Genomic DNA, 115343 nt, shown 5'->3' with positions numbered 1-115343 from the left:
CATAGACGGCTGTTCCTGTCCGGAAGATTGATTGGAGCTGTCTGAGCTGCTTTGATTTCCATTAGATGGCGGCTGAGGCATGGTGGATGAATCATTATCGTTTTGCTGATCATCCTGCTGTGAAGGTGGTTGACCTTCACCCTCACTTGAGCCGCCGCCCATTCCACCACCTCCGCCAGACTGTTGACCAGTCAGCCGCTGGAGACCGTTGTAGCCAAAGGCTAGTTCTAGTGCAGAATTTGATTGACTTGATCCCATATAAGGGCGATTGTCTTTTGAGATGAGATCAACGGCTATTGACCAAGAAGCAGATACACCTAAAAGAACAATCATTGAAATCATCAGTGAAAGTAATTTTCTCTTCCATGTCGTGCGATAAGCTATGATGTAAAAAAGGATGAGTGCTGGTACGATCATATAGGCTTGCAGCATCTTTGCATTAAAGCCGACGCCGATCATTGCAAATGAAGCGATCGCCCAAAGCACCTTTTGCTGTTTCACAGCCTTGAACATCATACCTGTTGCTAGTAAAAGGATAAAAACAAGTAAGCTGTCAATGTTATTTGTACGAGATACAGCGACTGCGATTGGTGTACAAGCCATGATGAGTGCAGCCAGTCTTGCAGCGGCCTGGCCGAATGTTGGTTTGACAAGTCGGTAGATTAAGTAAACAGATCCAATACCAGCCAAAGCTTGAGGCAAGATCACACTCCATCCATGTAAACCAAAAATTTTGGCACTGATCGTTTGCAGCCAGAAGGCAAGCGGGGGTTTATCCACCGTGACATACCCTGCTGGATCAAATGAAGCAAAGAAGAAATTATGCCAACTTTGCATCATACTTGTGACAGCGGCAGTATAATACGCATTCACCGTATCATCATTCCAAATGTGATAAATGTTTAAGATGGCAGATAAGATCAATATGAAAAATAAATAAATATCAAATTTCTGTAAACGTCTGATCAAAAGCATGTCACTCCTTTTTCTTAACTTGAAAAAAGTGTAACAAGCAAATATGAATAAATTGTTAATAAAAAAAGACCAATTCTTTATGTTTTAGGGGAATAAAAACAGCTCTTGTTGAAAAGAGCTGTTCAAGTTGTATACATATGCTATTGATACTGGTCTATAAGAGAAAGGAAAGGTTCCAAATGAAAGTGTGACAAGATCTGTGATTTGTTATTGAGTAGGCAAGTTTTCATTGAATGAAGCATTTGGCAGCTGAATGATGGCTGTCGTACCGAGTCCAGGCTTAGATTGAATATTAAATGTGCCATGATGTTTTTTAATAATTTGATAGACAATGGCTAGTCCAAGCCCAGAGCCGCCATCCTTTCTCGTGCGTGCCTTATTTACTCGATAAAATCGCTCAGAAACATGCGGAAGATCTTCTTTTGGAATGCCATTGCCTTCGTCCGTCACTCTCAATTCAGCAGTGTTTTGCTGAACATGTAATTCAATCGAAATTGACTTCCCAGATGGAGTGTAATGAATGGCATTGTCCAGTAAATTACGAACCACTTGTTGCAGTCGATCGCTATCACCATAAACAATACAATCCTCTTCAAGTGTCCGTTTGAGAGAAATGCCCTTTTGATTAGCGATGAATGCCATTTGATCAAGAACATCATGGATAAGCTGTGCAAACACGATTGGCTCTGTTGTTAGAGGATAAGAATCCCCCTCTAACTGCGCAAGGTCTAAAAGATCGTGAACAAGCCGGCTTAAACGTGTGGCTTCATCTTGGATGATTTGCATTCCTTTTTTTTGATCAATGACACCCTCTTCAATTCCTTCTGCATATCCTTTCATATAACTTAAAGGAGTCCTAAGTTCGTGAGAGACATTAGCAAGAAATTCTCTGCGGTGCTGTTCAACCTTTTCAAGGGTAGAAGAGAGTTTATTAAAGGAACGGCTAAGCTGGTTTAACTCATCCCCTTTTTTAGTCACAGCCATGCGTTTTGAAAAATCACCAGATTCCATTTCCATTGCAATTTCTTTCATTTTATTAATCGTCCGCACGACTTTATTGGAACTTTTATATCCGATAAAGAAAATCAGCAGAAGAATAAATAAAATGGATACGCCAAGTGTCAATCTGATTTGGACAAATGGTTCATAAACATCGGATAAGGGCATCGAGAGAAAAATTGTCCCCGATAGGTCATCTTTGTTTGAGAAAACAGGGATGGCGATACCGAGAATATCTTGGTGAAACTGTGGATGTTCTCTAATTAACACGACGGTTTCCCCTTGAAGAAGCTTTTGGCGTTCCTTGAACGTGATGAGGTTATCATTTGTGTTCGTATCAAAAGGGATACCACTTGAAAGCTCCATTGGGTCATCTGTGAAAATAATGTTCGCCTCACTTGAGTCATTTGCCCATTTGATTCTATCGGTAAAATACGTGTCTTTACCGTGTTTGTGATAGATTTCTGCCAGCTTCTTTCCTTGTAAACTTAAGGAATCAATTTGTTTATCAATATATAAGTGCTGGTATAAGTAATAGGTAAGTGCGAGAGCTGAGGCTGCAACAATTCCGGTAACTGCAAGGATTAAGAAGAGTACTTTCTTTTTAATGGATAACGGCTTCATTCCTCCTCCTCAAACTTATAGCCGACACCCCAAACGGTTTTAATAAGCCGTTCAGCTCCCTTTAATTTCAGTCGTAGCGTTTTAATATGTGTATCGACTGTTCTTAAAGAACCACTGGTCGAGTGTGTTTCCCACAATTTTTGATAGAGCTGTTCACGGGAAAAAACTTGGCCCTGATTAAGAAGAAGAAACATGAGTAAATCAAATTCTCTTCTAGTTAAATTAATGGGCTCTTGATGGAGGTAGACTTGTCTGCCATCTTGATCAATCTCCAAGTCGCCGATCTGCATTCGGCTGCGCTTTAGCGAAAGACCCCTAATTCGTCTTAAGGTCGTTTCAATTCTTGCTGCAAGCTCACGCAGACTGAAAGGCTTCATGATGTAGTCATCCGCTCCAATTTCAAGTCCTCTAATTCGATCCTCCTCATAACTTCTAGCTGTTAAAAATAAAATGGGAATTTGGGATGTTTGTCGAATACGCTGGCAGACTTCGAATCCATCCATATCAGGCATCATGATATCCAATACAACAAGGTCAACGGGTTCCCTTTTAAGCTGATGTAAGGCATCCATTCCACTGTTTGCAGTGATAATATGAAAGCCTTGTTTTTGCAAAAAGGAGCCGATTAACTCAAGCATATCTAACTCATCATCTACTATTAAAATATGCATCTGTTCTTTCATTTCTTTTCCTCCAACACGATAGCATAGGGCCCTGATGGGACATTCAGTCGTTTTTTCATCATGAATGTATGTTTATCGATGACTGATACTGAATTGTCATCTAAGTTACTCACATATATTGATTTGGTATCGGCGGTGATATAATTCGGATTTTGACCGGTTTCAATAGAAGCAAGCTGCTGATTCGTCTCTGTATCTACTTTGTATAGCGTATGGTCTCCATGACATAGTACATATAAAGTAGAGGAATCTTTCTCTGAGAAAAATGCAACTGGCATGACGCCTAGTTTGATTTCGCGCTGTTTTTTACCTGTTTTAGGGTCGTAAGCAAAAATGCTTTTATTTAAGGTGCCAGATTTACCGTGTCCGCCAATCCAAATGGAATGTCCATCAAAATGAATGCCAGAAGGTCGTTCTAGTACAGAAATCGTACGTGTATTTTTTTCTTTTTCAATATCTATGACTGAAACTGTATGACTTTCTGTGTTTAAAACAAACAAAGTTCCTGAAGAAGAAAGCGCCATAGACGAGGGTGACTTTCCGGTCTTCACAGTTGCTTTTATTTTTTTGCTCTGTGTATCAATAAAATAAACGACATTCTTCTTTGAATCCGCTACAAGTAAAGTGTGAGAAGCTGCATCATATGTAAGTGAAGTCAGCCCTTTATTCACGTCCATATAATCTGTTGCTGTCCCTTTTTTTAAATTGATTTCTATCAGGGATTGTCCTTCTTTGCTTGTCGCAATGATGACGTCTTTGTTGATTTGAATGAGATCAGTGAGTGGATGTTTTAAATCAACGGAAGAGACAATTTTATTCTTTTGTAAATCTACAATTGAAAAGGAGGCTTTTTTTAATTGAGAAATCACAGCAAACGATTGCGTGCTGCCAGGTGGCGTAAATTGCTGGTCTTTTCCGCATCCCGACAGGAAAAACAGTAGAGCTGACAAACAGATCAAATAATATTTCACACGTTCCATCCTTCCGCTCCTTTGCGTCCTCTATTTTCAAAAAGCATACCACAAAAATTGTGAAAAAAAATCGAAGTTATCATTGCTGGAAGATATGAAAAAAAGCTTTTAGATTGTGAAGTGGGACAACTTTCAGCTAAAATTCCTTTTTCGTCTTATCTTATGACCTTTTTCTATCTATAAAAGACGATTTTCACGGTTTGATTATCGTGATGTTTAAGCTTACAGTGATACAAATAATCAAAACTCCCCCGCCCTAAATAAACATAGAGCGAAGGGAGTCATTAAGCAGAATGCCCCGATGATGGAGAGGTGGATTTTGTTTTTATGCGTTGAGATAAAAGGAAACCAAGGATTCCCGCGCCCATTAATACAATAAATAGAGCTTGAAAACCACTCATAATACCAATCAATGTAGACGATATGATACTGCCAAAATATCGAAAGGTAGAGAAAATACCAGATGCCGAACCAGATAAGTTTTGATCAACGGATGTTAAAGAAGCCATCTGCATACTGGTCATACCAATTCCTGATGAAATTCCACCTGCGACTAATGTGATAATGAGAAGTGGTAAACTTGGATAACTGTTTAGTGTGATAAGCATGATGCCTGATAAAGTAAGGCAGAGAAATGAAAATCGAATCATTTTTTTGGCGCCTTTTCTCGGATGGAGCTTTGCCCCGAGCAAGCCACTTATAGACATACAAAGTGAAAAGACCGAAAGAATAATACCGCTTTGTGTATGAGAAAGTGCAAGTTGTTGTTCCATAAACAGCGGCATAATGAGAAGGATGGCGTACATGACAAAATTGCTTAGCATGATAGAAAGGTTGGCGTTTGTAAAAGCACTGTTTTTAAATAGTGACAAATCAATGATCGGATTCTTTACTTTCCGTATATGTTTGAAGAATAAAGGTATCGCGATCAATGCTAGAATCCCATAGACCAAGTATTCATTTAATACTTGGCTTTTTGTGCACAGAATGAGGGTGGCAATCCCGATGGTTAAGTACAATGAACCGACGATGTCTACACTTGCTTGTAAGCGTGTATGCTTCATTTTCGGAATGAGTAAAACGCCTGTGACAAGTGTGAGGAACAAAAATGGGATATTTACTAAGAAAATAGAATGCCAATCAAAGCTCTGAATGAGAATCGAGCCAATAAAAGGCCCAAGTGCAGCACCAATACCTGCTCCAAAACCAAAATACCCCATTGTTTTAGACAGTTTTTCAGGTGATACCGTTGCACGAATCAATGCAATGCTGTTCGGTGTTAAAATAGCTCCACCGGCTGCTTGGATTGATCGAAAGGTGATAAGAAAAGCAAGATTAGGTGCAAAAGCACATCCAATCGAGCCAATCAAAAAAAGCATCACCCCGACTAAATACATGTTGCGGTGGCCGTATATATCTCCTAGCTTTCCAGCGATAGGCTGAGTGACCGCCATGACGATAAGGTAAATCGTGACAACCCAAGTAATGTTTGAAATGGATTGTTCATAATAAGTTGATATGGATGATAGAGCGACTGCGATCATGGTTGAATTGACCGGAACTAATATAGCTCCAAGTAACAAAGAATAGATGATCAAGCTCTCTTTTTTTAACCTCAATGTGTATACCACCTTTTGTAAAAAAGAAGAATTTCACCCTTTAAGCGGGAGAAATTCCTCTCATGAAAATGTGTGTGCATGTCTCAATAAAGTCTTCTTTCTGTGTTAAAACGAATTTTAAGTCTTGTTCTAGCTGTTGAATGAAAAAACCGAAATACGTACTAATGAAAATGTCTGCATAGATTTCTTCATTTCCTTTTAATACATGATGCTGAGCACCCATCGTTTTGAAATATTGTATCAGCATTTCCCTCAGTTCTTGAGGATAAAGTTTTTCATGATCTGTTAAATCCTTAAACATAGTGGGTTCTCTCATGCTAATATAGATAAATTCTCTTTTTGAAGTCAAATCTTCAAGGAAATAGGTGCCCAGAAATTTTAAATCAGTGTATAAATCTCCTTTGAATTCTGCTTCTAGGGTTTTTGTTGGTGTTGATTTCATTTTCATAATGGCAGCAATGACGCCACGTTTGTTTTTAAAGTTACGGAAAATTGTCGCTTCACTCACATTCGCTTTTGTCGCAATTTCTTTTGTTGTTGTTTTTTGATAGCCCTTTTCAGACAATAAATCCATCGTTGCGCGAATGATTCGTTGATTGGTTGATTTTAACAAGCATACTCACCTCAGGTTATGAATGTGTTTGCAACAAAGTAAGTATACCGATAAAATACATGACCGCCAATATGATCCCAAATAATAGGTTTATGCCCTTGAATGTTGCTTTAATAACTGAATACGTCCATTCGCACCATCTACTGTCACAAGGTCACCCGTTTGGAGTTTTTCAGTGGCTATTCTTGTACCTAGAACAGCAGGCATCATATACTCTCTAGCGATAATAGCGGAATGTGACAAAATGCCTCCAGAATCGGTGATCACTGCTTTTGCGTCTCTAAATAAGCTCGTCCATAAAGGTGTGGTTGTTTTACAAACTAAAATGTCATCCTTTTGAAATTGTGAAAATTCATCGGCGCATGTAATGACTCTTACTCTTCCGGAAACAATGCCGCTTGACGCTCCAATTCCATGGATCACATCGTCTGTGTTGTTTTCATTTTCTCTTAATGAACCGAGCATTCTTTCTACTTGCTGTAATTCAGCCTCAGATGGAGTACCTGTATAAGCTGGTGGTTGAATGGCTTCATTTTCTTTCATTTCAATTTTTCTCTGCTGTATGACCGAATCGTATGTGATAGAAGTTGTGAGCGCTTTGTGTACTTCTTCATCGTAGAGATACCACAGATCTTCTTGATGAGGAATGGCTCCTTTTTGTGCAAGGAGTTCACCAATTTTTAATAGATATAGTCTAGCTTTTGCATCTAACATGGCATCAATGTAGAAGTGATGATCATCTCGGATATTGGCTGCCTGGAGCGCAAAATGATAAAGTTTCTCAAATTTTGCTTTAAACACTTCATCTTTCACTTCACTCATAAATTGCTTATAAGTCTCACGTCTTTTGATCACTGCTTGTGCAAATTCTTCATCAAAATCACATTGGTTCTGAATGTTATTTCTGAGGATATCTAAGATAAACTCAGGGTTTTCCACCCATGTCTCTTCCGTAAAGTCATGACTTTTAACAGATCGCCAGCCATAGATTTGGAGAAATTCCTCCATTTTCGAAATGAAATGTTTTCCTTTATCCGTGTGATTAAGTGCATATAATAGTTCTGGATTCGCTTCATGGTTTGTAAATGTATGAAGAAGTTCTTCATCCTGAAGGACATCCTTTGCTAGATCAGATAGCTTCTGGTCTGTTTCAAGAGATTTGTTCATCACGCCTATCATCATCTCATGTAACAAGACGACTTGTTTTTGATCACCGGTATATGTTACAAGCATGTCTTCAATCATAGCAGATAGAATGACTTGTGGTATGACGATATCAAAATGATCCTCGTACGCTTGTATATAAAAAGCCTTTAATTCTTCGAAGCCGATGATTGCTTCTTCAATGGTCATAGGTTCGTTTATTTGACGATCAAGTTTTTCATAAAATGGATAGAAGTTTTGCTCTAGAATTTCATACATACGTTCACTTAAATTGGGAAATAACTCAAATATGCTCTCATCAAAAACTTGTGCAGTTTCTGTTCCTGCTTCAGGCATAGACGGTGCAGAATACAGGTGACCTCTATAAAGCTTGATATCTTTGATGTTGAGATCAGGTACTTGATACTTTTCTCCATTTTTCTTCATCCCGCTTTTTAAAGCAGGTATGATTAAGCTTGAGAAAAGAGGACTCGTTGGGCCTGGCATATGATCGTCCATTGAAATCCAGAAATCCTGCAGCTCTTCTGGCTGAATTTGTAAAGAAGCACCTGCTGCTTCATTTGCTGTTTTTGGCAGTGAAGCGGTAATCGGTCTTGCTTGAAGCAAATAAAAAGTACCATTTGATATTCCGAATTCGATATCTACTCCATGTCCGTAAAGTGTTTCTACTTGTTTGGTGATTTGCATGATTTCTACCAATTGATCATCATGCAGGCAAAATTGGCCAGCCATTTCCTCGGATACAGGCTGTTCAATGACGCCCTCTTGGTAAGGAACAATTTGCAGTTCTTTTGTTCCCAGTGATTTTTCAATAGAAAACGTCTCTTTGTCTACAATAAACGTGTCAGGTGTCACGAGACCAGAGACGATCGCTTCTCCTAATCCGTAGCTTGCTGTCATCATGACTTCGTTTGTTTTTCCTGATACCGGATTTTCACTAAAGATGACACCGGAGACGTCAGAATGGATCAATCCTTGAACGACGACAGCCATGAGCGGTATCTCTTCCTCGTTTTCATCCATCTCTTCCTTATATTCTGTGACTCTTGCTGCAAAATAAGAAGACCAGCATTCTTTGACAGCCTGCAAAAATTCTTCATTTGTCTTGATATTTAAATAGGTCTCGTACTGTCCTGCAAATGAGGCACCTTCGAGATCTTCAGCAACAGAAGAGGATCGAACAGCAACTGAGGGATATGCCTTCAGCAATGATTGAAAGGATGAAAGTAACTCTGCTTCCATTTGTGAAGGAAACGAAGCTTTTTTGATTTTTTGTGCAAGGTTTTGTTCAGTTGAATGCAGATTGTGATATGAAAGAAAGCTTGCAAAGCTGTTGGTTTTAATAATAAATCCATCTGGGACTGGCAAGCCGTGATTGTTTAATTTGATCAAATTCACGCCTTTTGCCCCTGCGAGTGATGCGGATTCTTCAGCCGCATGAAATAACACTGAATACATGGGAATGCCCCCTTATCCAAAAAGCCAATGGTTTGTTTGTCTCTCTATTTTCAAAATGATAGTGCGCACTATCATTTTAATCATAGGATTTATTGGATGTTACTGTCAAAGACGTAAAGACCTATCTTTATAAAGGGGACGTTCTCACTAATTTTCTTCTATAGCTATAACAAAAGTCACCAAACGTGAAGAAAAAAGGTGAAATCGAAAACTGTGAATTGTTCAATATGCCAATCTTTACTATAATCAAGGGAGTAGACCATGAAGAGGGAGGGTTTTTGTGATTACAAAAGCCATATTCGCACTTGTTTTTCCTTTCCTGCTCGTTATTTTATTTTCAAAGGTGACTTATAATCATTACGTGGGCATTGCATTAACAGCAGCGCTTTTATTTGCCTCGTACATGAAAGGCTATACAGAAACCTACTTTATCGTAGGATTAGATATTATTTCTTTAGTAGCTGGAGCATTGTTTATGGCTAAGAAAGAAATCGAAAAAAGAGAGAAGGCTGAAAAACATCATTGATGTGATCGTGATAGGCCGAAAGGTGACGTTTTTAAAACAGGAGCTGTGCTTACGATTTCTAGTGAGCGCAGCTTTCTTTTTTGTGATGTTTTTCTGCTCATCGAATATCTCGCTCCAAAATGTTCCATACTGAAAGGAAGGTTTCTTAGAAGGGTTATTTGCCATGGGAGAGAGGGTATGACTGTATTGGAAATAAAAATCAAGTGAGACACGAACTTTAGTTCGTATTTTTGTGTTCTTTTATGATAATATATTCATTAGATAGATTTCGTAACGAAACGGAGGCTTTGATGTGAGTGACCGCTTTGAATTAGTTTCTAACTATCAGCCCCAAGGAGATCAGCCGAAGGCGATTGAAAAGCTTGTTGAGGGGATCCATCAGGGGAAACAGCATCAAACGCTGTTAGGTGCTACAGGTACGGGAAAGACCTTCACTGTATCAAACCTGATCAACGAAGTGAACAAGCCGACACTTGTCATTGCGCATAACAAGACACTTGCCGGTCAGTTATACAGTGAGTTTAAGGAATTCTTTCCGAATAATGCTGTCGAATATTTTGTGAGTTACTATGATTATTACCAGCCTGAGGCATATGTTCCTCAGACCGATACATTTATTGAAAAGGACGCCAGCATCAATGATGAGATAGATAAGTTGAGACACTCCGCCACATCCTCGTTATTTGAGCGGAGAGATGTCATCATCATTGCTAGTGTATCCTGTATTTATGGCTTAGGTTCGCCAGAGGAATACCGAGAGCTTGTGCTGTCTTTGCGCACTGAAATGGAAATTGAACGCAATCAGCTTCTTCGTAAGCTGGTGGATATTCAGTATTCTCGTAATGATATAGATTTTCAGCGCGGAACCTTCCGAGTACGGGGCGACGTCGTTGAAATTTTTCCTGCTTCACGAGATGAGCATTGTATCAGAGTGGAGTTTTTCGGTGATGAAATTGAACGTATTCGTGAAGTGGATGCACTGACTGGAGAAATACTTGGTGATCGTGATCATGTTGCTATTTTCCCAGCATCTCACTTCGTCACAAGAGAAGAAAAAATGGAAAAAGCAATTATCAATATTGAGCAAGAGCTTGAAGAGCAGCTCGAAAAGCTTCGTGAAAACGGAAAGTTGCTTGAAGCACAGCGCCTTGAGCAGCGGACAAGATATGATCTTGAGATGATGAGGGAGATGGGCTTTTGTTCAGGAATCGAGAACTATTCAAGACATCTGACCTTGCGCCCTCCTGGTTCAACACCCTACACACTGCTTGATTATTTCCCGGATGATTTTATGATTGTTGTCGATGAGTCACACGTGACGATTCCGCAAATCCGAGCAATGTACAACGGAGACCAAGCAAGAAAACAAGTGTTGGTTGATCACGGATTCCGTCTGCCATCAGCACTTGATAATAGACCGCTCACCTTTGATGAGTTTGAAAAGCATATCAATCATATTGTGCATGTATCTGCAACGCCAGGGCCGTACGAGCTTGAGAAAACGCCAGAGGTCGTGGAACAAATCATCCGCCCAACTGGTCTACTGGATCCGATCATTGAAGTCCGTCCGATTGAAGGACAAATCGATGATTTAATCGGAGAAATTCATGCAAGAGTTGAGAAAAATGAGCGTGTGCTTGTGACTACTTTGACGAAGAAAATGTCTGAGGATCTCACAGATTATCTAAAAGAAATTGGGATCAAGGTCAATTATCTGCATTCAGAAATTAAGACCCTTGAGCGGATTGAGATTATCCGTGATTTACGCCTCGGTAAATATGATGTACTCGTTGGAATCAACCTTCTTCGTGAAGGGCTGGATATTCCAGAGGTGTCGCTCGTGACTATTTTAGATGCGGATAAAGAAGGCTTTTTACGCTCTGAAAGATCCCTCATCCAGACGATTGGCCGGGCAGCGAGAAATGCAGAAGGCCGGGTCATTATGTATGCAGACAAAATGACGAAATCAATGGACATTGCGATTGAAGAAACGAAGCGAAGACGAGAACAGCAAGAAGCATATAACGAGAAATTTGAAATTACCCCACAAACGATTCATAAGAAAATCAGAGATGTCATTAAGGCAACGAAGATACATGAGGAATCGGAAGAATATGAAACAAAAGCAGCTCCAAAGCTGTCGAAAATGAGCAAAAAAGAACGAGAAAAAGTGATCGAAAAAGTCGAGATGGAAATGAAAGATGCAGCAAAAGCGCTTGATTTTGAAAAAGCAGCAGAATTAAGAGATCTATTGCTAGAGCTAAAAGCGGAAGGATGATTGCCTGATGGCTATGGAACGAATAGAGGTGAAAGGTGCTAGAGCCCACAACCTTAAAAATATCGATGTGAATATCCCGCGTGACCAGCTAGTGGTCATTACGGGGCTATCTGGTTCAGGAAAATCGTCGCTTGCCTTTGATACCATTTATGCAGAAGGTCAGCGCCGGTACGTTGAATCTCTTTCAGCATATGCGCGCCAGTTTCTCGGACAAATGGATAAACCAGATGTAGATGCCATTGAAGGTCTTTCTCCGGCGATTAGTATTGACCAAAAAACAACAAGCCGGAACCCTAGATCAACGGTTGGAACTGTCACTGAAATCTATGATTACTTACGTCTATTATATGCTAGAGTCGGAAAACCTATTTGTCCTATACACGGGATTGAAATTACATCACAAACGATTGAGCAAATGACAGATCGCATTTTAGAATATCCAGAAAGAACGAAATTGCAAGTGCTTGCGCCGGTCGTATCTGGCCGCAAAGGAACACATGTCAAAGTACTTGATCAAATTCGGAAGCAGGGCTATGTTCGAGTGAGAGTCGATGGAGAGATGGAAGACCTTTCAGAAGATATCGAGCTCGAAAAGAATAAAAAACATTCCATTGAAGTCGTAATTGACCGGATTGTGGTGAAGGAAGGCGTAGCAGCTAGGCTGTCTGATTCCCTTGAATCGGCACTTCGTCTAGGTGAAGGCCGGGTCATGATTGATGTGATTGGACAAGAAGAGCTGTTATTCAGTGAACATCATGCTTGTCCGCACTGCGGATTCTCTATTGGTGAGCTTGAGCCGAGAATGTTTTCATTTAATAGTCCTTTTGGTGCCTGTCCGAGCTGTGATGGGCTTGGCTCTAAACTTGAAGTTGACCCTGAGCTTGTCATTCCTAACAAGGATTTGACGTTACGACAGCATGCCATTGCCCCATGGGAGCCGCAGAGCTCACAATACTATCCGCAGCTTCTTGAGGCTGTATGTACGCACTATGGAATCGACATGGACATTCCAGTCAAAGATATACCGTCGCATTTATTCGATAAAATTTTATATGGCAGCGGCTCTGAGTTGATTTATTTTAAATATGAAAATGATTTTGGTCAGGTACGTGAAAATGAAATTGAGTTTGAAGGTGTCCTTCGTAACATTGAACGACGTTATAAAGAAACAAGCTCTGATTATATCCGTGAACAAATGGAAAAATATATGGCCAATCAGCCTTGTCCGACATGTAAAGGGTATCGTTTGAAAAAAGAAACGCTTGCGGTTCTCATCAATGGCCAGCACATCGGAGAAATTACCGATTTGTCTGTCTCTGATGCACTTGATCTCTATGAAAAAATCGAGTTATCTGAAAAAGATTTGCAGATTGCTCAGCTCATTTTACGTGAAATCAAAGAGCGCTTGTCCTTCTTAAATAATGTGGGATTAGATTACCTCACATTGAGCCGCTCGGCTGGCACACTATCCGGCGGAGAGGCGCAGCGGATTCGTCTGGCGACTCAAATCGGTTCAAGGCTGACAGGTGTTCTTTATATATTAGATGAACCATCTATTGGTCTGCATCAGCGTGATAATGACCGGTTGATCGGGACATTGAAAAACATGCGAGACATCGGGAACACGCTGATTGTCGTGGAGCATGATGAAGATACAATGCTTGCCGCTGATTATTTGATTGATATTGGACCGGGAGCAGGCGTTCATGGAGGAGAAGTGATTTCGGCTGGAACGCCAGAAGAAGTCATGAAGGACCCGAAATCTTTGACAGGCCAATATTTATCTGGTGATAAATTTATCCCGCTTCCAATTGAAAGAAGAAAGCCTGACGGCCGCTACATCGAAATTAAAGGTGCAAAAGAAAACAACCTGAAAAACGTCAATGCGAAGTTCCCTTTAGGCGTCTTTACAGCTGTGACGGGTGTGTCTGGCTCAGGGAAAAGTACGCTTGTGAATGAAATTCTATTGAAATCACTTGCGCAAAAACTGCATCGAGCGAAGGCGAAGCCAGGACAGCACAAAGAAATCAAAGGAATGGATCATTTAGATAAGGTCATTGATATTGATCAATCTCCAATTGGCCGTACACCAAGATCCAACCCTGCCACGTATACCGGTGTATTTGATGACGTGCGGGATGTCTTTGCACAAACCAATGAAGCAAAGGTCCGTGGCTATAAAAAAGGCAGGTTCAGCTTTAACGTCAAAGGCGGCCGCTGTGAGGCGTGTCGTGGAGATGGAATCATAAAAATTGAAATGCACTTTTTACCTGATGTGTATGTACCTTGTGAAGTGTGTCACGGGAAACGTTATAACCGCGAGACACTAGAGGTCACGTACAAAGGGAAAAATATTGCCGATGTTCTTGAAATGACTGTGGAGGACGCACTTCAATTTTTCGAGAATATCCCGAAAATTAAGCGTAAACTTCAAACGATCTTTGATGTTGGGCTAGGGTATATTACCCTTGGACAGCCTGCGACGACATTGTCTGGGGGAGAGGCGCAGCGTGTGAAATTGGCATCTGAGCTTCACCGCCGTTCAAACGGAAGGTCTCTTTATATTTTAGACGAGCCTACAACTGGTCTTCATGTGGATGATATTGCCCGTTTATTAAAAGTGCTTCAGCGTTTGGTCGAAAATGGGGATACGGTTTTGGTCATTGAGCACAACCTTGATATTATCAAGGCCGCTGATTACCTCGTTGATCTAGGGCCAGAAGGCGGTGCAGGCGGCGGAACGATTATTGCCTCTGGAACACCTGAGCACATTGCAAAAGAAAAAGCTTCTTACACAGGTCTATACTTGAAGCCTATTTTAGAACGTGACCGCGAACGAATGAAACAGTTGGTCAAAGAAACGGAACGTGTAACATCGTCATAAGGAAAACCCCTCTTTATCGAGGGGTTTTCCTTTTATTGCGCATCTTCCTTCGGCATTAAATTACTGAGGTGCGTTAAATCCTTCAAGATATGGGTGCTGCTGCTGTCGAGCAGTACTTTTAAATAACGGATATCACCATATTTCGGATGAGACGGATGAATTGTCTCCAGCTCCTTGATCATATCGCTGTTCATGCTTTTCTGTTTCTGTATAAGGTCTAAAAGCGTTTGGGCCGTGTGGTTAGAATTATGATGATCTGTCAAAATAATTACCCCCTATAATGATAATCACCATCTTTTCAACATATTTTAAAGGGTAATCCGTGAAGAATCTACACTTAGGGGGAAAAAGAAATAATTTGTGTCTAAGGTCATATGTAAATCGAATGATTTTGAAACTTTTTATACGCAATTAACGTATGAGTTAGAAAGGAATTTTCGTCATGAAGGAGCGAATATATATGAATAGAGATCAGTCGATCATTGCATCTATTTGTTATTTTAGTGTATTTTTTATGCCGTTTATCTTACCGATTGTGGCATATTTTGTAGTAGACCAAAAGGAAACGAAACGGCATGCGATGAGGGCATTTTGGTCACATCTGCTGCCAATTGCAACGGGCATTATTTTGGTTTTTGGGTCTATCCCATTTTTACTTGCGACGCAGGCGAGTGACTCTCTCATTCCAGTCATGACGATGTTTATTTTGTCCTTTTTAGTAGCTATTGGCTTTTTGATCTCTGTTATTTGGAATATCATTCAAGGTATTAAAGTACTTCAATCTATCAAATCGTAGGAGGGCTTTGTATGAATGAAAAAGAACGAATTTTAAAATTAGTAGAAGACGGGACATTATCAGCAAAAGAAGCGATTACGCTTTTAGAAAAGCTAGAAGAAAGTCAGCCTGTATCATTAGAGAAGTCTACAGCTGATCATACCTTTCATGAAGAAAAAGCTGGAGCAGAAAGTAAAGAAAACGCCAACGAGAATCTTGGTGCAAAGCTGTTTGGCTGGTTAGATTCTGCGGTGAAAAAGGTAAAAGACGTGGATCTTGATTTGAACTTTGGACAGTCAGTCGATGTTGATCACATTTTTCAGTTCAAAGATGCTTCACTCTCTCATTTAGATATTCAATTGGCTAACGGCAGTCTCAATGTGATGCCTTGGGACGATAGAGATATTCGAGCGGAGTGCCATGCGAAAATCTACCGCGCAGAAGATGGAGAGCAGGCAAGACAGCAATTTCTCAATCAATTGGACTGCGGGCTTGAAGGCGATAAATTTTTTATTCGGACCGAAAAAAAGACGATGAAAGTCAATGTCACTTTATACGTACCGCGTATCCAATACGATAAGATCAAGGTCAAGCTGTTTAATGGACCGATTCGCGGGGAAAAGCTAATGACAAAAGAACTTGCTGCGAAAACCACAAATGGCGTTGTCTCATTTGCCTCGTTACAGGCAGAAAAAGTCGGAATTGAAACAGCAAACGGACAAATTAAACTGGCTGATCACGAGTGTGGTATGATTGAAGTAGAAACCATCAATGGGCTCATTGACCTGCGTGGGAAAAGTGAATCAATTGATGCCCAGAGCTTTAACGGGAACATTGCTGTCCAGCTGTCGGATGAAAAATGCCGTTCGATCTATGCCAAGACCACGACAGGTAGTGTGGACGTTCAGATCCCGCGTGCATGTGCAGTGACCGCTGAGCTGAAAAGCAATCTCGGGTCTATCACTCACGATTTGCTTGATGCAGATATGGTTAAAGAGAAAAATGAAACGTTACAAAAAGAAAAAATGATCAAAGCCAATCAACAGGCAGTGCACAGTATATCCATTTTTGCAGAAACAAAAACAGGTTCAATACAAGTAAAGCACCAATCAGACAAGGAGTGATTCTACATGAAGAAGCTTTATCGTTCAGCAACAGATAAAAAAATAGCGGGTGTTGTTGGTGGACTTGCCGAATACTTAAAAGTTGATGCATCCCTGCTTCGCATTTTAACGGTGATTATCGGATTTATGACAGCATTTATGCCAATCTTCCTGGTTTACTTCATTTGGTATTTTGTTGTTCCGGAAGAAGGCACTAACTAAATGCTTAGATATATTGTCAGTATTTTAGTAAATGCATTACTTTTAATCGTTATTGCTGGATATTTTGATTCGGGCATTCTGCCAGGGCTCGGAAGCGTGTATATTGAAGGATTTGGCGCAGCCATTGTGGCAAGTATCATTCTGTCCTTGCTCAATATTTTAGTGAAGCCCTTTTTGATCATTTTAACGTTGCCAGTGACTATACTCTCACTAGGATTGTTCTTATTTGTCATTAATGCCATCACACTGATGATGACATCGAGCTTTATGGGCGATAGTTTTAACATCGATGGGTTTGGAACGGCCATTTGGATGGCTGTCATTTTATCCATTTTCCATCTGCTGATACAAAAAGGAATCGTGGAGCCGTTAGCGAAAAAAAGCTAACGGTTTTTTTGTGCAAAATTGTAACGTTTCCCGGTTCCATCTGTCATAAAAACCACCTTCAGGAGACACAATATCCGAAGGGAGGTGGTGCACGATGGTGAACGTGAGCAGACAAATAGCGCTTTTATGTTTTTTTATCATTCTTTTTTGTTTTAATCAGCCTGCTTCAGCAGGGCCACTTATTCAAACGCAAGTGAATATACCGGACAAGCCTTTTTCACCGTTTATTTTTGACCAATTTCATGTGGCCGTTCGTCCAGTTCAAGGAAAAAGCCGTGATCTTCAGTTTCGGGCATCTATTAGTCAGTCAGAACAAATTTTGTCTGCAAACTTGTACTATAAACAAAGTGATGAACTGGGGTACCGATTGATTCCAATGGAACGGTTACCTGGAATGAAGCCAGAATTCACAGCAAAAATTCCCCCAGATCAATTATGGAATTCAACGGTTCATTACTATACAGAGTTCCTTACGCAGAAATCTGTGATCAAAACGGCGGAACAATCTGTTCACTTAAACGGATTTGAAGAGGATCTCTCACATATTCCGGATTTACTCATCACGGAGATTGTCGTCAATTCAAAAAACCGAAAAGGCAAAGATGCATTTGAATTTATAGAAGTTTATAACACAACACATGCTCCTATCTCTTTTCAACATTATCAGCTGCGCTACCGCAATCCTGCACAAGGCACCGAGATGGATGATGTTTATTCATTTCACACAAACCCAGTCACCATTTCACCTGGAAAGCCTTATGTTTTCTGGTTAAGAAAAAAAGGGCAGGAGCATTTAACAGTAGCGGACTTTAATGGTATGTACAAAAGCCAATTAAAAGAGGGAGAGCATCTATCAGTGATCGAGAGCAAAGGGCTGTCCAATTCCAAATCTCGTCTTGTCTCGATCACAACAAATATAGGTGAGGAGATTTCTTCAGCAGCATTTCGTTTAAAGCCATCATGGTTTAGCGAGCATAAATCCTTACTGTTCAAGTATCCGATGGATGGTACGCCGCAAATGAAGCTGATCTCAAAAATTGAGGAAGAGCCAACACCAGGACAAGTGATAAAAGCACAAATTCCATCTGAAAAAAAAGAAATTTCTCAAGATATTCATAAACCTGTCATTGAAGATATGACGGACAAGAAGCCGGTGAAACCAACTGAAAGTATAGAGATTAAAGCAGATGTACAGGATGATCAGTTCGTCAAAACCGTCAAGCTGCGTTATCGAACGAATCGGAAGGATGATTTTAAAGAGATTCTGCTTCAAAAAGATCATAATGACCGGCTATTTCATCATATTATTTATTCGCCTGAGCTGATTGGTAAAGAACAGTTGGAATATCAGCTTGAAGCGTCAGACGGCGAAAATCAAGCAATGACGATGAAGAAAACGATTGATGTAGAGCAGGTCAGCAAAGCCCACGGTCTGCGATTCAATGTAGAAGAGGGAGATACGGTTTCAGGTATATTCTCATTAAAGGCAACATCTGATCAGAAAAAAAACATCCAATTGATGATAGATGGAAAGCGAAGTCGACAAGCATTTTCTGCCCTTGAAGCAGATCCATATATTGCATTTGATGTCAAAGGGACAAATTTATATTTTAAAAATGGTGTGTCCATAGGTAAGCACTTACTTTCTATTTTTGATGATTCGACAAAAGTGTATCGTACCTATACAATGCCAATACCAGAAGCAGAGATGAATCAGACAGGTCCACAAACGATTTCTATTCATGCTGGAACGAAATCTTCTCCGGTTGACCGGTTGCCTGGGGAGAATCACGATGATTTTGAATTGAAAAATGTCAGGATGATTTTATCGAATGGAACTCAAATTGCTCCAGTGAATTCCAAGCCGCAAAAAGAATGGAAGATGGGAGATGGTGGTAACGCCAAAAAGGTAAGAACCTTTCAATTTGAAATTCCAAAAGAGGCTTATGTGTCAACCTATATTCAGTGGGATACAAGAAGGCTGAAAGAAGGAACGCATTTTATTGAGGCCAAAACCGCAGACGAGCATGCATCTGTACGTGTGAAAGTCGATAACACAGGTCCGAAAATCAAGACCAACATACAAGCAAATGAACAATATAAAGGAGCCTTTACGTTAAAGGCAAAGGTAACGGATCGTTGGAGTGACATAGAGGACATGAAGGCATTTTTAGATAGTAAACCGATTTCTTTGCCTTATCAGACGTCCTCTAGTGAATTAGACCCTGGGGAGCACACGTTTACGATCAAAGCAAAAGATGCCGCAGGAAACATGTCTACTTTGAAAAAAGAATTCAAGACGGTACATGAACACCCTGAGATACCAGAACGAGTGTCAGATAAGACAAAAGTGGAATCGTCTAAGCAAACCGTGTTAACCAAGGACCCAACAAATGATAAGTTAGATTATTCATTTTATCGTGCCTACCAATATACATCGCTGCATCCATCAATGAAGATTTTTAAATATGCAGCTGAGACTGAACCGCCAAAGAGTTTTAACCAAACGGGGGAAATGAGCTTTTCTGATCAAGAAAGGAATCGCATTGCATTTGCTGATGGTAAGGCAGTCGAAACGAAGGATTTACAGCGCTTTCCCTATCATCGTTTTCAAATCAAGGTGCATCATCATGTACGTGAAAAGGATGTCGTAGAAGCTGTGTGGAAAGGAAGTTCATTGTCAGGAAGAAAGGTGACAATGTACGCATGGAATCATCAGCAGGAAAAGTGGGATAAAATCACTCATCACTTTGCAAAAGATCAAAAAGAATTTTACCTTAAAGGACTGCTGTCGGTCAGACAGTACATGAAGAATCAAACGTTTGATTTACTTGTGCAGGATGAAATCAGCAAAGCGCAAAAGCCATATAAGATGGTGTGGATGTCTGACACACAATATTATGCAAAGAGCTATCCTCATATCTTTAAACAAATGGTCGAATGGATCAGAGATCAAAGAGATAAGTTAAACATTCAATATGTGTTCCATACTGGCGATATTGTGGATGATTCAAAGGGTAAGCAATGGAATCGTGCCGATACATTTATGCGTGTGTTAGACGATCATCATATCCCATATGGTGTCTTAGCAGGAAATCATGATGTCAGACACAAGGACGGTTTTTATGCGGAATATGGTAGATATTTCGGAGCGAAACGCTTTGCAGAAAAACCTTACTATGGTGAATCCTATCAAAACAATCGAGGTCATTATGATCTCATCTCTGCCGGTGGTAATGATTATATGATGGTGTACATGGGATGGGGGATTAAGCAAAATGAAATCGATTGGTTAAACCGTGTGATTTCTGAGCATCCAGATCGTATCGTCATTTTAAACTTTCACGAGTATTTGTTAGTGAGTGGCAACAGAAGTCCGATAGGCGACCTCATCTTCCACCAAGTGGTGAAACGTCATCCGAATATTGTGGCAGTATTTAGCGGCCACTACCACGGAGCGAGCAGGAAAGTAGATGAGCTTGATGATGATCATGATGGCAAAGTGGACCGGAAAGTATATCAAATACTTGCTGATTATCAGTCAGGTCCTGAGGGCGGTCAAGGATTTATGAGGTTGATTACAGCGGATCAAGAAAAAAATCAACTTCATTTTACAACATACTCACCTTACATGAATCAAGAGCATTTCTATGATCCTAAAACGTATGGAGATCAGGATGAGTTTTCAATTGATGTGGATTTGACGCCGAAAATGAAATCCGTCAAAACCAATTATTTTGAACTTAATGTATATACAAACGTCCTTCTAGGAGAAGCACGAGGCGTAAAAAGTGGCAAAAAAGCAAGCTTTGAGTGGAAAGGCTTAAAGCCAAATCAAGACTACTATTGGTATACTGTTGCAAAAGATCGTTTTCAAGGGAAAGCTGTCTCACCTATATGGAAAATTCATACAAAAAATGATGACGAAACAATATTTCTTCGGAAATAAAAAAACTGTGCTTCGATGTAGGAGCACAGTTTATCTTTCCATTGTATGAATGAGCTTGTAACGATCCCCTCTATAAACGGAAAGAACATACTCGAATGGAAGGTCGTTTTGAAAATAAGTTGTTCTTGCAATTGATAGCACAGGCGAGCCGGTTGAAATAGACAGCACGTGAGCTTCTTCCTCTGAAGCAACATTGGCTTCAAGTTCCTGTTTTGCATGGGCAATTGCAAGACCAGTGTGATTTTCCATATATTCATATAAAGAGCCAGTTAAATGTTCCTTTGTTAAATCTCCTGCAAATGTTTCGGGCATATAGCTCGTTTCAATCGCCATTGGCTCATCATTTGCAAGACGTATTCGTTTTAGTTCATATACAGCATCGTTATTTGAAAGTTGTAAGACTGGTAGCAAGTGCGCAGGACATGCAGTTTTTTTGAAATCAATCAGATGGCTTGAAGCTTTGAGCCCCCGTTGGCGCATATCTTCTGTAAAGCCTGTTAAGCCTTGAAGCGGTTGTTCAAACTTTTTTCGGCTAACAAAGGTGCCTTTTCCTTTTTGGCGATACAAATATCCTTCGTTCACAAGGTTCGATAAAGCTTGTCTGACAGTCATTCGACTAATACCAAAGCGTTCGGCATATTCTCTTTCAGAAGGAATGAGTGTATCAGGTGCTAATGTTCCATCCTCAATCTGCTTTTTTAAATTCTCCATAATCTGATGGTACATCGGAATAGGTGACTGCTTATCAATAAACATGTGAAAATCCTCTCGTGTTTAGCGTAGTGAACCAGCTTCTCGATCAATGAAAATCGTCACATCTTGATGAAGTTTCAGGGCAGATGCAGGGAAGTCTGGGTGAATCTCCGTCTGTTCTAAATATTGTATCACTTTCGCTTTTGATTTTCCTGATGCAAGAAGGAGAATTTTTTTGCTTGAAAGAATGCTCGCAATTCCCATTGTGATGGCATGTGTAGGTACCTCATCAATAGAAGAAAAGTATCTTGCATTTGCTTGACGGGTGTTTTCATCTAATTTGACAACATGAGTCTTTGAGTCGAAAGAGGTACCTGGTTCGTTAAAACCAATATGTCCATTTTGTCCGATTCCAAGAAGCTGAAGGTCGATGCCTCCTACATTTTGAATGAGCTGATCATATCTTAAGCATTCTTCTTCCAAATTAGATGCAGCGCCATTTGGCAGGAAATACTGATCCTGAGGGAGATCAATATGATCAAATAAATGACGTTTCATGTAGGTCATATAACTGTTTTTATGATCGGGATGAAGTCCTGCGTACTCATCCAAATTGACTGTTCTTGTTTGTTTGAAAGACAATTCCTTCGCTTGATGCAGTTGAATTAATTCTTTGTAGGTATCGATAGGCGTACCACCAGTTGCTAGGCCGAGCACTGCATCTGGTTTAGATGCAATTGTGCGCGCAATGAGGGCAGCTGCTTCTTTTCCTAATTGATCTTTATTTTCAAATTCGATGATGTTCATCAGTGGTTGGCCTCCTTTTTTTCAAAGACGATTTGCCCGCGGCAGATCGTCATCATCAGTTCGCCAAATTGGTCCCAAATGACCAAGTCTGCCAGTTTTCCAACTTCAATAGAACCGAGCTGATGATCAAGCCCTAGCTGAGTAGCTGCATTGGTTGAGGTCATCTTAGCAATCTCGGTCCACTCACAATGTGTGATCTGTCGCATCCGTTTGACTCCATCTTTCATTCGTAAAATTGATCCTGCAAGTGTACCGTCGGCCAGCAATGCCTTTTCACCACTGACGGTAACAGTCTGACCGCCAAACTCGTATGTTCCATCCCCTAGACCTTTTGCACGCATTGAGTCTGTGATCATCATCAAACGATCACTTCCTTTTGCCTGATACGCAAGCTTTATAGAAAGAGGATGTGAATGAATGCCATCTGTGATCAGCTCAGTATGAAGGTTCTCGTTTGTAAGAGCAGCACCTACAGCGTTTGGCTCACGATGCTGAAACGAACTCATTGCATTATAAAGGTGCGTCACATGGCGTGCACCATGCTTTGCTGCTAATTCAATCATGTCATGATGAGCATTCGTATGTCCAATAGAAGGAATGATATTTTTTTTTTGCAACAGGGAAAGAAAAGCAAATTCATGGTCTTCCTCAGGTGCAAACGTGACAACTTGAATGAGCTGTTCAGATGCATGTAACCATTTCTCAAAAAGCGGGAGATCAGGCTGTTTAATCCATTGAGCAGGTTGTGCACCTGCTTTATTTTTAGAAATAAATGGACCTTCGAGGTGGATACCTAAACATTGTGCCTGACTTCCTGCTTGTTCCTCATTATACTGTTTCCAATGAGCGACATTTTTAAGTGCTTGCTCAATCTCTTCATGGTTTTGTGTAATGGTTGTTGCTAAAAAGCTTGTCGTTCCTTCTGACGGTAAGTTGTCAGCAAGTGTATTCATGGCTTCTGGTGTCGCATCCATCATGTCTGCACCATAGCCGCCATGGATGTGAATATCGATCATTCCGGGAAGTAAATAAAAGTTTTCCCGGGAAATATATACTTTTTCATAATTTTCTGTCGGTTGTGATGTTGAAATATAGTCAATCTTGCCATCGCGTAAACCGACAAACCCATGTTTAATGATCTGTGACTTTGTCACAATATGAATATTGGAGAGCAATAAAGAGCTGCTCATGGTTGTGCCCCCTTATTCGTTATCTTTATCTTTAGTTTACCCTTTTTAAGTATAGTAGTCTATACCAGTTAAGGAGGGAAGACAGGGTCGGGATAAAATACTGTTTTGGGTTCATCATTGAAAGTGATAAAATAGAGCTGTATTTCTGAAACGCCTGTGATAAAAGGAGGAAGAAGCGTGCCGAAAGTTCGTACGAAGGACATAATGGAACAATTTCATCTTGAACTGGTAAGTGGGGAAGAAGGGATTAATCGTCCCATTACAATCAGTGATCTTTCCAGACCAGGTATTGAAATGGCTGGATATTTTACATATTACCCAAAAGAAAGAGTTCAACTTTTAGGGAAAACAGAGCTTTCCTTTTTTGAACAACTCCCAGAACGTGAACGAAAGCAGAGAATGATGTCTCTTTGTACAGATATTACCCCTGCTATTATTTTGTCCCGAGATCGTGAAGTGCCTAAGGAATTAATTGAAGCATCGAATGAAAATGGGGTTCCGGTATTACGATCAAGTTTAAAAACGACAAGACTTTCGAGTCGATTAACCAACTTTTTAGAAAGTAAGCTTGCACCAACGACCGCTATTCATGGCGTGCTCGTAGATGTATATGGTGTAGGTGTTTTGTTAATTGGGAAAAGCGGAGTAGGAAAAAGTGAAACAGCCTTAGAACTAGTGAAGAGGGGACACAGACTGGTCGCAGACGATTGCGTAGAAATCCGCCAAGAGGATCAGGATACGTTAGTTGGAAGCGCACCAGAGCTGATTGAACACCTTCTAGAAATTCGGGGCTTAGGCATTATTAACGTGATGACCTTATTTGGCGCAGGCGCCGTCAGAAGCTATAAGAGAATTACGATTGTGATGAACCTTGAGCTTTGGGAACAAGGCAAACAGTATGATCGTTTAGGGCTTGAAGAAGAGAAAATGCGGATCATTGATACAGATGTACCGAAGCTGACCATCCCTGTACGTCCAGGACGAAATTTAGCGGTCATTATTGAGGTAGCTGCGATGAACTTCAGATTGAAACGAATGGGGCATAATGCAGCGGAACAATTTACAAGTAAACTTGCCGATGTCATTGAAGACAATGGCCAGGATGAATAGGAGTTGTCTATATGAACGAAGCAATTCAACCAATTGATCCGATTGCTTTTCAGCTCGGGCCTATATCGGTTCATTGGTATGGTGTCATTATAGGGGTCGGAGCCTTGCTTGGACTCTGGCTCGCACTGAGAGAGTGTGAAAAAAGAGGAATCAATAAAGATATGTTTATTGACTTAATCTTATTTGCGATTCCAATAGCCATTATTTGTGCACGAATTTATTATGTGTCCTTTGAATGGGACTACTATCAGCAGCACCCAAATGAAATCATTAAGATTTGGAATGGCGGAATTGCAATACATGGCGGACTGATAGGTGCTGTGCTGACAGCCATTGTATTTACAAAAGTGAGAAAGGTATCCTTTTGGAAAATCGCCGATGTGGCAGCACCTAGTATTTTACTAGGGCAGGCTATCGGGCGTTGGGGCAACTTTATTAATCAGGAAGCTCATGGTGAGGCTGTCTCAAGAGCCTTTTTAGAAAATTTGCATCTGCCTGAGTTTATGATTAATCAAATGTATATTGATGGGACCTATTATCACCCAACGTTTTTATACGAATCATTATGGAATCTTGCTGGCGTTGTGATTTTGATTTTATTACGCAGAGCATCGCTCCGTAGAGGCGAAATTTTCTTGTCTTATTTAATTTGGTATTCAATTGGTCGTTTCTTCATTGAAGGAATGAGAACGGACAGCTTAATGCTGACAGAGCATCTTCGAATTGCACAGATGATTTCGATTGCGATATTTGTAGTGGCTGTTCTGCTGATTGCCTTTAGAAGAATCAAAGGCTACGCATCTATTCCGTACAAAGAGAACAACTCATCGAATTAAGCAGGGGGGATCAGTGAAGATGGGGGAGACATGGAAAAACGGCTTAAAAGCAGGGCTATCGACAACTTGGACACTTGGAAAAGTCATCTTTCCAGTTACCATTCTCGTCAGTATCTTGCAGCATACGCCTGTTATGGATTGGATCATTCAATTCATACGGCCATTTATGGGGTTGTTTGGTCTTTCAGGAGAAGCGGCGATTCCGCTTGTATTAGGTAATATGCTGAACTTGTATGCGGGTATTGCTGCTATCTTGACATTAGAGCTTCCTGTGAAGGAAGTGTTCATTTTAGCGGTGATGCTATCCTTTTGTCATAACCTGATGATTGAATCGACAGTGGCGGCAAAGGTTGGATTGAGGGTGTCTGTGATTTTGTTAGTCAGAATCAGTCTTGCTGTTGTTTCAGCTATTGTCATTCATCTCGTTTGGCAGGGCGGCCAAGAAACTGCGCAATATGGCTTGCTTACGGCGGCTCAAACGGCTGATGTGCCTTCAAGCTGGTACATGATCGTTCTCCTTGCCTTACAGAAAGCCGTTCTCGGTGTGCTCCAGCTGGCTTGTATTGTCATCCCTCTCATGATCATCATTCAATTCATGAGAGATTTGGGGTGGCTGCATACTTTGTCTAAGTGGCTGTCTCCTTTTACTAGAATGCTTGGAATGAAAGAAAATACGTCTATGACGATGGTAGCTGGATTAACCATTGGCCTAGCTTATGGAGCAGGAGTGATGATGAAGGCAGTGGAAGAAGACGGCGTGAGTAAAAAAGATTTAACCCTTGCCTTCATTTTCCTTGTTGCTTGTCATGCGGTGGTTGAAGATACCCTGATTTTTATTCCACTTGGCATTCCAGTATGGCCGCTTCTAGTCATCCGCCTGATTTCTGCAATTTTATTGACAGCTGCCATTAGCTATATTTGGCGAAAACGGGAACATGCAGCTGTTAGAAAGGAAGCCATATGAACGAATTAACGATCAACACAGTGCTCTTTGATTTAGATGGCACATTAATCAATACAAATGAATTAATTATTGCTTCATTTCAGCATACGCTGGATCATTATTACCCTGGCCAGTACAGCCGTGAGGATATCCTTCATTTCATTGGTCCCTCATTGTTTGATACATTTTCTGCGATGGACCCAGACCTGACGGATGACATGATTCAGATGTATCGAACGTTTAATCATGAACAGCATGATTTGCTTGTGACTGAGTATGAGACGGTTATAGATACATTGAAAGTACTGCAGGATCAAGGATTTAAGCTCGGCATTGTCACAACGAAGATACGTGATACCGTTTTAATGGGATTGAAGCTGACAGGTTTAGAGCCGTTCTTTGAGGTTATTGTCACACTGGATGATGTACAAAACGAGAAGCCGCATCCGGAACCTGTCCAGCTGGCATTATCCAAGCTTGGTAGTGATCCACATGAAGCGGTCATGGTCGGCGATAATTATCACGACATTTTGTCTGGTCAAGCAGCAGGGACAAAAACGGCAGGTGTCGCTTGGTCTATTAAGGGAGAAGAGGCCCTTTTAAAGCATCGCCCTGATTTCATGCTGAAGAAAATGAGTGATCTTTTGGCGATTGTTGGAGCTGATTAAGTTGAGAAAAACAGATCGTTATCCTGTAAAAGGGGTCAATTCGCTTAGACAAGTCTATCGGACGGTCCCCTTTCTCAAAGTTGTGAAAAACTTTATCTTTATTCAATTGGCAAGGTACACGCCCTTTATGGGAATGAAAAACTGGATTTATCGGACTTTCCTTCGTATGAAAGTCGGTGAGGATACGGCGTTTGCCTTAATGGTCATGGTTGATTTGATGTTTCCTGAGAAAATCACTGTCGGTCGAAATAGTGTGATCGGCTATAACACGACGATCTTGTCCCATGAGTATTTGATTAAAGAGTACAGACTTGGGGAAGTCTATATTGGTGATGAAGTCTTAATTGGAGCAAATTCAACCATTCTGCCTGGAGTGACGATTGGCGATGGTGCAATCGTATCGGCGGGTACACTTGTTCATAAGGATGTTCCGGCAGGCTCCTTTGTTGGAGGAAATCCAATGCGCATGATTTATACGAAAGAACAAATGGAAGCACGTCAATCTACGTCTGCTGAGTAGCCCGGCAGACTTTTTTGTTGACATTCTGACTTGGTGTAACTATAATGATTACAACAGAGGTGAGAAAACATGAAAATCAGCAGCAGATTTACTGTCGCTGTCCATATTCTGGCCTTGCTATCACTTGAAAAAGGATCATTACAGACATCGGAGGATATCGCAGGAAGTGTGAATACAAACCCAGTGGTCATCCGCCGCATTATGAGTAAATTAAAAAAAGCAGGCCTAATTTCAACAAGTCTTGGCAAAGGTGGTTCTCAGTTGAACCGCAGTGAAGACGACATCACACTGCTCGATGTGTATAAAGCGGTGGAAGTCGTGGATGAGGGGGAATTGTTTCAAATCCATGAAAGCCCAAATCCTGACTGTCCGATCGGTGCAAATATTCAAGCGGTACTCGAATTGATTTTGTGCCGCGCCCAAAGTGCGATGGAGCAAGTGCTTGCTGAGATCAAATTAAGTGAACTAACGCAGGTGTTAATCAAAAAAATTGGATGATCTATTCAATTTTTTTTACCTCTGTTGTAACTGAATCAGTTACATCTTTCTTTATTATCAACATAAAACCATATTGTAGGAGGAGTTAACATGAAAATTGGAATCATTGGCGCAACAGGTAAAGCAGGACAAGAAATTTTAAAAGAGGTTCAATCAAGAGGACATGAAGTGACGGCAATCGTCCGAGATGCACAAAAGGTGACAGATTCATCACTAGCTGTTCTTGAAAAGGACGTGTTTCACTTGCAAGCAGAAGACATCAAAGGCTTTGATGTCATTGTGAATGCATTTGGCGCACCTGCTGGAAAAGAGCACCTTCATGTAGAAGCAGGAAAAAAACTGATTGATATTCTAAAAGAGGCGCCTGAGACTCGTTTAATCGTTGTGGGCGGAGCAGGCAGTCTATTTGTAGATGAGGCCAAAACAACAAGACTTGTTGACACTCCAGAGTTTCCAAAAGAATACATCGCCACTGCTTCACAGCAAGGAGAAAACCTAAAAGATCTTCAACAGACAGAGGGATTAAAATGGACCTTCCTCAGCCCAGCAGCATTCTTTGATCCAGCTGGCAAACGTACAGGCTCTTACGTGAAAGGGAAAGATCATCTGATTGTCAATTCTAAAGGGGACAGCTATGTGAGCTATGCTGACTACGCCGTTGCACTGGTTGATGAAGTGGAGCAGGCAGCCCATGTTGGAGAACGTTTTACCGTTGTATCCGAAGCCGAATAAGCAGTTTCATGGCGTTAAAAATGATAAATGGGGGTCTAATGTATGAATGAGCAAGAATTGTCTCTCATTTATGTATGGGATGCGTATTGCGGCTGGTGCTATGGATTTTCAAACAGTATCCGCACTTTGCATGAAAATCATCCGGAGATACCACTAACACTTGCGTCGGGCGGTTTATTTGTAGGAGACAGAAGCCTTCCCATAAAGGATTATCCACACATTCCAGAAGCAAATCAGCGCATTAGTCAGCTGACTGGAGTCGAATTTGGAGAACGTTATGAGGAGCTGCTAGCAAACGGAACGTTTGTTTTAGACTCTGAGGCTGCGGCCATTGGGTTTTCAGCATTAAAATTCATCGCGCCAGAGCGCGCATTGTACTTGGCTTCATCGATGCAAAAGGTTTTTTATCAAGACGGAAAAAGCCTGAGTGATGAAGAAACTTATCGGGACATCGCTAGGGCACATCATCTTGATCCTGACGCAGTGATTGAGCGCATGAAAACAAAAGAAGCGATTGATGATGCGTATGCCGACTTTGCGAAGGTTCATCAACTTCCTGTGAATGGCTACCCTACACTTTTGTTGAAAAAAGGGAATGAATACTTCAGCCTAGGCGGAGGTGCGATGACGGCTGAAAAGCTTGAGGCACGCCTGAAGGAATTGCTAGAAAAATAAATCAAGAAAAAGAACCTCTATCCGCATAGAGGTTCTTTTTACGCTTTAATGATAATCGCTTGATTGCCCATCTGTTCCCAAGAATCTTCAAACCGATCACGATCGACTTTCTGATTTTTTTGTCCGTAAGGGTTATTCAAGTAGACGTGCTCCTCGTCGTAGCCTGTGACGACAACGCTATGCACATTAAAGCTCACATCTATTTTGCCATTCGGCGTATTCCATGTTTCGATGTTATCCGTTTTATCAAAGGTGGATGTCGTAATCACCCAGACAGGATAACCCTTTTCAAGTGATTGATAGATGGCTTTTTTGACAGGCTTTCCAGTTAAGTCGACAACTTGATCGCCCGCGTATTTTTTCGCAAGCTGATAAATCGGTTCATGGTAAACACCAAGACCTGGCCCATTCTCCATATCGCCTACAAACCCATCATGTGGGTCTCCTTTTAAGCCATTCTCATAATTTAGTGGAACGCGCTTGATTTCATTTGCCAATGTGTTTTTTGTCACTCGCTCATAGCCGCTGTAATGAAGCAGCATCGCTAAGCTTGTGACTTCACAGCCGTTATAAAGCTTTGGTGCATCCATTTGATTATAGAGGATGACATCCATGGCTTTTTTGCTTCCTTTTAAAGACTTGTGTGTGGCATCCGTTTTTTTCGTTGAACGTGTCTCTTCTGCCGCAAGTGCGGTATCGTTTTCTTTTTCTTTTGCTGCTTCGTGTGGCGAAGCTGTTTTCTTGACTTGGTCGAATTGTGAAACATAAATAAAGCCGAAATAAACAAGACATGCGCACAACAAAGTTAAGGTTATTGTCTGGATGAGCTTCACTGTAATCTCCTGTGTTATTCAATATTTTTAAGTATTATAGCATGTTCCTTCATTGAATATGTAGAAAAGGTTCAGGTGTCACTTGAATGTAATAATTCCACAAATTTTTAATGAAAATCGAGAGAAAATAAAAATGATTGATTTAATCACTTTATTCTGTTAGCATATTATCATATTAGCGAACTAAAGGATTCGGAATTTTTCGTTTTAATGTGTTGGAGGTGCGGAAGAACATGTTTATGTTTGAGAAACCATATGGTATGCGGGATTCATTGCCAGGATTGTATGAGACGAAGAAAAGAGTGAGACATTCATTAACAGAGGTCATAAATGGTTGGGGTTACCGTTTGATGGAGACACCAACGCTTGAATTTTACGATACAGTCGGTGTTCAATCGGCGATTACAGATACACAGCTATTTAAGCTCCTTGATCAAAACGGTCAAACCCTTGTGCTGAGACCTGATATGACGGGACCGATTGCGAGAGTGGCGGCTTCAAAGCTTCATGAGCAGGCGTATCCACTTCGGGTTGGTTATGCAGCCAATGTGTTCCGGGCTCAGGAAAGAGAAGGCGGAAGACCATCTGAATTTGAGCAGGTCGGAATTGAATTGATTGGTGATGGTTCAATTAGTGCAGATGCTGAAGTCATCGCGCTTGTCGTGTTTGCGTTAAAAAATGCCGGGCTCCAATCATTCAAGATAGCGATCGGGCATGTCGCTTTAGCAGAGACGTTATTTGTAGATGTACTGGGAAATACAGAGCGTGCAAACGTCCTTCGGCGATTTTTATATGAAAAGAATTATGTTGGATACCGGCAGCATGTGAAGCAATTACCGCTTTCCTCCATCGATAAAATGAGGTTGTTACAGCTTTTAGATTTACGCGGCGGCAAGGAAGTCACAGAGCGGGCAGATGAAATCGTGGTTTCACAAGAGGGAAAAGAGGTGCTCGCTGAGTTAAAGGCACTTTGGGAGACACTTGAAGATTACGGCTGTACAGAATATATCCGTTTAGACTTAAGCATGGTGAGTCATATGAGCTATTACACGGGCATTTTGTTTGAAGTATTTGCAGATCATGTTGGGTCTGTCATTGGAAGTGGCGGTAGATATGATCAATTACTTGCTCATTTTGATGCACCTGCACCAGCTACAGGGTTCGGTCTTCGATTAGACCGCCTTCTTGAAGCACTCGATGTAAAAGAAATGAATGAGCCGCAGGAGGCTGTGATTTTCAGTAAAGAACAAAGACTAGAAGCATTTGCTTTTGCAGAAAAAGAGCGTTCAAAAGGCAAAAAAATGGTCCTTCAAGACTTAGCGGGTATTGAGAATATTGACGCGATGACCAAGGCATTTGAGCAAGTGACTTATTTTATCGGCGCTAGAAAGGAAGAGCAGAATGGGTAAAGTGTTGACGATGGCGATGCCAAAGGGTCGGATATTTGAAGAAGCGGCAGGGTTGCTAAGGCAGGCGGGGTATCAGCTGCCGGAGGAATTCGAGGATTCAAGAAAATTAATCATTGATGTACCGGAAGAAAACCTCCGCTTTATCTTAGCCAAGCCAATGGATGTGACGACCTACGTAGAGCACGGTGTGGCGGATGTTGGTATTGCAGGGAAGGATGTCATGCTCGAAGAAGCTCGTGATGTATACGAAGTGCTCGATTTAAACATCAGCAAATGTTATTTAGCCGTTGCCGGATTACCGGGAGCCAGCTGGGGCGGTGTCGCACCGCGTGTGGCAACAAAGTACCCAAATGTAGCATCGTCCTATTTTAGAGAACAAGGTGAGCAGGTGGAGATCATTAAACTGAATGGTTCCATTGAGTTAGCACCGCTCATCGGACTCGCCGATCGAATTGTTGACATTGTCTCCACAGGTCAAACACTAAAGGAAAATGGACTTGTCGAAACTGAGCATATTTGTGATATTACGTCACGCTTTATTGTCAATCCTGTGAGTTACCGAATGAAGGATGCTGTCATTGATGAAATGGCGCAACGTCTTGCCAGAATCATTGAAAGAGAAGGGGAGGAATCATCATGAACATCACCTACATACAAGAAGGTGAGACAAACACTCTCTCACTCAAGCGGTCTTTAGATACAGGAACGGAAGAGCAGCGTCAGATTGTTCAGCGTATTATTCAGGAAGTGAGAAAAAATGGCGATGAAGCCGTACGATCTTTTACGAAGCAATTTGATGGTGTGTTCGTTGAAGATCCGCTTGTCACGGAAGATGAAATCGCAAAAGCCTACGAACGATTGGAGCCGGAGATGATTCAGATTATCCAAAAGGCTATCCGTCATATTCGAACATACCACGAGCGTCAGCTGACATCCTCTTGGTTTTATCACCAACAGGACGGCTCAATGCTCGGACAAAAGATGACGCCGCTCGATGCGGTCGGTGTGTATGTCCCCGGCGGAACAGCCGCCTACCCTTCATCGGTTTTAATGAATGTGATTCCGGCACTTGTCGCTGGCGTTGAACGAATTGTTCTTGTAACACCACCAGGGAAAGATGGCTGTCTGTCTGACGCTGTACTGGTTGCCGCGAAGGAATTGGGTATTTCAGAAATGTATAAAATGGGCGGTGCGCAGGCGATTGCGGCTCTTGCATATGGAACTGACAACATCCAGCCTGTTGATAAAATCACAGGTCCAGGAAACATTTATGTAGCACTTGCAAAGCGAGAAGTATTTGGTCAGGTTGATATCGATATGATTGCGGGTCCAAGTGAAATTGCTGTCCTAGCAGACGAAACGGCACTTGCACATGAGGTGGCGGCCGATTTGCTTTCGCAGGCAGAGCATGATGCGTTAGCATCCAGTATTTTGGTGACACCGTCTAAGACACTTGCTGAAAAAGTGCAGGCTGAGGTGCAAGCACAGCTGGATACTTTGCCAAGAAAATCAATCGCAGCACAATCCATACAAGATCATGGCCGTATTTACGTGACAGAATCAATTGACCGTGCAGTAGACGTCGTGAACCAATTAGCGCCAGAGCACTTAGAAGTGCTGACAGCGTATCCAGAATCACTTCTTGGTCAAATCAAGCATGCAGGGGCGATTTTCTTAGGACGTTATAGTCCAGAGCCGGTGGGAGATTATTTCGCAGGACCGAATCACGTGCTGCCAACAAACGGAACAGCGCGATTCTCCAGCCCGCTTGGTGTGACCGATTTTCAAAAGAAAACGAGCATTATTTCATATAGTCAAGAAGCCTTTGAGGCACACAGGGAAAGCATTGCGGCTTTTGCAAGGTTAGAAGGGCTTGAAGCGCATGCAAGGTCCATTGAAGCGAGAAAGCGGGAGGAATCAAAATGAGACAGGCGGAAACTGCGAGACAAACAAATGAAACGAACATTTCGTTAGCATTAGAGATTGATGGAGAAGGAAAAGCGGATATTCAGACAGACGTCCCTTTTATGACGCACATGCTTGATTTATTTACGAAGCATGGACACTTTAATTTGACCGTAGATGCGAAAGGAGATACGGATGTTGATGATCACCACACAACAGAAGATATCGGCATCGTGCTTGGACAAATGTTTAAGGAAGCGTTAGGTGATAAAAAAGGAATCAAGCGGTATGGTTCTAGCTTTGTTCCGATGGATGAAACGCTTGCCCAGGTAGTAGTCGACTTAAGCAACCGTCCTCATTTGGAAATGAGAGCCGCCTTCCCAAGTCAAAAGGTCGGAACCTTTGATACAGAGCTGGTGCATGAGTTTCTTTGGAAATTTGCCCTTGAAGCCCGTATGAACCTTCATGTGATCGTTCACTACGGAACCAATACTCACCATATGATTGAAGCAATTTTTAAAGCGATGGCACGTGCCCTAGATGAAGCAACAACCATTGATCCACGCGTGAAAGGGATTCCTTCGACAAAGGGGATGCTCTAATGATCGGAGTCATTGATTATGGAATGGGAAATTTGTTTAGTGTATCAAAAGCGCTGGAACGAGCTGGCGCCCCTTATATCGTTTCCTCTGAAGTGGAGGAGCTCAAAAAGGCAGATGCTTATATTTTGCCGGGGGTGGGGTCGTTTCGTGATGCGATGGGGCTGCTAAGACAGACAGGGCTAGAGGCGTTTATCCACCAAGTCGTGCAGGAAGGAAAGCTGTTATTTGGCATTTGCCTTGGCATGCAGCTGTTGTTTGAAGAAAGTGAAGAGGCAGGGAAAACAAAAGGGTTGGGCTTGTTAAAAGGACGTGTCGTTCTTTTAAAGGACCGTGATCAGGACGGACAAAGGCTGAAGGTGCCTCATATGGGCTGGAATGAGCTCACATTTCATCAGCCGTCCCCATTATTTGACGGTGTGCCGGAAGGATTTGCGTACTTTGTTCACTCTTATTATGTGAGTGACATGAATCCAGAAGAGCAATTGGCAAGTGCGGCCTATGGCGTGCAAGTACCAGCAGTTGTTGGAAAGGGGAATGTGCTTGGGGCACAGTTTCACCCTGAAAAAAGCAGCACAACGGGAATGGCACTGCTGAAGCAGTTTATTCAATTAGCAAACGAACAGAGGGTGAGCAAATGAGTGAATTTACACTTTATCCAGCGATTGATATGAGAAATGGCAAATGTGTACGACTTGTGCAAGGAGACTATGATCAAGAAACCATTTATGGAGATTCACCGCTAGATATGGCCGCGCGGTTTGCAAATGAAGGAGCGAAGTGGATTCATCTCGTTGATCTAGATGGTGCAAAAGCTGGAAAGCGCGTCAATCATGAGCATGTGCTGGCGATTGCTTCCTCCTTAGATGTGAATGTACAAATAGGCGGCGGCATTCGGACAGAAGAAGACGTTGCATTTTATTTGAGCAATGGCGTATCTAGAGTCATCCTTGGCAGCTCTGCTGTTTCTAACCCGGCTTTTGTAAAAAAAATGCTTGCACAATATGGTGAGAAAATAGCGATTGGCATTGATGCACGAAATGGCTTTGTATCGACTGAGGGCTGGCTTGAAACGTCGAAAGTGAAGGCAGAGGAACTCGGTAAGGAACTGGCAAAGGAAGGCGCAGAGGTCTTTATTTTCACCGATATTCAAATGGATGGTATGCTCTCTGGTCCCAATGTGGAAAGTACGGTCCGATTAGCAGAAGCGACTGGTAAACAAGTCATCGCTTCAGGTGGAGTCAGTGCTGTCGCTGATATTCAAAAGCTGTCAGTGCAAAAGCATGCCGGTGTTTCTGGTGCGATCATTGGCAAGGCGCTTTACACGAAGCAGTTTACTCTAGCAGAAGCGTTTGAAGGGCTGGACAGCGTATGATGACAAAACGTATCATCCCATGTCTCGACGTGAAGGAAGGACGTGTTGTCAAAGGTATACAATTTCTAGGCTTAAAGGATGCTGGTGATCCTGTAGAATTAGCGCAGATCTATGATGAGGAAGGCGCGGATGAACTTGTCTTTCTCGATATTTCAGCCTCTCATGAAGGACGAAAAACGATGGTGGATGTGGTCAAGCAAGTAGCGTCTACTCTTGCTATACCGTTTACGGTGGGCGGCGGGATTAACCACCTTGATGACATGAAGCGTATATTAAGAGCGGGTGCAGACAAAGTATCGGTGAACACAGCGGCTGTTTTAAGACCAGAGCTGATTTCAGAAGGAGCCGATTTTTTTGGTTCTCAATGCATCGTCGTCGCGATCGATGCGAAATACGATGAAGAGAAAAAAGCATACATGGTCTATACCCACGGAGGACGCCGTAAAACGGAAATAGAAGTAAGCGACTGGGCGAAAGAAGCCGTGCTGAGAGGAGCAGGAGAGATCTTGCTGACAAGCATGGATGCTGATGGTGAGAAAACAGGCTTTGATCATCGTCTGACGAAGCTTGTGTCAGAAGCAGTCACAGTGCCAGTCATTGCCTCTGGAGGTGCGGGCAATGCCCAGCATATGCTGGAGGCTTTTACAAAAGGAGAAGCTGATGCAGCATTAGCAGCCTCCATATTCCATTATAAAGAGACCTCGATTCAAGAGGTGAAGACATACTTGAGAGAACACGGGGTGAAGGTCAGATGAAACAGGCAAACCAATTAACCTTTAATGAGGCAGGCCTGATTCCTGCGATTGTACAGGATGCTCAGAGTAAGGAAGTACTGACGCTGGCGTATATGAATCAAGAATCCTATGAAAAAACGTTGGAAACAGGCGAAACATGGTTTTTTAGCCGTTCGCGAAACGAGCTTTGGCACAAAGGCGCCACATCTGGACATACCCAGCAAGTCAATTCCATTCGCTACGACTGTGATAAGGACGCTCTGCTTGTACTCGTGACACCAAGTGGCCCAGCATGCCATACTGGCAGCTACAGCTGTTTTTCGGAAGAAGGTGTGAAGCCCCAAAGCGAAGAACGGGACCGCTTTGCCATTTTAAATGAACTTGAACAGGTCATTGCAAAGCGTCAGGCAGAAATGCCAGAAGGAGCTTATACAACCTATCTATTTGAAAAAGGGGTCGATAAAATCCTGAAAAAAGTGGGGGAAGAAGCTTCTGAGGTCATCATCGCAGCGAAAAACCGTGATCAGGAAGAGTTGAAATGGGAAACAGCCGACCTCCTGTATCACCTTCTTGTATTATTACGTGAGCAGCAACTGCCGCTTGATGATGTATTAAAGGTATTGAAAAAGCGTCATCAAGGTGAATGAAAAGCTGGGGACACCCCTGGCTTTTTGCTTTTGTATGAAAAACAAATCCTTCCTTTCCTTTTGTTCTATGTGACGACTCGTGAAGTATGTTATACTACACACGGTACACTGTTCGAAATGGAGGGTATCGGTGAGCAAATACACTTCTCAAAATAAGCACACACAAGTCGTCCAGCTATTCCAAGATGGGCATTACTTTTTTCATAAAGGTCTGAAAGCATATAGAGAAAGAAATCTATCAAGGGCAGTTAAGCTGATACAGAGGGCCATCGTACTTGAGCCTGAAAATGTAGACATGCTGTCACAGCTTGCTATTATTTATACTGAAATGGGTCATTACCAACAATCAAATGAACTGCTTGATTTCATCCTCGAACACGTCGATGAAAACATGTCAGAGTGTCACTATTTTAAAGCAAATAATTATGCCAATCTCGGACTGTTTCAAGAGGCTTATAAGTCAGCTACTGCTTATGCCGCTTTGGAAGAGGATGGGGAATTTGCGGATGAAAATGATGATCTTCTCGACCTGCTCGATATGAGTGATGAAGAGGACGAAGATTTTCCTTATGATCAGGATGACCTGATTGTGAAGCAGGATCAAGCAAATTATTTGTTAGAGAGCGGCAGGCTTGACGAAGCCATTGAGATGCTAGAACAGATGATTGTTGAGTATCCAGAATTTTGGTCAGCGTATAATAATCTCGCTTTGGCCTATTTTTATTTTGGTCAAATCCATCAGGCGAAAGAGATGTTGAACCGGGTCCTTCATGAAAATCCCGGTAATCTGCATGCCCTTTGCAACCAGCTTGTCTTCTATCATTATGAAAAAGAAGAAGAGAAGGTCAACGTGTTAGCGAAGCAATTAACGCACGTGTATCCAATATTAAGTGAACAGCGTTATAAGCTTGGTGCGACATTTGCCCTCGTTGGAGAATTTGAATGGGCCTTTAAATGGCTTTATTCTTTATATAAAACAGGCTTTCAGGGAGATAGTACATTTTTATACTGGCTTGCCAGTGCAGCCTATCAAACGGGCCACAAAACGCTGGCGCAAACCGTTTGGGATAAGATGGTAGAACAAGATATAGATGCAGATGAAATCAAGCCGTGGCAGGATAAACCAGAGGAGACTGAACCAATGGTCTCAATTGAGGAACGGCTAACTGCGTACTATGTCAGTAAACAAAAAGGTGAACGTGATGTTCTGCAATCTGTCCTTGATGCCCGCGCAGCGAAAACAGCCTTTGAACAGCAATTCATTGAGCTGCTTTTATATGAAGATCAAATGGAAGAACGTTCATTTTCAGAAGATGCACTCTTCGCAAAACAGGCGGCATCCGCTTTGGAAGAAGCCGCGCAGCCTGATAACCATATGCCATATTTTTGGTTATTCCATATTATTCAGCAGGCACGTGCTTCTGGTGTAGATAAGAAAAATGCGCCTGCATGGGCAGCAGCTTCTTATTATCTATGGATGAATGAACAAGAAGAATCAACCGTCAGTAAAAAAGAGGTAGCGTCCTCTTTTCAGATCAGCGTTCAGACATTGTCTAAATACGAGGATGTCATTTGTACGTTCATGGACTAATAGGTAAATAGATTCAGAGAATAGCAGCATGACCCAAACGGTCATGCTTTTTTCTTGGATAAAAAGGTGGGATTTGCAAGGATTTGGCGAAGTATGACAATCACGACATGTTTTTGAAACATAAATGTAATAAAAATATTAGCTCATTTTGTCGATGTCTCATGTATAATGAAAATCGTGGATTAAAACAAAGACATATATTTAGATATTTTACTATACATAATGAAACACCTAGTGATAGAAACAATCTGGTCAACATCTGACTGATAAATCAGGAAGAAAGACATAGAGAGCACAGATTGGTCGCAGAGAATTTGCTGCTTTCTCATGTCGCTTGGAAATTGTCAAAGGAGGAACTATTCGTGAAAAAGTTTATTACTTTCGGTTTAGCTTCGGTCATTGGAGCGAGCGGTTTATTTATCCCATTTACTCATGAAGCAAACGCACAGAACTTTGAACAAAAGAAACAAGAACTAGATAGCAAGCAATCTGAGGTAAACAAGAACCTTCAAAAGAAAAAAGAAGAGCTTTCAAAGCTTGAAGCAAAACAAGAGGCACTTGCACTAAAGCTAAAAGAAATTGACGAGAAAGCTTTAAAAACAAGTGATCAAATCGAAGAAAAACAAGCAGAAAATGAAAAAACAAAAAAAGAAATCAAAGCACTGAAAAAAGAAATTGCTGATACAGAAAAACGTATTGAAGAAAGAAACGAATTCTTGAAAAAGCGTGTACGTGCGCTTCAAGAAAGCGGCGGTTCTACGAAATACATAGATGTATTACTAGGAGCAAAAAGCTTTAGCGATTTCATTAGCCGTGCAGGTGCAGTATCTACACTGATCAACGCAGACAGCGAAATCATTAAAGAGCAAGAAAAAGACAAAGCTGAACTTCAAAAGTCTGAAAACGAATTAAACACAAAGCTTGAAGATGTTCAAAAGACACTTGCAAAGCTTGAAACACTTCAAACGGACTTGAATAAACAGCTTGATGAAAAAGACAAGCTATTCAAGCAAGTGAAAAAACAAAAAGGAAGTGCTTTTTCTGAAATCAGCGAGTTAAACAGTGAGGCTAACAGCATTGCATCTGAAAAAGACGCAACAATTGCTGCTCAAAAACAAGCTGAAAAAGACGCAAGAGAAGCAGCTCAAAAAGCAAAAGAAGAAAAAGCACAAAGACAAGAGCAGCGTCAAGCTAGTGTTCAAACGGAAGACAACAGCTCAAATAACGACAACAGTCCATCTTCAAATAACAGTGGGTCATCTAATAACAACAACAGCAGTTCACCAAGCAAGAAGCCATCTTCTGGCGGTGGATCACCTGTTAGCAATAACGTAGGCGGAATTGAAGGTGCTATCAGCACCGGCTCTACCATTGTTGGTCAATCTCCATATAAATGGGGTGGCGGCAGATCACAAGCCGATATTAACGCACGTCGTTTTGACTGTTCTTCATTCGTTCGCTGGGCATTCGCATCAGCAGGCATCAACCTTGGACCAGTTGGCGGTACAACAACAGATACGCTTGTAGGTAAAGGAAGAGCTGTAAGTGCATCTGACATGAAACGCGGAGACCTTGTGTTCTTTGATACGTATAAAGTAAATGGACACGTTGGTATTTACTTAGGAAACGGTACATTCTTGAACGATAACAGCTCTCGCGGTGTTTCAGTTGACTCAATGAGCAACGTATACTGGAAAAAAGCGTTCAATGGCGTTGTAAGAAGAGTCGTTGAATAAATCACTACTTTGTATATAACCGTAAACAGGCTTCCTTAAACAGCAGTTTAAGGAAGCTTTTTCTTTTTTTGAAGATATGAGCAAATGATTCGCTTATTCCCCGCAGATTTAATAGGATATGGGTAAGGAATAAAAGCTAACAATGGAAAGGATGCTTTCTGTCATGAATGGAAGCATCACCCAAGGGCATTCTAATAGGAAATGCTAGCAGCAATTGAAGAGGGAGTGACAGTTGTGTCAGAAGAAAAAATCTACGATACGATCATCATTGGAGCGGGACCTGCCGGAATGACAGCCGCTGTTTATACATCACGGGGAAATCTTTCAACACTGATGATTGAAAGAGGAATTCCAGGCGGACAAATGGCAAATACGGAAGATGTTGAGAACTATCCTGGCTTTGAAAGCATTTTAGGGCCGGAACTTTCAAATAAAATGTTTGAGCATGCGAAGAAATTCGGTGCTGAGTATGCATATGGCGATATTAAAGAAATTGTGGACGGTGAAGAGTACAAAATCGTCAAAGCCGGTTCAAAAGAATACAAAGGACGATCTGTCATCATTGCGGCAGGTGCTGAATACAAAAAAATCGGTGCACCAGGTGAAAAAGAACTTGGCGGCCGTGGTGTATCATACTGTGCAGTATGTGATGGTGCCTTCTTTAAAAACAAAGAGCTTGTGGTGATTGGCGGCGGAGACTCTGCTGTAGAAGAGGGTGTTTATCTTACACGCTTTGCATCAAAAGTAACGATTGTCCATAGACGCGACAAACTTCGTGCCCAAAGCATCTTACAAGCACGTGCCTTTGATAATGAAAAAATCGACTTCATGTGGAATAAAACCGTAAAACAGATCAATGAAGAAAACGGAAAAGTTGGCAGTGTGACATTCATTGATACCGTGACAGGTGAAGAAGAAGACTTCAAAACAGACGGCGTCTTTATCTATATCGGTATGCTGCCACTCTCTAAACCATTTGAAAACCTAGGAATTACAAATAAAGAAGGCTATATTGAGACAAACGAAAGAATGGAAACAAGAGTTGAAGGCATTTTCGCAGCGGGTGACATTCGTGAAAAAACACTTCGTCAAATTGTCACAGCAACAGGTGACGGAAGTATTGCAGCACAGAGCGCACAGCATTATGTAGAAGAGCTTGCCGAAAAGCTAAAAGCAACGAAATAAACGGCTGTCGTAAATCCTTAATATAGCGTCACGGGCTTTTAACTGGAATGTAACACGGGTGAAACAATTATCCGTTATGATAAAACTAGTAATTGACCCCCTTTTATAAGGAATACATGTTTGGCACGGATGTGAATCCGTGTCCTTTTTTTTGCATAAAATCAGAAATTCACGAGATGTTCACAAATGACGCATGGAGAACCGTTAAATGTTGTAAAATAAGGAGTAGAGAAATTGGACGTCACATCCTTCATACGAAAACCTGTCTGTTTTCGGTGAAGAACGGGCATGTTCATTGTGGGAGTCAGGATGAACCTGTATAATAAGAAAAAGACATATAAGAGTAGGTGACAGCTGATGCAACGAGTAACCAATTGTGTGCTGCATCACGAAGATCAAGTTCTCTTGCTGCAAAAGCCAAGACGCGGCTGGTGGGTAGCGCCTGGCGGCAAAATGGAAAGCGGAGAATCGGTCAAGGATTCAGTCATTCGAGAATATAGAGAAGAAACAGGCATTTATATTTTAAATCCGCAGCTAAAAGGTGTTTTTACCTTTATCATAAAAGAAGGCGATCAAATCGTTCAAGAGTGGATGATGTTCACCTTTATGGCAGATTCATTTACCGGGAAAAACGTGACAGAGTCAGAGGAAGGCATTTTAAAATGGCATGACGTACAGGATGTGCCTAGTTTGCCGATGGCTCCTGGAGACTCACATATTCTTGACTTCATGCTAAAGGGAAAAGGACTTCTCCATGGTACTTTTACGTATACACCAGATTTTGAGCTGATTGCTTATCGGTTAGATCCTCAAGGAGACTAATACATGAACCGTTTTCATAAAGAAGGAGAGGGAGCAGGCATGAATACGCACAAACAAGATGATATTCAGCTTGTGATTATTACAGGAATGTCAGGTGCAGGGAAAACCGTTGTCATTCAAAGCTTTGAAGACTTAGGTTACTTCTGTGTGGATAACTTACCGCCATCACTTTTACCGAAGTTTCTAGAGCTCATGAAGGAATCGAATTCAAAAATGAGCAAGGTTGCCCTTGTGATGGATTTGCGCGGACGCGAATTCTTTGATAGCTTAGTTGCTGCCTTAGATGAAATGAATGATATCAGCTGGATCACACCAAGGATTCTGTTTTTAGATGCAAATGATAAGGTGCTTGTTTCGAGATACAAAGAAACGAGACGTTCGCATCCCCTTGCGACAACAGGACTGCCGCTCGAAGGTATTGCAATGGAGCGCGAGCTGTTAGAGGAGTTAAAAGGCCGATCTCAAATGATTTTAGATACATCGGATCTGAAACCAAAACAGCTTAGAGAAAAAATTGTCACACACTTTGCCACCAATCAAGGGCAAGTGTTTACAGTGAATGTGATGTCATTTGGATTTAAATATGGTCTACCGATTGATGCTGATCTTGTATTTGACGTGAGATTTCTACCAAACCCTTACTATATTGAGAGCATGCGTCCACAGACTGGAAACGATGAAGAAGTGCGCTCCTATGTGATGAAATGGAGTGAAACGCAAAGATTCACAGAGAAATTAATCGATCTTCTCAGCTTTATGCTTCCGTCCTATAAACGAGAAGGGAAAAGCCAGCTTGTGATCGCCATTGGCTGTACAGGCGGCCAGCATCGATCTGTGACGCTAGCGAACTATTTATCCGAGTATTTTAAAAACGATTACTATACACATGTCACTCACCGGGACATTGAAAAGAGAAGCAGAAAATAGATGACGACACTACCAAAGGTTGTCATTCTTGGTGGCGGTACTGGCTTATCTGTTTTGCTCAGAGGGCTAAAAACAAAGCCAGTGGATATTACCGCCATTGTAACGGTTGCTGATGATGGGGGCAGCTCAGGCAGATTGCGTCATGATTTGAATATTCCGCCTCCAGGCGATATTCGAAATGTACTGGCGGCACTTTCTGATGTTGAACCGCTTGTAGAAGATTTATTTCAGCACCGTTTTAACAAAGGAAATGACTTAACAGGCCACTCACTTGGAAACCTCATTCTTGCGGCTATGACAAATATAACCGGTGATTTTTTTCATGCCGTCACAGAAATGAGTAAGGTCTTAAATGTGAGAGGAAAAGTATTGCCAGCAGCGAATTCAAGTGTTGTTCTTCATGCTGAATTAGAAAATGGGCAAGTGGTGACAGGAGAATCAAAAATCCCTACCTATGGAGAAAAGATTAAACGAGTGTTCCTCACACCAAATACGATTGAGCCGCTCCAAGAATCCATTCAAGTCATCCGTGAAGCTGATTTGATCGTCATTGGGCCTGGCAGCTTGTATACGAGTATTTTGCCGAACTTGCTTGTACCGCACATTGGAGAAGAAGTGATTCGTTCTAAGGCGAAAAAAGTGTATATTTGCAATGTCATGACGCAGCCGGGGGAAACGCTTTCCTATAGTGCGGCTGATCATGTGCAGGCATTAAACGATCATATGGATCGACCGTTCATTGATATCATTTTTGTGAACAATAAAGAAATTCCAGAAGAAATCAAAGCAAAATATGCAGAAGAACAGGCGCAGCCTGTACAGTTCGACACCGATGTACTCAAAGCAATGGGACTGGAAGTCATCCCTGGAGAAATCATTACATATGACCAACATGTGATTCGTCACGACACGCTCAAAGTGGCCTCACTGCTCGTCGACCTGCTGAATCAGAAAAAATAGGAATGGGGGTGGCAAGGATGTCATTTGCATCCGAAACAAAAAAAGAGCTGACTAATCTGGACGTGAAGGACTGCTGCTCAAAAGCAGAGCTTTCTGCCCTCATCCGTATGAACGGTTCATTATCTTTCTCAAATCGAAAATTGATTTTAGATATACAGACAGAGAACGCAGCCATTGCAAGACGTATTTATACGCTGCTCAAAAAGAAATATGATGTGACAGTCGAGCTGCTCGTACGTAAGAAAATGAGATTAAAAAAGAATAATGTGTATATTGTCAGACTGGTAGAACGAGCGAAAACCATTTTAGAGGATTTGAAAATATTAGGTGAACAATTTGTATTTGAGCGCAATATTTCAGAAGAACTTGTGAAGAAAAGATGCTGCAAGCGTTCCTATATGAGAGGTGCTTTTTTAGCAGGTGGCTCTGTGAATAACCCAGAAACGTCTTCCTATCACCTTGAGATTTTTTCACTATATAAAGAACATAACGATGCCCTTTGTGAGCTGATGAATCAATTCCATCTCAACAGTAAAACTCTTGAACGCAAAAAAGGGTATATCACATACATGAAGGAAGCGGAGAAAATTACGGAATTCTTAAGTGTTGTGGGTGCTCATAACTCATTGCTTCGTTTTGAAGATGTGCGAATTGTCCGAGATATGAGGAATTCCGTGAACCGGCTCGTCAATTGTGAAACAGCAAACTTGAATAAAACGATCGGTGCATCACTGCGTCAAGTCGAAAACATTCAATTCATTGATGAAAAAATTGGACTTGATGCCCTGCCGGATAAACTGCGTGAAATTGCGAAACTTCGAATCGACTATCAAGAAGTCACGCTAAAGGAACTTGGCGAAATGGTGGAAAGCGGCAAAATCAGCAAATCAGGCATTAACCACCGCTTAAGAAAGCTAGATCAAATTGCAGAACAATTACGAAACGGACAAGCTGTTACACTTAAATAGGGAAATAAAAAAGGGAGGCAGATCATATGGTGGAAAAAACGGTCACAATCCAGCTGAAAACAGGTTTACAGGCACGTCCAGCTGCTTTGTTCGTACAAGAAGCCAATCGCTTTGGTGCTGATATTTTTCTAGAGAAAGATGGAAAGAAGGTCAATGCGAAGAGCATTATGGGTCTCATGAGTCTTGCGATCAGCTCTGGGGTCACTGTCAAACTGATTGCAGATGGTGCAGATGAACAGGAAGCCATTGATGCGTTAACGGATTTTATCAATCAAGAAAACTGAGTCTCTTCATAGGCTCAGTTTTTTTTAGGAGGGAATGTGGATGATTCAATCAGCCTTTTTACAGAAGATCGGATACGAAGGCCAGTCCATCACCTTTGATCACTTGCCTGCTTTATTAAAAAAGATGGCGTATACGTTTCCATTCGAAAACAGATCTGTGCTGAACAAACAATCCTACGACTTGGATCAAGAAGGGTTGAAGCAGCATCTTCTTGAAGGAAAGAGAGGAGGTCTTTGTTATGATCTCAATCCTCTCTTATCTTATGTGTTAAAAGAGGCAGGACTCGCTGTACAGCTCGTTCAAGGGACAGTGTATAACAATGAAGCGGACACGTGGGCAATTGATGGCACGCATGTAGCCATAGTCCTGAAACATCAAAACGAACGCTTCCTCATTGATGCAGGTTTCGGAGCCAATTTACCTCTTCAGCCTGTACCCTTTACAGGAGAATGGGTGGAAGCATCGTCTATTCATTTTCGCGTCAAAGCAGAGGAAACCGAAAAAGGGACACACTTGCTCCAATTAGATAGGGGAGAAGGTGCTGAAACAGGCTATGCTTTTACATTAAAAGAAGTCGATGAGCACACTTTGGTCCAAATGAGGCAGGAGATTTATGAAAATGAAGCATCCCCTTTTAACAAAAGACCGCTTGCTTCAAAGCTGACGCCAACAGGACGTGTGGTCGTCACGGAGGATCATGTCACCACACATGAACAAGAAGAAGTGTCGAAAAAGCCGCTCCCGCAGCCTTTTGAGGATTACGTGAAAACCCTTATACCGTGAACAACATCAAAAGACAGCCCGTTTGACCTAGGGCTGTCTTTTTCATTGATTAACGAATACGTGTAAATGTCGCATAGTGGTCTGTTGTTTTGTAGATGAGCCAGTCACTTGAATACACGAGGCGGTCAGCATTACGGAAGCCGGAGACGTAGTTGATATCTGCCTCACGCCATGTTCGGCCGCTGGCTGAAGGAAGACGTCCCTCCCGGTTAGAGAAAACATCTCCACCGATGCTTTTGCCTGGCGCAACCTCCGCTAGATTTCCCTTCGATGCAACCCATCCAAGAGCACTTGCTTGTGATTTTGTGATGTAATTATCAGGTAGTCGCTTGTAGCGAATTAAATAGTCTGCCACTCCATCAAACGTATTAATGACGGCAAGGGTTCGCAAATCTGGTGCAAGTTGAATGGAAGCCGCTTCATTCGTGGTTGTTGGTGTAAGAGGTGTTTCTGCTTGAGCTTGCTGCGGGATAAATCCAGAAAACAGAATAGCAGCGATCAGAGCGAACATAGTAAAAATCGAACTTATTTTTTTCATCTTCATCCTCCTATAAAGGAAATCGGATGCTGTCCTCTTGTTGCTTGTCTACCCCATATTATAGCACCCGAACATGAAGGAAATGTAAAGAATCAGGATCTTTGCTAAAATGAGGCTTTTTTCCCGAATCCATTCTGATGAAATAAATAAAAAGACGCAGTTCCCTGCGCCTTTTCCCATTAAGTTGTGGCAAGCTCCTTCACAACATCAACAGGGGCCTTTCCATCAATTCCATGAATCACATTATGAATGGCTCGTTTGAGCATGAGATCTCTTGTTGTTTCAGTAGCTGAACCGATGTGAGGGGCAAGAGTAACCTGGTTCATCTCCTTGAATGGATGATCTTCTTGAAGCGGTTCTTGCTCATACACATCAAGACCTGCCCCTTTGATCCATCCCTCCTGAAGCGCCTGAATCAGACTTTGCTCATCCACTGTTTTTCCGCGGGAGATGTTCACGAATAAAGCTGTCTGCTTCATTAACTTAAATTCTCGTTCTCCCATCATATGATACGTTTCTTCGGTTAGCGGTGTGATCAAGACAATGATATCGGCTTGCTTCAGCAGGTCATCAAGTGCGCAATACACAGCGCCATACGTCGATTCAGCCTTTTCATTCCGACTCCGGTTATGATAGAGGACGTTCATATCAAAACCAAGTGCTGCCCGTTTGGCTACTTGCTCCCCGATACGGCCCATGCCAATAATGCCGAGCGTTTGATGATGAACATCGATGCCAAATATATCTTCTTCCTGTACAAATTTCGTCCATTTCCCCTCGCGTATAAAACGATCAAGCTCGGCAATTCTTCTCGCAGAGGAGAGAATGAGCGAAAAGGCAAGATCAGCGACGGTATGATCAAGTGTATAAGGAGTGTGCGTGCCGAGCACCCCTCTATGTTTCATGGCTTCTATATCAAAGTTGTCATAGCCGACAGAGTTATTGCTCACCACCTTGAGTTTTGGTGCGTGATCTAATAGCTCCTGATCGATTTTCGTTCCAGACGTCAAAAGGCCATCAGCATGTTGTAGCTTCTCAAATAAAATATCTCTTGGAATGGGGGCCTTGGATTGCCACACCTCGTATGTACAATGTTCCTTTAGCATCTCCTCAAAAGAGGCAGGTAAGGGTTTGGCGACAAAAATATGTGGCTTTATCATCAACTCGCTCCTTTCAAATGGTTGGTCATCTTTCTCCTTTTATTATAAAGCAACCATTTTGGCAGTACACGTTTGAATATGAGCTACTCAATATTTAATATACTGAAATAATGGGAAAGAAGACGTTTTTTTAGTGAAAGATTAAATTCATCAGCCATCTGACGTCTTTTTATTATGTAGAAAAATGAGTAATTAGTAGATGTGGCATAGAAAAACGCCGGATGTTTTGAGAGATAATCTGACAAACTGGAAAATAGATCGAGGCTTTTTGATAGAAAATTTATTATATTTGAAGTGTATTAAACGGGACGGCCATTTTCTACTAAACCTTTTCATCGTCTTTTGTTGAAATGAGAGCCATTATTTGAAAGCAAAAGCCGCATATCCCCTGTGCTGAAGCGGAATAAAGGGCAAAATAGAGAAAATGCTTACATTTTTTCTCATTGTTTTCTCATTTTTTTCTTTTTTTTCTATCATTTTTCTTCTCTATGCTTGAGAGCACACAAGGGAAAAGGAGGACAGGCAAGGCGTTACAGCTTAAAAAAAGATGGGAGATGGCAACATGGGATCAAAATTAGAACAGATTCTTCAGCACAATGCAGAGTTTGTGAATGAGAGACATTATGAGCCTTACAAAGCGGGGAAATTTCCTGAAAAGAAACTGGTCATTTTAACTTGTATGGATACACGTCTTTTGGAACTATTACCGCAATCCATGGGGCTGCGTAACGGTGATGCCAAAATTATTAAAAATGCTGGAGCCATCGTCACACATCCATTTGGCAGTGTCATGCGGAGTATTTTACTAGCCATTTATGAGCTGAAAGCAGAGGAAGTATGCATTGTCGGCCATCATGAATGCGGAATGGCAGGCCTTGCGGCAGACCCTTTACTTGAAAAGGCAAAAGCACGGGGAATTGAGGAAAAGTGTTTGAGCATTGTGAAAAGTGCAGGTGTCGATTTAAAGGGCTGGCTGACAGGCTTTGATTCAGTGGAAGAGAGCGTATCTCAAAGTGTGAAATTGGTCAAAGAGCACCCGCTCATGCCAAGTGATGTGGCTGTTCATGGACTGGTGATTCATCCAGCAACAGGAAAGCTAGATGTCGTTGTAAAAGACAAACAGATCGATCCACAGTATACCTAAATCATCTACACATACTTGAAGGAGGCCAACACATACCATGCGTTTTTATGGAAGATTTGAAGGTTATGATACATCAAAGTTTAGACGTGATTTAATCGCTGGGCTTGTCGTGGGCGTTGTGGCAATTCCTTTAGGCATGGCATTTGCCATTGCATCTGGTGTCGGACCAGAATATGGATTATACACAGTCATCGTTGCCGGCATTTTGATTTCATTGTTCGGTGGTTCAAAGTATCAGATCGGCGGGCCGACCGGGGCGTTTGTTCCGATTTTATTCGGAATTGTCAGCCAGTACGGTATTGAAAACTTGCTCATTGCCGGTTTTATGGCAGGCTGTATGCTTGTATTGTTCGGAATATTCAAACTAGGGAAGCTCATGAAATTTATTCCTCGTCCGGTTATCATCGGCTTTACTGCTGGCATTGCTGTCATTATTTTTTCAGGGCAGATTGCCAACTTCCTCGGATTAAAGGGTGTTGAAAAGCATGAAAGCTTTTTCCTCAATATGAGAGAAATCGTGGTCCATCTCGGTACCACAAATAGTCTCGCTATCATCACAGCCGTCATCGGGCTCATCGTGATTTTGATGGCGCAAAAATACATTCCCAAAATACCTGGTGCTCTATTAGGTCTACTCGTTTCAACATTTGTAGCCGTTCTCTTTTTTCAAGGACAAGTTGAAACCATCGGCTCTGCATATGGCGAAATCCCTCGCCAACTGCCAAGCTTCGCTTTTCCTGAATTAACGATTGAAAAAATAATATACCTACTGCCTCCAGCAATTGTCATTGCGCTTTTAGGCGGCGTGGAGTCGATCTTGTCAGCAATGGTCGCTGATCATATGAAAGGCTCTAAGCATGACAGCAACAAGGAGCTTGTCGGGCAAGGAATCGCCAATATGGCGGCACCGCTCTTCGGAGGGATTCCAGCGACTGGAGCGATTGCACGTACGGCAACGAACATCAAAAATGGCGGAGCAAGTCCGATTTCAGGTGTTGTGCATGGCGTCGTTGTATTGCTCATCTTAATGCTATTTGCGCCATATGCATCCATGATTCCACTTGCTGCCATGGCACCAATTTTAATGTTTGTTGCTTGGAATATGAGTGAGAAAAAAGAGTTTATGAATATTGTGAAAGTGAGAAATGCGGATTCACTTGTACTTGTCGTGACCTTCCTCTTAACGGTCATAGGTGATTTGATTATTGGGGTCACCGCGGGCCTCATTTTAGCATTTATCGCCTTTATCAAAAAAATGAGCCAGACGACCAACATTCATGCAAATGTTGCGGTTCCCCAAATAGAAACGGAAGCCACTTTAGAAAAACACGCCGATCAGAAAGGAATTAGTATGTATTCCATTGAAGGACCACTGTTCTTCGGTACAACAGATTCATTGGAAAATTCGATTTTGGATCATGTCCAGACAAAGCCGAAAACGCTCATCCTGCTCATGAATAAAGTCAATTATATGGATACATCAGCAGAAGCGGTCCTGATGAATATCTCCAATCGTTTAAAGCATCATAATGGAAAACTGATGATTGTCGGACTTCAATCACAGCCAAAGGAACTTTTGCATCGTACTGGCCTTTTCCATCATATTGGAAAGCAGCATTTCTTTGAACGAACGGATGATATTTCACCACAGCATCTATAAGGGAATAAAAAAAGCACGTGACAGTTTGGTCACGTGCTTTTTGCCTGTTCTATCTCAGTAGAAAAACGTTTTGTGAGTTTCTGTTGATGAGAGGCGAAAACCTCTTCTAATGTCACATCATAAAGATCAGCTAAAACGAGTAGATTCGCTAACACATCACCCATTTCTTCGATAAGGTCTTTCTTTAACTCTAGTGTTTCTTGTATTTTTTCATCAGGCCGATCACGCCCAATTTCTACGGCTCTAACCGCACGAGCGAGTTCTCCCGTTTCTTCCATAAGGAAGCCTAACCGAATAAACGGCCCGTATTTTCTCCAATTTCTCATTTCGTAAAACTCCTTGATCCACTTCTCTATCTCAGTTGTTTGCATTTTCTTTATACAGCTCCTTATATGGTGTTCATTTTTTCATTTTACACTATATATAGACGAATCGGCTGTTTCTTTACAATTAATTATAGTAGAATGAGTGAGTGAAGAAATCATAGAGAGAGATGGAGCTGTTTTGATGAAAACGATTTGTGTGTTTGCTGGTTCGAATCCAGGTGTGAATGACATCTACAAACAAAAGGCTGTCGAGCTAGGTGCTTATATGGCAGAGCAAGGAATCCGTCTAATATACGGCGGCTCACGAATTGGACTAATGGGAGCCATTGCAGATGAGGTATTGAAAAATGGCGGGCAAGTCATTGGGGTCATGCCAAAAGGGCTTTTTAGAGGAGAGGTTGTGCATCAAGAGCTAACAGAATTAATAGAAGTAAAAGGGATGCATGAACGAAAAGCGAAAATGAGTGAGCTGGCCGATGGATTTATTGCCATGCCAGGCGGCTTTGGTACATATGAAGAATTATTTGAGGTGTTATGCTGGGCGCAAATTGGGATTCACCAAAAGCCAATCGGATTGTATCAAGTGAATGACTATTTCAAGCCGCTCATTGACATGGTGAAGTTCAGTGTACAGGAAGGTTTTTCGAATGAATCGCATCTTCAATTATTGCATTCTTCCGCAGAGCCGGAAGAATTGATTTCACAGATGGCATCTTATCAAACACCAACTCTTCAGCAGAAATGGACGGAGCTGTCTTAATAACAAAAAACCGTCTGTTCAAAGGAGCAGACGGTTTGTTTTGTCATTATTTTTGTTCTTCTGCATTACGTGTCAAGACTTTGTCAATGAGTCCGTATTGAAGAGCTTCTTCTGCTGTTTTGAAGTTGTCACGATCTGTATCGCGCTCAATCACTTCAATTGGCTGACCAGTACGTTCAGCAAGTACTTGGTTCAGTTTATCGCGTAAAGAAAGGATTCGTTTTGCCGCAATTTCAATTTCTGTCGCTTGACCTTGGGCACCGCCTAGTGGTTGATGAATCATCACTTCACTGTTTGGAAGGGCATAACGCTTACCTTTTTCACCAGCAGCAAGTAGGAACGCACCCATTGATGCAGCCATACCAATACAAATAGTTGATACCTTTGGTTTAATAAATTGCATCGTATCGTAAATGGCCATACCAGCTGTGATAGAACCGCCAGGGCTGTTAATGTAGATAGAGATATCTTTCTCTGGATCTTCAGCTTCTAAGAAAAGCAGCTGTGACACGATGGAGTTGGCAACATTGTCATCGATCGCAGAACCAAGCATGATAATACGGTCTTTTAAAAGACGAGAATAGATGTCGTAAGCTCTTTCCCCACGATTTGTTTGTTCAATGACTGTAGGTATTAAATTCATAATGTTCCTCCTTCACCTTTTAGGTAAGTATGTAACTCAATGATACATTTTTGGTCAATAAAGGTCAAACAAAACGCTGACCTAAAATCAAATCCCTCTATCCATTTTCCCCAAAGTTCTTGCACTTCAAACCATCATATGAGTATATGTATTTGAAAGAAGAAAATACATTGGCAGGTCTGATGATTCATTATTGCATTCTTGCAGCATTTCCCTTATAATTTGATATGCTGACGTTCAAAAAACATATCGTGCGCTCGTAGCTCAGTTGGATAGAGCGGTGGTTTCCGGTACCACGTCTGCCGGGGGTTCGAATCCCTCCGAGCGCGTCTTGACCTTGTTCACCATAGATAAAGGTCTCATGAAACCCTCTCCATTTGGAGAGGGTTTTTTGTGTTGAATCATATCAATCATCATTTCTAAAACTTTTCATCTAAGATTGCCTATTTATGCTATAATTAATAATCATTCTCAATTAAAGGTGGTTTCGCAAGTGAAAAAAATGATATGGTTGATCAGTCTGCTGGCATTATTTTTAGTGGCATGCGGGCAGAAAGAGAATAAAGAGCAAGCAGCAAATACACGTACATATACAACCGAAACGGGTGAAAAGATCACCATTCCTGCCAAGCCGAAGCGTATTGTTGTGTTAACGGCGCAGCTTGGAAATTTCAAAAAGCTTGGTGTGACACCAGTTGGGATGACGGATGTGTATCCTAAATCATCCTTTTTAGATGAAACAGGTGTGAAGCGGGTGCCTATCGAAAATGTGGAGGCGATTGCAAAGATGAAGCCTGATTTGATTATTGCTTATTCACAAAACGCACAGGTTGAAAAATATAAAAAGATTGCAAAAACGATCACATTTACGACAAGTGAACACAGCTTCAAAGAGATGCATATTGAAATCGGAAAGATTCTTGGAAAAGAAGCGTTAGCCAAAAAACAAATACAAGAAATGGATCAGCAGTTAAAGAAAGATGGGGAAGAGGTGAAAGCGAAAATTGGAGCTGACAAGACGTTCTCCATTATGGATGTCCAGCCAAAGCAAGTATACTTATTTGGTACAGACTTTGGCCGCGGAGGGGAAGTCATCTATCAAGGCTACGGATTCAGCTTGCCTGAGAAGGCAGAAAAAGCACTTCCGAAAGAAGGCTATCTCGGCATTTCATTAGAAGAAATGAACCAGTATACAGGTGACTATTTACTTGTCCCAACAAAGGATGGAAAAGCGCCAAACCTTGATATCACGAACAGCGGTGTATGGAAGAAGAATCAAGCGGTGAAACAAGGGCATGTCCTGCATTACTCGATCAATGAATTTATCTATGCAGATCCGATCTCGGTTGAAAAACAGTCTGCTGCATTCAAAAAAATGCTGCTCAAATCATAATGTCAAAAAGACAAAGCGCTCATTAGGAGGCTTTGTCTTTTTTTCTTCTATTCTCACAAAATACTAGTCATAAGACTCATTTCTTCCCTTTTCAGGCGTATTGATTGAGCCTGATGGCTGTCTATGATTAACATGGAAGAGAATTGACAATGAGGAGGGATTTCTTGTGGCGAAGATTTTATTGATTACGTTCCCAGCTGAAGGACATGTGAACCCCATGTTAGGGATCATAAAGGCATTGACGGATCGAGGTGATGAAGTTCATGCGGTCACAACTGAACATTATCAGGAACGAATCAAACGCTTAGGCGCTCACGTACATATACATCCAGACTATATTCGCACATTAAGTGTGGAAGAAAGCGATTTAGATTCCATGCAGCCATTCTTTCATGCCATGCTGCAAACGTCATATGATATTTTAGAGGTGGTGGAGACACTTTCTCAGCAGCATTCATTTGATTTGGTCTACTTCGATATGTTTGGAGCAGGGGAGCTTGTTCGAGATTACTTGCACATTCCGAGCATCGGGTCCAACCCATCTTTTGTGCTGCAAGAGGCGCATTTTGATACACCGCTATATCGAAAGGATGAAAAGGCCGCTCATTTGTTAGAAAAAATAAATGAACGTTTTGGGGTACAGCCAACACGTTTAATGCAATTCATGAAAAACCGCGGAGAACTGAATATGGTGTATACAAGCGAATATTTTCAGCCGTCTGTCGATGCATTAAATGATTCGTATGTCTTCATCGGGCCGAGCTTTCTAAAACGAGCAGATCAGCACCAATTCCCAATTGAAGCACTTGAGCAAGAAAAAGTCGTCTTTATTTCGATGGGTACAGTTCTTGGGGATACAGAAGCATTTTTTAATCTGTGTATTGATGCCTTTGCAGACTTTGATGGAAAAGTGGTCCTCGCAACAGGTGAAAAAATTGATAGGTCTCTCTTAAAAGAGGCGCCTTCTCATTTTCTGATTGAGCCTTATGTACCGCAGCTTGAAGTGCTCGAACTGACAGATGTGTTTGTGACCCACGGCGGCATGAACAGTGTCAATGAAGGCATTCATTATCACGTTCCGTTGGTCGTCATTCCGGTCGACAAAGATCAGCCGATGGTGGCACAAAGGCTGACGGAATTATCTGCTGCCCGCGCACTTGATAAAGATCAGCTGACGGCAAAGCAGCTAAGAGAAACCGTGGAGACTGTTCTGGAAAGTAACACGTATCGTGATGGGATCGAAAAAATTGAAGAAAGCTTCCAAACAGCAGGAGGAACAGAAAAAGCATTACGTGTGATTGATCAATTTATGCAAGCGAAACAGACTCAATAGATGAAAGTTTTTCAAAGGCGTCTGATCTATTCAAATAGGACTCCCACTTGACAAAAAATAACCAATCTTTTATCGTATACGTAACAAACAACGGAAGGGTGACCCAATGCAATGAAGTACTAATCCTATGACCTGTAAGCAAAATGAAAAAACGAAGGCAGTGAGCAAACGACTGATTTGCCATGTTTGCTACGTTTTCATTTTTTAGCTTCGGAATAGGATGGTACAGCTTGGGAATCAAAGAATGAGGTGATTGATACGTAGGATGTGTGTGTTCAGGTAACGAACGGCACGTCATTCTGTATCAATACGCTTATTTTTGTACACCATTTTGCCTCCTATTCTGAGAATGGGAGGCTTTTTCATGTCTCCTGATACGAAAGGAGAGGATTGGATGTTACTGAAAGCCAATCAGTTAAAGGTATTTCGAAAGGATCGGTTATTATTTGATATTGAGGAGCTTGCTATCCATCAAGGTGATCGCATTGGTCTAGTGGGGGCAAATGGCAGTGGGAAAACGACTTTATTGCATGTGCTGGTAGGTCAAGAAAAACCAGACAGTGGAACGTTTGCTGCCACAACGACCTGTACGCTGCTTCCGCAGCTGAAAACAGCTGATGGCAGACAGAGTGGTGGAGAGATGACCCAGACCTATATTGAAAGGGTCTTAAGCCGTCCGTCTGCCCTTTTATTAGCAGATGAACCGACGACTCATTTAGATACAGAGCACATTGAGTGGCTAGAAGAGAAGCTGCGTGATTATCAAGGTGCCCTCATTGTCGTTTCACATGATCGTGCTTTTTTAGATGCGTTATGTACGGAGATTTGGGAGCTGGATAATGGGGTGCTCAAGCAATACAAAGGCAACTACACGCATTTTTCACAGCAAAAAGAGCTGGCGCATCGTCAGCAGGTGGAAGCGTACGAGGCTTATACACAAAAGAAAAAACAGTTAGAGCATGCGCTGGAAAAGAAAAAGAAAAAAGCGGACAAAGCCACAAAACCATCCCAAAAGCTGAAATCCTCAGGGCCTAAAATTGCAAAGCCTTACTATGCAAATAAGCAAAAAAAGCTGCAAAAAACAGCCAAATCCATTGAAACAAGAATGGAGAAATTAGAAAAGGTGGAAAGAGTAAAGGACGTCCAGCCCATTCAAATGACTCAGCATACGATGAAGGAAGTAGCAAGCCGTACCATTCTGCGAGTGAAAAATGTAGATGGCAAGGCGGGCGATAAAATGCTTTGGAAGCAGGCGAATGTGGAAGTGAGAGGCGGAGACAAAGTCGCCATCATCGGAAAGAACGGGAGCGGCAAAACGACATTTCTCAGAATGCTTGTGAATGGACATCCCGGTGTTTCTCGTTCAGAAGCAGTCAAATTAGATTATTTTAGTCAGGATCTTTCAGAACTGAAGGTAGATGAATCGATTTTACAAAATGTGCTTAAAGAGGCCGTTCAAGATGAGACAGTGGTTCGGACGGTTTTAGCGAGACTTGGGTTTCGGGGAGATGATGTGTATAAGCTTGCTAGCGTGTTAAGCGGGGGAGAACGGGTGAAGACCATGCTTGCGTCATTGCTCGTCAGTGATGCCAATGTCCTCATGCTGGATGAACCGACGAACTTTTTAGATCTGGCGGCAGTTGAAGCGCTAGAAGGACTATTAAAGGATTACCCAGGTACAGTTGTATTTGTTTCCCACGACCGCAGGCTCATTGAAAAAGTCGCCACTCGTATTCTGCATGTTCACGAAGAACGCATTGAAGGGTTTGATGGCACATATGAAGAGTATAGGCAAAAGGAAGAAAAACCATATGTTACAAAGAGAGAAGAGGAGCTTCTGTTAATTGATATGCAGTTGTCTGAAGTGCTCAGCCGTTTAAGTATTGAGCCTTCTCAGGAGCTGGAAGAGACATTTCAAGCATTATTGAAAAGAAAGAAGTCTTTGGAGTCTTAAAAAGAAATCCCTGTGTTTACTGCACAGGGGTTTGCAGCATGTAGACAAACCTTCGCATTCGTTGTCAGTCCTGCGTGCCGGTGCTCACGAATATTTCATTCGCTCCGCTCCGGTACTCGTCCTTCCTAGACTTCAAGGGCTTTCTATCACGCTGAAAAGAAACAAAGTGCTAAAATAAAGATCATTTTAGCACTTTGTCAACAATCTGAAACCCCTGTGTTTACTGCACAGGGGTTTGTTCAATTCGTTCCTTTTTTAATTGTTCTAGTTCACTGACTGTGACCAGCTGGTAGCCTTGTTTGGTGAGCTCATGTATGATCTTCACTGCTGCCCGAGCTGAGCTGTCATAAATATCGTGCATTAATACGGTTCTGCCATCTGCTGCATGTGAGAGAACGTGGCTTGTGATCTGCTGGCTATTGCGAATTTTCCAATCCTCAGGATCCACATCCCACAAAGATACTTTCATATCAACCGCTTGATTGATGTCTTGATTTGTTCCTCCATATGGCGGTCTAAAGTGCGTAGGTGTATAACCGCTAGCTTTCTCAATCAGTTGCTGCGTGTCCTCTACCTGTTTCACCGCTTGCTTGAGAGGCAGTCTTGTTAATAAAGGATGGTTGTAAGAATGGTTTCCGATCTCATTTCCGCCTTTTAGAATGTCGGCAAGCATTCCAGGATAGTACTGGACCCTGCTGCCTAATACGAAAAAGGTGGCGTGTCCTTTATTTGCCTTCAGCGCATCTAAGATTTTTGTCGTTGTCGCTGGATTTGGACCATCATCAAATGTGAGTGCGATGGCTTTTTTGTTCGGATCAAGCTTTGATTTTTGCGGCAGCTTCACCGCTTTTCTTTTTGGGGGCGGTTCTTTGATTTCATTTTTATTTTTGGTTTTATTCATATATTCTGGCTTCAATATATCTTTCAGCAAAGTCTTTTTGATCGCGAGCGTTTGCGAACCAAGATCCTCTGCGGCTACTTGAGAAGCTGGGAAATAAAACTCTACATATTTCTCTTTCAAGGCAAATTGACTAAAGTTTTGAGCAGTAGGGGCTGTTCCTTTCTGAAGGAGAGGTTGATCCTTAGACAAGGTTTTGTCCTTTCGAAGCTCCGTGTATGTAATATAGGATAATTTCTTTAAATAATTGGTTTTAGGCAGAAATAAATCTTTTGTGTCAAGAAAGGTTTTTTTCTGAAAATCAAAGTTGATCGTGAGATGATTAGTGGTCCCACTTTGCTGACCTGTATAGGTATAGGTTGTAAAGTGAATGGCAACGGATTGCTTCGCATAATGCACCATATCATAATCAATATTCAGTTCAAAGCGTTTATTTTCATCAATATCCTTTGCTTCACTGAATGTCTTTTTGAAATGCTCTAATGCTGAATTGGCATAGCTTTGAATCTTGTCATCTAGCTCTTTTTGGTGGAAAAGAGGATAGTTGACTGCATATCTCATAAATTTCCCGTCATTTACGAGAGTGACAATTTCGACATTTTTATAGTTCGTATCCTGCTTCACATTCTTCTTCTCTGTACCGCTTGCTTGTTGATTTTGAAAGAAAGCAACTGCTCCAATGATGATCGCAAGCGCAAATAGGATGATACTCCATGTTCCCTTTACTGACACAACTTTCAAATCTCCTCTCATGACGGGTCATTCTTTATCAGTTTGACATCTGTTTGTAATATTTTTATAACATTTGACTTACTTTTGTAATTTTAGGTGATTTTCATGCGGAATGTCAACTATTTTCCTATTAAACTATCGGAAAAAATGATAGGTCTTTCAGAGCGAAAATAAGTGTAGGAAAAGAATCATCCCATCTCGTTGTGTCTCATTCATACCTTTAATAATTAAAAAAAGGGGCGTACATTGATTTTTCAGAGGCTGGCGGCTATAATTTTGATGATTATGATTCTCATTTTCAAACCGACTTTTAATGAAGAAAAGGATGACACCGATTTTGCAGGATAAGCGAACACCTCAACAAAAACGATCATCACATATTCTGTTCTTTTTGATATTTTTTCTCGCAGTCATTGGTTTGCTTACTGCTATGTTTTTTGCTGTTTCTTACGGTGCAAAAACATTGTCTCTGCAAACGGTTTGGACAGCTGTATTTGACTATCAGTCAGATGTCACAGAGCAGCAGATCATCCATGAATTAAGACTTCCGCGTGTTCTAGGGGCAGCACTTGTTGGAGCGGCCTTTGCTGTAGCGGGCGCTCTCATGCAGGGCATCACAAGAAACCCGCTGGCAGATGCGGGGATTTTGGGCATTAATGGCGGTGCGATGTTTGTTGTCGCTCTCTGTTTTGCTTTTTTCCCAGGCATGCCTTATTCAGCACTCATGTTCCTTTCTTTTATCGGTGCTGTACTGAGTACGCTGCTAATCTTTGCGATTGGGGCGGCTGGTGGTGTATTGACACCGCTGCGCCTGACCGTTGCAGGAGCAGTTGTCGCCGCATTGCTTCATGCGCTCAGCTCTGGAATCGCCATTTATTTTGATCTGAGTCAGGATCTGGCTTTTTGGTATGCAGGCGGTGTGGCTGGTGTGAAATGGCCGCAACTGACGATTCTCGCCCCGGTCATTCTGATTGTGATCGTATGGGCGATGTTATTAGGTCGTTCACTGTCGTTACTATCGCTCGGTGAAGATGTAGCGGCGAATTTAGGTGTGAAAACACGACAAGTGCGAATACTAGGAATGGCAGCTGCTGTCTTATTAGCAGGGGTTTCTGTATCAGCAGTTGGGTCCATTGGGTTTGTTGGGCTCGTTATCCCGCATATTGCACGAAAGCTGGTTGGTGTAAACTATCGTTTCGTCATTCCGATGTCAGCGATTTTAGGGGCTATGCTGCTTGTCTTTGCGGATCTTGCCAGCCGCACAGTGAATCCGCCAAGAGAGCTTGCCATTGGCGTGATGGTGGCACTTGTCGGTGTTCCTTTCTTCTTATACATTGCCAGAAAAGAAGGGAGGAACCTGTCATGAAGGAGAAACAGCGTGCTCTTGTCGTGACAGTCGCCTTACTTTGTCTGAGTGCTGCTGTGGTGCTGTATAGTTTAAATACCGGCACGCTGAAACTCAGTCCCATCGTTGTTGTCAAAACCTTATTTGGTTTTGGAGATTTCCAAAGTGTAACGGTGCTGTTTGATTATCGTCTCCCGCGAATTGTGGTGACGATTCTAGCGGGAATTGGTCTTGGCATCGCAGGCGGCATTTTGCAGAGTTTATCTCGCAATCCACTGGCCGATCCTGGGATTATTGGACTGAATGCAGGGGCAGCATTTGGCTTAATTATTTTTGTGACGTATTTCCACGCACTTGAAGGCAATCCGTCTCTTCTTATTCCGCTCTTTACATTTGGTGGTGGACTGCTCGCGGCAGCAGTCATCGTGCTCCTTGCATATGACCGGCATGAAGGGCTTGTTCCCATCCGGCTGATTCTAGTAGGAATCGCGGTTGCTGCGGGGTTTAGTGCATTGACTTTATATTTGTCATTGAAGCTGGATGAAGATACATACACGTTTGCTTCAAGATGGCTTGTGGGCAATGTATGGGGAAGAGACTGGATTCATGTGTTAGCGCTTCTGCCTTGGATTGTATGCCTTGTGCCGCTTACGCTGATGCAGGCAAGCACACTTAATGCATTGACGTTAGGAGATGCTGTCGCCTCAAGTGTAGGTGTACGTGTCCAGCGTAAACGCCTCTTTTTGCTTACCTTAGCTGTTGGCCTCGCTAGTGCAAGTGTCTCGATGACAGGCGGAATTGGCTTTATTGGCCTCGTCGCCCCGCATTTGGCTAGGCGGCTTGTCGGGTCACTGCATCAGTATTTTTTACCGGTTAGTGCGCTGCTTGGCATGTTGATTTTGGTCAGTGCCGATACAATCGGACGTTCCATATTTGCCCCAAATGCCATACCGGCGGGTGTGGTTGTGGCCTTTATCGGAGCCCCTTATTTTCTCTATTTATTGACAAAAACGAAATAAAAAATGAAAGAGGAACCCATCATGAAAAAATTACTTGTGTTTGGTTTAACGATCTGTTTCTTGATTCTTGCCGCTTGCGGACAACAGGAAACAAAAAATACGACAAATCAAAATGATCATGGAACACCTAAGATTGCTTCCTTGTCTATTCATTTAACAAATGACTTATTGGCACTTGGTATCAAGCCCGCTGGCTCTGTCGTAGGGGGAGACTTAAAAGATTTCCTTCCACATGCGAAAAAGCAGCTGAGTCATACGAAGAAGCTAGGCATTGCAGCAGATCCAGATATGGAGTCACTGCTTGCTTTAAAACCAGATGTCATTTATGTCGATGAAGAACTAGCTGGACAAGACTTATCGAAATACAAGAAAATCGCCAAAACCGAAGTGTTTAATTTAAATGACGGCACGTGGCGGGATCATTTGAAAAAAATCGGTAAGCTCGTCAATAAAGAAAAAGAAGCCGATCAATATATCAAGGAGTACAAACAAGAAGCAAAAGAAGTGAAATCACTCATCCAACATAAGATTGGAAACGGAAAAGTGATGGCGATCCGTGTGACTGCAAAGGAGCTTCGAGTATTTAGCATGAAGCGTCCAATGGGTCCTATTTTATACGATGATCTAGGGCTGACACCTGTTGATGGTGTGAAAAAGCTGGATAGCAAACGGCCATTCGAAGTGATTTCTCAAGAGGTTCTTCCTGACTATGATGCAGATGCTATTTTTGTCGTCGTTAACCGTGATGATAAAGCGCAACAGGCATTCAAACAGTTAGAACAGACACCGATCTGGAAAGGCCTAAAAGCCGTGAAGAAAAACCAAGTCTATCCGATTGCTGATCAGCCATGGCTCGATTACTCAGCACTAGGCAATAAAATGGCATTGGATGAAGCAAAAGAGATGTTTTCTAAATAAAAAGCACATGAATCAAGGCATCATTCCGCACATAGGAATGATGTCTCTTTTTTTGATTCGTTCTTCTATTCATTCGCTTGTTGCATACATATGAGAGGGAACGAGCAGTATCGCCCACGTGAAGGGGAAAGGGAGGGTATACAGTTGGAGGTTCAAAAAATTAGTGCAGGTACGATTGCAAGGCTTGTGTTGCTTTTATTGGCGCTTGTTAACAGTGCTCTAACCGCTGCGGGAAAAAGCCCAATTCCTATTGATGAAGAAGGCGTTCAGCAATTCATCACGTTAGCTTTTCTCGGGATTACATCACTATGGGCCTATTGGAAAAACAATGATATTACGAAAAAAGCACGAACAAAAAAAGAAGAATAAGAGAAAACAGAGCCTTTTCATGATAAAAGGCTCTGTTTCATCGAAGCGTCAAACGCCTCTCCCCGCAATTTGATTCTTCCTGAAAGGCTTACGACCGGCGTTCTCTCATGTTGGTGAGGAATGCTTTCACTTCCTCAATGCTTAAGCCAATAGCTTTCGCTTCACTCATAAGATGCTTCCACTCTGACATATTCGAATCGGTCAGCTTTCTATGGGTGACATGTAACGTCTTTTCTTCCTGCTCCTTTCGATAGGTTTGGAGCAGCTGATATAACCCTTCTTTAGGCATGCCGGATTGGACGGCATTGACTATATGCTCCCGCCATTCCTGTTCAGCCCCCTCAGAGTAATGAAACATCATCGTCTCTGCATCAAACAGCTCTTGTAAATCAATCTCTAGTGAAGAGGATATCTTTTTTAAAAACTGGACAGATGGATTCCGGTGGACACCACGCTCAATTTTACTCAAATACGACTTAGAAACATGGGCATCTTCAGCCAACTGCTGAATCGAGTATCCTTTCCTCTTTCGGTAAATGCGTATCACCTTGCCTATCATTCGATAAATGATCTCCCTTCTCCCTGGCGAATAGTTCTGCGAGCTTTTCGTTCATTATAAGAAATAAATTGTTCTTTATAAAATTCAAAAACGTAAGAAACAGGAAGCAAACAAAAGAAAACGAACGATTTCGTTCTTTAAAAAGAACTATAAGACCTATTATGACATTTTTCTTTGCGGGTATTATCTTTTATAATCCAATCATTAACAAAAAGAAACCATATATAACCTTTTTGTGATGAACTCGGGAGGTATCTATGAATGAGAATATAGGTTTTAAGCAGCTGTTTTCTGTCATTAAAGAGAAAATGGCCCTTCTGATCCTGATTGTCCTGATCGTAACGGGCATTTCAGCCTACTATCAGTTCTATGTCTCGACTCCTGTATATCAGGCAACCACTCAAATTCTTGTTCATAAACGCAGCAATGACGCACAAGCGAATTTAAACGATATTCAGATGAACCTTCAATATACACGTACCTTTCAAGTCCTATTAAAAAGTCCGATCGTCACTGAAAAAGTAAAAGAAACTCTCAATCTCACAGAATCAGCTGAAGGATTAAAACACAAAATTGCCACAAGTACAGAAAATGAGTCTGAGGTCATAAATATTTCTGTACAAGATGAGGATCGCGCGAAGGCAGTAGCGATTGCGAATACCGCAACAGAGGTGCTGCAAGAAGAAATCAAAAAAACCATGAATATGGATCGCATTAATGTTTTGTCTGAAGCTAAGCTGTCCAACACGATTCTCATGAATTCAAGGAAATTCGTTCATATCGTTCTGGCACTAGGCGCCTCTTTATTAGGGGGAATGACACTCATTTTCTTAATGAATTTACTCGATGATACTGTAAAACGAACACATCAAATAAGAGAAGAGATCGGATTGCCGTCGCTCGGCAGTGTCTATCAGATGCAAGCAGACAGGAGGGCAAAAAAAGACAAGCAGTCCGTCATAACGGGAGGACAGAACATTGATCTTTAAGAGGAAGAAAAGAGAAAAGAGAGATTTATCCTGTATTTCTGTATTAAATCCTCATTCTGTCATTGCGGAACAATTCCGTACGATCCGAACGAACATCGAATTCACATCGATCCAAACAAGGTTGAAGTCCATATTGGTGACATCCTCCTTGCCAAAGGAAGGGAAATCATTTACGGCTGCAAACTTAGCAGCTGTTTTTGCACAACAGAAAAAGCGGGTCCTGCTTATGGATGCTGATTTGCGAAAGCCAGCCGTTCATGAATATTTTGACCTGAGTCATCACACAGGTTTAACCAACGTGCTATTAAATAACTGCAGCTTGGAGGAAGCCATTTTACCTACACCGATTGAGCATTTAGAGCTGCTTCCGAGCGGAACCATTCCGCCGAATCCAGCTGAGCTGCTCTCCTCTTCTGTGATGAAGCAGCTATTTTATGAGATTGAACAGCAATATGACATGGTGATCGTTGATTCTGCACCGCTTCTGCCTGTTGCCGATGCTAAAATCCTGGCGAACCGTACGGATGGAAGCATTCTCGTTGTATTAAGCGGCAAAACAAAGATTGCCGCCGTAAAGAAGTCAAAAGAAGTATTAGAAGGAACAACAGGCAAACTGCTTGGCGCTATGCTCAATGGAAAGAAAGAAAAAAAGGGCAGGCTGTATATGTATTAAAAAGATTGATAGGTGATGTCTCCTAATCTTTAACAACGGAGGCACTCGATCCTGCTGTGGGCATAACCGGTGCCTTAGATGCTCGTCATCAATAGTGGGGTGTGAGGACGGGTTTGATGCCCATTTTACGTAAGAATAGTGATGTTAAAAGGGGGAGGAGCGTTGACTTACGCCCAAAGATTATCAATCATCGTGGCACTAGATTCATATCTCATCTTAATTGCCGTCTTCTTTGGCTTTCAATTTGTCCAAGAGGCAGCGTTAACCGTATATACATTTGAAATGCTCGTCATTTCTTCACTCAGTCTGCTCATTGGGCACCATGTATTTGCCTACATTTTTCATGTGTACAAGCAAGTATGGGCATATACAGGGGTGAGAGAGCTATTTTCTTTAATGAAGACCTTTGTGTGTTCTTTTTTATTTTCGATGACGATGCTGTACTTTTTCGTGCAGACATGGCCATTTCGATTTTTATTCATCGTTTGGCTTTTCCATGTCTTGTTCATCGGGGCATCTCGTATGGCATCTAGACTATTTCATGATGGCGCAAAGCGGTTGCAGGTAGAGAAGGAGCGGGCATTAATCATTGGTGCTGGATCAGCCGGGACCATTATTGTTCGTCAGCTTCAGCAGTCGAGTGATGTACATATTGAGCCAGTCGCCTTCATCGATGATGACAAGACGAAGCATAAGCTTGAAATCATGGGTCTGCCCGTTCTTGGGGGAAAAGAACATATTCAAACAGCTGTCGTGATGATGGATATTCAAAAGATCATCATCGCCATTCCGTCCAAAAGCAGCCACACCTTAAAAGGACTGTATAAGGAATGTGTAGCGACTGGCGTCAAAACACAGATTATGCCGGAAATGGAGCAGATTTTAAAAGGAACCCATGCGCTGAATCAATTACGGGATGTACAGCCAGAGGATTTACTAGGAAGAGAGCCGATTCAATTAGATACAAGTCGTCTATCTGTTCACTTAAAGGGAAAAACGATCATGGTGACAGGGGCAGGCGGGTCCATTGGGTCAGAAATCTGTCGTCAAATTTGTGTGTTTGCCCCTCAAGCGATTGTGCTTGTGGGACATGGAGAATTTAGCATTCATTCTATTTTACTAGAGCTGAAAGGATTATATGAGGGCAGCATCAGCCTCTATCCACAAATTGCGGATATTCAAGATAAACAGAAAATGAGTGAAATCGTTGGTCATTTTCAGCCGGATATGATTTATCATGCTGCCGCACATAAGCATGTCCCGCTCATGGAGATTAGTCCAAAAGAAGCGGTGAAAAACAATATTATCGGGACAAAAAATGTCGCAGAAGCCGCACATGAGCACGGAATCGAAACCTTCGTCCTCATTTCATCTGACAAAGCGGTCAACCCTGCCAATGTGATGGGAGCCACAAAGCGGTTTGCTGAAATGCTGATCATGCAAATGGGGGCAAGCAGTGAGACGAAGTTTGTGGCCGTTCGATTTGGGAATGTACTCGGAAGCAGGGGGAGCGTCATACCAATCTTTAAAAAACAAATCGAAAAAGGTGGACCGGTGACGGTCACGCATCCAGCCATGACAAGATATTTTATGACCATCCCAGAAGCATCAAGGCTTGTCATTCAGGCAGGCGCACTTGCAGAAGGAAGACAGATCTTTGTTTTAGATATGGGGGAGCCAGTGAAAATTGTCGACCTCGCAGAAAACCTCATTCACCTCTCAGGCTACACCACAGACCAGATTCCGATTACCTTCACGGGCATTCGACCCGGAGAGAAAATGTACGAGGAGTTACTCAACCAGCATGAAAAAGCACAGGAGCAAATTTTTCCGAAAATTCATATCGGTCATGCGTTGGATGGTGATCCATATGTGCTGAACCGCTTTATCCATGAATTTGACATGATGAGTGACGAGCAAATGAGACAAGCGTTATTTGCTGCCATTGAGTCGCATGATTTGTTGTCTGAACAGATGAAAAGAGAGGAGGAGACGCTTGCCAATGAAGAAAAAAGTCTTGTTTTGCGCAACGGTTGATTATCATTTTAAGGCATTCCACCTTCCGTATTTTCGGTGGTTTCAGGAACAAGGATGGGAAGTGCACACAGCGGCAAATGGTCAGCTGGAGCTGCCGCATGTGGATCAAGCTCATTTCATTCCGATTCAGCGCTCCCCTTTTCATTTACGCAACCGGCTTGCGTATGTGGAGCTGAAGAAGCTGCTAGAGAAAGAGCATTACGACTTGATCCATTGTCACACACCGATGGGAAGTGTCATTGGCAGGCTTGCAGCCAAAAGCACGCGCAAAAAAGGGACAAAGGTTCTTTACACCGCACATGGGTTTCACTTTTGGAAAGGGGCGCCGCTTCAAAACTGGCTGCTTTATTATCCAATTGAGAGATGGTTCATTCGATATACAGATGCTCTTATCACCATTAATGGAGAAGATTATGAAAGAGCGGATCGTCTATCAAAAGAGCGGGCATCTGTGCATTATGTTCCAGGTATGGGTGTGGATATGAAGCGGTTTGCACCTGTCGATGACAAAGAAAAGAAGCGCCTTCGCACAACCTATGGCTTTACCCCACAAGATTTTATCGTGCTGTGTGCTGGCGAATTGAACGCCAATAAAAATCAAAGGATGCTCATCAAAGCATGTGCACAGTTGAAGAGGAAAATACCGAATGTGAAGATCGTGTTTGCCGGAGAAGGGGCAAGTAGGCCGTTCTATGAAAAGCTGGTACGCCAGTTGAATCTTGAGCAGCATGTCCACTTTGCTGGTTTTTGCAAACAAATCGAGGAATGGATGCATGTGAGTGATGTATGTGTGTCAACCAGTCTGAGAGAAGGGCTCGGCATGAACCTTCTTGAAGCGATGTCTGCTGAGAAACCGGTCATTGCAACTGAAAATAGAGGACACTGTGAGCTTGTCAAACATGGAGTGAACGGCTTTTTAATCAAACCACAAGATGTGAATGGTTTAGCAGATTATTTGCAGCAGCTTTATCACAAAAAGGAACAGCTGCACCTCATGGGAAAAGCGGGGCGTTCCATGGCTCATGCATTTGCACAGGAGCAGACGGCGAGTGCCATGGAAGAGATTTATACGGCCTATATGGGTCATGCAGAGAAGGTGATGCAGCATGCGTAAGCCGAAGGTGTCTATCATCATGGGCGTCTACAATTGCCAAGAGACAGTAGAAGAAAGCATTGAATCCATTCTTCATCAAACCTATAAAAACTGGGAGCTCATCATATGTGATGACGCATCAACAGATGGCACTTATGAGAAAGTGCTCCCTTATACAAAGCATGAACCTGAAAGAATTCGTCTCATCCGAAATACACACAATGAAAGACTTGCCGCCAGTCTGAATCACTGTCTAGCTGAAGCGAGTGGAGAATTGATCGCCAGACAGGATGGTGATGATCTGTCGGTGTCGACACGTTTAGAAAAACAGGTTTATTTCCTCGAAACACATCCTGAATATGATGTGGTCGGTACGGCGATGACGGTTTTTGATGAGTCTGGAACGAAGGGCGTGCGTGCACTTGTCTCAGAGCCTAATCGAAAGGTGCTGGCAAGAGGCACTCCTTTTTGTCACGGAACTATTATGATGAGAGCTTCTGCATATAAGGATTTAAATGGATATCGCTCTGTGAAAACAACAAGGCGTATGGAAGATATCGATCTGTGGATTCGCTTTTTTGCTGCTGGAAGGAAAGGCTTTAACTTGCAAGAACCGTTATACCTTGTGAGAGAGGATGAAGCGGCCTTTCAGCGCCGGAAGTTCAGATATTCCATGGATAATGCGTGGCTCGTTTTAAAAGCATGCTGGCTATTAAAGTTGTCGCCGTTTGATTATCTATTTGCTCTCAAGCCGGTGGCCCGCGCCTGTTTGTCACCGAAGATCATGAGGCTTTATCACCAGCGGAAGCTGGAGGCGTCTATGCTGAAAAGGAGGACGATCCGAGATGAGTGAGCCAAAGCGTGTACTCCATATTGTGGGCGGGATGAACCGCGGCGGAGCAGAAACGATGATCATGAACATCTATCGTGCACTCGACAGAAATGTCCTTCAATTTGATTTCATTACCCACCGACAGGACGTCTGTGATTATGATGAGGAAATTCGTCGGCTTGGGGGACGCATCTTTTACGTCCCAAGTATTGGTGCGTCCTCTCCTTTGGTTTTTGTGAAAACACTGACAAAGACAATGAAGCGAAATGGACCTTATCAGGCAGTGCATGCACATACGGATTTTCAAACAGGTTTTTCCGCACTTGCTGCTAAACTGGCGGGCGTTAAGGTGCGCATTTGTCATTCACATAATACGGCTTGGAAACAGTCGCCAACCTGGCTTGACCACTTGATGCTCAAAGGGTTTCGTCAGCTGATCTTTGCCTTTTCTACACAGCTCGTCGCATGCGGCGAAGATGCCGGTGTTTTTTTATTCGGGCAGAAAAAAATGAAAAATGGACGAGTTGAGGTTTTGCCAAATGGGATTGATTTGAACCTTTTCTTTCAGCCTGGGCCAGAAGAAAAGGTGGAGATGAAAAAGCAGCTTCATCTTCACGAAAAGAAGCTGGTCATTGGTCATATTGGGCGATTTCATGAGCAAAAAAACCATGTTTTTTTCATTGAACTGGCACAGACTTTAAAGAAGCAGGGGGTCTCATTTCAGCTTGTCCTCGTAGGAGATGGACCACTGAGACAAGTGGTAGAATCGTATGCGAAAAAAGCAGGATTAATGGAGGACATTGTCTTTACGGGTGTCGTGTCTGAGGTTCCGCAGTATATGAAAGCATTTGATGTGTTTGTGATGCCCTCCTTGTTTGAAGGCCTTCCGCTTGTATTAGTGGAAGCACAGGCATCTGGCTTGCCTTGTGTGATTTCAGATCATATTACAGAGGAGGTTGATCTAGGCTGCGGGCTCGTTAAACGGAAGTCACTGCGGGATTCAGCGCATGAATGGATGAAGGCTGTTCTTGAAGCATATCATGCAGAACCTCCTCTTCAAGAGACCATTACCTCTCAGCTTGAGCAAAGAGGATTTGATGTGAAACAGAATATCACACGTGTGATGAATGTATATGGATTGTAAGGAAGGATTGGCAGATGGCGGTATATTTGGTGAACATGATCATGGTCTATTTATGGTCGAGCTTTGCTGCATTTTACGGCAGGCGTGATGATACCATTCAAAGCGGATGGCGGCCTAACAAGCTTCTGGTGTTTTTTCCGTTTTTATTTCTTTGTATTGTAGCTGGTATTCGGTACAAAGTGGGAACCGATTTTGTGACCTATGGACAGATGTATGAGTTCTCCATCAACTATGAAAAGCCTTGGCATATATTTGGATTCGGTGTGGACAAAGCCGCAACCGATCCGGGGTTTACGTTCATCTTATGGATGCTCAATCAACTATCACATGAGCCGCAAATGATGTATATCTCGGTCGGGGTCATCACCTATTTTTTTATTATCAAGACGCTGGTGCGATATGGGCGGCCCTTTGAGCTCAGTATGCTGCTTTTTCTCGGCACCTTTCATTATTACGCTTCATTTAATGGGATGCGTCAGTATATGGTGGCTGCGGTTCTTTTTTATGCCATCCGGCTCGTTATCAATGGTGAATGGAAATTGTATTTTCCGCTCGTTCTTGTGAGTTCGTTGTTTCATTCATCGGCTCTCATCATGATTCCAGTATATTTTATCGTGAGAACAAAGGCTTGGTCATGGATGATGCTTGTCTTATGCATGATTTTCTTAGGCTTAACTGCTCTTTATGACCGTTTTATCTCCGTGTTTGTGGTGATGCTTCAGGGGAGTTCTTATGGTCATTATGAGGAATGGCTTACAACGAATACGAATGGAATGAATGTGACAAAAATCGGTGTATTGATTCTGCCGCTTCTGCTTGCTTTCTTTTATCGAAAACGACTTCGTGAGCTGACACCTGAAAGTGATTACGTTGTGAATTTTTGCTTGCTTGGTTTCTTGTTTGGCATTCTTGCAACAAAGGATGTCATTTATGCAAGATTTCATATTTATTTTGGTTTATATCAGCTCATTTTACTGCCATATTTCACACGCATTTTTGATCAGCGGTCTAATGTTTTTATGTATGTAGGGATTGCTGTTTGCTATATTTTGTACAGCATCATGCTGATGCCGTTCGATTCTTCTGTTTTACCGTATAGAACGATTTTCACAAAGTAGATTTGAAGAAAGGTGGGGCATGCTGTAATGCCAGCTATCAGTCTATTGGTCGCAGTCTACAATACGAGTCAATATGTGGAGCAATGCCTTCAATCGATTGCAGATCAAAGCTTTTCAGATATAGAGGTCATTCTCGTCAATGATGGATCTACAGATCACAGCGGAGCATTGCTTGAAGCGTTTGCTGAGCGTGATGAGCGTTTTCGGGTGATTCATCAAACCAATCAAGGGTTAGGGGCTGTGAGAAACCGGGGCATAGAAGAAGCAAAAGGGACGTATCTCGCCTTTGTTGATTCAGATGATATTCTTGCTCCTCATTACTGTGAAGCCTTGTATAAAAAAGCCGAAATGACCGGGGCAGATCTTGTTGTAAGTGAGTATTGGATTCAATTTGAACAGTCAAAACGAACAATACCGACGACTCTTTTAGCCCATCGATCAGCTGATAAAACGAGTTTAATAGAAGCACTATTACATGGAGATATCACTGGATTTTCATGGAATAAGCTGTATCGGCGTGCTTTTATCGAAGAACATCACATCCATTTTCCGTTGCGGGGTGAGCTTGAGAACATTGAAGATCAGCATGTGACGCTGCGTTGTTTTTCTTTATCACGTGTCATTGCCTTTGTTCATGAGCCTCTATATTATTACCGGGTTCATCTGTCATCGATTGTGCAGCGATACCAAAAGCAGTATTTTCAGCATGGACTGACCTTTTATGAAGCGCAGCGCTTGTTTTTAAAAGAGCATGATGAACTGCCTCCGTATGAGAAGGCCTTAGATTTTTTTATGGTCAATCATACGCTTCACTGTATGCTCAATGAATGGAAGAGCCAGAATTCACTCTCTTTTCAAGAAAAGCTTGATCACATGAGGGAAATGGTGACACACGAGACCTTTCAGCGTGCAGTCAAACAAGTGGAACCATCCAAGCTCACCATGCGGAAGCGAATGATTCTATTTCTTGCAAGGTGTCAGTGGGTTTATCCGCTCTCTGCCGCCACTTCAAGTTATCAAAAATGGATCGAATATCAAACAAGGAAATAGGGGTGAAAAGATTGACATTGCAGCAATTGAAGGCACACGCCGCAGAGTGGCTGCTTTTAAAAGTCAAATATCCGCTTGAATATAGGCTGAGCCGCCACAAGCTGCCAGAGATGAGCCATCAGAAAAAAATCATTCTCACGCTGCTGCCAGCGCATGATAATTTGGGGGACCATGCCATTGCCTATGCGAGCTATTGTTTTTTAAAGAAGCACTTTCCGGCCTATGAAATCATAGAAGTGGACATGAAAGAGATGTATCGCCTCGCACGCCCGCTAAAGCGAATGCGGCACCCGGAAGACATCGTCTGTATCATCGGTGGGGGCAATATGGGGGATTTATACCGATACGAAGAATGGACAAGGCAATTTATCATGAACACCTTCAAGTCCTATCCCGTGATTCAGCTGCCCGCTACTGTTCATTTCACCAAAACAAAAAGAGGGAAAAGAGAAGAACGTCGTGCTATTCGAACGTATAAACATCACCCAAGACTGCTCCTTATGGCAAGAGATCAAACAACCTATGAATGGATGAAACATCATTTTCCTGATAAAGATGTGTGGAAACAGCCTGATATGGTGCTGACATTAGACGAGTCATCAAAGGATCAAAAGCGTGAAGGGGTACTGCTTTGTCTTCGTGAGGATAAGGAAGCGTATCTCGCCCAAAAGGAGCGGCAGCAACTTCAGCAGCATGTCAAAGAGACGTATGATCAAGTCGGTTTCATTACGACGACAATTGGCAAACGAGTCGATCGAACCACCCGCTTAGCGGAATTATCAGCCTTGTGGACCGAGTTAAGGCAAGCACAAGTCGTCGTGACAGACCGTTTACATGGCATGATCTTTTGTGCGATTACACATACACCATGTGTTGTCCTCAGATCGTTTGATCATAAGGTGATGGAAGGGTATGAATGGGTGTCGCATCTTCCATTTTTAACCCTTTTAAAAGAACCAAATGAGGCAGCTGTGAAAGAGGCGATGATTCAGCTTATGAAAACAAGCGGTCAAAAGGGAGAGGAAGCTGGATGAAGACCGTTAGACGCTGCGTGAAAACACAATGAATCGTGCGTTTCTTTATAATGTCAGTGCGAACTTAATGACGTTTGTCTTGATGATGCTCATGTCTGTTTGTTTAACGCCTTACATTGTTCATACGCTTGGTGTAGAAGCATTTGGCTTAATTCATCTTACGCAAAATATGATCAACTATTTATCAGTCATTACGGCTTCATTAAGTGCTGTTGTTGTGCGTTTTTTTTCTGTGGCGGCTCATAAGGGAGAAATGGAAAAGGCGCAGCGCTATCTCGCTTCCTATTTCGTGAGTTCGATTTTTTTATCAATCAGTCTCTTTTTGCTTTGCATTGTATTGTCTCAGCAGATGGTTGATTGGCTACATGTGCCTGTTCATCTCGTCAAAGACACACAGATCGCCTTTATTTTAGGGGGTCTTTTATTTATGCTCAATTTCGTCATGTCCGGCATTGGGGCTGCGCCGTTTTATGCGAACAAGTTATATGTATCTAGTGCTGGTCAGGCCATTCAGATGTTTTGCAGGGCGCTTGTCATTGTCCTGTTGTTTACATTGACAACACCAACCATTTGGCATATACCGCTTGCGGCCGTCATTGGGAGCTTAGCAGCTATGGGGGTCGGCATCTATTATTTTAAGAAACTCATTCCTTGGTTTTCGTTTAAGTGGCAGCATGTCTCTTTCTCTTCTAGTCTCACTCTTGTTCGATCAGGGGTATGGCATTCATTTGAGCAGATGGGGATTTTGTTGTTTTTACAAATTGATTTATTGATGACCAACTTGCTGATGGGTGCAGAAGCGACTGGCCAGTATGCCGCCATTTTACAATTCCCATTATTATTGCGCACGCTTGCAGGTACACTTGCGGTTGTGTTTGCGCCAACGATTACGAAATTCTATTCGAATCAGGACAAGCAGGGACTCGTTCAATATGCCGCCAGCGCTATTAAGTGGAGTGGTTTATTTGTTGCGTTTCCAGCCGCACTCCTAGGAGGTCTCGCCGGTCCACTTATGCTTCTATGGCTTGGACCAGCCTTTGAGGAGCTGAAATGGCTTCTTATGATTCATGCTGCTTATTTATGTTTGACGTTGATGTTTTTACCACTGACATATGTGCCGACTGCCTTTAATCGATTGAAAGTACCAGCAGTTGCCACGCTGATATTAGGCGCTTCTAATGTGCTTTTAGCCTATGGATTGACCCATATGCTTCAGCTTGGTTTATATGGCATTGCATCAGCAGGTGCCATTGTTTTATTGATCAAAAATATCGTGTTTCTCCCATTTTATACGTCCAAGATTACGAAACAGAAACGCACAATCTTTTACAAACATACATTGGTTCCGCTAGTGGGAGCTCTATTGATTTGGGGCGTCTGCGCAGGAATTCAGTTTGTATATGACGTGACCTCATGGTGGGAGCTATTTTGTATTGGTGGACTTTGTTTCATTGTCTACATGGGCTACTTGTATCAATTTGCAGGAACAAAACAAGAGCGGATGCAGCTGGTGCGTAAGGTAAAACAAGCTGCCGCTGAACGAGCGGTCTCCCGCTAGTGTGAAAAGGAGATGCAATGATGAAAAGAATGATAGATGTGATCGTGGCATTGATTCTGCTTATCGCAGGCAGCCTTCTTTTTCTTCTCGTCTATGGACTCATTAGATGGAAAATTGGTGCGCCTGTGGTGTTTCGACAGGAACGACCCGGTCTATATGGCCAGCCTTTTATGCTATATAAATTTCGGACAATGACCGATGAACGCGACGAACAGGGCGTGCTGCTACCAGATCATCTTCGATTAACAAAAACCGGCGCTTTGATTCGCAAGCTCAGTCTCGATGAATTGCCGCAGCTAGTCAATGTGCTAAAAGGAGAGCTCAGTCTCGTTGGGCCAAGACCTCTTTTGATGGAGTATTTACCAATGTATACAGAGCAGCAAGCAAGGCGTCATCTTGTGAAGCCTGGCATCACTGGGTGGGCACAGGTGAACGGAAGAAACACGCTTTCCTGGGAGGAGAAATTCACTTATGACCTCTGGTATGTCGAGCATCAATCGCTTTGGCTTGATATGAAAATTTTATGGATGACCTTGCTGAAGGTCATCAAAACAGAGGGGGTGCAGCAGCCGCATCATGCCACAGCTGAAAAATTCAAAGGAACCGATATGTAATCAACAAACCATTGGTGTTATTGGGGCTGGCGGGCATAGCAAAGTCATTCAGGACTTGGTTTTTGCGCATCCTGATTACTCATTGTGTGCCGTATTAGATGATCAATTTGAAGAGACAGTCTCTCAGAGCGGCATTCTGTATGGACCGATCTCCATGAGTCAGCAGCTGAGAGAGAAAATGCCTCATACGAAATGGCTAATTGCCATTGGACAAAATGAGATCAGACAGATGGTAAAGGAACGTTTGCCGTTTGAAAACATGGCGTTTGCCACACTCATTCATCCAGAGGCTGTTATTAGTCCAACAGCTGTGATCGGTAGGGGAACTGTGGTGATGGCAAGGGCTGTTGTGCAAGCAGATGCAGTCGTCGGTGAACATGCGATTATCAACACAGGGTCTATCGTAGAGCACGATTGCTTACTCGAATCGTTTGTACACCTCTCACCAGGAGCAGTCCTTACAGGCTGTGTTTCCGCGCGCGAGGGTGCCCATATTGGAGCAGGTGCCGTTGTGACACCCGGAACATCTATTGGAAGCTGGACAGTCATTGGCGCAGGAGCGGCCGTGACCAGAGATATACAGGATCAGAAGGTTGCTGTAGGAGTTCCTGCAATTGAGATCAAAGATCGGAGAGAAGGTGGGAAATCATGAAAGAAAGAAAACGAATCTACTTATCTCCTCCTCATATGAGCGGAAAGGAGTATATGAAAATAGAGGAAGCCTTTAATAGCAATTGGATTGCGCCGCTAGGACCACTTGTCAATGAATTTGAGCAAGTGGTCGCAGACTATGCAGGGGTGAAGAGAGGAGCGGCTTTATCTTCAGGAACAGCAGCGATTCACCTCGCCTTAAAGCTCATTGGCGTTCAAAAGGGGGATGTTGTTTTTTGCTCCACCCTCACATTTGTTGCAAGTGCAAACCCTATTTTATATGAACAAGCGACGCCCGTTTTTATTGATTCTGAAAGGGAGACATGGAATATGTGCCCGCTTGCTTTAGAGAAAGCCTTTGTCGAAGCAAAACGTCTTGGGGAAAAACCCCGCGCGGTCATTGTCGTTCATTTATACGGACAAAGCGCGAAAATGGACGACATCGTGGCGTTGTGTGAAGCGTATGATGTGCCGATCATTGAAGATGCGGCTGAATCGTTAGGCGCTCTGTATAAAGGTAGAAAAAGCGGCTCAATGGGCAGGTTTGGCGTCTATTCGTTTAATGGAAATAAAATCATTACAACTTCTGGAGGCGGAATGCTTGTGAGTGATGATGAAGATGCGATCGAACGCTGCCGCTTCCTCGCTTCACAGGCAAGAGAACGTGCCATGCACTACGAGCATCAAGAGATGGGATACAACTATCGCATGAGCAATCTGCTAGCAGGTGTAGGGATTGCCCAAATGGATGTATTGGACGAGCGAGTTGAACAAAAGCGCCACATTTTCCAGCGTTATCAGGACGCTTTATCCGAAGTAGAAGGTCTTCATTTTATGCCAGAATATCAAGGAACCAAGTCCAACCGCTGGCTAACGACATTGACCATTGATCATAATGCGCAGATTTCGCCAGTAGACATCATGGCTGCGTTAGAAAAAGAACAGATCGAAGCACGGCGTGTATGGAAGCCGCTTCACCAGCAGCCGCTCTTTCGCGATTATCCATTTTATACAGCCGCTAAAGGGACACCTGAATCTGAGTTATTATTTGAGACGGGTCTTTGTCTCCCATCTGGAACAAGCATGACAGATGCAGAACAGGATCGTATCATTGACACACTACATGACGTCCTGCGAGAAAAAACATTCACCTCTTCACAGGCTGCTCGTTCATAAGCAGCCTGCCTCTCTTTTTATCAAATTCCTCAACTTATGGAATATAAAGGAAAATATATTGTCATTTCGTTTCAAATATGATATTGACAACGGTGTACTTCCTCCTTAAAATGAAAATGATTATCAGCATCAATTAGGAGGAGCAACATATGACTATTTGGAAAAATATTCCGAAGATTAAAATAAATATCGTATTTACTTTCCTACTCATCTTTTTATTAGTAGGCTGCTCTCAAGCAAACAATGGAGCGGGTGGAAAGAAGGATCATCCTGACATGATCACAATGGCTTGGCCAAGAGATATTGGCGAAATGAATCCGCACATCTACAATCCATCACAATTGTTTGCACAATCGATGATTTATGAGCCATTGGTCAGCTATCAAAAGAATGGAAAATTGAAACCTGAATTAGCGAAGTCATGGGATGTTTCAAAGGATGGCAAGGTGTATACATTCCATTTAAGAGACGGAGTGACATTCTCCGATGGCTCTGATTTTAACGCGGGGATTGTCAAAAAGAACTTTGATACGATTTTAAAAAACAAAGATTTACATAGCTGGTTAGGTGTCATTAAGAAAATCAAAAAAACAGAAGCTGTGGACAAAAATACGTTTAAACTCACATTAACAGCGCCTTATTATCCAACTGTTCAAGAATTAGCAGTCGTCCGTCCGGTTCGTTTCTTAGGCGAAGCAGGTTTTCCTAAAAACGGAGATACGTCAAAAGGAATTGAAAAACCAGTAGGCACAGGCCCTTGGGTATTAAAAACGTATAAAAAAGATGACTATGCGATTTTCGAACGAAATGATCATTATTGGGGAGAGAAACCAAAGGTCAAGGAAATCAAGGTGAAGGTCATCCCAGATGCTGAAACGAGAGTGATGGCATTTGAAAAAGGCGATGTGGATTTACTTTATGGAGAAGGAACCATTAGCCTTGATGCTTACAAACAACTAGAGGCAAGTGGCAAGTATGAAACGAACATGTCAGAGCCTGTTGCAACGAGACAGCTTGTGATGAATACAAAAGTGGATCAGCTTTCAGATGAGAAAGTGCGTCACGCCCTTCAGTATGCCTTCAATAAGAAATCAATGGTAGAAGGTGTAACCTCTGGCTTAGAAGATGAAGCAGATCACATTTTGCCGACAAACATGCCCTATACGTCTAATATTAAGGTGAAGTCTTTCCAATATGATGTGGACAAAGCTAAAGCATTGCTAGACGAAGCGGGCTGGACACTTCCAAAAGGGAAATCCGTTCGTGAAAAAGATGGAAAAGCTCTTGAATTTAGTATGATGTATGATTCAGCAGAATCGATTCAAAAAGCGATGGCCGAGACGCTGCAGGCAGAGTGGAAAGCCATTGGTGTTGGCGTCAAACTTGAAGGCGTAGAGCTTGCGACACAGGTTCAACGATTTAAAGCCAATAAATTTGATATGAACTTCTTTAGCAACTACGGAGCGCCGTATGATCCGCATACATTTATGAACGTCGTCTCATCAGATGGTTTTGGCTTCAAAGAAGCCATCTCAGCATATCCAAATAAGGAAAAGCTAATCAAAGAAATGAATGAAATTCCATCAACAACAAATGAAAACAAACGCAAAGCACTTTATTCGTCAGTCTTATCTTCTTTGCAGGATCAAGGGGCGATTGTGCCAATCTCTTATTTTAAAAAGACAGCCGTTTATCAAAAAGATGTGAAGGACTTTGAGTTCCCTGCGAATCGAGATGAACATCCTTTCACAGGCATCAAACTCAAGTAACAGAAGGAAGGTAAGGAAATGGGCCGCTATATCATCAAACGAATGCTCTCAATCATCCCTGTATTTCTATTAGCCACACTTTTCACAACTGGTATGATTCACCTTTCGCCAGTTGATCCGGCTGAGGCATATTTAGCAGCGGCTCATATCCAACCCAATGATGAAATATTAGCGCAAAAACGAAGTGAATTCGGCTTAGATGAACCGTTTTATATGCAGTATCTTCATACCATTGAAAAAGTCATTCGCCTTGATTTTGGCCGATCGTATATGTCGAATCAGCCTGTGCTTGATGAGGTCATCTATAGGTTACCGGCGACCATTCAATTGGCGTTCACCAGTCTGCTGCTCGCGATTTGTGTCAGCATTCCGCTAGGCTTTTTCAGCGGCATGAGAAAAAATGGCGTCGTTGATCATGTGAGCCGGCTCATTTCTTTCTTAGGAGCATCTATCCCGACATTTGTCTTGGGGTATTTGCTCATCTTCTTTTTTTCCGTGAAACTCGATCTCTTACCGGTTGAAGGTGTCGGGACATGGGAGCATCTCGTCCTGCCATCGATCACACTGGCAGTGCCTTTAATTGCGATGTATACGAGATTACTACGGTCAAGTGTGAGTGAGGCGCTTCAAGAGCCTTTCGTTCAATATGCGAGAATCAGAGGATTAAAGGAACAGTCGATCATGTTCAAGCATGTATTTAGAATCGCGATTTCGCCGATGCTGACAGGACTTGGTGTGAACCTTGGCAAATTGCTGACAGGAACCATTATTGTAGAGGCGGTTTTTTCATGGCCTGGGTTTGGGCGCTTTTTTATTGAAGCGATCTTTAACCGGGATTTGCCGGTCATTCAATTCTATGTGTTGATGGCAGCATGTATCTTTATCTTGAGCAGTTTGATTGTTGACTTGCTTCAGCTGATCATTGACCCTCGTATTTCTAGAAAGGAAGGCCGCCAGCAATGATGACAAAAGTACAACATTTCTTCTATCATCAAAAGATGATCTCGATCTGCGTTTTGCTGCTCGGTCTCCTGCTGATTGTGACAGTATGTGCACCATGGATTGCTCCACATGATCCGGCGGCTGTCAATCTTGCCATGAAGCTAAAGGGCTCTTCGTGGGAGTATCCTCTTGGAACGGATCAATTAGGAAGATGCAATTTATCTCGTATTCTATATGGTGCTCGTATTTCACTAGGCTGTGCGTTATTAATCTTTCTCTCTTCTTTATTGATTGGATTAATCGTTGGCTTGTTTGCTGGCTATAAAGGGGGCTGGATTGATCACGTCTTAATGAGAATCTGCGACGGGGTCATGGCTTTCCCGAACTTGGTGCTGATCCTTGGGCTAGTGGGTATTTTTGGCCCGGGGCTATCTCAAGTAGTGCTTGCCTTGATGCTTGTGCAATGGGTGTATTACGCCCGCGTCTTCCGAGGGATGGTGCTCAGTTTAAAAGAACAGAATTTTATTGCAGCTGCGAAGATCAGTGGAACTTCACACTGGAACATCATGAGAAAGCATATGATTCCAAATGTTCTGCCACCTTTAGCAGTGATTGGCACACTCGAAATGGGCTGGGCGATTATGGACATTTCTGCGATGTCTTTTCTCGGCTTGGGGGTTCAGCCTCCTATGCCTGAATGGGGAGCGATGATCCATGAAGGGAAGTCGTACATTCAAACAAATCCTCAGTTGATGCTTTACCCAGGTCTTGTGATCATGGCTGTGGTGGTTCTATTTAATTTACTAGGAGAAGCCCTTTCAGAAAAATATGGCATCAAACGTCGTGTTTAAAGGAATGAGCAATTTGGAAGAGTCCATTTTACAAATAGAGAACCTGCATGTGCATACGAAAACGTCTCAAGGGACAACCCCTCTCATTCAGGAAGTAGCGTTTGAAGTAGGGCGCGGTCAAATCGTTGGATTAATTGGCGAAAGCGGCTGCGGGAAAACGGTGACAAGTATGTCGATCTTAAATATGCTCGACCGGAAAACAACTGAAGTCACTGGCAGTATCACATTACAGGGGCGAGAATTGGTCGGTGTAAGTGAAAAGAATATGCAATCCATTCGGGGTAAAGAGATCTCGTATATTATGCAAAATCCAATGAACAGTTTTACGCCGGTATGGACGATCGGTCATCAGTTGATTGAAACCATTCGCCGGCATACAGCTGTCAGTAAAAGGCAGGCACGGGCGCAAGCGATCGATGCGTTAAAGCAAATGAATCTGCCTCAACCAGACCAACTGTTAAACAAATATCCCTTTGAATTAAGCGGCGGCATGCTGCAGCGTGTCATGATTGCCATGGCTGCCTGTATGCATCCGCCTCTCATCATCGCAGATGAACCAACAACCGCTTTAGATGTACACAATCAGAAGCTGGTGCTCCAGCATCTGAACCAAATTCGTCATGACTATGGAACGGCCATTTTGCTGATTACCCATGATCTTGGTGTCATTGCAGAAATGGCAGATCAGGTTGTGGTCATGAGACAAGGAGAAATGGTTGAAAAGGCAGAGGTTCTTGCGCTTTTTGAAAATCCAAAGCATGATTATACAAAGAAACTATTAGCAGCTCGTCCATCCATTCCAGCTGTATGCCCGATTTGAGGTGAGAAGGCCCTTGCATTTATTAGAAGTGAAAGCAGTCAGTCATGCATACACCAACCGATCGTTTCTTATGAGAAAAAAAGGAGCAGCTCCTGTCCTGAAAAGCGTCCATTTGACCATTGAAGAAGGTACTTGTCTTGGGTTACTAGGGCAAAGCGGCGCAGGGAAAAGTACACTTGGCAACATCATACTTGGACTAGAGAAGCCGAGTGCCGGTCAGGTTCTTTTTGAAGGTCAGGATGTATATCGTGCAGATCAACGAACACGTAAACACTTTCGCCGGCATGTGCAAGCGGTGTTTCAAGATTCATATTCGGCAGTGAATCCAAGGTGGACAGTCGAACAAATTTTATCTGAGCCGCTTGAAAACTATGAAACAATGACCCGTAATGAACGCAAGAAAGTGCTGATCCACTGGCTGGAAAGAGTAGGGCTCAGTGAAAAGGATTTGTCTAAGTATCCGCATCAATTCAGTGGCGGCCAGCTGCAAAGGATCAACATCGCAAGAGCATTATTGCTACAGCCGAAGCTTATTGTGCTCGATGAATCCGTCAGCAGCTTAGATATGGTCACACAGGCTGTCATTTTAGATTTATTAGTAGAATTAAAGAAAGAGCTAGGGCTGGCTTACTTATTTATTACACATGATATGACAGCAGCCTATCAATTGAGTGATCAATTGGCGATTCTTGATCAAGGAGAGCTTGTCGCCCAATTTCAATCAAAGGATGATTTCTTTTTATCAGAAAAGGAAGCTGTTGTGAAAATGAGAGATGCGATGCTCGCAGACCATCCTTTGTCACGAACGATTGGCAGACCGGTTCGTTCCATTTGATTCATTCAATCAACGCCTCTTTTAGGAGAGGTTCAGCGTGTAGACAAACCCTCGCATTCGGTGTCAGTCCTGCGCGCCGGTGCTCGTCCTTCCTAGACTTCAAAGGTTTTCAATCACGCTGAAAAGAAGACAAAGGGCTAAAATAAAGATCATTTTAGCCCTTTGTCAACGATCAACGCCTCTTTTAGGAGAGGCTATTTTTCATGAAAGGCAGGTGGCATCGTGAATCATCGAGCGTATTTAGCTTTGGCCATTCCTTTAACAATTTCAACGATGACCACTCCATTGCTCGGAGCTGTCGATACAGCAGTTGTCGGTCAGCTCGCCAATCCCGCTTATATTGGAGGCGTCGCAGTCGGCAGTCTCATTTTCAGTACATTATATTGGCTATTTGGTTTTTTGCGGGTGAGTACATCAGCCTTTGCCGCCCAGGCCAATGGAGCACAGAACGAGGAGCAGGGCGTTCTTGCTTTTCTAAGGCCTTTTTTGATCGCCATCATGGTCGGGCTTTGTTTTATTGCTCTCCAATGGCCCATTATTCAATCCGCTTTTCTAGTGATCTCTCCCGCTGCTGATGTCCGTCAATTTGCCGCAGACTATTTTTATATTCGCATTTGGGGTGCTCCTTTTACCTTGATGAATTATGTGATACTGGGCTGGCTGATGGGGATGGCAAAAATGAAAGAAGCCCTTTCTTTACAAATTTTGATCAATGTCATGAATATGGCTCTCGCATTTCTGCTTGTTCATGTGTTTTCCTTTGCAGTGAAAGGGGTTGCGGCTGCGACATTGATTTCTGAATTAACCGCTTTTGTGCTAGGGGCATGGATCATCATGAAGCATTCGTCAAACGGGTTCAGGATGCCTTCTGTTAAGAAGATCATGGACACTCAGGCAGTGCAGAAAATGTTTCATGTCAATAAAGATTTGTTTATTCGGACGATCTGTCTGCTTGTGGTCATTAACATGTTCACTGCAAAAGGTGCTTCTTTTGGAACAGAGCTGCTTGCGGCTAACGCGATCTTATTTCAAATACACTACATCATGGCTTATTTGTTCGATGGTTTTGCCAATGCGTCCAGCATTCTTGTTGGCAGATCAGTTGGTGCAAATGACCGGACTCTTTATGAAAAAACATTGACCCTATCGAGGCAGTGGGCACTTGTCATGGCATGTGTTATTGCGGCGAGTTATTTTCTATTAAAAGAGCCGATTTTGAGCTTGTTTACGAATCTCCCTCAGCTGCTTGACGTCACATTGCGTTATGCAGATTGGCTTGTTCTTTATCCATTTGCTGCTTGTTTTGGACTGGTGATTTATGGTGTATTTACAGGTGCGACAGAAATTGCCCCTGTCAGAAATTCGATGCTTTTTGCGATGATTTTGTTTGTGGTTGTCCAAGCAGCGGTCACGCCGATTTGGCACAATCACGGACTATGGTTTGCCTTTATCATCTATACGATAGGACGGTCTGGCTTTTTGATGATGTACAAATCAAAGCTGGATCAGAAATTGTTCATACATGACAAACACCCTTTGCAATCGTGACAAAGGGTGCTCCTTTTCGTGCATTCATTTGTTTTCTTTTTTCACCTTTTGATAGGCTTCATCAAGATGCTGAATTCGCTTCAATACGACAGCATTTTTGGTGAGCTGGTCCTGAACAAGTGTAGAAACCACTGAGCGGTAGTATGCATTCATTGCATGAACCTTGTCTTCATTTTGATTCATGGCGATATGCTGTTTCAAGTTGTCGACAAAGTATGGAACGGAAAAAAGTTCAGACATGGAAATCACTCCTATTTCGTATATACGGTCCGTCAATCTTCATGTAAAATGATGAGAGGGAGGGGAGACAATGAGCCTTAAACTGCAACAAGAACAGGTATTAAAGCAGGTGCTCACACAAGAACTCAGGCAGGCCATTACACTGCTGCAATTGAATTGCGCAGAGCTGGGCGAGTATCTTGACCAGTTAGCGCTTGAGAACCCTCTGATTGAGCGGAAAGACACGGACAGCTATCAACCAGTTTATCATAAAAGATCACAAGATCGAATGACAGAGCCGTATCGTACGCATCAAAAAGAAAGCCTGCAAATGGTTTTGAAAAGACAGGCAATCGATTTCACCTTAAATGAAAAGCATCAAAGAATCTTTCACTTTATGATTGAGTCCATTGATTCAAATGGCTATTTAAATGAACCGGTTGATGCAATGGCCGCTGTTTTAGACGTTTCAGCGGAAGAAGTAGAAGCCGTTCTTCATCAGCTTCAATCATTAGAGCCTGCCGGTATTGGCGCAAGGTCATTGCAAGAGTGCATCCTGCTTCAGCTCAGAAGAAAAAGGGAGCGCTGGTATGAAGCTGAATTGATCATCGAAGAGCATTTTTTTCTTTTTGCAAGGAAGGCTTGGAAAGAGATTGCGGCGAAAACAGGCATTTCAATGAAAACACTTCAAGCGATACAAGATGAGGTCTCACTGCTTGAACCAAGACCTGGCCTTCATTTCTCATCCGAGGAACAGCATGTGTATATAGAGCCCGATGTGTATATCACTGTGATGCAGGATCACATCACATTTGAGCTGAATCAGCGTGCTTTTCCTGACGTAGAGATGAATGAAGGATATTTCGCTATGATTCAAGACCAAAAGCGGCATGAAGCATATGCGTATTTAAAGGAAAAAGAGCAGCAGTACAATTGGCTTGTTCAAGCGTTGAAGCAGAGAAAACAAACGATGACCCATGTCGTTCGTGAGATTATCTTACATCAGACTGATTTTTTCCTTACAGGCAAACATAAAATGAAACCGCTTACGATGAAGCGGATAGCAGATATATTGCAAGTACATGAGTCGACAGTCAGCCGGACTGTAAAAGGGAAAATGGTGCAAACCCCTTATGGTTTAATGGAAATGAAGCAATTTTTCCAAGCAAAACTAGAAGGACATTCGCTAGAAGAGGCGTCCAGCTACACAGTCAAGACGCACATCGCAGAGCTGATCCAGACGGAAAATAAGAAAAAACCGTATTCGGATCAGCAAATCATGACTCAGCTTCAGCAAACCTTCGGCATCCGCGTCTCGCGCAGAACCATTGCCAAATATCGTGAACAAATGAATCTTCCGTCATCCACGCTGCGGAAACGCTATGATTAAAAAGGAGCACATGCTAGAAAAATGGCATGTGCTTCTTTTTTGCTGAGAGGAAGGCAGCCCGAAGATTTCTTGAAAATTGAGGAGGGGAGACGTGTGATCGGAAATTTTGGGGTAAAGTATATATAGGGCATGAGCCGATAAGGATTGACAACAGTGATGAGGTGAGACCAATTGAAATATAAACAAATCAAACCAAAAAAAATATATGAAGAAATTGCGGATGCATTAGTTGAATCCATTCGTACAGGTGAGCTTCTTCCTGGGGAGAAATTAGATTCGGTTCAAGCGCTCTCTGAAAACTTTCAAGTCAGCCGTTCTGCTGTGAGAGAGGCGCTATCCGCTCTGAAAGCGATCGGATTAATAGAAATGAAGCAAGGGGAAGGCACCTATGTGAAGCAGTTCGATCCTGATCAACTCACATTTAGTTTATCTCCCGCATTTTTGATGAAGCAGCATGATGTAGTGCAGCTCCTTGAAGTAAGGTCAATCATTGAAACGGGTGTTGTCAAAAAGGCGGCGCTGCTTCGAACAGACGATGACCTCCATCACCTGCGTGATGCTCTCGAACAAATGAAGCTGGCAGAAGCGCATGAAGAAATTGGTGAAGAGGCAGATCTCACATTCCATCTAGCCTTAGCCAAAGCCTCGCAGAATGATTTACTAAAGGCATTAATGAATCAGGTCTCAGCATTGTTAGTAGAAACGATGCGTGAAACAAGAAAAGTGGTGCTGTTTTCAAGGAAAGCCTCGATTCGGCAGCTTTACAACGAACATGAACAAATTTATCAAGCTGTCGTTGCCAAGCGGCCAGAGGAAGCGGAGAGAGCGATGCTCACACATTTGAAAAATGTAGAAAGACTGCTGAGTGATGTACTGCAAAAAACGGTAGGACAGTCAGATACAGAGTAAGCTGTGCCGAATGAGGGCACAGCTCTATTATTGACGAGAAATATGTAGCTTTTTCATTCGATATTGCAGACTTTGCCTGCTCATGCCCAAAATCTTTGCAGTCTGTGAAATATTGTCGTCCATTTTTTCTAAGTAATGGACGATGTATTGTTTTTCAAATTGCTCCATTTGGGTTTGAAAATCAGTCGTATGTTCTGGACTTGTGTAGACAAATGTGTCAGCTGCCGCTGTTTTCTGCAATGGATTCGCCTGCAATTGTGCAGCAGGACGACCTTCCCCATGCTTGAACCGGAAATGATAGGGAAGGTGATGCAAGCTTAAGTAAGCTTCATCCATCATCATATTCATCCCCGCCTCAATCACATGCTCCAGCTCTCTTACATTGCCTGGCCAATCATAGGCTTGAAAAAGGGCAAGCACCTCTTCGTCAGCCGCCTTCACATTCATTTGAAACAGCTCATTATATTTTTGAATAAAATGACTGACAAACGTAGGAATGTCTTCTTTTCGCTCAGAAAGTGGCGGGATAAATAAGGTGACGATGCCTAATCGATAAAATAAATCTTTTCGCATGCGTCCACCTGCGATCGCATCCACAGGGTCCTCATTCATATTAGCAATGACTCTTACATCAACGGCGATTTCTTTTGTGCTGCCTAACCTTCTCACACTTTTCTCCTGCAATACGCGCAGTAGTTTCGCTTGAAGAGCAGGATTTAAGGAATTGATCTCATCTAAAAGCAGTGTCCCTCCCTGTGCCTGTTCGAATAAACCGGGCTGATCCGTTGCACCTGTAAAAGCACCTTTTTGCGTACCGAAAAGCAGGCTTTCAATGAGGTTATCAGGCAGTGCCGCACAATTCTGGGTAATAAATGGTCCAGATGAACGGCTGCTGCCGTTATGAATGCTTTGAGCAAAGAGTTCTTTTCCTGTCCCTGTTTCACCAACTATGAGCACATAGGAAGAGGTGCGTGTAGCTCGCTTCGCATGCTCAATCACTTCTGAAAATACAGGGCTTTTTCCAATGATTGAATCAAATGTAAAGCGTGTGTTTCCTTTTTTCTTCATATTGTGGTGAATCAGCCGTTCCAGCTTGGTCACATCATTCGAAATTTCAACCGCTCCTTGAATGAGACCGTCTCGAACGAGCGGATATGTATGGTTAATCGTTGTGATTTCTTTTCCGTTGTAATTATGATACGTCTGTTTTGCATGAACGGTTTGTTTTCCGATACGCAGCGCTTGGACAAGTGTACTGTGCATCTCGTCTTGAAAGGCGAAGAAGTCGAGTACATTTTTATGGAGGACATCAGAGCGTTTCAAAGATTCAATTTCCATCATTTTTTTATTATAAACAACAGTATTGCCATTCTCGTCAATGGCGTGAACCCCGACATCAATTAAATCGAGCATTTGTTTATACAGATCAATCTCATTTTCCAGCTTTTCCGCATGATGATCTTTTTTCACTTGCGCCACCTCCAGACCTTAACTCCATTTTACATGAAAAATTTTGCGGTTTCCTCTAAAAAATTCGGCATATGCAAAAATATTTTGCGTGAGAAATCTGATCAAACCTAATGATGAAGCGATCAGAAAGTTGGCACGATCCTTGCATAACATATGAGTGAAGATGAACCGAGTGAAAAGAAGCAAGCTTATAGAAGGAGGATCATACAATGACACAGACAAATGAATTGATTCAACAAACAGAGCAATACGGTGCGGCAAACTACCATCCGCTGCCAATTGTCATTTCAGAGGCTGAGGGAGTTTGGGTGACTGACCCTGAAGGCAATCGATACATGGATATGCTGAGTGCTTATTCCGCAGTGAACCAAGGACATCGCCATCCCCGCATTATTGATGCGCTCAAAAAACAGGCAGACCGCGTGACGCTCACCTCGAGAGCCTTTCATAATGATCAGCTTGGTCCTTGGTATGAGAAAATTTGCAAACTAACAAATAAAGACATGGCACTGCCGATGAATACAGGAGCGGAGGCTGTGGAGACGGCTGTAAAAGCAGCGAGACGCTGGGGATATGACGTCAAAGGAATCGAAGAGAATCGTGCGGAAATCATAGCTTGTGTCGGAAATTTTCATGGCCGAACGATGACGGCTGTGTCTCTTTCTTCTGAAGCAGAATATCAAAGAGGTTTCGGGCCGATGCTTCCGGGGATCAAGCTGATTTCTTACGGAGATATTGAGGCGTTACGTGAAGCCATTACGCCACAAACAGCGGCTTTTCTCATTGAGCCGATTCAAGGGGAAGCGGGCATTGTCATGCCGCCAGAGGGCTTCTTGAAAGAAGCGAAGGCGCTATGTGAAAAGGAAAATGTATTATTCATTGCAGATGAAATTCAAGTGGGATTAGCGCGGACAGGCAAGATGTTTGCCTGCGACTGGGAGGAAATTGAGCCTGATATGCTGATCCTCGGCAAAGCATTAGGTGGCGGCGTATTCCCGATCTCATGTGTCGTGGCAAACCGCGATATTTTAGGCGTATTTAACCCCGGGTCTCATGGGTCTACCTTTGGTGGAAATCCTCTTGCGTGTGCGGTGTCGCTTGCTGCACTGAATGTCTTAATCGACGAGAAGCTTGCAGAGCGTTCCATGGAGCTTGGCGAATACTTAAAAGACAAACTGTCACGTATTCAAAGCCCTATCATTCAGGAAGTACGCGGACGCGGGTTATTTATCGGTATGGAGCTGACAGAGGCAGCTAGACCCTATTGTGAGAAGCTCAAACAAGCAGGACTGTTATGTAAAGAAACCCATGAGACAGTCATCCGATTTGCACCGCCGCTTACCATTTCAAAAGAAGATTTAGACTGGGCGATCGGTCATATTGAAGCATTATTTCAAGCATAAATGTAAAAAGGGAGAAGCCTTCAAATTCTCCCTTTCTCTTTCAACGAGCGGCGAATTTTGTCAAAGGATGATGAATAGAAGAGTGAAAGTGGGGAAGCGGATTTGAAGCAAGATCAGCATAATGAACTAGAGCGTTCCATGAAAAGCAGACATCTCTTTATGATTGCCTTAGGCGGCGTCATCGGTACAGGTCTTTTCCTTGGGTCAGGACTCATTATCCACCAGGCAGGGCCCGGGGGAGCCATTCTTTCGTTTATCATTGGCGGACTATTAATGTATTTGGTGATGCTGTGTCTCGGTGAATTAGCAGTGGCAATGCCAACAGCCGGTTCCTTTCAAGAGTATGCGACCAAATATATTGGTCCGTCCACAGGCTTTATGATCGGCTGGCTTTATTGGTTTAGCTGGGCGTGTACGATTGGACTTGAGTTTACGTCGGCAGGTATTTTACTCCAAAGGTGGTTCCCAGATATCCCTGTTTGGCTTTGGTGCCTTGCATTTAGTGTAATTTTATTTGCCATTAATGCCATCTCAGCACGCAGCTTCGCTGAAACGGAGTTTTGGTTTTCGGCCATCAAGGTCGCTGCCATCTTATTGTTCATTATCATTGGAATTGGCGCAATTTTCGGAATGAATCTAAAAGATGGAGAACCAGCCCCTCTATTTCGTCATTTGACGGATCATGGCGGACTTTTTCCTAATGGTGTTTTTGCTATTTTATTAACCATGGTCACGGTCAATTTCTCCTTTCAAGGAACAGAGCTTGTAGGGATCGCAGCAGGAGAGAGTGAAAGCCCTGAAAAAACATTGCCTCGATCCATACGGAATATTATTTGGAGAACGATGGTCTTTTTCGTCTTATCCATTGCGGTTCTTGCCGCACTTCTTCCTTGGCAGACAGCAGGTTCTATTGATAGCCCGTTTGTTGTTGTGCTGGACAAGGTCGGCATACCATACGCCGCAGACATCATGAATTTTATTATCATCACAGCCGTCTTATCTGTAGCGAACTCTGGATTATACGCATCATCACGTATGCTTTGGGCACTTTCTAAAGATGGAAAAGGCCCTGCCTTTACGAAAAGGTTGTCCAAGCGTAAAATTCCAATCAACGCACTATTGGTAACAATGGGGGTATCGGCTCTATCTCTGCTCACAAGTGTTGTGGCACCAAAAACGGTCTATGTTTGGCTTATATCGATTTCTGGTATGGTCCTTGTGGTTGTCTGGATGTCGATTTGTTTATCTCAGTATTTCTTTAGAAGACACTTCACAAAAGAGGGCGGAGATGTAAAGGATCTCGTCTTCCGTACACCACTATATCCATTTGTGCCATTGGCAGGCTTTATCGCATTTGGCATCGTCCTCATCAGTTTATTCTTTATTGAGGATCAGCGAATTGGTCTTTATTGCGGTATTCCGTTCATGGCCGCCTGCTACATCATTTATTATCTCAAAATCAAACCGAAGGAAGATGCGAAACGGTTGGCCGAAGAGGAAGGGTCGATATCTAAAACATAAGCAGGCTGATGCATCAGCCTGCACCTTTTCAATGACAAATTCATTATATATAGGAGAAAAATAAATATTTTCATTGTAAGAACCTTGATGACAAGCAGGTTATCGGTGAAAATGTGTCTATTTTTTGTCTAAATGTGTTTGTAAGAGTTGAAAATGCAAGATTATCCTGTTAAAATAATTAAAGAAAGCAGGGATTGATTTTTTTTGGCTGTGGCGGGACGTTTTTTGTCACAGTGGGACGTTTTGAGTCCAACGTGAAAAGAAAGGGTCGTTAGCCATGAATCGTTTATTGGAAGCTCAAAAAAAATTATTGCCAGATCTTCTCATAGTGATGCAAAAACGCTACGACATTTTGCAGTACATCAGGTTAGCTGAACCAATTGGCCGCAGAAGTCTTGCGACGAGTCTTGGACTCAGTGAGCGCATCTTAAGGGCTGAAGTTCAGTTCTTAAAAGAACAAAACCTGCTGGATGTCAAAACGAGCGGTATGATGCTGACAAGTGAAGGTCATGCTTTGCTAGACATGCTAGAAGGAATGATGAAGGACGTTTTAGGTTTAACCTTTTTGGAAAATACATTAATGAGGAAGTTAGGCCTAGAAGAAGTGATCATCGTTTCTGGTAACAGTGACGAATCCCCGTGGGTGAAGCAAGAAATGGGAAGAGCTGCTGTCCAATGTATGAAAAAAAGGTTTACTGGAAATAATATCGTCGCCGTCACTGGCGGAACGACGATGGAAGCCGTTGCCGAAATGATGACCCCTGATACCAAAAATCGCGACATGATGTTTGTCCCTGCGAGAGGCGGTCTTGGGGAAAATGTAAAAAATCAGGCAAATACCATTTGTGCCCACATGGCTGAAAAAGCTTCCGGTACTTACAAGCTGCTGTTTGTTCCAGGACAGCTATCAGAAGGTGCTTACTCTTCAATTATCGAAGAGCCATCAGTCAAAGAAGTGCTTCAAACGATTAAATCATCTACGATGCTCATTCATGGAATCGGTGAAGCAAAAACAATGGCGATGAGACGAAACACACCATCTGATGATTTAAAAAAGATTGATGAGCATGACGCAGTGACCGAGGCCTTTGGCTATTACTTTAATCGTGATGGTGAGGTCGTACACAAAGTTCACTCCGTCGGCATGCAGCTAGATGATCTAGAAAGCATTCCACATATCATTGCTGTTGCAGGTGGATCATCAAAGGCAGGGGCCATTGAAGCTTATTTCAAAAAACCCCGCCGAACGGTTCTTGTCACAGACGAAGGAGCCGCAAAAGAGTTATTAAGGGAGTCAATTGATCCCTCAATATAAAACATTCTGTTACCTATAAAAGGAGGAAACATCATGGCAGTAAAAGTCGGTATTAACGGATTTGGACGTATTGGACGTAACGTATTTCGTGCAGCATTAAACAATCCTGAAGTTGAGGTAGTAGCGGTTAACGATCTAACAGACGCTAACATGCTTGCACACCTTTTACAATATGACTCTGTTCACGGAAAACTCGATGCAAAGGTTTCTGTAGACGGTACAAACTTAGTAGTGAACGGTAAAACAATCGAAGTATCAGCTGAGCGTGACCCTGCAAAATTAAGCTGGGGTAAACAAGGCGTAGAAATCGTTGTTGAATCTACTGGGTTCTTCACTAAACGTGCAGACGCTGCAAAACACTTAGAAGCTGGCGCTAAAAAAGTCATCATCTCTGCTCCTGCTAACGAAGAAGATATCACAATCGTTATGGGTGTAAACGAAGACAAATATGATGCAGCTAGCCACGATGTTATCTCTAATGCATCTTGTACGACTAACTGCTTAGCTCCATTTGCAAAAGTACTTAACGATAAATTTGGTATCAAACGCGGTATGATGACAACTGTTCACTCATACACAAACGACCAGCAAATTCTTGATCTTCCGCACAAAGACTATCGTCGTGCTCGTGCAGCTGCGGAAAACATCATCCCAACTTCTACAGGTGCTGCGAAAGCCGTTTCACTTGTATTGCCTGAACTAAAAGGTAAATTGAACGGTGGCGCAATGCGTGTTCCAACACCTAACGTTTCTTTAGTTGATCTTGTTGCTGAATTAAACCAAGATGTAACAGCTGAAGACGTAAATGCAGCACTTAAAGAAGCAGCTGAAGGAGAACTTAACGGAATTCTTGGCTACAGCGAAGAGCCATTAGTATCTGGTGACTACAATGGTAATGCAAACTCTTCTACAATTGATGCTCTTTCTACAATGGTCATGGAAGGCAGCATGGTGAAAGTCATCTCTTGGTACGATAACGAGAGTGGATATTCTCACCGCGTAGTTGATCTTGCAGCTTACATTGCAAAACAAGGTCTTTAATTTCTCACGCTGAAGGAACTCACTTGGTTCTTTCCTAGAGACACGATATAATGAAGACGGACAAGGGAAGGGGAAGCATCCCTTTCCCTTTTTCTCTGCTTTTATCCGTTCTGCACGATTTCTCGTTTTGATGAGGGCAAAATGGGAAAAGGATAAAGAGAGACTTGTCCAATGCGTAAGGAAACCAGAATAAAGGAGGATCTCCTGACGAGCATGAATAAAAAATCAGTAAAAGACATTGACGTAAAAGGTAAAGTTGTGTTCTGCCGCGTAGATTTTAACGTTCCAATGAAAGACGGAAAAGTGACGGATGATACTCGTATTCGCGCAGCATTACCAACGATTGAGTATTTAACAGGACAAGGCGCAAAGGTACTGCTAGCTAGTCATTTGGGTCGTCCGAAGGGTCAAGTTACTGAAGAACTGCGTTTGACTCCTGTGGCTAAGCGTCTGCAAGAGCTTCTTGGACAAGAAGTGAAAAAAGCGGATGAAGCTTACGGCGAAAACGTGAAAAAGCAAATCTCTGACTTAAAAGAAGGAGACGTGCTAGTGCTTGAAAACGTTCGTTTCTATCCTGGTGAAGAAAAGAACGATCCTGAATTATCAAAAGCGTTTGCTGATTTAGCGGATGTGTATGTCAATGATGCATTTGGTGCTGCACACCGTGCACATGCATCGACAGCTGGTATTGCAGCATATCTTCCGGCTGTTTCGGGCTTCCTCATGCAAAAAGAGCTTGAGGTTTTAGGAAAGGCAGTTTCCAACCCTGATCGCCCATTTACAGCGATTATCGGTGGCGCAAAAGTAAAGGATAAAATCGGTGTTATTGAAAGTCTTCTTGATAAAGTGGACAACCTGATCATCGGTGGTGGACTTGCTTATACATTTGTGAAAGCACTCGGCCACGAAGTAGGGAAATCTCTATTAGAAGAAGACAAAGTAGATTTAGCGAAATCCTTTATGGACCGTGCAAAAGAAAAAGGCGTGAACTTCCTGATTCCAACAGATGTTCTAGTAGCCGACGACTTTTCAAATGATGCGAATACAAGCATTGTGCCAATCTCTGAAATTCCAAGTGATCTAGAAGCACTTGATATTGGGACAGAGACAAGAGACAAGTATGCTGACGTCATTAAAAACAGCAAACTTGTTGTCTGGAACGGACCAATGGGTGTATTTGAAATCGATGCATTCGCCGAAGGAACAAAAGCAATTGCAGAAGCACTGGCAGAAGCAAAAGATACATATTCTGTCATTGGCGGTGGAGATTCAGCAGCAGCTGTTGAGAAATTTGGTCTTGCCGATCAGATGAGCCATATTTCGACAGGCGGCGGCGCTTCACTTGAGTTCATGGAAGGCAAAGAACTTCCAGGTGTTACTGCATTAAACGATAAATAAGACAAAACTGCTATAAGGAAGTGTCAATCATGAGAAAACCAATTATAGCTGGGAACTGGAAAATGAACAAAACACTTGGCGAAGCGGTTAGCTTCGTTGAAGAAGTGAAATCATCTATTCCATCTCCTGACAAAGTGGAATCCATTGTCTGTGCGCCAGCACTTTTCCTAGAAAAGCTAAACAGCCTTTCAAACGGAACAGACCTTAAAATTGGTGCGCAAAATATGCACTTTGAAGAAAACGGTGCATTCACTGGTGAAATCAGCCCTGCTGCTCTAACAGACCTTGGCATCGGCTACTCAGTGATTGGACATTCAGAGCGCCGCGAATTCTTCGCTGAAACAGATGAAACAGTGAACAAAAAAGCACATGCAGCATTCAAGCATGGCATCGTTCCAATTATCTGTGTAGGTGAAACGCTTGAAGAGCGTGAAGCCGGCAAAACAAATGAACTTGTCGCTGATCAAGTGAAGAAAGCACTAGCTGGTTTAACGAAGCAGCAAGTGGCTGAATCTGTGATTGCGTATGAGCCAATTTGGGCCATCGGTACAGGGAAATCTTCTACAGCGAAAGATGCAAACGATGTTTGTGCACACATCCGCCAAACCGTTGCAAGTGAATTTGGTCAAGAAGCGGCAGACAGCCTTCGCATTCAATATGGCGGAAGCGTGAAGCCGGCGAATATTAAAGAATATATGGCAGAATCCGATATTGACGGTGCTTTGGTAGGTGGCGCAAGCCTAGAACCTCAGTCTTTCGTTCAATTATTGGAGGAAGGTCAATATGAGTAAGAAACCAGCTGCATTAATCATCTTAGACGGGTTCGGTTTAAGAGGCGAAACAGTCGGAAACGCTGTTGCACAAGCGAAGAAACCGAACTTTGACCGCTACTGGAACGAATTCCCGCATCAAACCTTAACGGCTTCAGGTGAGGCAGTAGGTCTCCCGCAAGGTCAAATGGGGAACTCTGAAGTTGGGCATTTGAACATCGGTGCAGGACGCATTGTATATCAAAGCTTAACAAGAGTGAATGTTGCCATTCGTGATGGGGAATTTGAGAAAAATGAAACGTTCCTAGAGGCAATGACATATGCAAAAGAGAATGACAAGGCCCTTCACTTATTTGGTCTATTGTCAGATGGCGGAGTGCACAGTCACATCCAGCATCTATTTGCACTGCTGAAACTAGCGAAAAAAGAAGGCTTAACAAAAGTATACATTCATGGCTTCTTGGACGGACGTGATGTTGGTCAGAAGACAGCCAAAGTGTACTTAAAACAGCTTGAAGAACAAATCAAAGAAATTGGTGTCGGTGAAATTGCAACACTCTCTGGACGCTACTACTCAATGGACCGTGACAAACGCTGGGATCGTGTGGAAAAAGCTTATCGCGCGATGGCGTATGGTGAAGGCCCAAGTTATCAAAACATTTATGATGTCGTTGATGACTCATATGAAAATGGAATCTACGATGAATTCGTTATTCCATCTGTCATAACAAGAGAAAATGGTGAACCTGTTGCAAAAGTAAACGACGGCGACTCTGTGATTTTCTATAACTTCCGTCCAGACCGTGCAATCCAAATTTCGAACACATTCACAAATGAAGATTTCCGCTCATTTGACCGCGGAGAAGCACATCCGAAGCATTTACACTTCGTCTGCTTCACACACTTCAGTGAAACGGTTGATGGCTATGTGGCCTTCAAACCAGTGAATTTGGATAACACAGTAGGAGAAGTAATTTCTCAAAATGGATTGAAACAGCTGCGAATTGCTGAAACAGAGAAATATCCTCATGTCACGTTCTTTATGAGTGGTGGACGTGAAGAAGAATTTCCTGGTGAAGACCGCATCTTGATCAAATCACCAAATGTGGCAACCTATGACCTAAAGCCGGAAATGAGCGCTTATGAGGTAAAGGATGCACTTGTTGAAGACATCAATGCCGACAAGCATGATGCGATCATTCTGAACTTTGCTAACCCGGATATGGTTGGACATTCAGGAATGCTCGAGCCAACAATTAAAGCCATTGAAGCAGTAGATGAGTGCTTAGGAGCTGTAGTCGACGCAATCCTAGCTAAAGGCGGACATGCCATCATCACGGCAGACCACGGTAACGCAGACGTGCTAATTACCGAAGAAGGAAAGCCACATACTGCACATACGACAAACCCTGTTCCAGTAATCGTGACGAAAAAAGGTGCGACACTTAGAGAAGGCGGCATTTTAGCCGATCTATCTCCAACGCTTTTAGACTTACTTGGTCTTGAAAAACCAAAAGAGATGACAGGAACATCATTGATTCAAAAATAACAAAATTGATTCAAAAGGAGAGAAATAACGATGCCATACATTGTTGACGTATACGCACGCGAAGTATTAGACTCTCGCGGTAATCCAACAGTTGAAGTAGAAGTTTACACAGAATCTGGCGGCTTTGGCCGTGCATTAGTTCCAAGTGGTGCTTCTACTGGTGAATATGAAGCAGTAGAACTACGTGACGGAGATAAAGACCGTTACCTTGGTAAAGGTGTTCTGACAGCTGTAAACAACGTAAACGAAATCATTGCACCAGAGCTTTTAGGCTTTGATGTAACAGAACAAGTAGCGATTGACAAAATGTTAATCGAACTTGATGGAACAGAAAACAAAGGGAAATTAGGCGCAAACGCAATCCTTGGCGTATCTATTGCTGTAGCACGTGCGGCTGCTGATTTCTTACAAATTCCACTTTACCAATACCTTGGTGGATTCAACTCCAAAACGCTTCCAGTGCCAATGATGAACATCGTCAATGGCGGAGAGCATGCGGATAACAACGTAGACATTCAAGAATTCATGATTATGCCTGTAGGTGCGCCGAACTTCCGTGAAGCACTTCGTATGGGCGCACAAATCTTCCATAGCCTGAAATCTGTTTTAAGCGCAAAAGGCTTAAACACAGCTGTAGGTGACGAAGGTGGATTTGCTCCAAACCTTGGTTCTAACGAAGAAGCACTTCAAACAATCGTAGAAGCGATTGAAAAAGCTGGCTTCAAACCAGGTGAAGAAGTGAAACTTGCAATGGATGCTGCATCTTCTGAGTTCTATAACAAAGAAGACGGTAAATATCATTTATCAGGCGAAGGTGTTGTAAAAACATCTGCTGAAATGGTTGACTGGTATGAAGATATGGTTTCGAAATACCCAATCATCTCAATCGAAGACGGCCTTGATGAAAACGACTGGGAAGGTCATAAACTATTAACTGAGCGCCTTGGCAGCAAGGTTCAGCTAGTAGGAGACGACTTATTCGTAACAAATACGAAGAAGCTTTCTGAAGGTATCAAAAATGGTGTCGGTAACTCAATCCTAATCAAAGTAAACCAAATCGGTACATTGACTGAAACATTTGATGCAATCGAAATGGCAAAACGCGCAGGATACACAGCTGTGATCTCTCACCGTTCTGGTGAAACAGAAGACAGCACAATTGCGGACATCGCAGTTGCAACCAACGCTGGACAAATCAAAACAGGTGCTCCGTCTCGTACGGACCGTGTGGCGAAATACAACCAATTACTTCGCATCGAAGATCAATTGGCTGAAACAGCACAATACCACGGCATTGCAACATTCTATAACTTGAATAAATAATGTCAGCAACGCGCTGCGTGCCCCTCTTTCATGAGAGCGGGCCGCAGCGTTTTTTTATGTTGATGCAGATCACAAGCTGGCTTCTTCTAGTCAGCTTTGTTTCATTTGTCACATCCTATTTTTGTAAAAAATCATCCTTCTGTCAGAGATGAAGTCAGGAGGACCCCAATTTATAAGAAATAGATCATGAAAACTCTACTAAAAATATGAGCTGAAATGAACTTATGCTTTCTGTAAGGGGATGGTATCATTTTACATATATTAGGGGGTGATGAGATGCTGAATCCTTTTAGCCTTCGTTTTCCAGTAGGTGTGTATATGTATGTACTTCATCTATTGGCGGCCTATGATGAAAGGAAGCAACGAATTCTGACTTCTAAGAACGTACAGAAAAATGCATTTTGGATTTATGTCCTTGCCGCTATTTTAGGCATTGTGACAGTTGCAGCATTGATTTGGGCATGCAGAACATTTGGAAAAGGCTCTAAATTTTTAGGAGAGTTTAAGTTTTTAGGCATGTACATTAAAATCAAATGCGGTTTCTAACAGATGATGAGAACAGATGCAATGTCATCTGTTCTATCTGAAACAAACGGAGGAACATGATGCTGACATTACAATTAAAAGAAAAAACGTATAGCCGCACCTTCTCTCTCCGCAATATTCAGATGAATGTGGAGAAAGGACGTATGATGCTTCTTTTGGGGCATAATGGTGCGGGAAAAACAACGATGATCCAATCCATGTTTGGGCTGACGCCATTTACAGGGCACGTATCCTTAAATGGTGAACAGATGAACTTCCATTCCTCCGCTCATATATCCCTTTTAAAAAAACATGTTTCCTATATTCCTGACGACCATGCTTTGTTCGATTATTTAACGCCGAGAGAATATTTTCATTTACTTCAGCTGCCAAATGAGCAAGATGTCGCGCGAGAAGAGACATTCATCGATCTTTTTGAGCTGAGTCCGTATATGGATCAGCCAATCGCTCAGCTGTCCCATGGCAATCAAAAGAAAACTCAGATCATTTCACAGCTCCTCAGGCCTTGTGATTATTATGTGTTCGACGAGCCAACGAATGGACTTGATCCAGATATGATGATCATCTTAAGAAAGGTGCTCATGAAGCTGAGAGATCAAGGTGCTGGTATCCTCATTTCAACCCATCATTTGAGCTTTGGTGAGACATTGTATGATCACCTCATGATCTTAAGAAATGGTGACATAAAGCTGGATATGTCTCGTCAAGAAACAAGTCAGACATTTCCTCATCAGGCACTTGAGGACATTTATAAAGAAGTGAATCGAGATTACTATATGCAGGTGGAGAGGTTACTCAATGATTTGGACACGACACGTTCTTCATAAAATAGAATGGGGTATGCTGGCAACGAAAGGAAAGCAGCTCGGTAAAAAGTATCCTTTACAGCTTCTCACAGCAGCCGCTTTTTTCTTGTTGATGTATGCCATGTACGTCGTTATGAGCCTGCGCTTTTTCATGCAGACAGAGGATAGCGAGCCAACTGCTTTATACCTCCAGTTTATCAAAATGTCACTCTTACTTTTGAGTGCAGGCATTGTCTTTTCCCGCAATAAAATGAAGCGTCAGGAATATCAATTCTTTTTTCTGAACAGTGCGATGCAGAGTGTGTCTTTTGTCATTTGTGTATATGCTCTTCCGATGCTGTTTTGTTTTATCATGCTTGGCCTGCTTTTTTTACCAATCGTATTAGGGCTTCTCATTAGCGGCGTGACACTGTCCATCTATTGGGTCATGATTGTATCAATCACATGCTGTGTATTGGCTCTGTATGCCCTTGCTTCTTGGATGATGGTTCGAATAGGTGTGAGTCATGTCGTATCAAAAACAAAAGAGCATTTGCTGCTGCAAACGATCGGGTTTTTGACGCTCAACGTTTTGGTGTTTCTTCTTTTTCAAAAAGCGGTTGAGATCATCCACGTATGGCCGTCTGTCTATCTCGTGTTTCTTGTGATCTTACTATGTGCGGGATGGCTATGGCTGAAGGGCTTGGCGGCTTGTTATGTCAATCGGATGTTTTTGCAACTGAAAGTAGAAGTGAAGTCGTTTTCTTACCAAAAAATCAGAACGCATTCTTCATTTTTGACTCATTTGCGGCAGGAGTTTGTTTATTTTAGCCGATCAGCTGTTTTTAAAGAACAGGGCATTTTGTTTCTATTTCTTGTTTGCATGACGGTGGGACTGCCATTTGTTTTTTCTCCGGCAGAAACTGGCTGGCTTTATGCCTTTATTGTGCAGTTTGCGCTAAAGGAGATATTGGTGATGCTTCCGCTGATGATCGGCAGGGAATATCATTTGAATCAGCGAGCCATCTTTATGTTCGATACATCTAAAGGCACTTATTTATCGTCGAGAATGTTATTTTATTACGCAATTAATTTGCTGACATACTTTGTGTATATTGGGTTAGCTTATTTGGTGACAGGTATTGAAAGTGAAGGTCATGGTCTGGCGAGTTTGTCTATTTTATTGATCACAGTGATGGCTGCATGTGTAGGGTTTGTCGTGAAAATTAATGAGTTTAATAAGCTGTTTGTGATCCTGATGATGATTGCTGTATTCAGCTTTATAGATATGCTTTTATTAGAGTGGCTTTCAGCAGATTTCCATCTTCTCGCAGTGGCCTATCTGATTGGATCGCTCGCATTCTTCAGCTGTATATATGCTGTCATGTTAAAGAGGCCAGTGTTGCGATGATGGAGCTTTTGATTAGTTTGATAGCGGTTGTGCTCGTTCATGAACTCGGTCACATGCTAATGGTCATGGTGTGTAACAAAATCGAAAATAGACCACTTTTTGATTTTGTGGTGATGGTAGATTGGAAGCACATGTCGGTCGTTCATGAAAAATTTGCCCGGCCGAGCTTCAATCTGATGGTGGCACTTGCAGGTCCATTGTTTCCTGTGATCTGCTCGGGTGTGCTTTTTTTCATGTGGAAGCATCCTTTGAGTCATCCATTGCTGTTTTTTTCTTTACTGAACACTGTGATGCTGCATCCATCTTGCCCAGACGGGAAAAATGTGACTGCCAGCTTAAAAGAGATGAAAGGAGAGAAATAGATGATCAAAGTATTTCATTCTTTTTCTAGTGGCTTAACGCTCGCGATGCTGTATGTATTCGCTGTGTTTATGACCCCAGTATTTTTACTGCTGCTAGAGGTTAATCATGTTGAATCAAGTCCGACTGTGTTTGGCATGCCATTTTATATCATGAAAATCGAAAAGTATCAATTCAGCTCAGAGGCGACCCTTTTTGGATGCGCGGTCTGCTTTCTAGCTGGCGCTGCACTCTATTTTTTGATTCAATATGTGATTCATGTCGTAAAAAAGCGCAGATCATAAAAAAGCAGGCTGAACAAGAAATCAGTCTGCTTGAAAAGCGAGCGAAAGCCGCACCATATCCATACACTGAATACCATTTTCATAGATCGGTTCATCATAATGCTTAAGAAAGAAATTGTGATCAATGGATGTTAGGCGAAAGCCACATTTTTGATAAAGTGCCAGCTGGTGAATGCTAGAGTTTCCTGTGCCGATTTCAATCGTGTGAAAACCGGCCGCTTTGGCTTCAGCAATGGCATGATGAATCAGCTGTTTCCCAATTCCCTTTCCTTGCCATGACTCCTTCACAGCGACATTCATAATCTCAACCGTGTGCTGAGATCGTGATGAAAGAACATAGACACCGATCATGTCCTGTTCATGAAAGGCGACATAACAAGAGCCGGATTGTACATAGGCAAGAACCTTTTCCTTTGAAGGGTCAGCTAATAGTAAAAGATCCATAGGTAAAGATTGGTGACGAGACAATGGCTGAATCTGTATCACTTCATGTCATCCTCTCTATTCCTTAATATACCCTTGTTTCACACCCCAATCGTATTGATCCTGCACCCACTGAGAGGGCGGATGATGTGTGACATTCGGGTCTTTTTTGACTTTAGGTGTTCTCGTCGTTTGAGAAGCTGACTGCTTATTCGCTTGAGCAGTTGCTTTCGCTGTTGCCAGCTCTTTTTGAAGCTGATTGATTTCTACCTCAAGAGCTTTACGCTGTTTGACTTCTTTTTGATAGGCCTCCTTTTTTTCCTTCAGCTTTTTTGTGACTGTGGACAATTTCTTTTTTTGATCATCGATTTCATGCTTCATATCCGTTCCTTCTGACTTTAACTTCACCAGCAGCTGATCGTTCGTTTTGGTTTCTTGCTGATGTTTTTCTTCTGCTACGGTGATGGTCTGCTGCTGCCAAACAATCCAGCCAGCTGCGCCTAAAATAGCGACAGACAGAAGGATGATGGTGATTGTTTTCTTCATGTGTTATTCCCCTTTCTCTAAACCTCTATTAACATCGGTTACAGCCAATCAGGTTTTAACATATCAAGGGAATATTCACATCAGTTTGGCAGACACTATGAAAAAAAGGAGGGTGTCTGTTGATTTCCTTTATGATTCATGTCGTTGTGTCGCTATTTGCTGTGTCGAACCCAATTGGAAACGTGCCTCTTTTCATCACCTTAACAGAAGGCTATACAGAAAAAGAACGCTCTCAAACGGCCAAAAAAGCCATTGTTGTATCTTTTATTATTTTGGTTGCCTTTCTACTGGCAGGCAGGATCATTTTCAAGTTGTTTGGGATCGATATTCATGCACTCCGCATCGCCGGAGGTATTTTTATTTTTGGTATCGCTTACAATTTACTGAATGCAAAAGAGTCACATGTTCAAAACCCTCATTCGGACGAAAAGGCAGAAAGCATAGAGAAGGCAGATGTCTCCGTTACTCCGCTCGCGATCCCAATCATTGCAGGCCCCGGTACAATCGCCACAGTGATGAGTTTAACCCCAGGAAGTGAGGCAGGGCTTCATATTCTTGCGATCCTTTTGGGTATTGTGATCGTTCTTGCCATGACGTATTATGCCTTTCATTATTCAAGTTTCATTATGCGAAAAATGGGGAAAACAGAGATGAACGTCGTGACGCGATTGATGGGTTTGATTCTTGCTGTAGTGGCAGTAGAGATGATTGGCGCAGGCTTAAAAGGGATGTTTCCAATGTTTATGTCATAAGTGTATATAAAAAAGCTGTTTTTTTCTACAATGAAGTAAAATAAAACAGCTTTTTTAAGGTTTTGGCACATGCTTAAACACTTCTTCACTTTCGAAGAATTCAATTAAGCGGCTAATCCAATCATAGTAATCAAGACTTTCCTTAATTTCTGAAAGAAGCAGATTGATTTTATCCTCTGTCTCTTCCGGTAAATCATCCTGTTCAAGCAGCTCCAGCAATTCCTTACACGTTTTTTTATGTGCCTTACGATTTTTGCTGACAACTCGTGACCAATTGGCTGAAAACAATGAAATAAACGTCTGGTAGTGATCTTGTTCAACGTCATACAGATCTTTACGTATCCCTTTTTCATAAACCTTTTCTGCAATATTCAAATCGAGCATCTCTCGAACGACTTGACTCATTCTCGTTTTGCTCATACCGGTCGCCTCTGATAGCTCTCCCAGTGTCATTGGTTTACGGTTCATGTGAATGATACCAAGCACTCTACCCACTGTAGAAGAAAGACCAAAGGCATTCATGTTCTCGGCAGCTTTTTCAATATAATGATCCTGTGCTTTTTGAATGGCGCCTAACGCTAGCTTGTCCACTCCCCGCTTCATCCCTTCATGACTGACAATTTGTAACACAATATATCATATACCTGTTTGTTAATGAAAACAATAAATATTGAGTATTTGCTAGTAATTTGAAGGAAAAAGGAGGGATCTCTACATATCAGCCCGTTAACTGAAAATTTTTAATAAATGTTATGCAATACAAACATATCGTAAACTTTTTATTTTATAAAGTTTGCACTATAATTAATAAGGTGTAAATTTTCTGAAAATATATATCCGACTAATTGGAGGTGTCTCATTTGCTGAAACTAGAGAATGTATCTAAGACGTATAGAGGCGGAAAGAAAGCTGTCAAACATATTGATTTAGAAATAGCAAAAGGAGAATTTGTTTGTTTTATTGGACCGAGTGGCTGTGGCAAAACGACAACGATGAAGATGATCAATCGACTCATTGAACCTTCCTCAGGAAACATTCTGATCGAGGGACAAAACATTATGAAGAAGGACCCTGTCCAATTAAGAAGAGAAATTGGTTATGTGATTCAGCAAATTGGACTTTTCCCTCATATGACCATCGCACAAAACATTTCACTTGTTCCGAAGCTATTAAAATGGCCGGAAGAAAAACGAAAAGAACGAGCGCGAGAACTGCTCAAGCTAGTCGACATGGGGCCGGAGTATCTAGAACGTTACCCGCATGAACTAAGTGGAGGACAGCAGCAGCGAATTGGCGTTCTTCGCGCACTAGCAGCGGAACCCCCTCTTATCCTCATGGATGAACCATTTGGTGCACTTGATCCAATTACACGAGATTCACTGCAAGAAGAATTTAAGAAACTACAAAAAACATTAAATAAAACAATCGTATTCGTCACACATGACATGGATGAAGCGATCAAACTCGCTGACCGAATTGTGATTTTAAAAGATGGGGAGATTGTCCAAGTAGGCACGCCAGATGATATTTTGCGTAACCCTGCCAATGAGTTCGTAGAAGAGTTCATCGGGAAAGAACGTCTGCTTCAATCAAATCCAAACATGGAACGTGTAGAACAGATGATGAACACATCGCCAGTGACAATTACAGTCGAACAAACGTTGACTGATGCCATTTACATCATGAGAGAAAAGCGGGTCGATTCTTTGCTTGTTGTGGATGAAAATCATGTGTTAAAAGGTTATATCGATATCGAAACGATCGATGCGAACCGTAGAAAAGCAGCCTTCGTTGGTGAGATCTTAAATACAGAGTTCTATACAGTACAAGAAGGTGCACTTCTAAGAGACACCGTCCGGAAGATTTTAATACGTGGCATTAAATATGTACCGGTTGTGGATGCAGAGGGGCATTTAAAAGGCATTGTGACACGTGCAAGTCTTGTTGATGTTGTGTACGACTCCATTTGGGGAGAAGATACACCGGCTGTCACTGAAATGAACTAAGGAGGTGTACACATGGATCAAATCATCGATTTTCTAGAGAAAAATGGTGGGGAACTCCTCATAAAAATGTGGGAGCATTTATATATTTCTTTAATTGCCGTCGTACTAGGCATTATTGTCGCCGTTCCTTTAGGCGTGATACTCACACGAATGAAAAAAGGCGCAGGTTTTGTCATCGGTGTCGTGAATATCTTTCAAACACTCCCTAGTTTAGCGATTCTTGCATTTTTTATTCCTATTTTGGGGGTAGGGAAAATACCTGCGATCGTTGCTCTATTCTTCTATTCCGTTTTGCCTATTTTGAGAAATACGTATGCTGGAGTTCAAGGTGTGAACAAAAACTTGCTTGAATCTGGTAAAGGGATCGGCATGACGACATGGGAACAAATTCGTCTTGTTGAACTCCCGCTTGCCGTGCCGATTATTATGGCGGGTGTTAGGACGTCAACGATTTACTTAATTGGCTGGACAACACTTGCTGCTTTTATCGGTGGAGGCGGTCTTGGTGACTATATTTTAATTGGACTTCAATTATACCAGCCGGAATACATTATTGCTGGTGCCATTCCAGTCACCATTTTAGCGGTCATCATCGATCTTACATTGATGAGGCTTGAGAAAAAAGTAACACCAGACGGCTTAAAAGGATTGAAGGAAGTTTCATAAGGAGTTGGCTCATGTGAAGAAGAATCGAAAAACAAAATGGATCAGTGCGCTGCTTGCTGGCTGCTTGCTATTGATTAGTGGCTGTTCACTTCCTGGACTAGCCAGCTCCTCAGGGGGCACGCTGAGAATTGGCGCGCAAAACTTTACCGAATCAGAAATCATGGCCTATATGGTTGGGGATATCATTGAGCATTACACAGATAAGAAGACAACCATTGTAAAAAATCTTGGCTCCAATACCGTACAGCAAAAGGCGATGGAAAATGGTGATGTCGACATTTCTGCTACAAGATATACAGGCACGGATTTGACAAGTACGCTCGGAATGGAGGCGGAAAAAGATCCGAAGCGTGCGATGGACATCGTCCAGAAAGAATTCAAAAAACGCTACGATTACAAATGGTTTGATTCCTATGGATTTGATAATACGTATGCCTTTGCCGTGACGCAAAAGATGGCAAAGGAAAACAATTTAGAAACGGTCTCTGATTTGAAAAAGAATGCGAAAAATTACCGTTTCGGTGTCGATAATATTTGGCTCAAAAAGAAAGGCGACGGCTACGAAGGTTTTGTGAAAACATACGGAATCGAATTTGGAAACACATTCCCGATGCAAATTGGTTTAGTCTATGATGCATTGAAAAATGAAAAAATGGATATTGTGCTTGCCTATTCAACAGATGGACGAATCAAAGCTTATAATCTCAAAATCTTAAAAGATGACAAACGATTCTTCCCGCCATATGATGCATCGCCAGTTGTCCCGGAGAAGGTATTAAAAGAAAATCCAGGGCTGGAGAAGGTGATCAACAGGCTGATTGGAAAAATCGATACAGAACAAATGCAAGAGCTTAACTATCAAGTCGACGGGGAGCTTCAAGAACCAGCAACCGTTGCGAAGAATTTCCTGAAAAAACACAATTACTTTGAGTAAGATTGGGAGGTGTCAGGGCTGATGGACACACTGCAGCAATTATGGACGTATTATCAGCAGAACGGTTCATATGTGTTAGAAGAATTTTATCGGCATTTTCTCATGTCAGCGTATGGGGTGTTGTTTGCGGCGATTGTCGGAATTCCAGTAGGCATCTTTGTGGCACATTATCGCAAGCTGAGCAATTGGGTGTTCGCCATTACAAATGTCATTCAAACCATACCAGCGTTAGCGATGCTTTCAGTGTTGATGCTTGTATTAGGACTTGGCGCAAATACAGTGATTCTATCACTTTTTCTATATTCGCTTCTGCCTATCATCCGAAACACATACACAGGGATTGTCAGCATTGAACACGCCTATTTAGAATCGGGTAAAGCAATGGGCATGACGAAATGGCAAGTGCTGAGAATGGTTGAATTACCGCTTGCTTTATCGGTGATTATGGCTGGTTTAAGAACCGCACTGGTCATCGCAATCGGCATTACAGCGATTGGGACATTCGTTGGTGCGGGAGGACTTGGTGATATCATCATCAGAGGATCAAACGCCACAAACGGAACAGCCATCATTTTAGCAGGTGCTATTCCAACTGCGCTCATGGCCATTATTGCCGACCTTGTCATGGGCTGGCTTGAACGCTATTTAAGCCCAACAAACAAGAAAAAAGAGAGAAAAGCGTTAGCTGAAAAAAACATCACATCTGCTTAAACGGTTGAATAGACAAAACCTCCCTTACATCTGTAAGGGAGGCTGTTTTATGATCATCAGGCGGCTCACATGGAGAAATTTTATGATTCAAGTGTGATCCATTCAGTGGACCACTTTGAAATTTCCTCAAAAACGGGTGCAAGTGAACGTCCCATATCTGTTAATGAATACTCTATACGTACGGGTGTTTCAGCAAAAACCTCCCGTTTTACAATGCCTGCTGCCTCTAGCTCTTTTAATCTCTCAGATAATACTCTTCCGCTTAAATTTGTCAGAGCCGCCTCAATTTCACTAAAGCGCTGCTGACCTGAGAGAAGCTGAAAAACAATCAGTGCAACCCAACGTTTACTTAATAACTCAACTGCTTTTTCAAACCGCGGGCACATGTCAGATTGATTCATCTTTCTTCACTCCAATCTGATCCCATTATACCGTAATTCTGTCATAAATCAGCGCAAAAAGCTTGTCTATGATCAAAACATTTATGATGATGAACGGCTGTTTAACATAAACAACAGATAGCGGTTTAGATCCTCTATTTCTTTTTTAGAAAGGGTAGACCATATGTTTCCATCAAATATTTCGAGATCACCAAGTTCATATTGCTCTGCGGCTTCCTTCATTTTGGATAAAGCCATTTCCTCTTCCTTTATCAGATGGACAGGAGATGCTTCTTCAATATAACCAGCTGCCTGCATCATTTCCTCATAAGGTACCTTTAATGCACCTGCTAGTTTCTTAATCGTAGGAGGTTTGGGAATGCCGCGTTTCCCGTTTTCAATTCGAGAAATACCGGCAGCGCTGACCTCTGAATACATGGCTAATTGGTTCACTGATAGCTTCTTTTTTTCACGCAATGCTCTTAAATATGCACCAAAGTTCATCAACTCAAAACCTCACATGGTTAAAGATTAGGTCATTCTATTTTACCTGATTTGTTGACTATTGGCAACAAGTATACCATGAAAATATTGACATTAGTTAATGGTAGATGTATCTTATGTTTATGCCCCGCTATTTGTTCGCCTTTTTTTGGTTGATGAGTGTGAGAAAGTATTCATTCAGCTGGCTGATGTCTTGTGCAGTGAGCGTTTCCCATTGGTCTCCATCAAAAATGGGGAGATGTTCTACATCCTTTTGAAGCGCCGTCTGATAGATTTTCAACATGGACTCATATTTAGGTTTCATTTCATGAACTTTTTCCTGTTCAATATGACCGGCAAGCAGCATTAAATCCTCATAAGGCACCTTCAAGGCGTGTGCTAATTTTTTTATGGTTAAAGGCTTGGGCACACCGCGCTTCCCATTTTCAATACGAGAAATACCAGCAGCGCTTACACCCGAATACATGGCGAGTTGATTGACAGACATTTTTCTATTTTCTCTTAAAATGCGTAATTGTTCACCAAAGTGATTCATGACATCGAACCTCACATTTCAGTATATGACTTATTTTAGTATGATCATTGACCAAAGGAAATAGCAGAGGCGCAAAAGTGTTGACATAAGTTAATGGATCTGTTTGTTGTGAGAGCCCTACATTCTGTACATATTGATCCTATAGGAGGTTGTAATGATGGTCGAAAAGATTCAGATCAGGCGAGCTTTTGTCATGCAGTATATGATCGAAAACGATATGTCTTTAAATCAGCTCGCAGATGAAATTGGCATCTCTCCTGCCACACTCAGCAGGGTATTAAATGGTCACAGGAAACCAGGACAGCTGGTCATTGGCAAAATGATTCATTACTTTGATAAAAAATTTGAAGATCTATTTTACTATGAAGATGTTGACAAAAGTCAATGAATGGAATCATCATATCATTATGAAGGAGGTAATGGCCTTGAAAAGAACTGGGATGGTCAGACACATTGATTCTCTTGGCAGAATTGTGCTGCCTTCAGAAATGCGAAAGGTACTCAATATCAAAGAAGAGCAGCTTTTAGAAATTTTCATAGAAGATCAAACCATCATGCTGAAAAAATATGATGCAGATAAGAGCTGCCTCTTAACTGGACAAGTAACGAAATACAACAAAAGCTATGGAAATGGCAAAGTGATGCTGAGTCCTGAAGGGGCTGAACGTTTGTTAGTAGAATTAAAACAGCTATTAAAAGAAGAAGCAACTCGTTAAAATGGTTTTTTAACTCAAAATCGCATATAAAAAATGCTGCATGTAACCCATTTGAACGAAATTGAATCAAAATAACAAATAAAGTCGACAATATATAGGAAATCTTTATTTTGATGTTTCGTGACATGCACCTTGTTTTCATGTAAAATAAAGTTATGTGTACCAGTTTGTCTGGAGGTGTTTTCATGCACGCATTTGTTATTACATTACTCGTAATTGTCAGTATCGCACTTATCATCGTTGTATTATTACAATCAAGTAAAAGTGCTGGACTGTCAGGCGCTATTTCAGGTGGAGCCGAGCAACTTTTCGGTAAGCAAAAAGCGAGAGGCCTTGACTTGATTCTTCACCGATTAACGGTTATTTTGTCAGTGCTGTTCTTCATCTTAACACTTGCATTGGCATATTTAGGCGTGTAAGGCGCGAGTAACAGAAGGTCTGAACTTTTTTCAGACCTTTTTTTATTATCAGCACTCTTTTGTGTTTGTTTCATACATACAAGTGGAAAATATAAACCATAACAGAAGGAAAGGAAGTCACATCATGAAAGTTGTTACACCAAAACCATTTACGTTTAAAGGTGGAGAAAAGGCGGTGCTTCTTCTTCACGGTTTTACTGGGAATACAGCAGATGTTCGAATGCTTGGCCGTTACCTGAATGAAAGAGGTTATACATGCCATGCACCTCAATACAAAGGACACGGTGTGCCGCCAGAAGAGCTTGTCCATACAGGTCCGATAGATTGGTGGAAAGATGTAGAAGAAGGCTATCAATTTTTAAAAGATGAGGGCTATGAGGAGATTGCTGTTTGCGGACTATCCCTCGGAGGAGTTTTTTCATTGAAATTAGGTTACACTGTACCTGTAAAGGGAATTGTACCTATGTGTGCACCTATGTACATAAAAAGTGAAGAAGTCATGTACCAGGGTGTACTAGATTATGCCCGTAACTATAAAAAATTCGAGGGTAAGTCAGAGGACCAAATTGAACAGGAAATGGAAGAGTTCAAGAAAACACCAATGGGTACGCTCAAGGGCCTGCAAGAGCTGATTGCAGATGTAAGAAACAATGTTGACATGATTTATTCACCTACTTTTGTTGTTCAGGCACGTCATGATCATATGATTAATACAGACAGTGCAAATATCATTTATAACGAAGTAGAGACAGATCAAAAACAGTTGAAATGGTATGAAGAATCAGGCCATGTCATCACGCTTGATAAAGAGCGGGAGAAGGTTCATCAGGATGTATATGCATTCTTAGAATCACTTGATTGGTCAATTTAAATATATAGGGGGTTAGAGTGTGCAAAAAGAAGAATTTATGGATGAATTACTCGCGTTTATGCAAGAAGAGGCGTACAAACCATTAACAGTACAAGAATTAGAAGTCATGATGGAGATTACAAATCCGGATGATTATAAAGAGCTCATTAAAGCACTTGTGATATTAGAGGACCAGGGGCTTATCGTCCGTACCCGCAGTGATCGCTACGGTGTACCGGAAAAAATGAATTTGGTGAAAGGAAAGCTTTCCGCTCATGCGAAAGGATTTGCCTTTGTGACACCTGAAGAGTTTGGACAGGATGATATTTTCATTCCGCCAACAGAGCTTGGAACAGCGATGAATGGTGATACGGTCATGGTTCGTGTCAGCCATAAATCCAATGGCACCAAAAAAGAAGGGACAGTCATCCGAATTCTGGAGCGTAATATTCAGTCGGTTGTCGGTACCTATACAGAAACAAAAAGCTTTGGTTTTGTCATTCCTGATGATAAAAAGATCACACACGATATCTTTATCCCGAAATCCGCCAAAAACGGAGCGGTAGAAGGGCATAAGGTCGTTGTGACGCTGACAAGCTATCCGGAAGGAAGAATGAGTGCAGAGGGCGAAGTGACTGAAATTTTAGGTCATAAAAATGACCCAGGCATTGATATTCTGTCGATCATTCATAAACACGGCCTGCCAGGTGAGTTCCCAGAAGAGGCGCTCCAGCAGGCGGTAGACACACCCGAAACAATCGATGAAAAAGATCTGGAAGGTAGACGTGATCTGCGCAACGAAACAATTGTGACAATTGACGGTGCAGATGCGAAGGACTTAGATGATGCAGTCACTGTGCAAAAGCTGGATGATGGTAAATATAAGCTAGGGGTGCATATTGCAGACGTCTCCCATTATGTCACTGAAAATTCCCCGATTGATCAAGAAGCATATGAGCGCGGGACGAGTGTGTATCTTGTAGACCGCGTGATTCCGATGATTCCACATCGTCTATCAAACGGCATTTGTTCATTAAATCCGAAGGTCGATCGTCTCACACTGTCTTGTGAAATGGTCATTGATCGAGATGGGAAGGTCGTCAAACACGAAATTTTCCAAAGTGTGATCAAAACGACAGAGAGAATGACGTATTCAGATGTGAACAAGATTTTAGTGGACCAAGATGAAGAGCTCATAGACAAATACGAGCCGCTTGTTCCGATGTTCCAAGAGATGGAGAAGCTTGCAGAAATCCTTCGTGACAAGCGGATGGATCGTGGGGCTGTAGACTTTGACTTCAAGGAAGCGAAAGTGCTTGTTGATGATGAAGGAGCGGCAAAGGATGTTATCATTCGAGAGCGTTCAGTCGCTGAGAAATTAATTGAAGAATTCATGCTTGTCGCAAACGAGACGGTCGCAGAGCACTTCCACTGGATGAATGTACCGTTCATTTACCGAATTCACGAAGAACCAAATCCTGAGAAGCTTCAGCGCTTTTTAGAGTTCGTCACGACTTTTGGTTACATTGTGAAAGGAACGTCGACGAACATTCACCCGCGTGCACTTCAAAGTGTGCTGGATGCCGTCCGAGATCAGCCAGAAGAAGTAGTGATTCAAACCGTCATGCTTCGTTCTATGAAACAGGCAAAGTATGATCCAGAAAGCATCGGGCATTTTGGGTTATCAACGGAATTCTATACGCACTTCACATCACCGATCCGCCGTTATCCTGATTTAATCGTGCATAGACTGATCAGAACCTATTTGATTCAGAAAAAGACAGATGAAGCAACCCTTGAAAAATGGGGACAGCTGCTGCCAGAAATAGCAGATCATGCGTCAACGATGGAGCGCCGGTCAGTCGATGCAGAGCGTGAAACAGATGACCTGAAAAAGGCAGAGTTTATGCTTGATAAAATCGGCGAAGAATTTGATGGCATGATTAGTTCCGTCACGAATTTTGGACTATTCGTTGAACTGCCGAATACGATAGAAGGTCTCGTCCATGTCAGCTACATGACAGACGACTACTATCGCTTTGATGAACAGCATTTTGCCATGATCGGTGAGCGGACAGGAAATGTATATCGCATCGGTGACGAAATCACTGTCAAAGTGGTGAATGTTAATAAAGATGAGCATTCCATTGATTTTGAAATTGTCGGGATGAAAGGCACTCGTCGTAAATTGCCAAAAGATTTCAAGTTCAAAAAACGGACAGATCCACCAGGAAAAAAAGGGAGCGTGGGTCAGAAGGCGTCTGGAGATAAGGCAAAAGACGATAAAGGCGGCGACTGGTTCACAGGTCGAAAAAAGAAGAAAAAGAAAAAACGCGTATTTGATAACGCACCGAAACAAAAGCGGAAAAAGAAAAAGTAACGTGCTAAAAAAGCAAATAGGGCATCACGCTCTATTTGCTTTTTGACCACATGGCGTCAGCATTGTCGAAAGCTGGATTGTTTGATAAAATAATCCGTACGATTTGGATCGTGTTTGTGTCAAAAGGAGGGTGTACGCCAATGCCAAAGGGAGAGGGAAAGGTTGTTTCCCAAAACAAAAAAGCAAATCATGACTATTTTATAGAAGAAACATTTGAAGCCGGCCTTGTGTTACAAGGAACTGAAATCAAATCAATTCGTGCAGGAAAAGTGAATTTAAAAGATTCTTTCGCCAAAATCGAACGAGGAGAAGTGTTTCTTCACAACATGCACGTGAGCCCATACGAGCAGGGGAACCGTTATAACCATGACCCGCTTAGAACAAGGAAGCTGCTGCTTCATCGCAAGCAAATCAGCAAATTGATTGGTGCCACAAAAGAAGAGGGCTACTCACTTGTTCCTATTAAATTATATTTGAAGAATGGCTTTGCTAAAGTGCTGATCGGAATCGGTAAAGGGAAAAAGAAATACGATAAACGTGAAGATCTGAAGAAAAAAGATGCAAAACGTGAAATCGACCGTGCCTTCCGTGATCGACAAAAGCAATTCTAGTCCGGGGGGGCAGATTGCTTGCTGTGAGCGGAAGCATTATGCTACAATATGATATGCAGTAAACAATCATCGTGTTTTTTACAGAAACCACCAGTTGTTTCAAGCGATGAGGTTGTTATAATAGTTATATACGGAAGCAGTTAAGCTGAACGTTTCCATCCCGTATATCCCTTTTACAAGGGGACGTTACGGATTCGACAGGGGCGGTTCGAGCTTGAGCTGCGAGCCGAGAGGCGATCTCGTTAACACGCACTAAATGTAACTGGCAAAACTAAAAGTTTTAACCAAAACTTAGCACTAGCTGCCTAATAAGCGCAGCGAGCTCTTCCTGACATCGCCTATGTGTCTGTGAGGAGCCCAATGAAGTAGGCTACGCTTACGTTCCCGTCTGAGGACGTAAGAAGAGATCCATCAGACTAGCTCTCCAAGCGCCCGTCAGCAGGCATGCGGATGAGTGAATACGTAAATATGTTGACTACGCTCGTAGACGCTTAAGTAATCGATGTCTCTGGACGTGGGTTCGACTCCCACCGTCTCCATCAAAACTTTTAGAATGCAGTCGTATCAAGGGTTTGAAAGCCCTTGGTGCGGGACTGGCAACATTTTGGCAACATTTTAGAAAATTTCTTATTTATGAGTTTCTGCAACATCTCTGAGTGTCCTAAACAATTGGCTAGAACCAAAGGATGTGTGAATAACACTCTTTTTGACATTAGATTCTATTAAATATGTAGCATTTTCAAAAACTCTATAATATAAAAAAGACGCTATTTTCAGCGTCTTTTTTTATATTCCTAAATTGCCATTCAAATATTGATATGAGAAAAATTCTGATGGTGTACTTGTTTTTGGGTATTAAGAATTACATATCTGATTAGATAAGTGGGCTGTTATGAGTCTGATTTTTAAAAAATCTACTTATCTAGTGAATATTATCCTGTTTTTTTATAATAGTTATGTTAAAATAAACTATAGTTGTTTAAAATTAACATTTGTGGGAGGCATTTGTCGCGGTGGCGATGAATGCATTTTTTAAGAAGATTTCAATTTTGACAGTAATTATTTTTACG

Annotated in this window: 115 protein-coding genes, 1 tRNA gene and 1 other RNA gene (2 of these 117 running past the window's edge); 91 read left to right on the top strand and 26 right to left on the bottom strand. The window is 42.3% G+C overall.

Translation table 11 applies throughout. The annotated features are described in order from the left end of the window. From C6W18_RS07580 to C6W18_RS07550, 7 genes are all read right to left on the bottom strand, one after another. Nucleotides 1-969 carry the start of an ArnT family glycosyltransferase gene (locus C6W18_RS07580; protein ID WP_105927030.1) on the bottom strand. It extends 1170 nt beyond the left edge of the window, so the window shows 969 of its 2139 coding nt (coding positions 1-969); its start codon is at nt 967-969; the stop codon falls past the left edge of the window. 213 nt (nt 970-1182) lie between these two features. Further along, nucleotides 1183-2598, bottom strand: a complete 1416-nt coding sequence (locus C6W18_RS07575; protein WP_105927028.1) for a HAMP domain-containing sensor histidine kinase — start codon at nt 2596-2598, stop codon at nt 1183-1185. Further along, on the bottom strand, nt 2595-3281 hold the full coding sequence (locus C6W18_RS07570; protein ID WP_105927026.1) for a response regulator transcription factor: 687 nt from the start codon (nt 3279-3281) through the stop codon (nt 2595-2597). Before C6W18_RS07570 ends, C6W18_RS07575 begins: the two co-directional genes overlap by 4 nt. Further along, the gene (locus C6W18_RS07565; protein WP_105927024.1) at nt 3278-4261 is read right to left on the bottom strand and encodes a YncE family protein; all 984 of its coding nucleotides are present in this window, start codon (nt 4259-4261) and stop codon (nt 3278-3280) included. Before C6W18_RS07565 ends, C6W18_RS07570 begins: the two co-directional genes overlap by 4 nt. 275 nt (nt 4262-4536) lie before the next feature. Further along, entirely contained in the window at nt 4537-5871 is a 1335-nt protein-coding gene (locus C6W18_RS07560; protein WP_105927022.1) for an MFS transporter, read from the bottom strand. Between the two features lie 40 nt (nt 5872-5911). Further along, the gene (locus C6W18_RS07555) at nt 5912-6484 is read right to left on the bottom strand and encodes a TetR/AcrR family transcriptional regulator (RefSeq protein WP_105927020.1); all 573 of its coding nucleotides are present in this window, start codon (nt 6482-6484) and stop codon (nt 5912-5914) included. Between the two features lie 90 nt (nt 6485-6574). Next, the gene (locus C6W18_RS07550) at nt 6575-9106 is read right to left on the bottom strand and encodes a PEP/pyruvate-binding domain-containing protein (protein ID WP_105927018.1); all 2532 of its coding nucleotides are present in this window, start codon (nt 9104-9106) and stop codon (nt 6575-6577) included. 280 nt (nt 9107-9386) lie between these two features. Between C6W18_RS07550 and C6W18_RS07545 the strand changes: the two genes are divergently transcribed. The 3 genes from C6W18_RS07545 to uvrA all read left to right on the top strand — a co-directional run bounded on the left by C6W18_RS07545 (nt 9387) and on the right by uvrA (nt 14794). After that, on the top strand, nt 9387-9632 hold the full coding sequence (locus C6W18_RS07545; RefSeq protein WP_034318699.1) for a CsbA family protein: 246 nt from the start codon (nt 9387-9389) through the stop codon (nt 9630-9632). Between the two features lie 292 nt (nt 9633-9924). Continuing rightward, nucleotides 9925-11910 carry an excinuclease ABC subunit UvrB gene (gene uvrB / locus C6W18_RS07535; RefSeq protein WP_105927016.1) on the top strand — a complete coding sequence of 662 codons (1986 nt, stop codon included), beginning with the start codon at nt 9925-9927 and terminating at the stop codon, nt 11908-11910. Between the two features lie 7 nt (nt 11911-11917). Continuing rightward, nucleotides 11918-14794: an excinuclease ABC subunit UvrA gene (gene uvrA, locus C6W18_RS07530; RefSeq protein ID WP_105927014.1), complete on the top strand. Its 2877-nt coding sequence runs from the start codon at nt 11918-11920 to the stop codon at nt 14792-14794. A gap of 32 nt (nt 14795-14826) precedes the next feature. Here uvrA and C6W18_RS07525 read toward each other — a convergent pair whose 3' ends face one another. After that, nucleotides 14827-15057: a hypothetical protein gene (locus C6W18_RS07525; RefSeq protein WP_008358394.1), complete on the bottom strand. Its 231-nt coding sequence runs from the start codon at nt 15055-15057 to the stop codon at nt 14827-14829. Between the two features lie 197 nt (nt 15058-15254). Here C6W18_RS07525 and C6W18_RS07520 point away from each other — a divergent pair, with 197 nt between their 5' ends. The 5 genes from C6W18_RS07520 (at nt 15255) to C6W18_RS07500 (ending at nt 21230) form a co-directional block, all read left to right on the top strand. Further along, the gene (locus tag C6W18_RS07520) at nt 15255-15590 is read left to right on the top strand and encodes a membrane protein (protein WP_034316543.1); all 336 of its coding nucleotides are present in this window, start codon (nt 15255-15257) and stop codon (nt 15588-15590) included. Between the two features lie 11 nt (nt 15591-15601). Beyond that, entirely contained in the window at nt 15602-16693 is a 1092-nt protein-coding gene (locus C6W18_RS07515) for a DUF4097 family beta strand repeat-containing protein (protein ID WP_105927012.1), read from the top strand. A 6-nt stretch (nt 16694-16699) separates the two neighbouring features. Further along, entirely contained in the window at nt 16700-16894 is a 195-nt protein-coding gene (locus C6W18_RS07510; RefSeq protein ID WP_034316547.1) for a PspC domain-containing protein, read from the top strand. Then, nucleotides 16895-17281, top strand: a complete 387-nt coding sequence (locus tag C6W18_RS07505) for a phage holin family protein (RefSeq protein WP_034316550.1) — start codon at nt 16895-16897, stop codon at nt 17279-17281. 94 nt (nt 17282-17375) lie between these two features. After that, complete coding sequence (locus C6W18_RS07500; protein WP_105927010.1) at nt 17376-21230, top strand: lamin tail domain-containing metallophosphoesterase family protein; 3855 nt, start codon at nt 17376-17378, stop codon at nt 21228-21230. A 30-nt stretch (nt 21231-21260) separates the two neighbouring features. Here the strand turns inward: C6W18_RS07500 and C6W18_RS07495 are convergent, their stop codons facing one another. From C6W18_RS07495 to nagA, 3 genes are read right to left on the bottom strand one after another with little or no spacing between them, the layout of a single operon-like run. Then, nucleotides 21261-21986 carry a GntR family transcriptional regulator gene (locus tag C6W18_RS07495; protein ID WP_105927008.1) on the bottom strand — a complete coding sequence of 242 codons (726 nt, stop codon included), beginning with the start codon at nt 21984-21986 and terminating at the stop codon, nt 21261-21263. Between the two features lie 18 nt (nt 21987-22004). Next, entirely contained in the window at nt 22005-22730 is a 726-nt protein-coding gene (gene nagB / locus C6W18_RS07490) for a glucosamine-6-phosphate deaminase (protein WP_105927006.1), read from the bottom strand. Further along, nucleotides 22730-23920, bottom strand: coding sequence for an N-acetylglucosamine-6-phosphate deacetylase (nagA, locus tag C6W18_RS07485; protein ID WP_105927004.1), 1191 nt, complete (start codon nt 23918-23920; stop codon nt 22730-22732). Before nagA ends, nagB begins: the two co-directional genes overlap by 1 nt. 177 nt (nt 23921-24097) lie before the next feature. Here nagA and hprK point away from each other — a divergent pair, with 177 nt between their 5' ends. The 8 genes from hprK (at nt 24098) to C6W18_RS07445 (ending at nt 29902) form a co-directional block, all read left to right on the top strand. Then, on the top strand, nt 24098-25030 hold the full coding sequence (gene hprK / locus C6W18_RS07480; RefSeq protein WP_003212943.1) for an HPr(Ser) kinase/phosphatase: 933 nt from the start codon (nt 24098-24100) through the stop codon (nt 25028-25030). Nucleotides 25031-25041: 11 nt separating this feature from the next. After that, nucleotides 25042-25866, top strand: a complete 825-nt coding sequence (gene lgt / locus C6W18_RS07475; RefSeq protein WP_105927002.1) for a prolipoprotein diacylglyceryl transferase — start codon at nt 25042-25044, stop codon at nt 25864-25866. 19 nt (nt 25867-25885) lie between these two features. After that, entirely contained in the window at nt 25886-26830 is a 945-nt protein-coding gene (locus tag C6W18_RS07470; protein ID WP_105927000.1) for a nucleoside recognition domain-containing protein, read from the top strand. Continuing rightward, a complete protein-coding gene (ppaX, locus tag C6W18_RS07465; RefSeq protein ID WP_034316577.1) occupies nt 26827-27477 on the top strand; it encodes a pyrophosphatase PpaX in 651 nt (216 codons plus the stop codon). The genes C6W18_RS07470 and ppaX overlap by 4 nt, the downstream gene beginning before the upstream one ends. A gap of 1 nt (nt 27478) precedes the next feature. Continuing rightward, nucleotides 27479-27997, top strand: a complete 519-nt coding sequence (locus C6W18_RS07460) for an acyltransferase (RefSeq protein ID WP_105926998.1) — start codon at nt 27479-27481, stop codon at nt 27995-27997. A gap of 69 nt (nt 27998-28066) precedes the next feature. After that, a complete protein-coding gene (locus C6W18_RS07455) occupies nt 28067-28495 on the top strand; it encodes an Rrf2 family transcriptional regulator (RefSeq protein ID WP_003213266.1) in 429 nt (142 codons plus the stop codon). A gap of 90 nt (nt 28496-28585) precedes the next feature. Then, nucleotides 28586-29227, top strand: coding sequence for an NAD(P)-dependent oxidoreductase (locus C6W18_RS07450; protein ID WP_105926995.1), 642 nt, complete (start codon nt 28586-28588; stop codon nt 29225-29227). 42 nt (nt 29228-29269) lie between these two features. Continuing rightward, nucleotides 29270-29902, top strand: coding sequence for a DsbA family protein (locus tag C6W18_RS07445; RefSeq protein ID WP_105926993.1), 633 nt, complete (start codon nt 29270-29272; stop codon nt 29900-29902). 38 nt (nt 29903-29940) lie between these two features. Here C6W18_RS07445 and C6W18_RS07440 read toward each other — a convergent pair whose 3' ends face one another. Next, the gene (locus tag C6W18_RS07440) at nt 29941-30735 is read right to left on the bottom strand and encodes a C39 family peptidase (protein WP_105926991.1); all 795 of its coding nucleotides are present in this window, start codon (nt 30733-30735) and stop codon (nt 29941-29943) included. A 233-nt stretch (nt 30736-30968) separates the two neighbouring features. On the opposite strand from C6W18_RS07440, the gene C6W18_RS07435 reads away from it, so the two are divergent. From C6W18_RS07435 to C6W18_RS07355, 17 genes are all read left to right on the top strand, one after another. Further along, nucleotides 30969-32144, top strand: a complete 1176-nt coding sequence (locus tag C6W18_RS07435; RefSeq protein WP_105926989.1) for an ATP phosphoribosyltransferase regulatory subunit — start codon at nt 30969-30971, stop codon at nt 32142-32144. Continuing rightward, nucleotides 32137-32784, top strand: coding sequence for an ATP phosphoribosyltransferase (gene hisG, locus C6W18_RS07430; RefSeq protein ID WP_105926987.1), 648 nt, complete (start codon nt 32137-32139; stop codon nt 32782-32784). The genes C6W18_RS07435 and hisG overlap by 8 nt, the downstream gene beginning before the upstream one ends. Next, nucleotides 32781-34070 carry a histidinol dehydrogenase gene (hisD, locus tag C6W18_RS07425; RefSeq protein ID WP_105926985.1) on the top strand — a complete coding sequence of 430 codons (1290 nt, stop codon included), beginning with the start codon at nt 32781-32783 and terminating at the stop codon, nt 34068-34070. Before hisG ends, hisD begins: the two co-directional genes overlap by 4 nt. Further along, nucleotides 34067-34651: an imidazoleglycerol-phosphate dehydratase HisB gene (hisB, locus tag C6W18_RS07420; RefSeq protein ID WP_034316598.1), complete on the top strand. Its 585-nt coding sequence runs from the start codon at nt 34067-34069 to the stop codon at nt 34649-34651. The genes hisD and hisB overlap by 4 nt, the downstream gene beginning before the upstream one ends. Beyond that, a complete protein-coding gene (gene hisH / locus C6W18_RS07415; protein WP_105926984.1) occupies nt 34651-35289 on the top strand; it encodes an imidazole glycerol phosphate synthase subunit HisH in 639 nt (212 codons plus the stop codon). Before hisB ends, hisH begins: the two co-directional genes overlap by 1 nt. Next, nucleotides 35286-36023: a 1-(5-phosphoribosyl)-5-[(5-phosphoribosylamino)methylideneamino]imidazole-4-carboxamide isomerase gene (hisA, locus tag C6W18_RS07410; RefSeq protein WP_105926982.1), complete on the top strand. Its 738-nt coding sequence runs from the start codon at nt 35286-35288 to the stop codon at nt 36021-36023. The genes hisH and hisA overlap by 4 nt, the downstream gene beginning before the upstream one ends. Then, complete coding sequence (gene hisF, locus C6W18_RS07405) at nt 36020-36778, top strand: imidazole glycerol phosphate synthase subunit HisF (protein WP_105926980.1); 759 nt, start codon at nt 36020-36022, stop codon at nt 36776-36778. Before hisA ends, hisF begins: the two co-directional genes overlap by 4 nt. Beyond that, nucleotides 36775-37404: a bifunctional phosphoribosyl-AMP cyclohydrolase/phosphoribosyl-ATP diphosphatase HisIE gene (gene hisIE / locus C6W18_RS07400; protein ID WP_105926978.1), complete on the top strand. Its 630-nt coding sequence runs from the start codon at nt 36775-36777 to the stop codon at nt 37402-37404. Before hisF ends, hisIE begins: the two co-directional genes overlap by 4 nt. Before the next feature lie 130 nt (nt 37405-37534). Continuing rightward, on the top strand, nt 37535-38995 hold the full coding sequence (locus C6W18_RS07395; protein ID WP_105926976.1) for a tetratricopeptide repeat protein: 1461 nt from the start codon (nt 37535-37537) through the stop codon (nt 38993-38995). A 362-nt stretch (nt 38996-39357) separates the two neighbouring features. Further along, nucleotides 39358-40731 carry a C40 family peptidase gene (locus tag C6W18_RS07390; protein WP_105926974.1) on the top strand — a complete coding sequence of 458 codons (1374 nt, stop codon included), beginning with the start codon at nt 39358-39360 and terminating at the stop codon, nt 40729-40731. A 234-nt stretch (nt 40732-40965) separates the two neighbouring features. After that, a complete protein-coding gene (gene trxB, locus C6W18_RS07385) occupies nt 40966-41916 on the top strand; it encodes a thioredoxin-disulfide reductase (RefSeq protein WP_034317405.1) in 951 nt (316 codons plus the stop codon). Nucleotides 41917-42273: 357 nt separating this feature from the next. Then, nucleotides 42274-42738, top strand: coding sequence for an 8-oxo-dGTP diphosphatase (locus tag C6W18_RS07380; RefSeq protein ID WP_034316616.1), 465 nt, complete (start codon nt 42274-42276; stop codon nt 42736-42738). Between the two features lie 39 nt (nt 42739-42777). Further along, nucleotides 42778-43665 (top strand): RNase adapter RapZ, encoded by an 888-nt coding sequence (gene rapZ, locus C6W18_RS07375; protein WP_034317408.1) that lies wholly within the window; start codon nt 42778-42780, stop codon nt 43663-43665. Next, nucleotides 43666-44625, top strand: a complete 960-nt coding sequence (locus C6W18_RS07370; RefSeq protein WP_105926970.1) for a gluconeogenesis factor YvcK family protein — start codon at nt 43666-43668, stop codon at nt 44623-44625. Between the two features lie 17 nt (nt 44626-44642). Continuing rightward, the gene (gene whiA / locus C6W18_RS07365) at nt 44643-45593 is read left to right on the top strand and encodes a DNA-binding protein WhiA (protein WP_034316620.1); all 951 of its coding nucleotides are present in this window, start codon (nt 44643-44645) and stop codon (nt 45591-45593) included. A 26-nt stretch (nt 45594-45619) separates the two neighbouring features. Beyond that, entirely contained in the window at nt 45620-45877 is a 258-nt protein-coding gene (locus C6W18_RS07360; RefSeq protein WP_008348124.1) for an HPr family phosphocarrier protein, read from the top strand. Between the two features lie 40 nt (nt 45878-45917). Beyond that, complete coding sequence (locus C6W18_RS07355; RefSeq protein ID WP_105926968.1) at nt 45918-46661, top strand: arylamine N-acetyltransferase family protein; 744 nt, start codon at nt 45918-45920, stop codon at nt 46659-46661. A gap of 49 nt (nt 46662-46710) precedes the next feature. On the opposite strand, the gene C6W18_RS07350 is transcribed toward C6W18_RS07355, so the two are convergent. Beyond that, on the bottom strand, nt 46711-47199 hold the full coding sequence (locus C6W18_RS07350) for a ribonuclease (RefSeq protein ID WP_034317411.1): 489 nt from the start codon (nt 47197-47199) through the stop codon (nt 46711-46713). Between the two features lie 179 nt (nt 47200-47378). Beyond that, nucleotides 47379-48359 carry a 2-hydroxyacid dehydrogenase gene (locus tag C6W18_RS07345; RefSeq protein ID WP_105926966.1) on the bottom strand — a complete coding sequence of 327 codons (981 nt, stop codon included), beginning with the start codon at nt 48357-48359 and terminating at the stop codon, nt 47379-47381. A gap of 562 nt (nt 48360-48921) precedes the next feature. Here C6W18_RS07345 and C6W18_RS07340 point away from each other — a divergent pair. Both C6W18_RS07340 and C6W18_RS07335 read left to right on the top strand, forming a co-directional pair. Then, nucleotides 48922-49503 (top strand): beta-class carbonic anhydrase, encoded by a 582-nt coding sequence (locus tag C6W18_RS07340; RefSeq protein WP_105927427.1) that lies wholly within the window; start codon nt 48922-48924, stop codon nt 49501-49503. Between the two features lie 37 nt (nt 49504-49540). Beyond that, entirely contained in the window at nt 49541-51163 is a 1623-nt protein-coding gene (locus C6W18_RS07335; RefSeq protein WP_105926964.1) for a SulP family inorganic anion transporter, read from the top strand. Between the two features lie 29 nt (nt 51164-51192). Here C6W18_RS07335 and C6W18_RS07330 read toward each other — a convergent pair whose 3' ends face one another. After that, on the bottom strand, nt 51193-51534 hold the full coding sequence (locus C6W18_RS07330; RefSeq protein WP_105926962.1) for a MazG nucleotide pyrophosphohydrolase domain-containing protein: 342 nt from the start codon (nt 51532-51534) through the stop codon (nt 51193-51195). A gap of 136 nt (nt 51535-51670) precedes the next feature. Here C6W18_RS07330 and C6W18_RS07325 point away from each other — a divergent pair, with 136 nt between their 5' ends. Continuing rightward, the gene (locus tag C6W18_RS07325) at nt 51671-52249 is read left to right on the top strand and encodes an LOG family protein (RefSeq protein ID WP_034316626.1); all 579 of its coding nucleotides are present in this window, start codon (nt 51671-51673) and stop codon (nt 52247-52249) included. A gap of 46 nt (nt 52250-52295) precedes the next feature. Here the strand turns inward: C6W18_RS07325 and clpP are convergent, their stop codons facing one another. Continuing rightward, entirely contained in the window at nt 52296-52892 is a 597-nt protein-coding gene (clpP, locus tag C6W18_RS07320; RefSeq protein WP_003212962.1) for an ATP-dependent Clp endopeptidase proteolytic subunit ClpP, read from the bottom strand. A gap of 253 nt (nt 52893-53145) precedes the next feature. Between clpP and C6W18_RS07315 the strand changes: the two genes are divergently transcribed. The 4 genes from C6W18_RS07315 (at nt 53146) to abc-f (ending at nt 57572) form a co-directional block, all read left to right on the top strand. After that, nucleotides 53146-53221: transfer RNA gene (locus tag C6W18_RS07315), tRNA-Arg, on the top strand. 173 nt (nt 53222-53394) lie between these two features. After that, complete coding sequence (locus tag C6W18_RS07310) at nt 53395-54285, top strand: ABC transporter substrate-binding protein (protein WP_223251673.1); 891 nt, start codon at nt 53395-53397, stop codon at nt 54283-54285. Between the two features lie 166 nt (nt 54286-54451). Beyond that, on the top strand, nt 54452-55618 hold the full coding sequence (locus tag C6W18_RS07305) for a macrolide family glycosyltransferase (protein ID WP_105926958.1): 1167 nt from the start codon (nt 54452-54454) through the stop codon (nt 55616-55618). 394 nt (nt 55619-56012) lie between these two features. Further along, the gene (abc-f, locus tag C6W18_RS07300; RefSeq protein ID WP_223251672.1) at nt 56013-57572 is read left to right on the top strand and encodes a ribosomal protection-like ABC-F family protein; all 1560 of its coding nucleotides are present in this window, start codon (nt 56013-56015) and stop codon (nt 57570-57572) included. A gap of 220 nt (nt 57573-57792) precedes the next feature. Here the strand turns inward: abc-f and C6W18_RS07295 are convergent, their stop codons facing one another. After that, the gene (locus C6W18_RS07295; RefSeq protein ID WP_105926954.1) at nt 57793-59202 is read right to left on the bottom strand and encodes a polysaccharide deacetylase family protein; all 1410 of its coding nucleotides are present in this window, start codon (nt 59200-59202) and stop codon (nt 57793-57795) included. A gap of 337 nt (nt 59203-59539) precedes the next feature. On the opposite strand from C6W18_RS07295, the gene C6W18_RS07290 reads away from it, so the two are divergent. From C6W18_RS07290 to C6W18_RS07275, 4 genes are all read left to right on the top strand, one after another. After that, nucleotides 59540-60568 carry a FecCD family ABC transporter permease gene (locus tag C6W18_RS07290; RefSeq protein WP_189318058.1) on the top strand — a complete coding sequence of 343 codons (1029 nt, stop codon included), beginning with the start codon at nt 59540-59542 and terminating at the stop codon, nt 60566-60568. Further along, entirely contained in the window at nt 60565-61566 is a 1002-nt protein-coding gene (locus C6W18_RS07285; RefSeq protein ID WP_105926952.1) for a FecCD family ABC transporter permease, read from the top strand. The genes C6W18_RS07290 and C6W18_RS07285 overlap by 4 nt, the downstream gene beginning before the upstream one ends. Before the next feature lie 18 nt (nt 61567-61584). After that, on the top strand, nt 61585-62484 hold the full coding sequence (locus tag C6W18_RS07280; RefSeq protein WP_411266073.1) for an iron-hydroxamate ABC transporter substrate-binding protein: 900 nt from the start codon (nt 61585-61587) through the stop codon (nt 62482-62484). Between the two features lie 144 nt (nt 62485-62628). Beyond that, nucleotides 62629-62853, top strand: a complete 225-nt coding sequence (locus tag C6W18_RS07275; protein WP_024423530.1) for a phage holin — start codon at nt 62629-62631, stop codon at nt 62851-62853. A gap of 88 nt (nt 62854-62941) precedes the next feature. Here the strand turns inward: C6W18_RS07275 and slrR are convergent, their stop codons facing one another. Beyond that, complete coding sequence (slrR, locus tag C6W18_RS07270; RefSeq protein ID WP_105926949.1) at nt 62942-63412, bottom strand: HTH-type transcriptional regulator SlrR; 471 nt, start codon at nt 63410-63412, stop codon at nt 62942-62944. Nucleotides 63413-63669: 257 nt separating this feature from the next. Between slrR and C6W18_RS07265 the strand changes: the two genes are divergently transcribed. The 19 genes from C6W18_RS07265 to C6W18_RS07175 all read left to right on the top strand — a co-directional run bounded on the left by C6W18_RS07265 (nt 63670) and on the right by C6W18_RS07175 (nt 84146). Continuing rightward, on the top strand, nt 63670-64401 hold the full coding sequence (locus C6W18_RS07265; RefSeq protein WP_034316650.1) for a YveK family protein: 732 nt from the start codon (nt 63670-63672) through the stop codon (nt 64399-64401). Next, nucleotides 64391-65074 carry a CpsD/CapB family tyrosine-protein kinase gene (locus tag C6W18_RS07260; protein ID WP_034316653.1) on the top strand — a complete coding sequence of 228 codons (684 nt, stop codon included), beginning with the start codon at nt 64391-64393 and terminating at the stop codon, nt 65072-65074. The genes C6W18_RS07265 and C6W18_RS07260 overlap by 11 nt, the downstream gene beginning before the upstream one ends. Before the next feature lie 162 nt (nt 65075-65236). Then, nucleotides 65237-67111 (top strand): polysaccharide biosynthesis protein, encoded by a 1875-nt coding sequence (locus C6W18_RS07255; RefSeq protein ID WP_105926947.1) that lies wholly within the window; start codon nt 65237-65239, stop codon nt 67109-67111. After that, nucleotides 67077-68225 (top strand): glycosyltransferase family 4 protein, encoded by a 1149-nt coding sequence (locus tag C6W18_RS07250; protein WP_034316656.1) that lies wholly within the window; start codon nt 67077-67079, stop codon nt 68223-68225. Before C6W18_RS07255 ends, C6W18_RS07250 begins: the two co-directional genes overlap by 35 nt. Beyond that, nucleotides 68218-69057, top strand: a complete 840-nt coding sequence (gene epsE / locus C6W18_RS07245; protein ID WP_034316659.1) for a glycosyltransferase EpsE — start codon at nt 68218-68220, stop codon at nt 69055-69057. Before C6W18_RS07250 ends, epsE begins: the two co-directional genes overlap by 8 nt. Continuing rightward, nucleotides 69050-70180 (top strand): glycosyltransferase family 1 protein, encoded by a 1131-nt coding sequence (locus tag C6W18_RS07240; protein WP_105926945.1) that lies wholly within the window; start codon nt 69050-69052, stop codon nt 70178-70180. The genes epsE and C6W18_RS07240 overlap by 8 nt, the downstream gene beginning before the upstream one ends. Before the next feature lie 14 nt (nt 70181-70194). Beyond that, a complete protein-coding gene (locus tag C6W18_RS07235; RefSeq protein ID WP_105926943.1) occupies nt 70195-71298 on the top strand; it encodes an EpsG family protein in 1104 nt (367 codons plus the stop codon). A gap of 27 nt (nt 71299-71325) precedes the next feature. Next, nucleotides 71326-72348 carry a glycosyltransferase family 2 protein gene (locus C6W18_RS07230; RefSeq protein WP_105926941.1) on the top strand — a complete coding sequence of 341 codons (1023 nt, stop codon included), beginning with the start codon at nt 71326-71328 and terminating at the stop codon, nt 72346-72348. A gap of 11 nt (nt 72349-72359) precedes the next feature. Then, nucleotides 72360-73382, top strand: a complete 1023-nt coding sequence (locus tag C6W18_RS07225; RefSeq protein ID WP_223251652.1) for a polysaccharide pyruvyl transferase family protein — start codon at nt 72360-72362, stop codon at nt 73380-73382. Between the two features lie 28 nt (nt 73383-73410). After that, complete coding sequence (locus C6W18_RS07220) at nt 73411-74940, top strand: MATE family efflux transporter (RefSeq protein ID WP_105926937.1); 1530 nt, start codon at nt 73411-73413, stop codon at nt 74938-74940. Nucleotides 74941-74960: 20 nt separating this feature from the next. Then, nucleotides 74961-75554, top strand: coding sequence for a sugar transferase (locus C6W18_RS07215; protein ID WP_078061608.1), 594 nt, complete (start codon nt 74961-74963; stop codon nt 75552-75554). Next, entirely contained in the window at nt 75517-76206 is a 690-nt protein-coding gene (locus C6W18_RS07210; protein WP_105926935.1) for an acetyltransferase, read from the top strand. The genes C6W18_RS07215 and C6W18_RS07210 overlap by 38 nt, the downstream gene beginning before the upstream one ends. Beyond that, nucleotides 76203-77381, top strand: a complete 1179-nt coding sequence (locus C6W18_RS07205; RefSeq protein ID WP_105926933.1) for a DegT/DnrJ/EryC1/StrS family aminotransferase — start codon at nt 76203-76205, stop codon at nt 77379-77381. The genes C6W18_RS07210 and C6W18_RS07205 overlap by 4 nt, the downstream gene beginning before the upstream one ends. Nucleotides 77382-77530: 149 nt before the next feature. Further along, a complete protein-coding gene (nikA, locus tag C6W18_RS07200; RefSeq protein WP_105926931.1) occupies nt 77531-79150 on the top strand; it encodes a nickel ABC transporter substrate-binding protein in 1620 nt (539 codons plus the stop codon). 18 nt (nt 79151-79168) lie between these two features. After that, nucleotides 79169-80113 carry a nickel ABC transporter permease subunit NikB gene (gene nikB, locus C6W18_RS07195; RefSeq protein WP_105926929.1) on the top strand — a complete coding sequence of 315 codons (945 nt, stop codon included), beginning with the start codon at nt 79169-79171 and terminating at the stop codon, nt 80111-80113. Further along, complete coding sequence (gene nikC, locus C6W18_RS07190) at nt 80110-80943, top strand: nickel ABC transporter permease subunit NikC (protein WP_034316689.1); 834 nt, start codon at nt 80110-80112, stop codon at nt 80941-80943. Before nikB ends, nikC begins: the two co-directional genes overlap by 4 nt. 4 nt (nt 80944-80947) lie before the next feature. Beyond that, entirely contained in the window at nt 80948-81763 is an 816-nt protein-coding gene (locus C6W18_RS07185; protein ID WP_189318071.1) for an ABC transporter ATP-binding protein, read from the top strand. Nucleotides 81764-81776: 13 nt separating this feature from the next. Continuing rightward, nucleotides 81777-82598, top strand: a complete 822-nt coding sequence (nikE, locus tag C6W18_RS07180) for a nickel import ATP-binding protein NikE (RefSeq protein WP_105926926.1) — start codon at nt 81777-81779, stop codon at nt 82596-82598. A gap of 222 nt (nt 82599-82820) precedes the next feature. Beyond that, nucleotides 82821-84146 (top strand): MATE family efflux transporter, encoded by a 1326-nt coding sequence (locus C6W18_RS07175; protein ID WP_105926924.1) that lies wholly within the window; start codon nt 82821-82823, stop codon nt 84144-84146. 24 nt (nt 84147-84170) lie between these two features. Here the strand turns inward: C6W18_RS07175 and yvfG are convergent, their stop codons facing one another. Then, complete coding sequence (gene yvfG / locus C6W18_RS07170; RefSeq protein ID WP_034316698.1) at nt 84171-84386, bottom strand: protein YvfG; 216 nt, start codon at nt 84384-84386, stop codon at nt 84171-84173. Between the two features lie 70 nt (nt 84387-84456). On the opposite strand from yvfG, the gene rpoN reads away from it, so the two are divergent. Both rpoN and C6W18_RS07160 read left to right on the top strand, forming a co-directional pair. Next, nucleotides 84457-85755: an RNA polymerase factor sigma-54 gene (rpoN, locus tag C6W18_RS07165; RefSeq protein WP_034316700.1), complete on the top strand. Its 1299-nt coding sequence runs from the start codon at nt 84457-84459 to the stop codon at nt 85753-85755. Between the two features lie 171 nt (nt 85756-85926). Continuing rightward, nucleotides 85927-86664 (top strand): FadR/GntR family transcriptional regulator, encoded by a 738-nt coding sequence (locus C6W18_RS07160; protein ID WP_105926922.1) that lies wholly within the window; start codon nt 85927-85929, stop codon nt 86662-86664. 27 nt (nt 86665-86691) lie between these two features. On the opposite strand, the gene C6W18_RS07155 is transcribed toward C6W18_RS07160, so the two are convergent. Then, a complete protein-coding gene (locus C6W18_RS07155) occupies nt 86692-88134 on the bottom strand; it encodes a sigma-54 interaction domain-containing protein (RefSeq protein ID WP_105926920.1) in 1443 nt (480 codons plus the stop codon). A 209-nt stretch (nt 88135-88343) separates the two neighbouring features. On the opposite strand from C6W18_RS07155, the gene C6W18_RS07150 reads away from it, so the two are divergent. The 13 genes from C6W18_RS07150 to C6W18_RS07090 all read left to right on the top strand — a co-directional run bounded on the left by C6W18_RS07150 (nt 88344) and on the right by C6W18_RS07090 (nt 101840). Then, nucleotides 88344-89537, top strand: coding sequence for an ornithine--oxo-acid transaminase (locus C6W18_RS07150; RefSeq protein ID WP_105926918.1), 1194 nt, complete (start codon nt 88344-88346; stop codon nt 89535-89537). 138 nt (nt 89538-89675) lie between these two features. Beyond that, entirely contained in the window at nt 89676-91058 is a 1383-nt protein-coding gene (locus C6W18_RS07145; protein ID WP_223251671.1) for an amino acid permease, read from the top strand. 277 nt (nt 91059-91335) lie between these two features. Continuing rightward, nucleotides 91336-92373, top strand: coding sequence for a sugar-binding transcriptional regulator (locus C6W18_RS07140; RefSeq protein ID WP_105926914.1), 1038 nt, complete (start codon nt 91336-91338; stop codon nt 92371-92373). 33 nt (nt 92374-92406) lie between these two features. Beyond that, nucleotides 92407-93414 carry a type I glyceraldehyde-3-phosphate dehydrogenase gene (gap, locus tag C6W18_RS07135; protein ID WP_105926912.1) on the top strand — a complete coding sequence of 336 codons (1008 nt, stop codon included), beginning with the start codon at nt 92407-92409 and terminating at the stop codon, nt 93412-93414. Between the two features lie 213 nt (nt 93415-93627). Next, nucleotides 93628-94812: a phosphoglycerate kinase gene (locus tag C6W18_RS07130; RefSeq protein ID WP_105926910.1), complete on the top strand. Its 1185-nt coding sequence runs from the start codon at nt 93628-93630 to the stop codon at nt 94810-94812. Between the two features lie 29 nt (nt 94813-94841). Further along, the gene (gene tpiA / locus C6W18_RS07125; RefSeq protein WP_105926908.1) at nt 94842-95603 is read left to right on the top strand and encodes a triose-phosphate isomerase; all 762 of its coding nucleotides are present in this window, start codon (nt 94842-94844) and stop codon (nt 95601-95603) included. Beyond that, nucleotides 95596-97131: a 2,3-bisphosphoglycerate-independent phosphoglycerate mutase gene (gene gpmI, locus C6W18_RS07120; RefSeq protein ID WP_034316723.1), complete on the top strand. Its 1536-nt coding sequence runs from the start codon at nt 95596-95598 to the stop codon at nt 97129-97131. Before tpiA ends, gpmI begins: the two co-directional genes overlap by 8 nt. A gap of 30 nt (nt 97132-97161) precedes the next feature. Then, nucleotides 97162-98454 (top strand): phosphopyruvate hydratase, encoded by a 1293-nt coding sequence (gene eno, locus C6W18_RS07115; RefSeq protein WP_003212752.1) that lies wholly within the window; start codon nt 97162-97164, stop codon nt 98452-98454. Between the two features lie 276 nt (nt 98455-98730). Beyond that, complete coding sequence (locus C6W18_RS07110) at nt 98731-99000, top strand: hypothetical protein (protein WP_034316726.1); 270 nt, start codon at nt 98731-98733, stop codon at nt 98998-99000. Nucleotides 99001-99059: 59 nt separating this feature from the next. Further along, nucleotides 99060-99827 carry an ATP-binding cassette domain-containing protein gene (locus C6W18_RS07105; protein WP_034316728.1) on the top strand — a complete coding sequence of 256 codons (768 nt, stop codon included), beginning with the start codon at nt 99060-99062 and terminating at the stop codon, nt 99825-99827. Continuing rightward, a complete protein-coding gene (locus C6W18_RS07100; RefSeq protein ID WP_105926906.1) occupies nt 99799-101196 on the top strand; it encodes a hypothetical protein in 1398 nt (465 codons plus the stop codon). Before C6W18_RS07105 ends, C6W18_RS07100 begins: the two co-directional genes overlap by 29 nt. After that, nucleotides 101193-101558, top strand: coding sequence for a zinc metalloprotease (locus C6W18_RS07095; RefSeq protein WP_105926904.1), 366 nt, complete (start codon nt 101193-101195; stop codon nt 101556-101558). The genes C6W18_RS07100 and C6W18_RS07095 overlap by 4 nt, the downstream gene beginning before the upstream one ends. Beyond that, nucleotides 101559-101840: a hypothetical protein gene (locus C6W18_RS07090; protein WP_105926902.1), complete on the top strand. Its 282-nt coding sequence runs from the start codon at nt 101559-101561 to the stop codon at nt 101838-101840. A 21-nt stretch (nt 101841-101861) separates the two neighbouring features. Here the strand turns inward: C6W18_RS07090 and C6W18_RS07085 are convergent, their stop codons facing one another. Together C6W18_RS07085 and C6W18_RS07080 are read right to left on the bottom strand one after the other, a co-directional pair. Then, complete coding sequence (locus C6W18_RS07085) at nt 101862-102326, bottom strand: GNAT family N-acetyltransferase (protein WP_105926900.1); 465 nt, start codon at nt 102324-102326, stop codon at nt 101862-101864. A 15-nt stretch (nt 102327-102341) separates the two neighbouring features. Continuing rightward, on the bottom strand, nt 102342-102809 hold the full coding sequence (locus tag C6W18_RS07080; protein WP_105926898.1) for a hypothetical protein: 468 nt from the start codon (nt 102807-102809) through the stop codon (nt 102342-102344). 119 nt (nt 102810-102928) lie between these two features. On the opposite strand from C6W18_RS07080, the gene C6W18_RS07075 reads away from it, so the two are divergent. Beyond that, nucleotides 102929-103561, top strand: coding sequence for a MarC family protein (locus C6W18_RS07075; RefSeq protein ID WP_105926896.1), 633 nt, complete (start codon nt 102929-102931; stop codon nt 103559-103561). 54 nt (nt 103562-103615) lie between these two features. Here the strand turns inward: C6W18_RS07075 and C6W18_RS07070 are convergent, their stop codons facing one another. Further along, nucleotides 103616-104152, bottom strand: a complete 537-nt coding sequence (locus tag C6W18_RS07070; RefSeq protein ID WP_034317436.1) for a GbsR/MarR family transcriptional regulator — start codon at nt 104150-104152, stop codon at nt 103616-103618. 269 nt (nt 104153-104421) lie between these two features. On the opposite strand from C6W18_RS07070, the gene C6W18_RS07065 reads away from it, so the two are divergent. From C6W18_RS07065 to C6W18_RS07050, 4 genes are read left to right on the top strand one after another with little or no spacing between them, the layout of a single operon-like run. Next, the gene (locus C6W18_RS07065; protein WP_105926894.1) at nt 104422-105567 is read left to right on the top strand and encodes a betaine/proline/choline family ABC transporter ATP-binding protein; all 1146 of its coding nucleotides are present in this window, start codon (nt 104422-104424) and stop codon (nt 105565-105567) included. Between the two features lie 12 nt (nt 105568-105579). Continuing rightward, nucleotides 105580-106233, top strand: coding sequence for an ABC transporter permease (locus C6W18_RS07060; RefSeq protein ID WP_034316749.1), 654 nt, complete (start codon nt 105580-105582; stop codon nt 106231-106233). 13 nt (nt 106234-106246) lie between these two features. After that, nucleotides 106247-107167, top strand: coding sequence for an osmoprotectant ABC transporter substrate-binding protein (locus C6W18_RS07055; RefSeq protein WP_034316751.1), 921 nt, complete (start codon nt 106247-106249; stop codon nt 107165-107167). A 21-nt stretch (nt 107168-107188) separates the two neighbouring features. Then, nucleotides 107189-107878 carry an ABC transporter permease gene (locus C6W18_RS07050; RefSeq protein ID WP_034280931.1) on the top strand — a complete coding sequence of 230 codons (690 nt, stop codon included), beginning with the start codon at nt 107189-107191 and terminating at the stop codon, nt 107876-107878. Between the two features lie 80 nt (nt 107879-107958). On the opposite strand, the gene catR is transcribed toward C6W18_RS07050, so the two are convergent. From catR to C6W18_RS07035, 3 genes are all read right to left on the bottom strand, one after another. Next, complete coding sequence (catR, locus tag C6W18_RS07045; protein WP_034316754.1) at nt 107959-108279, bottom strand: catDE operon transcriptional regulator CatR; 321 nt, start codon at nt 108277-108279, stop codon at nt 107959-107961. An 81-nt stretch (nt 108280-108360) separates the two neighbouring features. Further along, complete coding sequence (locus C6W18_RS07040) at nt 108361-108762, bottom strand: helix-turn-helix domain-containing protein (protein ID WP_034316756.1); 402 nt, start codon at nt 108760-108762, stop codon at nt 108361-108363. Nucleotides 108763-108892: 130 nt separating this feature from the next. Further along, on the bottom strand, nt 108893-109297 hold the full coding sequence (locus C6W18_RS07035; RefSeq protein WP_105926889.1) for a helix-turn-helix domain-containing protein: 405 nt from the start codon (nt 109295-109297) through the stop codon (nt 108893-108895). Between the two features lie 154 nt (nt 109298-109451). Between C6W18_RS07035 and C6W18_RS07030 the strand changes: the two genes are divergently transcribed. The 8 genes from C6W18_RS07030 to C6W18_RS06995 form a co-directional block, all read left to right on the top strand. Further along, nucleotides 109452-109685 (top strand): helix-turn-helix domain-containing protein, encoded by a 234-nt coding sequence (locus C6W18_RS07030; RefSeq protein ID WP_008347669.1) that lies wholly within the window; start codon nt 109452-109454, stop codon nt 109683-109685. Between the two features lie 37 nt (nt 109686-109722). Next, nucleotides 109723-110013, top strand: coding sequence for an AbrB/MazE/SpoVT family DNA-binding domain-containing protein (locus tag C6W18_RS07025; RefSeq protein ID WP_003213714.1), 291 nt, complete (start codon nt 109723-109725; stop codon nt 110011-110013). Between the two features lie 185 nt (nt 110014-110198). After that, nucleotides 110199-110432 (top strand): preprotein translocase subunit SecG, encoded by a 234-nt coding sequence (gene secG, locus C6W18_RS07020; protein ID WP_003212746.1) that lies wholly within the window; start codon nt 110199-110201, stop codon nt 110430-110432. Nucleotides 110433-110556: 124 nt separating this feature from the next. Then, entirely contained in the window at nt 110557-111303 is a 747-nt protein-coding gene (locus C6W18_RS07015) for an alpha/beta hydrolase (RefSeq protein WP_034316762.1), read from the top strand. A 19-nt stretch (nt 111304-111322) separates the two neighbouring features. Next, nucleotides 111323-113662: a ribonuclease R gene (gene rnr, locus C6W18_RS07010; RefSeq protein WP_034316765.1), complete on the top strand. Its 2340-nt coding sequence runs from the start codon at nt 111323-111325 to the stop codon at nt 113660-113662. 140 nt (nt 113663-113802) lie between these two features. Further along, the gene (smpB, locus tag C6W18_RS07005) at nt 113803-114273 is read left to right on the top strand and encodes an SsrA-binding protein SmpB (RefSeq protein WP_034316768.1); all 471 of its coding nucleotides are present in this window, start codon (nt 113803-113805) and stop codon (nt 114271-114273) included. A 179-nt stretch (nt 114274-114452) separates the two neighbouring features. Then, nucleotides 114453-114815, top strand: a transfer-messenger RNA (tmRNA) gene (gene ssrA / locus C6W18_RS07000). A gap of 471 nt (nt 114816-115286) precedes the next feature. Continuing rightward, a protein-coding gene (locus C6W18_RS06995) for a hypothetical protein (RefSeq protein WP_105926887.1) crosses the window boundary here: on the top strand, nt 115287-115343 show its start. 777 nt of this gene lie beyond the right edge of the window; only the first 57 of its 834 coding nucleotides appear in the window; the start codon lies at nt 115287-115289; the stop codon falls past the right edge of the window.

This window comes from Bacillus sp. LLTC93 (genome assembly GCF_002993125.1).
In the GTDB taxonomy this organism is placed as follows: Bacteria; Bacillota; Bacilli; order Bacillales; family Bacillaceae; genus Bacillus; species Bacillus zhangzhouensis.
This window is presented reverse-complemented; position numbering and strand designations above follow the sequence as displayed.

Coding starts and splice junctions, on each gene's coding strand:
- hisF (WP_105926980.1), top strand. CDS start 36,020: ATGATGACAAAACGTATCATCCCATGTCTCGACGTGAAGGAAGGACGT.
- C6W18_RS07495 (WP_105927008.1), bottom strand. CDS start 21,986: ATGTTTATTGATAAGCAGTCACCTATTCCGATGTACCATCAGATTATG.
- eno (WP_003212752.1), top strand. CDS start 97,162: ATGCCATACATTGTTGACGTATACGCACGCGAAGTATTAGACTCTCGC.
- nikC (WP_034316689.1), top strand. CDS start 80,110: ATGATGACAAAAGTACAACATTTCTTCTATCATCAAAAGATGATCTCG.
- C6W18_RS07380 (WP_034316616.1), top strand. CDS start 42,274: ATGCAACGAGTAACCAATTGTGTGCTGCATCACGAAGATCAAGTTCTC.
- C6W18_RS07230 (WP_105926941.1), top strand. CDS start 71,326: ATGCCAGCTATCAGTCTATTGGTCGCAGTCTACAATACGAGTCAATAT.
- C6W18_RS07550 (WP_105927018.1), bottom strand. CDS start 9,106: ATGTATTCAGTGTTATTTCATGCGGCTGAAGAATCCGCATCACTCGCA.
- C6W18_RS07090 (WP_105926902.1), top strand. CDS start 101,559: ATGATCAAAGTATTTCATTCTTTTTCTAGTGGCTTAACGCTCGCGATG.
- yvfG (WP_034316698.1), bottom strand. CDS start 84,386: ATGTCTGAACTTTTTTCCGTTCCATACTTTGTCGACAACTTGAAACAG.
- C6W18_RS07040 (WP_034316756.1), bottom strand. CDS start 108,762: ATGAACTTTGGTGCATATTTAAGAGCATTGCGTGAAAAAAAGAAGCTA.
- C6W18_RS07050 (WP_034280931.1), top strand. CDS start 107,189: ATGGACACACTGCAGCAATTATGGACGTATTATCAGCAGAACGGTTCA.
- C6W18_RS07215 (WP_078061608.1), top strand. CDS start 74,961: ATGAAAAGAATGATAGATGTGATCGTGGCATTGATTCTGCTTATCGCA.
- C6W18_RS07285 (WP_105926952.1), top strand. CDS start 60,565: ATGAAGGAGAAACAGCGTGCTCTTGTCGTGACAGTCGCCTTACTTTGT.
- abc-f (WP_223251672.1), top strand. CDS start 56,013: ATGTTACTGAAAGCCAATCAGTTAAAGGTATTTCGAAAGGATCGGTTA.
- nikA (WP_105926931.1), top strand. CDS start 77,531: ATGACTATTTGGAAAAATATTCCGAAGATTAAAATAAATATCGTATTT.
- hisA (WP_105926982.1), top strand. CDS start 35,286: ATGAGTGAATTTACACTTTATCCAGCGATTGATATGAGAAATGGCAAA.
- C6W18_RS07140 (WP_105926914.1), top strand. CDS start 91,336: ATGAATCGTTTATTGGAAGCTCAAAAAAAATTATTGCCAGATCTTCTC.
- C6W18_RS07575 (WP_105927028.1), bottom strand. CDS start 2,598: ATGAAGCCGTTATCCATTAAAAAGAAAGTACTCTTCTTAATCCTTGCA.
- C6W18_RS07150 (WP_105926918.1), top strand. CDS start 88,344: ATGACACAGACAAATGAATTGATTCAACAAACAGAGCAATACGGTGCG.
- C6W18_RS07505 (WP_034316550.1), top strand. CDS start 16,895: ATGCTTAGATATATTGTCAGTATTTTAGTAAATGCATTACTTTTAATC.
- C6W18_RS07325 (WP_034316626.1), top strand. CDS start 51,671: ATGAAAACGATTTGTGTGTTTGCTGGTTCGAATCCAGGTGTGAATGAC.
- C6W18_RS07100 (WP_105926906.1), top strand. CDS start 99,799: ATGATTTGGACACGACACGTTCTTCATAAAATAGAATGGGGTATGCTG.
- catR (WP_034316754.1), bottom strand. CDS start 108,279: ATGAATCAATCTGACATGTGCCCGCGGTTTGAAAAAGCAGTTGAGTTA.
- gpmI (WP_034316723.1), top strand. CDS start 95,596: ATGAGTAAGAAACCAGCTGCATTAATCATCTTAGACGGGTTCGGTTTA.
- gap (WP_105926912.1), top strand. CDS start 92,407: ATGGCAGTAAAAGTCGGTATTAACGGATTTGGACGTATTGGACGTAAC.
- C6W18_RS07345 (WP_105926966.1), bottom strand. CDS start 48,359: ATGATAAAGCCACATATTTTTGTCGCCAAACCCTTACCTGCCTCTTTT.
- ppaX (WP_034316577.1), top strand. CDS start 26,827: ATGAACGAATTAACGATCAACACAGTGCTCTTTGATTTAGATGGCACA.
- C6W18_RS07235 (WP_105926943.1), top strand. CDS start 70,195: ATGGCGGTATATTTGGTGAACATGATCATGGTCTATTTATGGTCGAGC.
- secG (WP_003212746.1), top strand. CDS start 110,199: ATGCACGCATTTGTTATTACATTACTCGTAATTGTCAGTATCGCACTT.
- C6W18_RS07570 (WP_105927026.1), bottom strand. CDS start 3,281: ATGAAAGAACAGATGCATATTTTAATAGTAGATGATGAGTTAGATATG.
- C6W18_RS07510 (WP_034316547.1), top strand. CDS start 16,700: ATGAAGAAGCTTTATCGTTCAGCAACAGATAAAAAAATAGCGGGTGTT.
- C6W18_RS07095 (WP_105926904.1), top strand. CDS start 101,193: ATGATGGAGCTTTTGATTAGTTTGATAGCGGTTGTGCTCGTTCATGAA.
- C6W18_RS07080 (WP_105926898.1), bottom strand. CDS start 102,809: ATGAAGAAAACAATCACCATCATCCTTCTGTCTGTCGCTATTTTAGGC.
- C6W18_RS07250 (WP_034316656.1), top strand. CDS start 67,077: ATGAAGAAAAAAGTCTTGTTTTGCGCAACGGTTGATTATCATTTTAAG.
- C6W18_RS07210 (WP_105926935.1), top strand. CDS start 75,517: ATGCCACAGCTGAAAAATTCAAAGGAACCGATATGTAATCAACAAACC.
- C6W18_RS07205 (WP_105926933.1), top strand. CDS start 76,203: ATGAAAGAAAGAAAACGAATCTACTTATCTCCTCCTCATATGAGCGGA.
- uvrA (WP_105927014.1), top strand. CDS start 11,918: ATGGCTATGGAACGAATAGAGGTGAAAGGTGCTAGAGCCCACAACCTT.
- C6W18_RS07265 (WP_034316650.1), top strand. CDS start 63,670: ATGAATGAGAATATAGGTTTTAAGCAGCTGTTTTCTGTCATTAAAGAG.
- nagB (WP_105927006.1), bottom strand. CDS start 22,730: ATGAACATCATCGAATTTGAAAATAAAGATCAATTAGGAAAAGAAGCA.
- epsE (WP_034316659.1), top strand. CDS start 68,218: ATGCGTAAGCCGAAGGTGTCTATCATCATGGGCGTCTACAATTGCCAA.
- clpP (WP_003212962.1), bottom strand. CDS start 52,892: ATGAATTTAATACCTACAGTCATTGAACAAACAAATCGTGGGGAAAGA.
- C6W18_RS07450 (WP_105926995.1), top strand. CDS start 28,586: ATGAAAATTGGAATCATTGGCGCAACAGGTAAAGCAGGACAAGAAATT.
- C6W18_RS07335 (WP_105926964.1), top strand. CDS start 49,541: ATGCGTTTTTATGGAAGATTTGAAGGTTATGATACATCAAAGTTTAGA.
- C6W18_RS07240 (WP_105926945.1), top strand. CDS start 69,050: ATGAGTGAGCCAAAGCGTGTACTCCATATTGTGGGCGGGATGAACCGC.
- C6W18_RS07145 (WP_223251671.1), top strand. CDS start 89,676: ATGAAAAGCAGACATCTCTTTATGATTGCCTTAGGCGGCGTCATCGGT.
- C6W18_RS07060 (WP_034316749.1), top strand. CDS start 105,580: ATGGATCAAATCATCGATTTTCTAGAGAAAAATGGTGGGGAACTCCTC.
- C6W18_RS07105 (WP_034316728.1), top strand. CDS start 99,060: ATGCTGACATTACAATTAAAAGAAAAAACGTATAGCCGCACCTTCTCT.
- C6W18_RS07130 (WP_105926910.1), top strand. CDS start 93,628: ATGAATAAAAAATCAGTAAAAGACATTGACGTAAAAGGTAAAGTTGTG.
- C6W18_RS07350 (WP_034317411.1), bottom strand. CDS start 47,199: ATGAAAAAAATAAGTTCGATTTTTACTATGTTCGCTCTGATCGCTGCT.
- C6W18_RS07435 (WP_105926989.1), top strand. CDS start 30,969: ATGTTTATGTTTGAGAAACCATATGGTATGCGGGATTCATTGCCAGGA.
- C6W18_RS07310 (WP_223251673.1), top strand. CDS start 53,395: ATGATATGGTTGATCAGTCTGCTGGCATTATTTTTAGTGGCATGCGGG.
- C6W18_RS07360 (WP_008348124.1), top strand. CDS start 45,620: ATGGTGGAAAAAACGGTCACAATCCAGCTGAAAACAGGTTTACAGGCA.
- C6W18_RS07340 (WP_105927427.1), top strand. CDS start 48,922: ATGGGATCAAAATTAGAACAGATTCTTCAGCACAATGCAGAGTTTGTG.
- C6W18_RS07015 (WP_034316762.1), top strand. CDS start 110,557: ATGAAAGTTGTTACACCAAAACCATTTACGTTTAAAGGTGGAGAAAAG.
- C6W18_RS07455 (WP_003213266.1), top strand. CDS start 28,067: ATGAAAATCAGCAGCAGATTTACTGTCGCTGTCCATATTCTGGCCTTG.
- hisB (WP_034316598.1), top strand. CDS start 34,067: ATGAGACAGGCGGAAACTGCGAGACAAACAAATGAAACGAACATTTCG.
- hisH (WP_105926984.1), top strand. CDS start 34,651: ATGATCGGAGTCATTGATTATGGAATGGGAAATTTGTTTAGTGTATCA.
- lgt (WP_105927002.1), top strand. CDS start 25,042: ATGAACGAAGCAATTCAACCAATTGATCCGATTGCTTTTCAGCTCGGG.
- hisG (WP_105926987.1), top strand. CDS start 32,137: ATGGGTAAAGTGTTGACGATGGCGATGCCAAAGGGTCGGATATTTGAA.
- C6W18_RS07110 (WP_034316726.1), top strand. CDS start 98,731: ATGCTGAATCCTTTTAGCCTTCGTTTTCCAGTAGGTGTGTATATGTAT.
- tpiA (WP_105926908.1), top strand. CDS start 94,842: ATGAGAAAACCAATTATAGCTGGGAACTGGAAAATGAACAAAACACTT.
- C6W18_RS07565 (WP_105927024.1), bottom strand. CDS start 4,261: ATGGAACGTGTGAAATATTATTTGATCTGTTTGTCAGCTCTACTGTTT.
- whiA (WP_034316620.1), top strand. CDS start 44,643: ATGTCATTTGCATCCGAAACAAAAAAAGAGCTGACTAATCTGGACGTG.
- C6W18_RS07035 (WP_105926889.1), bottom strand. CDS start 109,297: ATGAATCACTTTGGTGAACAATTACGCATTTTAAGAGAAAATAGAAAA.
- smpB (WP_034316768.1), top strand. CDS start 113,803: ATGCCAAAGGGAGAGGGAAAGGTTGTTTCCCAAAACAAAAAAGCAAAT.
- C6W18_RS07515 (WP_105927012.1), top strand. CDS start 15,602: ATGAATGAAAAAGAACGAATTTTAAAATTAGTAGAAGACGGGACATTA.
- C6W18_RS07220 (WP_105926937.1), top strand. CDS start 73,411: ATGAATCGTGCGTTTCTTTATAATGTCAGTGCGAACTTAATGACGTTT.
- C6W18_RS07470 (WP_105927000.1), top strand. CDS start 25,886: ATGGGGGAGACATGGAAAAACGGCTTAAAAGCAGGGCTATCGACAACT.
- nikB (WP_105926929.1), top strand. CDS start 79,169: ATGGGCCGCTATATCATCAAACGAATGCTCTCAATCATCCCTGTATTT.
- C6W18_RS07185 (WP_189318071.1), top strand. CDS start 80,948: ATGAGCAATTTGGAAGAGTCCATTTTACAAATAGAGAACCTGCATGTG.
- rapZ (WP_034317408.1), top strand. CDS start 42,778: ATGAATACGCACAAACAAGATGATATTCAGCTTGTGATTATTACAGGA.
- hisIE (WP_105926978.1), top strand. CDS start 36,775: ATGAAACAGGCAAACCAATTAACCTTTAATGAGGCAGGCCTGATTCCT.
- C6W18_RS07370 (WP_105926970.1), top strand. CDS start 43,666: ATGACGACACTACCAAAGGTTGTCATTCTTGGTGGCGGTACTGGCTTA.
- nagA (WP_105927004.1), bottom strand. CDS start 23,920: ATGAGCAGCTCTTTATTGCTCTCCAATATTCATATTGTGACAAAGTCA.
- hisD (WP_105926985.1), top strand. CDS start 32,781: ATGAACATCACCTACATACAAGAAGGTGAGACAAACACTCTCTCACTC.
- slrR (WP_105926949.1), bottom strand. CDS start 63,412: ATGATAGGCAAGGTGATACGCATTTACCGAAAGAGGAAAGGATACTCG.
- C6W18_RS07500 (WP_105927010.1), top strand. CDS start 17,376: ATGGTGAACGTGAGCAGACAAATAGCGCTTTTATGTTTTTTTATCATT.
- C6W18_RS07330 (WP_105926962.1), bottom strand. CDS start 51,534: ATGCAAACAACTGAGATAGAGAAGTGGATCAAGGAGTTTTACGAAATG.
- C6W18_RS07520 (WP_034316543.1), top strand. CDS start 15,255: ATGAATAGAGATCAGTCGATCATTGCATCTATTTGTTATTTTAGTGTA.
- C6W18_RS07355 (WP_105926968.1), top strand. CDS start 45,918: ATGATTCAATCAGCCTTTTTACAGAAGATCGGATACGAAGGCCAGTCC.
- C6W18_RS07030 (WP_008347669.1), top strand. CDS start 109,452: ATGATGGTCGAAAAGATTCAGATCAGGCGAGCTTTTGTCATGCAGTAT.
- C6W18_RS07445 (WP_105926993.1), top strand. CDS start 29,270: ATGAATGAGCAAGAATTGTCTCTCATTTATGTATGGGATGCGTATTGC.
- rpoN (WP_034316700.1), top strand. CDS start 84,457: ATGAGCCTTAAACTGCAACAAGAACAGGTATTAAAGCAGGTGCTCACA.